The sequence below is a fragment of the Agrobacterium deltaense RV3 genome (assembly GCF_900013505.1).
In the GTDB taxonomy this organism is placed as follows: Bacteria; Pseudomonadota; Alphaproteobacteria; order Rhizobiales; family Rhizobiaceae; genus Agrobacterium; species Agrobacterium leguminum.
Genome location: NZ_LT009745.1, coordinates 1798034 through 1907967 on the forward strand (window position 1 = coordinate 1798034; position 109934 = coordinate 1907967).

Annotated in this window: 119 protein-coding genes, 4 tRNA genes, 2 pseudogenes and 1 riboswitch (1 of these 126 cut by a window edge); of the genes and pseudogenes, 38 read left to right on the forward strand and 87 right to left on the reverse strand. The window is 59.2% G+C overall.

The window, feature by feature from the left end; genetic code table 11:
* Positions 1-121 precede the first annotated feature (121 nt).
* The 4 genes from AGR7B_RS09075 to AGR7B_RS09090 form a co-directional block, all read right to left on the reverse strand.
* Positions 122-1087, reverse strand: coding sequence for an aliphatic sulfonate ABC transporter substrate-binding protein (locus AGR7B_RS09075; protein WP_080856506.1), 966 nt, complete (start codon positions 1085-1087; stop codon positions 122-124).
* Positions 1088-1372: 285 nt separating this feature from the next.
* Complete coding sequence (locus AGR7B_RS09080) at positions 1373-1861, reverse strand: Lrp/AsnC family transcriptional regulator (RefSeq protein WP_003507846.1); 489 nt, start codon at positions 1859-1861, stop codon at positions 1373-1375.
* Positions 1862-1931: 70 nt separating this feature from the next.
* Entirely contained in the window at positions 1932-2576 is a 645-nt protein-coding gene (locus tag AGR7B_RS09085) for a uracil-DNA glycosylase family protein (RefSeq protein ID WP_162934092.1), read from the reverse strand.
* Positions 2569-3162 (reverse strand): thermonuclease family protein, encoded by a 594-nt coding sequence (locus tag AGR7B_RS09090; protein ID WP_080856507.1) that lies wholly within the window; start codon positions 3160-3162, stop codon positions 2569-2571. The genes AGR7B_RS09085 and AGR7B_RS09090 overlap by 8 nt, the downstream gene beginning before the upstream one ends.
* A 108-nt stretch (positions 3163-3270) precedes the next feature.
* On the opposite strand from AGR7B_RS09090, the gene pdhS2 reads away from it, so the two are divergent.
* Positions 3271-4806, forward strand: a complete 1536-nt coding sequence (pdhS2, locus tag AGR7B_RS09095) for a two-component system sensor histidine kinase PdhS2 (RefSeq protein ID WP_035262217.1) — start codon at positions 3271-3273, stop codon at positions 4804-4806.
* Between the two features lie 61 nt (positions 4807-4867).
* Here the strand turns inward: pdhS2 and AGR7B_RS09100 are convergent, their stop codons facing one another.
* Both AGR7B_RS09100 and cobT read right to left on the reverse strand, forming a co-directional pair.
* On the reverse strand, positions 4868-5272 hold the full coding sequence (locus AGR7B_RS09100) for a diacylglycerol kinase (protein ID WP_020012886.1): 405 nt from the start codon (positions 5270-5272) through the stop codon (positions 4868-4870).
* Between the two features lie 8 nt (positions 5273-5280).
* Entirely contained in the window at positions 5281-6315 is a 1035-nt protein-coding gene (gene cobT, locus AGR7B_RS09105) for a nicotinate-nucleotide--dimethylbenzimidazole phosphoribosyltransferase (protein ID WP_003522166.1), read from the reverse strand.
* 152 nt (positions 6316-6467) lie between these two features.
* Here cobT and AGR7B_RS09110 point away from each other — a divergent pair, with 152 nt between their 5' ends.
* From AGR7B_RS09110 to AGR7B_RS09120, 3 genes and pseudogenes are all read left to right on the forward strand, one after another.
* A complete protein-coding gene (locus AGR7B_RS09110) occupies positions 6468-7253 on the forward strand; it encodes an adenosylcobinamide-GDP ribazoletransferase (protein WP_080857044.1) in 786 nt (261 codons plus the stop codon).
* Between the two features lie 19 nt (positions 7254-7272).
* Positions 7273-7464 carry a DUF1289 domain-containing protein gene (locus AGR7B_RS09115; RefSeq protein WP_080856508.1) on the forward strand — a complete coding sequence of 64 codons (192 nt, stop codon included), beginning with the start codon at positions 7273-7275 and terminating at the stop codon, positions 7462-7464.
* Positions 7461-8165: pseudogene (locus tag AGR7B_RS09120) on the forward strand (TIGR02281 family clan AA aspartic protease); the annotation flags it as partial. The gene AGR7B_RS09115 and the pseudogene AGR7B_RS09120, both read left to right, overlap by 4 nt.
* Before the next feature lie 271 nt (positions 8166-8436).
* On the opposite strand, the gene AGR7B_RS09125 reads toward AGR7B_RS09120, so the two are convergent.
* Positions 8437-9039 carry a hypothetical protein gene (locus AGR7B_RS09125; protein WP_125146930.1) on the reverse strand — a complete coding sequence of 201 codons (603 nt, stop codon included), beginning with the start codon at positions 9037-9039 and terminating at the stop codon, positions 8437-8439.
* Positions 9040-9329: 290 nt separating this feature from the next.
* A riboswitch (FMN riboswitch) is annotated at positions 9330-9480 on the forward strand.
* A 120-nt stretch (positions 9481-9600) separates the two neighbouring features.
* On the opposite strand from AGR7B_RS09125, the gene ribB reads away from it, so the two are divergent.
* Positions 9601-10242, forward strand: a complete 642-nt coding sequence (gene ribB / locus AGR7B_RS09130) for a 3,4-dihydroxy-2-butanone-4-phosphate synthase (RefSeq protein ID WP_080856509.1) — start codon at positions 9601-9603, stop codon at positions 10240-10242.
* 267 nt (positions 10243-10509) lie between these two features.
* On the opposite strand, the gene AGR7B_RS09135 is transcribed toward ribB, so the two are convergent.
* From AGR7B_RS09135 to AGR7B_RS09150, 4 genes are all read right to left on the reverse strand, one after another.
* The gene (locus tag AGR7B_RS09135; RefSeq protein WP_080856510.1) at positions 10510-11298 is read right to left on the reverse strand and encodes an SDR family oxidoreductase; all 789 of its coding nucleotides are present in this window, start codon (positions 11296-11298) and stop codon (positions 10510-10512) included.
* A gap of 14 nt (positions 11299-11312) precedes the next feature.
* Positions 11313-12791 carry a sugar ABC transporter ATP-binding protein gene (locus tag AGR7B_RS09140; protein WP_078052754.1) on the reverse strand — a complete coding sequence of 493 codons (1479 nt, stop codon included), beginning with the start codon at positions 12789-12791 and terminating at the stop codon, positions 11313-11315.
* Positions 12792-12909: 118 nt separating this feature from the next.
* A complete protein-coding gene (locus tag AGR7B_RS09145) occupies positions 12910-13839 on the reverse strand; it encodes a sugar ABC transporter substrate-binding protein (RefSeq protein ID WP_035262239.1) in 930 nt (309 codons plus the stop codon).
* A 134-nt stretch (positions 13840-13973) separates the two neighbouring features.
* Positions 13974-14954 carry an ABC transporter permease gene (locus AGR7B_RS09150; RefSeq protein WP_065655910.1) on the reverse strand — a complete coding sequence of 327 codons (981 nt, stop codon included), beginning with the start codon at positions 14952-14954 and terminating at the stop codon, positions 13974-13976.
* Between the two features lie 441 nt (positions 14955-15395).
* Here AGR7B_RS09150 and AGR7B_RS09155 point away from each other — a divergent pair, with 441 nt between their 5' ends.
* From AGR7B_RS09155 to AGR7B_RS09175, 5 genes are all read left to right on the forward strand, one after another.
* Positions 15396-16205 carry a transketolase gene (locus tag AGR7B_RS09155; protein WP_080856511.1) on the forward strand — a complete coding sequence of 270 codons (810 nt, stop codon included), beginning with the start codon at positions 15396-15398 and terminating at the stop codon, positions 16203-16205.
* Positions 16205-17161 (forward strand): transketolase family protein, encoded by a 957-nt coding sequence (locus AGR7B_RS09160; protein WP_080856512.1) that lies wholly within the window; start codon positions 16205-16207, stop codon positions 17159-17161. The genes AGR7B_RS09155 and AGR7B_RS09160 overlap by 1 nt, the downstream gene beginning before the upstream one ends.
* 116 nt (positions 17162-17277) lie before the next feature.
* Positions 17278-18747: an FGGY family carbohydrate kinase gene (locus tag AGR7B_RS09165; RefSeq protein WP_065655962.1), complete on the forward strand. Its 1470-nt coding sequence runs from the start codon at positions 17278-17280 to the stop codon at positions 18745-18747.
* A 20-nt stretch (positions 18748-18767) separates the two neighbouring features.
* Positions 18768-19727: a sugar-binding transcriptional regulator gene (locus AGR7B_RS09170; protein ID WP_161988008.1), complete on the forward strand. Its 960-nt coding sequence runs from the start codon at positions 18768-18770 to the stop codon at positions 19725-19727.
* Positions 19728-19751: 24 nt separating this feature from the next.
* The gene (locus AGR7B_RS09175; protein WP_080856514.1) at positions 19752-20537 is read left to right on the forward strand and encodes an SDR family oxidoreductase; all 786 of its coding nucleotides are present in this window, start codon (positions 19752-19754) and stop codon (positions 20535-20537) included.
* 169 nt (positions 20538-20706) lie between these two features.
* Here the strand turns inward: AGR7B_RS09175 and AGR7B_RS09185 are convergent, their stop codons facing one another.
* The 5 genes from AGR7B_RS09185 to AGR7B_RS09205 form a co-directional block, all read right to left on the reverse strand.
* Complete coding sequence (locus AGR7B_RS09185; protein ID WP_080856515.1) at positions 20707-21468, reverse strand: ABC transporter permease; 762 nt, start codon at positions 21466-21468, stop codon at positions 20707-20709.
* Positions 21465-22391, reverse strand: a complete 927-nt coding sequence (locus tag AGR7B_RS09190) for an ABC transporter ATP-binding protein (RefSeq protein WP_003520395.1) — start codon at positions 22389-22391, stop codon at positions 21465-21467. The genes AGR7B_RS09185 and AGR7B_RS09190 overlap by 4 nt, the downstream gene beginning before the upstream one ends.
* A gap of 104 nt (positions 22392-22495) precedes the next feature.
* Positions 22496-23317 carry a sulfite exporter TauE/SafE family protein gene (locus tag AGR7B_RS09195; RefSeq protein WP_080856516.1) on the reverse strand — a complete coding sequence of 274 codons (822 nt, stop codon included), beginning with the start codon at positions 23315-23317 and terminating at the stop codon, positions 22496-22498.
* Positions 23318-23800: 483 nt separating this feature from the next.
* The gene (locus AGR7B_RS09200) at positions 23801-25099 is read right to left on the reverse strand and encodes an extensin-like domain-containing protein (protein ID WP_121490412.1); all 1299 of its coding nucleotides are present in this window, start codon (positions 25097-25099) and stop codon (positions 23801-23803) included.
* A gap of 238 nt (positions 25100-25337) precedes the next feature.
* Positions 25338-27152, reverse strand: coding sequence for a methyl-accepting chemotaxis protein (locus AGR7B_RS09205; RefSeq protein WP_080856517.1), 1815 nt, complete (start codon positions 27150-27152; stop codon positions 25338-25340).
* 241 nt (positions 27153-27393) lie between these two features.
* On the opposite strand from AGR7B_RS09205, the gene AGR7B_RS09210 reads away from it, so the two are divergent.
* Positions 27394-27708 (forward strand): DUF1883 domain-containing protein, encoded by a 315-nt coding sequence (locus AGR7B_RS09210; RefSeq protein ID WP_003520391.1) that lies wholly within the window; start codon positions 27394-27396, stop codon positions 27706-27708.
* 113 nt (positions 27709-27821) lie between these two features.
* Here the strand turns inward: AGR7B_RS09210 and AGR7B_RS09215 are convergent, their stop codons facing one another.
* Complete coding sequence (locus tag AGR7B_RS09215; RefSeq protein ID WP_080856518.1) at positions 27822-29138, reverse strand: replication-associated recombination protein A; 1317 nt, start codon at positions 29136-29138, stop codon at positions 27822-27824.
* On the reverse strand, positions 29135-30541 hold the full coding sequence (locus AGR7B_RS09220) for a DegQ family serine endoprotease (protein ID WP_080856519.1): 1407 nt from the start codon (positions 30539-30541) through the stop codon (positions 29135-29137). The genes AGR7B_RS09215 and AGR7B_RS09220 overlap by 4 nt, the downstream gene beginning before the upstream one ends.
* A gap of 174 nt (positions 30542-30715) precedes the next feature.
* On the opposite strand from AGR7B_RS09220, the gene AGR7B_RS09225 reads away from it, so the two are divergent.
* Positions 30716-31066 carry a lysozyme inhibitor LprI family protein gene (locus AGR7B_RS09225; protein WP_080856520.1) on the forward strand — a complete coding sequence of 117 codons (351 nt, stop codon included), beginning with the start codon at positions 30716-30718 and terminating at the stop codon, positions 31064-31066.
* Between the two features lie 5 nt (positions 31067-31071).
* Here the strand turns inward: AGR7B_RS09225 and AGR7B_RS09230 are convergent, their stop codons facing one another.
* The gene (locus AGR7B_RS09230) at positions 31072-32073 is read right to left on the reverse strand and encodes a serine hydrolase domain-containing protein (protein WP_078052747.1); all 1002 of its coding nucleotides are present in this window, start codon (positions 32071-32073) and stop codon (positions 31072-31074) included.
* A 27-nt stretch (positions 32074-32100) separates the two neighbouring features.
* Here AGR7B_RS09230 and AGR7B_RS25850 point away from each other — a divergent pair, with 27 nt between their 5' ends.
* Entirely contained in the window at positions 32101-32346 is a 246-nt protein-coding gene (locus AGR7B_RS25850; protein WP_162934094.1) for a hypothetical protein, read from the forward strand.
* Positions 32303-32785, forward strand: coding sequence for a GNAT family N-acetyltransferase (locus tag AGR7B_RS09235; protein WP_162934095.1), 483 nt, complete (start codon positions 32303-32305; stop codon positions 32783-32785). Before AGR7B_RS25850 ends, AGR7B_RS09235 begins: the two co-directional genes overlap by 44 nt.
* 62 nt (positions 32786-32847) lie before the next feature.
* On the opposite strand, the gene ilvD is transcribed toward AGR7B_RS09235, so the two are convergent.
* Complete coding sequence (ilvD, locus tag AGR7B_RS09240) at positions 32848-34683, reverse strand: dihydroxy-acid dehydratase (protein ID WP_080857046.1); 1836 nt, start codon at positions 34681-34683, stop codon at positions 32848-32850.
* A 310-nt stretch (positions 34684-34993) separates the two neighbouring features.
* Here ilvD and msrP point away from each other — a divergent pair, with 310 nt between their 5' ends.
* A complete protein-coding gene (gene msrP, locus AGR7B_RS09245; protein WP_078052746.1) occupies positions 34994-35935 on the forward strand; it encodes a protein-methionine-sulfoxide reductase catalytic subunit MsrP in 942 nt (313 codons plus the stop codon).
* A 2-nt stretch (positions 35936-35937) separates the two neighbouring features.
* Positions 35938-36585 carry a protein-methionine-sulfoxide reductase heme-binding subunit MsrQ gene (gene msrQ / locus AGR7B_RS09250; protein ID WP_078052745.1) on the forward strand — a complete coding sequence of 216 codons (648 nt, stop codon included), beginning with the start codon at positions 35938-35940 and terminating at the stop codon, positions 36583-36585.
* Here the strand turns inward: msrQ and AGR7B_RS09255 are convergent.
* On the reverse strand, positions 36539-36967 hold the full coding sequence (locus AGR7B_RS09255; RefSeq protein ID WP_078052744.1) for a ribosomal maturation YjgA family protein: 429 nt from the start codon (positions 36965-36967) through the stop codon (positions 36539-36541). The two genes, msrQ and AGR7B_RS09255, sit on opposite strands and share 47 nt — an antisense overlap.
* A gap of 55 nt (positions 36968-37022) precedes the next feature.
* Between AGR7B_RS09255 and AGR7B_RS09260 the strand changes: the two genes are divergently transcribed.
* Positions 37023-37895 (forward strand): DUF817 domain-containing protein, encoded by an 873-nt coding sequence (locus AGR7B_RS09260; RefSeq protein WP_078052743.1) that lies wholly within the window; start codon positions 37023-37025, stop codon positions 37893-37895.
* A 5-nt stretch (positions 37896-37900) separates the two neighbouring features.
* Positions 37901-38419 carry a hypothetical protein gene (locus tag AGR7B_RS09265; protein WP_080856522.1) on the forward strand — a complete coding sequence of 173 codons (519 nt, stop codon included), beginning with the start codon at positions 37901-37903 and terminating at the stop codon, positions 38417-38419.
* A gap of 156 nt (positions 38420-38575) precedes the next feature.
* Here the strand turns inward: AGR7B_RS09265 and rplQ are convergent, their stop codons facing one another.
* The 31 genes from rplQ to rpsL all read right to left on the reverse strand — a co-directional run bounded on the left by rplQ (position 38576) and on the right by rpsL (position 58331).
* Positions 38576-39001, reverse strand: coding sequence for a 50S ribosomal protein L17 (gene rplQ, locus AGR7B_RS09270; protein ID WP_003521014.1), 426 nt, complete (start codon positions 38999-39001; stop codon positions 38576-38578).
* 120 nt (positions 39002-39121) lie between these two features.
* Positions 39122-40132 (reverse strand): DNA-directed RNA polymerase subunit alpha, encoded by a 1011-nt coding sequence (locus tag AGR7B_RS09275; RefSeq protein WP_003495228.1) that lies wholly within the window; start codon positions 40130-40132, stop codon positions 39122-39124.
* Between the two features lie 195 nt (positions 40133-40327).
* Complete coding sequence (rpsK, locus tag AGR7B_RS09280) at positions 40328-40717, reverse strand: 30S ribosomal protein S11 (protein WP_003521013.1); 390 nt, start codon at positions 40715-40717, stop codon at positions 40328-40330.
* Between the two features lie 137 nt (positions 40718-40854).
* Positions 40855-41223, reverse strand: coding sequence for a 30S ribosomal protein S13 (gene rpsM, locus AGR7B_RS09285; RefSeq protein ID WP_035263425.1), 369 nt, complete (start codon positions 41221-41223; stop codon positions 40855-40857).
* A 302-nt stretch (positions 41224-41525) separates the two neighbouring features.
* Entirely contained in the window at positions 41526-42116 is a 591-nt protein-coding gene (locus AGR7B_RS09290) for an adenylate kinase (protein ID WP_003521011.1), read from the reverse strand.
* A complete protein-coding gene (secY, locus tag AGR7B_RS09295; protein WP_003521010.1) occupies positions 42113-43453 on the reverse strand; it encodes a preprotein translocase subunit SecY in 1341 nt (446 codons plus the stop codon). The genes AGR7B_RS09290 and secY overlap by 4 nt, the downstream gene beginning before the upstream one ends.
* Positions 43454-43781: 328 nt before the next feature.
* Positions 43782-44261 (reverse strand): 50S ribosomal protein L15, encoded by a 480-nt coding sequence (gene rplO, locus AGR7B_RS09300; protein ID WP_003521009.1) that lies wholly within the window; start codon positions 44259-44261, stop codon positions 43782-43784.
* 16 nt (positions 44262-44277) lie between these two features.
* Positions 44278-44484, reverse strand: a complete 207-nt coding sequence (rpmD, locus tag AGR7B_RS09305; protein ID WP_020812287.1) for a 50S ribosomal protein L30 — start codon at positions 44482-44484, stop codon at positions 44278-44280.
* Between the two features lie 11 nt (positions 44485-44495).
* Positions 44496-45065, reverse strand: a complete 570-nt coding sequence (gene rpsE, locus AGR7B_RS09310; RefSeq protein WP_004442585.1) for a 30S ribosomal protein S5 — start codon at positions 45063-45065, stop codon at positions 44496-44498.
* A 197-nt stretch (positions 45066-45262) separates the two neighbouring features.
* A complete protein-coding gene (gene rplR / locus AGR7B_RS09315; protein WP_003521008.1) occupies positions 45263-45625 on the reverse strand; it encodes a 50S ribosomal protein L18 in 363 nt (120 codons plus the stop codon).
* 12 nt (positions 45626-45637) lie between these two features.
* Positions 45638-46171: a 50S ribosomal protein L6 gene (gene rplF / locus AGR7B_RS09320; protein ID WP_003495204.1), complete on the reverse strand. Its 534-nt coding sequence runs from the start codon at positions 46169-46171 to the stop codon at positions 45638-45640.
* Between the two features lie 43 nt (positions 46172-46214).
* Complete coding sequence (gene rpsH, locus AGR7B_RS09325; protein ID WP_003521007.1) at positions 46215-46613, reverse strand: 30S ribosomal protein S8; 399 nt, start codon at positions 46611-46613, stop codon at positions 46215-46217.
* Between the two features lie 12 nt (positions 46614-46625).
* The gene (rpsN, locus tag AGR7B_RS09330; protein ID WP_003507785.1) at positions 46626-46931 is read right to left on the reverse strand and encodes a 30S ribosomal protein S14; all 306 of its coding nucleotides are present in this window, start codon (positions 46929-46931) and stop codon (positions 46626-46628) included.
* A 33-nt stretch (positions 46932-46964) separates the two neighbouring features.
* Positions 46965-47519 (reverse strand): 50S ribosomal protein L5, encoded by a 555-nt coding sequence (gene rplE / locus AGR7B_RS09335; RefSeq protein WP_003495201.1) that lies wholly within the window; start codon positions 47517-47519, stop codon positions 46965-46967.
* Positions 47512-47820: a 50S ribosomal protein L24 gene (rplX, locus tag AGR7B_RS09340; RefSeq protein ID WP_003521006.1), complete on the reverse strand. Its 309-nt coding sequence runs from the start codon at positions 47818-47820 to the stop codon at positions 47512-47514. The genes rplE and rplX overlap by 8 nt, the downstream gene beginning before the upstream one ends.
* Positions 47821-47833: 13 nt before the next feature.
* Positions 47834-48202: a 50S ribosomal protein L14 gene (gene rplN, locus AGR7B_RS09345; protein WP_003495199.1), complete on the reverse strand. Its 369-nt coding sequence runs from the start codon at positions 48200-48202 to the stop codon at positions 47834-47836.
* A 234-nt stretch (positions 48203-48436) separates the two neighbouring features.
* The gene (rpsQ, locus tag AGR7B_RS09350; protein WP_003495195.1) at positions 48437-48673 is read right to left on the reverse strand and encodes a 30S ribosomal protein S17; all 237 of its coding nucleotides are present in this window, start codon (positions 48671-48673) and stop codon (positions 48437-48439) included.
* Positions 48674-48684: 11 nt separating this feature from the next.
* Positions 48685-48885, reverse strand: coding sequence for a 50S ribosomal protein L29 (gene rpmC, locus AGR7B_RS09355; RefSeq protein ID WP_003495193.1), 201 nt, complete (start codon positions 48883-48885; stop codon positions 48685-48687).
* Positions 48886-48897: 12 nt separating this feature from the next.
* Positions 48898-49311: a 50S ribosomal protein L16 gene (rplP, locus tag AGR7B_RS09360; RefSeq protein WP_003495190.1), complete on the reverse strand. Its 414-nt coding sequence runs from the start codon at positions 49309-49311 to the stop codon at positions 48898-48900.
* A gap of 38 nt (positions 49312-49349) precedes the next feature.
* The gene (rpsC, locus tag AGR7B_RS09365) at positions 49350-50081 is read right to left on the reverse strand and encodes a 30S ribosomal protein S3 (protein WP_003495188.1); all 732 of its coding nucleotides are present in this window, start codon (positions 50079-50081) and stop codon (positions 49350-49352) included.
* Entirely contained in the window at positions 50081-50470 is a 390-nt protein-coding gene (gene rplV / locus AGR7B_RS09370; RefSeq protein ID WP_003521005.1) for a 50S ribosomal protein L22, read from the reverse strand. The genes rpsC and rplV overlap by 1 nt, the downstream gene beginning before the upstream one ends.
* Before the next feature lie 2 nt (positions 50471-50472).
* Positions 50473-50751: a 30S ribosomal protein S19 gene (gene rpsS, locus AGR7B_RS09375; protein WP_003507772.1), complete on the reverse strand. Its 279-nt coding sequence runs from the start codon at positions 50749-50751 to the stop codon at positions 50473-50475.
* Positions 50752-50766: 15 nt separating this feature from the next.
* Positions 50767-51603: a 50S ribosomal protein L2 gene (rplB, locus tag AGR7B_RS09380; RefSeq protein ID WP_003521004.1), complete on the reverse strand. Its 837-nt coding sequence runs from the start codon at positions 51601-51603 to the stop codon at positions 50767-50769.
* Positions 51604-51646: 43 nt separating this feature from the next.
* The gene (locus AGR7B_RS09385) at positions 51647-51940 is read right to left on the reverse strand and encodes a 50S ribosomal protein L23 (RefSeq protein WP_003521003.1); all 294 of its coding nucleotides are present in this window, start codon (positions 51938-51940) and stop codon (positions 51647-51649) included.
* Positions 51937-52557, reverse strand: coding sequence for a 50S ribosomal protein L4 (gene rplD / locus AGR7B_RS09390; protein WP_003495173.1), 621 nt, complete (start codon positions 52555-52557; stop codon positions 51937-51939). Before rplD ends, AGR7B_RS09385 begins: the two co-directional genes overlap by 4 nt.
* Positions 52558-52569: 12 nt before the next feature.
* Positions 52570-53211, reverse strand: a complete 642-nt coding sequence (gene rplC, locus AGR7B_RS09395) for a 50S ribosomal protein L3 (protein ID WP_003507769.1) — start codon at positions 53209-53211, stop codon at positions 52570-52572.
* A gap of 204 nt (positions 53212-53415) precedes the next feature.
* Positions 53416-53724 carry a 30S ribosomal protein S10 gene (rpsJ, locus tag AGR7B_RS09400; RefSeq protein ID WP_003507767.1) on the reverse strand — a complete coding sequence of 103 codons (309 nt, stop codon included), beginning with the start codon at positions 53722-53724 and terminating at the stop codon, positions 53416-53418.
* A gap of 311 nt (positions 53725-54035) precedes the next feature.
* On the reverse strand, positions 54036-55211 hold the full coding sequence (gene tuf, locus AGR7B_RS09405) for an elongation factor Tu (protein WP_003525183.1): 1176 nt from the start codon (positions 55209-55211) through the stop codon (positions 54036-54038).
* 65 nt (positions 55212-55276) lie between these two features.
* On the reverse strand, positions 55277-57376 hold the full coding sequence (gene fusA, locus AGR7B_RS09410) for an elongation factor G (RefSeq protein WP_065655891.1): 2100 nt from the start codon (positions 57374-57376) through the stop codon (positions 55277-55279).
* A gap of 34 nt (positions 57377-57410) precedes the next feature.
* A complete protein-coding gene (rpsG, locus tag AGR7B_RS09415; protein ID WP_003507761.1) occupies positions 57411-57881 on the reverse strand; it encodes a 30S ribosomal protein S7 in 471 nt (156 codons plus the stop codon).
* A 78-nt stretch (positions 57882-57959) separates the two neighbouring features.
* Positions 57960-58331 carry a 30S ribosomal protein S12 gene (gene rpsL, locus AGR7B_RS09420; protein WP_003507760.1) on the reverse strand — a complete coding sequence of 124 codons (372 nt, stop codon included), beginning with the start codon at positions 58329-58331 and terminating at the stop codon, positions 57960-57962.
* Positions 58332-58857: 526 nt separating this feature from the next.
* Between rpsL and AGR7B_RS09425 the strand changes: the two genes are divergently transcribed.
* The 3 genes from AGR7B_RS09425 (at position 58858) to AGR7B_RS09435 (ending at position 60696) form a co-directional block, all read left to right on the forward strand.
* Positions 58858-59151: a transcriptional regulator gene (locus AGR7B_RS09425; RefSeq protein WP_065655890.1), complete on the forward strand. Its 294-nt coding sequence runs from the start codon at positions 58858-58860 to the stop codon at positions 59149-59151.
* A gap of 10 nt (positions 59152-59161) precedes the next feature.
* Entirely contained in the window at positions 59162-59512 is a 351-nt protein-coding gene (locus AGR7B_RS09430) for a VOC family protein (protein WP_080856523.1), read from the forward strand.
* 98 nt (positions 59513-59610) lie between these two features.
* Entirely contained in the window at positions 59611-60696 is a 1086-nt protein-coding gene (locus tag AGR7B_RS09435; RefSeq protein ID WP_080856524.1) for a helix-turn-helix transcriptional regulator, read from the forward strand.
* Positions 60697-60841: 145 nt separating this feature from the next.
* Here the strand turns inward: AGR7B_RS09435 and rpoC are convergent, their stop codons facing one another.
* From rpoC to AGR7B_RS09480, 9 genes are all read right to left on the reverse strand, one after another.
* Positions 60842-65050, reverse strand: a complete 4209-nt coding sequence (rpoC, locus tag AGR7B_RS09440) for a DNA-directed RNA polymerase subunit beta' (protein WP_065655887.1) — start codon at positions 65048-65050, stop codon at positions 60842-60844.
* Positions 65051-65230: 180 nt separating this feature from the next.
* On the reverse strand, positions 65231-69367 hold the full coding sequence (gene rpoB / locus AGR7B_RS09445; RefSeq protein WP_078053329.1) for a DNA-directed RNA polymerase subunit beta: 4137 nt from the start codon (positions 69365-69367) through the stop codon (positions 65231-65233).
* A 262-nt stretch (positions 69368-69629) separates the two neighbouring features.
* Positions 69630-70007 carry a 50S ribosomal protein L7/L12 gene (gene rplL, locus AGR7B_RS09450; protein WP_004442635.1) on the reverse strand — a complete coding sequence of 126 codons (378 nt, stop codon included), beginning with the start codon at positions 70005-70007 and terminating at the stop codon, positions 69630-69632.
* 59 nt (positions 70008-70066) lie between these two features.
* On the reverse strand, positions 70067-70585 hold the full coding sequence (gene rplJ / locus AGR7B_RS09455; protein ID WP_003523725.1) for a 50S ribosomal protein L10: 519 nt from the start codon (positions 70583-70585) through the stop codon (positions 70067-70069).
* Between the two features lie 353 nt (positions 70586-70938).
* A complete protein-coding gene (gene rplA / locus AGR7B_RS09460; RefSeq protein WP_003523724.1) occupies positions 70939-71634 on the reverse strand; it encodes a 50S ribosomal protein L1 in 696 nt (231 codons plus the stop codon).
* A gap of 2 nt (positions 71635-71636) precedes the next feature.
* Positions 71637-72068, reverse strand: a complete 432-nt coding sequence (rplK, locus tag AGR7B_RS09465) for a 50S ribosomal protein L11 (protein ID WP_003523723.1) — start codon at positions 72066-72068, stop codon at positions 71637-71639.
* Between the two features lie 144 nt (positions 72069-72212).
* Entirely contained in the window at positions 72213-72743 is a 531-nt protein-coding gene (nusG, locus tag AGR7B_RS09470) for a transcription termination/antitermination protein NusG (protein WP_003523721.1), read from the reverse strand.
* A 45-nt stretch (positions 72744-72788) separates the two neighbouring features.
* Complete coding sequence (gene secE, locus AGR7B_RS09475; protein WP_003523719.1) at positions 72789-72989, reverse strand: preprotein translocase subunit SecE; 201 nt, start codon at positions 72987-72989, stop codon at positions 72789-72791.
* Positions 72990-73175: 186 nt separating this feature from the next.
* A tRNA-Trp gene (locus AGR7B_RS09480) sits at positions 73176-73251 on the reverse strand.
* A gap of 186 nt (positions 73252-73437) precedes the next feature.
* Between AGR7B_RS09480 and AGR7B_RS09485 the strand changes: the two genes are divergently transcribed.
* Positions 73438-74025, forward strand: coding sequence for a histidine phosphatase family protein (locus AGR7B_RS09485; protein WP_080856525.1), 588 nt, complete (start codon positions 73438-73440; stop codon positions 74023-74025).
* A gap of 69 nt (positions 74026-74094) precedes the next feature.
* Here the strand turns inward: AGR7B_RS09485 and tuf (AGR7B_RS09490) are convergent, their stop codons facing one another.
* Positions 74095-75270 carry an elongation factor Tu gene (tuf, locus tag AGR7B_RS09490; RefSeq protein WP_003525183.1) on the reverse strand — a complete coding sequence of 392 codons (1176 nt, stop codon included), beginning with the start codon at positions 75268-75270 and terminating at the stop codon, positions 74095-74097.
* A gap of 402 nt (positions 75271-75672) precedes the next feature.
* On the opposite strand from tuf (AGR7B_RS09490), the gene AGR7B_RS09495 reads away from it, so the two are divergent.
* Complete coding sequence (locus AGR7B_RS09495; protein WP_003522456.1) at positions 75673-76305, forward strand: TerC family protein; 633 nt, start codon at positions 75673-75675, stop codon at positions 76303-76305.
* A 471-nt stretch (positions 76306-76776) separates the two neighbouring features.
* Here the strand turns inward: AGR7B_RS09495 and AGR7B_RS09510 are convergent, their stop codons facing one another.
* From AGR7B_RS09510 to AGR7B_RS09520, 3 genes are all read right to left on the reverse strand, one after another.
* Positions 76777-77145, reverse strand: coding sequence for an MliC family protein (locus tag AGR7B_RS09510; RefSeq protein ID WP_080856526.1), 369 nt, complete (start codon positions 77143-77145; stop codon positions 76777-76779).
* Positions 77146-77291: 146 nt separating this feature from the next.
* Positions 77292-77495: a hypothetical protein gene (locus tag AGR7B_RS25855; RefSeq protein WP_162934096.1), complete on the reverse strand. Its 204-nt coding sequence runs from the start codon at positions 77493-77495 to the stop codon at positions 77292-77294.
* 277 nt (positions 77496-77772) lie between these two features.
* Positions 77773-78222 (reverse strand): hypothetical protein, encoded by a 450-nt coding sequence (locus AGR7B_RS09520; RefSeq protein ID WP_065655883.1) that lies wholly within the window; start codon positions 78220-78222, stop codon positions 77773-77775.
* Between the two features lie 318 nt (positions 78223-78540).
* Here AGR7B_RS09520 and AGR7B_RS09525 point away from each other — a divergent pair, with 318 nt between their 5' ends.
* The 3 genes and pseudogenes from AGR7B_RS09525 to AGR7B_RS09535 form a co-directional block, all read left to right on the forward strand.
* Positions 78541-78867, forward strand: coding sequence for a BA14K family protein (locus tag AGR7B_RS09525; RefSeq protein WP_080856527.1), 327 nt, complete (start codon positions 78541-78543; stop codon positions 78865-78867).
* A gap of 128 nt (positions 78868-78995) precedes the next feature.
* The gene (locus AGR7B_RS09530) at positions 78996-79190 is read left to right on the forward strand and encodes a hypothetical protein (RefSeq protein ID WP_035263387.1); all 195 of its coding nucleotides are present in this window, start codon (positions 78996-78998) and stop codon (positions 79188-79190) included.
* Positions 79191-79311: 121 nt separating this feature from the next.
* Positions 79312-79675, forward strand: a pseudogene (locus AGR7B_RS09535) (anti-sigma factor); the annotation flags it as partial.
* A 59-nt stretch (positions 79676-79734) separates the two neighbouring features.
* Here the strand turns inward: AGR7B_RS09535 and AGR7B_RS09540 are convergent.
* From AGR7B_RS09540 to AGR7B_RS09550, 3 genes are read right to left on the reverse strand one after another with little or no spacing between them, the layout of a single operon-like run.
* Positions 79735-80781, reverse strand: a complete 1047-nt coding sequence (locus AGR7B_RS09540) for a sensor histidine kinase (protein ID WP_065655881.1) — start codon at positions 80779-80781, stop codon at positions 79735-79737.
* A gap of 4 nt (positions 80782-80785) precedes the next feature.
* Positions 80786-81223: a response regulator gene (locus AGR7B_RS09545; RefSeq protein WP_006316407.1), complete on the reverse strand. Its 438-nt coding sequence runs from the start codon at positions 81221-81223 to the stop codon at positions 80786-80788.
* Positions 81220-82674 (reverse strand): sensor histidine kinase, encoded by a 1455-nt coding sequence (locus AGR7B_RS09550; protein WP_080856528.1) that lies wholly within the window; start codon positions 82672-82674, stop codon positions 81220-81222. The genes AGR7B_RS09545 and AGR7B_RS09550 overlap by 4 nt, the downstream gene beginning before the upstream one ends.
* Positions 82675-82882: 208 nt before the next feature.
* On the opposite strand from AGR7B_RS09550, the gene AGR7B_RS09555 reads away from it, so the two are divergent.
* Positions 82883-83257: a response regulator gene (locus AGR7B_RS09555; protein ID WP_065655879.1), complete on the forward strand. Its 375-nt coding sequence runs from the start codon at positions 82883-82885 to the stop codon at positions 83255-83257.
* Between the two features lie 54 nt (positions 83258-83311).
* On the opposite strand, the gene AGR7B_RS09560 is transcribed toward AGR7B_RS09555, so the two are convergent.
* The 5 genes from AGR7B_RS09560 to AGR7B_RS09580 all read right to left on the reverse strand — a co-directional run bounded on the left by AGR7B_RS09560 (position 83312) and on the right by AGR7B_RS09580 (position 87429).
* A complete protein-coding gene (locus tag AGR7B_RS09560; RefSeq protein WP_245317699.1) occupies positions 83312-84328 on the reverse strand; it encodes a sensor histidine kinase in 1017 nt (338 codons plus the stop codon).
* A complete protein-coding gene (locus tag AGR7B_RS09565; protein ID WP_065655878.1) occupies positions 84318-84773 on the reverse strand; it encodes a response regulator in 456 nt (151 codons plus the stop codon). Before AGR7B_RS09565 ends, AGR7B_RS09560 begins: the two co-directional genes overlap by 11 nt.
* Entirely contained in the window at positions 84766-86976 is a 2211-nt protein-coding gene (locus AGR7B_RS09570) for a sensor histidine kinase (protein WP_080856529.1), read from the reverse strand. Before AGR7B_RS09570 ends, AGR7B_RS09565 begins: the two co-directional genes overlap by 8 nt.
* A 269-nt stretch (positions 86977-87245) precedes the next feature.
* Positions 87246-87319: transfer RNA gene (locus AGR7B_RS09575), tRNA-Gly, on the reverse strand.
* Between the two features lie 25 nt (positions 87320-87344).
* Positions 87345-87429: transfer RNA gene (locus tag AGR7B_RS09580), tRNA-Tyr, on the reverse strand.
* A gap of 209 nt (positions 87430-87638) precedes the next feature.
* Here AGR7B_RS09580 and rlmB point away from each other — a divergent pair.
* From rlmB to AGR7B_RS09600, 4 genes are all read left to right on the forward strand, one after another.
* Complete coding sequence (gene rlmB, locus AGR7B_RS09585) at positions 87639-88526, forward strand: 23S rRNA (guanosine(2251)-2'-O)-methyltransferase RlmB (RefSeq protein ID WP_003522448.1); 888 nt, start codon at positions 87639-87641, stop codon at positions 88524-88526.
* 71 nt (positions 88527-88597) lie between these two features.
* Positions 88598-88990: an acyl-CoA thioesterase gene (locus tag AGR7B_RS09590; protein WP_063949081.1), complete on the forward strand. Its 393-nt coding sequence runs from the start codon at positions 88598-88600 to the stop codon at positions 88988-88990.
* A gap of 161 nt (positions 88991-89151) precedes the next feature.
* The gene (locus AGR7B_RS09595; protein ID WP_080856530.1) at positions 89152-89556 is read left to right on the forward strand and encodes a DUF2946 family protein; all 405 of its coding nucleotides are present in this window, start codon (positions 89152-89154) and stop codon (positions 89554-89556) included.
* A gap of 47 nt (positions 89557-89603) precedes the next feature.
* Positions 89604-90968 carry a PepSY-associated TM helix domain-containing protein gene (locus tag AGR7B_RS09600; RefSeq protein WP_080856531.1) on the forward strand — a complete coding sequence of 455 codons (1365 nt, stop codon included), beginning with the start codon at positions 89604-89606 and terminating at the stop codon, positions 90966-90968.
* A gap of 65 nt (positions 90969-91033) precedes the next feature.
* Here AGR7B_RS09600 and AGR7B_RS09605 read toward each other — a convergent pair whose 3' ends face one another.
* Complete coding sequence (locus AGR7B_RS09605) at positions 91034-91510, reverse strand: nuclear transport factor 2 family protein (RefSeq protein ID WP_065655873.1); 477 nt, start codon at positions 91508-91510, stop codon at positions 91034-91036.
* Positions 91511-91522: 12 nt separating this feature from the next.
* Positions 91523-92134, reverse strand: coding sequence for an NAD(P)-dependent oxidoreductase (locus AGR7B_RS09610; RefSeq protein WP_080856532.1), 612 nt, complete (start codon positions 92132-92134; stop codon positions 91523-91525).
* A gap of 153 nt (positions 92135-92287) precedes the next feature.
* On the opposite strand from AGR7B_RS09610, the gene AGR7B_RS09615 reads away from it, so the two are divergent.
* Positions 92288-92671 (forward strand): winged helix-turn-helix transcriptional regulator, encoded by a 384-nt coding sequence (locus AGR7B_RS09615; protein WP_065655871.1) that lies wholly within the window; start codon positions 92288-92290, stop codon positions 92669-92671.
* An 18-nt stretch (positions 92672-92689) separates the two neighbouring features.
* Here the strand turns inward: AGR7B_RS09615 and AGR7B_RS09620 are convergent, their stop codons facing one another.
* Positions 92690-93112, reverse strand: coding sequence for a GNAT family N-acetyltransferase (locus AGR7B_RS09620; protein ID WP_080856533.1), 423 nt, complete (start codon positions 93110-93112; stop codon positions 92690-92692).
* A 106-nt stretch (positions 93113-93218) separates the two neighbouring features.
* The gene (locus tag AGR7B_RS09625) at positions 93219-93572 is read right to left on the reverse strand and encodes a DMT family protein (protein WP_003507620.1); all 354 of its coding nucleotides are present in this window, start codon (positions 93570-93572) and stop codon (positions 93219-93221) included.
* Positions 93573-93839: 267 nt separating this feature from the next.
* On the opposite strand from AGR7B_RS09625, the gene uvrB reads away from it, so the two are divergent.
* Positions 93840-96806, forward strand: a complete 2967-nt coding sequence (gene uvrB / locus AGR7B_RS09630) for an excinuclease ABC subunit UvrB (protein ID WP_080856534.1) — start codon at positions 93840-93842, stop codon at positions 96804-96806.
* Between the two features lie 86 nt (positions 96807-96892).
* Here uvrB and AGR7B_RS09635 read toward each other — a convergent pair whose 3' ends face one another.
* Positions 96893-97060 (reverse strand): hypothetical protein, encoded by a 168-nt coding sequence (locus AGR7B_RS09635; RefSeq protein ID WP_245317700.1) that lies wholly within the window; start codon positions 97058-97060, stop codon positions 96893-96895.
* Positions 97061-97155: 95 nt separating this feature from the next.
* Here AGR7B_RS09635 and AGR7B_RS09640 point away from each other — a divergent pair, with 95 nt between their 5' ends.
* The gene (locus AGR7B_RS09640) at positions 97156-98124 is read left to right on the forward strand and encodes an alpha/beta hydrolase (protein ID WP_080856535.1); all 969 of its coding nucleotides are present in this window, start codon (positions 97156-97158) and stop codon (positions 98122-98124) included.
* Positions 98125-98159: 35 nt separating this feature from the next.
* Here AGR7B_RS09640 and AGR7B_RS09645 read toward each other — a convergent pair whose 3' ends face one another.
* Positions 98160-98585, reverse strand: coding sequence for a DUF1801 domain-containing protein (locus tag AGR7B_RS09645; RefSeq protein ID WP_080857048.1), 426 nt, complete (start codon positions 98583-98585; stop codon positions 98160-98162).
* A gap of 144 nt (positions 98586-98729) precedes the next feature.
* On the opposite strand from AGR7B_RS09645, the gene AGR7B_RS09650 reads away from it, so the two are divergent.
* Together AGR7B_RS09650 and AGR7B_RS09655 are read left to right on the forward strand one after the other, a co-directional pair.
* The gene (locus tag AGR7B_RS09650) at positions 98730-99185 is read left to right on the forward strand and encodes a PRC-barrel domain-containing protein (RefSeq protein ID WP_080856536.1); all 456 of its coding nucleotides are present in this window, start codon (positions 98730-98732) and stop codon (positions 99183-99185) included.
* A 159-nt stretch (positions 99186-99344) separates the two neighbouring features.
* Positions 99345-99953, forward strand: a complete 609-nt coding sequence (locus AGR7B_RS09655) for a DUF922 domain-containing Zn-dependent protease (protein WP_080856537.1) — start codon at positions 99345-99347, stop codon at positions 99951-99953.
* 8 nt (positions 99954-99961) lie between these two features.
* Here the strand turns inward: AGR7B_RS09655 and AGR7B_RS09660 are convergent, their stop codons facing one another.
* The gene (locus AGR7B_RS09660) at positions 99962-100564 is read right to left on the reverse strand and encodes a J domain-containing protein (RefSeq protein ID WP_003522436.1); all 603 of its coding nucleotides are present in this window, start codon (positions 100562-100564) and stop codon (positions 99962-99964) included.
* A gap of 395 nt (positions 100565-100959) precedes the next feature.
* On the opposite strand from AGR7B_RS09660, the gene AGR7B_RS09665 reads away from it, so the two are divergent.
* Complete coding sequence (locus AGR7B_RS09665; RefSeq protein ID WP_003522435.1) at positions 100960-101313, forward strand: nuclear transport factor 2 family protein; 354 nt, start codon at positions 100960-100962, stop codon at positions 101311-101313.
* 91 nt (positions 101314-101404) lie between these two features.
* Here the strand turns inward: AGR7B_RS09665 and AGR7B_RS09670 are convergent, their stop codons facing one another.
* Positions 101405-101974 carry a hypothetical protein gene (locus tag AGR7B_RS09670; protein ID WP_065655864.1) on the reverse strand — a complete coding sequence of 190 codons (570 nt, stop codon included), beginning with the start codon at positions 101972-101974 and terminating at the stop codon, positions 101405-101407.
* A gap of 271 nt (positions 101975-102245) precedes the next feature.
* Positions 102246-102321: transfer RNA gene (locus AGR7B_RS09675), tRNA-Thr, on the reverse strand.
* A 213-nt stretch (positions 102322-102534) separates the two neighbouring features.
* On the opposite strand from AGR7B_RS09675, the gene AGR7B_RS09680 reads away from it, so the two are divergent.
* Complete coding sequence (locus tag AGR7B_RS09680) at positions 102535-104274, forward strand: GGDEF domain-containing protein (RefSeq protein WP_078051892.1); 1740 nt, start codon at positions 102535-102537, stop codon at positions 104272-104274.
* A gap of 30 nt (positions 104275-104304) precedes the next feature.
* Here the strand turns inward: AGR7B_RS09680 and AGR7B_RS09685 are convergent, their stop codons facing one another.
* From AGR7B_RS09685 to AGR7B_RS09705, 5 genes are all read right to left on the reverse strand, one after another.
* Positions 104305-105414: an endonuclease/exonuclease/phosphatase family protein gene (locus tag AGR7B_RS09685; protein WP_121490413.1), complete on the reverse strand. Its 1110-nt coding sequence runs from the start codon at positions 105412-105414 to the stop codon at positions 104305-104307.
* Positions 105415-105658: 244 nt separating this feature from the next.
* Positions 105659-106687, reverse strand: coding sequence for an ABC transporter ATP-binding protein (locus AGR7B_RS09690; protein WP_080856538.1), 1029 nt, complete (start codon positions 106685-106687; stop codon positions 105659-105661).
* Positions 106675-108369, reverse strand: coding sequence for an ABC transporter permease (locus AGR7B_RS09695; RefSeq protein WP_080856539.1), 1695 nt, complete (start codon positions 108367-108369; stop codon positions 106675-106677). Before AGR7B_RS09695 ends, AGR7B_RS09690 begins: the two co-directional genes overlap by 13 nt.
* A gap of 9 nt (positions 108370-108378) precedes the next feature.
* A complete protein-coding gene (locus AGR7B_RS09700; protein WP_065655859.1) occupies positions 108379-109362 on the reverse strand; it encodes an ABC transporter substrate-binding protein in 984 nt (327 codons plus the stop codon).
* Positions 109363-109700: 338 nt separating this feature from the next.
* A protein-coding gene (locus tag AGR7B_RS09705; protein WP_003522401.1) for an aminotransferase-like domain-containing protein crosses the window boundary here: on the reverse strand, positions 109701-109934 show its final stretch. Its footprint extends 1011 nt past the window's final position; 234 of the gene's 1245 nt are visible here — the last part of the coding sequence; its start codon lies beyond the right edge, outside the window — the gene reads right to left on this strand; the stop codon is at positions 109701-109703.

Genomic DNA, 109934 nt, shown 5'->3' on the forward strand with positions numbered 1-109934 from the left:
CCGGCGGGAGAAGAAACAAGCGGCACGGGCTCGCCCTATGCGGCAAGAATGGCATTTTCCTGAATCAACCTCTCAGCAACACCCGCCAGCAGGTTGAAGAGACTCACCTTTTCCGACCCGCTCAGCTCGCCTTCGGCCGCCAGACGATATCCGCCACGTTGAGTTTCTTCGGCACGATCTTCAGATCGTAGAACTCATCCGCAAGTGCCTGCTGATAGGCGATGGCTTGATCCGGAACCAGCGAAACCCGCCCGAGATCGGCGCCCGGCCGCGTCAGCGAAACCTTGGTGACATCCTCGGGAACGCCGGTAATCGACGCCAGCGACTTTGCCGTTGCATCGATATTGGCCTGCGCTTTCGCACCCACATTCGCCAGTTCCTTGAGGATCAACGGCACGAGATCGGGATTGGCCTCCACGAAATCGCCATTGGCAAGGAAATAGCTCCACGGATCGACGATTCCTTCGGCGGTCGAAAGAACCCGTGTCGTCGGCTCTTTTTCCGCCACGGCAAAATAAGGATCCCAGATCGACCAGGCATCGATGCTGCCGCTGCGGAAGGCGGCGGCCGCATCCGGCGGGGCAAGATCGACCGGCGTAATGTCGTTCAACGTCAACCCTGCCTTTCGCAACGCCTTGACGGTGACATTATGCGCGCTGGAGCCGCGCTTGAAGGCGACCTTTCTGCCTTTCAGGTCTTCCAGCGTCTTCAGCGGCGAATCCTTCTGCACAAGGATGGCCGATCCGCCGGCCGCCGCTTTGTAAGTGCCCACATAACGCAGATTACCGCCCGCGGCCTGCGCGAAAAGCGGCGGCACATCGCCGGTCGGGCCGATATCCAGCGCGCCGGCACCCAGCGCTTCGAGAAGCGGCGGCCCGGAGGAGAATTCCGACCATTTGACCTCGATGCCGCGATCCCTCAGCAACGCTTCGAGCGCGCCCTGGCTTTTCGCGAGCGCTATCACGCCATTCTTCTGCCAGCCAATCCGCAATGTGGTGGTCGCGGCACTCGCCCGCCGGATATGCGGCAGAAACACCGCCCCGGTCGCACCTGCAATCAGTCCCAATGTTCCGCGTCGTGTAAGCATATGGATATCCCTCGCTATTCCATCCTTCGACGGTAAAAGCGTAGATATTCGAGCGATTTTATCAAAATCGCGGTTTGCGCGAAGACAGCTCCGGGAGAATTGAATGTGCGAATTTGCCACGATGGGCGGAATAGAATTGTCGTGCCCCGGCGGGGGCTACCAGGATGGACCTTCCGGCTGCATCAGCCTTGACGGGCAAGATCGACGGGAAAAACGACCCGCAAATGAAAATGCCCTCCCCGGCAACCGGAAAGGGCATTGGTCGAAAAACTGACCGGCGGACGATCACTCCTCGCCGGATTTCGGATTGTCCAGCAGCATGTAGTCGAGCGGCAGCTCGGTCGTATATTTGATCTGCTCCATCGCGAAGGCGGAGGACACGTCGCGAATTTCGATCTTGGCGATCATGCGCTTGTAGAAGGCGTCATAGGCCGCGATATCGGGCACAACGACGCGCAGCAGGTAATCGACATCGCCGCTCATGCGATAAAATTCGACGACTTCCGGAAACTCGGAAACCACCTCGGAGAAACGCTTCAGCCATTCGATGGAATGGGAGGCGGTGCGGATGGAGACGAAAACCGTGACCTTCGTGTTTACCTTGACCGGATCGAGCAGCGCCACGCGCCGGCGAATAACGCCGTCTTCCTCCATCTTCTGGATACGCCGCCAACAGGGCGTCGTGGAAAGGCCGACCTTTTTCGCCAGATCGGCAACGGCCAGCGTGGAATCCTCTTGCAGAATGCGCAAAATCTTACGGTCTAGGCGATCCAATGCGTCTATCCTCCTGAATTAATTTCCTTTCAATACACTAATTTTTGCAGAAAAACAGAAAATTGTTTCACTAAAGCCGCATTTCCACATGTTGTCGCAGAACCGGCAGCAGTTCCTCGGTGAACCATGGGTTCTTTTTCAGCCAGCCGGTATTGCGCCAGCTTGGATGCGGCAGGGGAAAAATGCCGGGGCCGGAATTGGCATGGAGAAAGCCGCGCCAGTCCTGCACCGTTTCCGTCATGGTCTTGCGCCGCCTTTCACCCAGATGAAAAGCCTGTGCATATTGGCCGATGGCGAGGATCAGCTCCACCTGCGGCATCGCCATTATTACCCGCTTACGCCATTGCGGCGCGCATTCGCGCCGGGGCGGCAGGTCGCTGCCTTTTTCGTCATAACCGGGGAAACAGAAGCCCATGGGCACGATGGCGAAACGATCCGGATCATAGAATGTCTGCCGGTCGACGTTCAGCCATTGGCGCAGCCTGTCGCCCGAGGCATCATTGAACGGCAGCCCCGTTTCATGCACGCGAAGCCCCGGCGCCTGCCCGGCAATCAGGATGCGCGCCTTGGTCGACATGACGACCACCGGCCGGGGTTCGTGCGCCAGGCGATCGGCCATTCCCCTGAGCGGCTTGTCGCGACAGAGACGACAACGGGCGATTTCGCCGCGCAATACGTCAAGCCCGTCATCACGCACCGGCACTGGTTCAACCATGATCCCACCCCAGAAGATGACGGACAATGGTGAGGAAACCCGCCGCCGGCGTTTCCAGATCCGCGGCACGGTGTTCCCGCCGCCACTGCGACGGTTTCTCGAATTCTCCCGCCCAGATGCCGCGTGCCTGCCTGCGCGCCGCCGCCTGCTCGCTGGAGAACTGGAAATAACCGGATGCGACAGCAAAACCCGCCGACACCATTTCCGATGAGACATCCCTGCCGCCGGCGGAACAATAAACCAGCAGCCGCCCGTAACGGTCCCTGGAACTGCCGGAACAGGAAAAATCCACAGCCCCGGCCAGCCGTTGCAGAACACGGCGCGCTTCCTCGCCGCACGGCCAGCTTTCGCTGCCGCGCAGGCATTTCTGCGCAAGCTCCGGCGCATCGATGCCAAGCAGCCGGAAACGTTCCTCCCCCTTCGACAGCGTATCGCCATCGATCACGAAGAAGCGGCCGCTATAGGTTTCGCTGTTGATCTGGTCGAGCTTGGCCGCGATCAGAATGCCCAGAAAAACCGTGGCGAGAAAAAGCCCGCCATCGCGAAATCCCGAAAACCGCCTGCCCTTGCCTCCATTTCGTCTCATGTAACAACAAACCCTTGTCAGAAATGGCAAACAAATCCTTTCACGGCAGCATCTTCTTAAGATTTTGCGCGTAGTCTGCAAGGGTTCATGTCACCCTGCGTTGTAACAATGAGTAAAAGCGTCAGCACGTCCACCGACAAGATCATCGTCGACCGGTCGAAAAAGCACCGCAACAAGGCGGTCTTCGACACGGTGAAGACGACGCGTGAACGCCTGCAGCAGGGGGCCGGCGCAAGCGACGCCTATGAACGCGAAATGCTGACCATGCACATCGCCGAAACCCTGCAGGGCGCGATGATCATGCCGCTTTTCATCCTACTCGCCTCCATCATCGGCCTATATATAACGCGCGACATCAGCCTGATCATCTGGTCGTTGATTGCGCTGAGCTTCCACGCCTTTTCCCTGCTCTTGGCCAAGCGGGCGGCAAAACAGGAGATCACGGCCGACAATCTTCAGCACTGGAAAAGTCTCTTCCTAGGCATGCAGATCCTCATCGGCTGCGCCTGGGCGATGTTTGCGCTGGCCGAACCGGTGCGCAACGACCCGACGCTCGTGCTTTTCTTCAAGGGCTCGACGCTGCTGATCGCGCTTTCGCTCACTGCCATGGCCAATTTCATGCTGCGGCGGGCGACCTTCATGACCTTTTTGCCGGTGCTCGCGGCTCTCTGCATGACCTCGGCCATTTCGCGCAATCCTTTCGATGTCGGCCTCGCGCTGATGTTCGGCATGGCCATCCTTTTCTGTCATCGCATCACCAGCCGCCTTTACCAGACCAGCATCAAGCTCCTCTCCTCCCAGACGGAAAAGGACGACCTGATCGCCGAACTCGAAGTCGCCAATTCGGTTTCGGACGAGGCGCGGCGGCGCGCGGAAGAAGCCAATCTGGCGAAATCGCGTTTTCTCGCCTCCATGTCGCACGAGCTCAGAACGCCGCTCAACGCCATTCTCGGTTTCTCCGAGGTTATGTCCTCGGAAGTGCTCGGCCCGCTCAATAATCCGCTCTACAAGGAATATTCCGGCGATATCCATCGCTCCGGCCAGCATCTGCTTGATCTCATCAACGAAATCCTCGACCTGTCGCGCATCGAAGCCGGCCGCTATGACCTCAACGAAGAAGCGATCTCGATGCTGGAAATCGCCGAGGATTGCATCGGCATGATCCAGCTTCGCGCCCGCGCCAAGAACATCAAAATTTCCCAGCAGTTCGAAAACAGCCTGCCGCAGGTCTGGGCCGATGAGAAATCCATCCGCCAGGTCATCCTCAACCTGCTGTCCAACGCCGTGAAATTCACGCCGCAGGGCGGTGAAATCCTCGTGAAAGCCGGCTGGACGGCGGGCGGCGGCCAATATGTCTCGATCAGGGATAACGGTCCCGGCATTCCCGAAGATGAAATTCCCGTGGTGCTGTCCGCCTTCGGTCAGGGATCGATCGCGATCAAGAGCGCCGAACAGGGAACCGGCCTTGGCCTGCCCATCGTTCAGGCCATTCTCGCCAAGCATGACGGCCAGTTTATCCTGAAATCGAAACTGCGCGAGGGCACCGAAGGCATCGCCATCCTGCCGGCCAAACGCGTGCTGCAAAGCCTGCCGGCCGTGGAAGAAACCCACGCCATCCAGCCGCGCCGGCGATCCTTCGCTTAGGGCATTTCCAGGAAAAGTGGCCCCCGGTTTTCCGTCCGGAAATGCCTTGAGGCTAACAACTTCAGAAGAACAGCGTCGTTACCAGAGAATACAGCACGAAAAATCCGTTCGCCATCAACAGGCAGAAGACGGCGAAGGAGCCGAGGTCCTTGGCGTGCCGCCCGACCGAGGAGATTTCCGGTGAAATGCGGTCCACCAGTTCTTCGATGGCGGTATTGAGCGCTTCCACCGAAAACAGAAGCAGCATCAGCACCGTAAAGACGAGAAGATGGGCAAACGGCGCACCGACGACCAGAAGCAGGGCAAGCCCGACGCCGAAGGCGAGAACCTCATGCCGGAACGCCGCTTCCTGCCACAGCCGGCCAAGCCCCTGCACGGAATAGCGCGCGGCGGCAAAAAGATGCCGCCAGCCTTTTTCCTTGCGAAAGGCGGGTTCCGGTTGCTTCTTTTGCGGCGTCACGTCCATCTTCAGCCTCAATGGTCGGTGCGGGAGCTGATGCGGGTGTCCACACCCGCCGCTTCGAATGTCGCCATGCCGGAATGGCAGGCGGCGGCGGCCTTGACGATGCCGGCGGCAAGCGCTGCCCCCGTACCTTCGCCGAGACGCATGCCAAGCGCCAGAAGCGGCGTCTTGCCGAGCTTTTCGATGGCGGCCAGATGCCCGGGCTCACCCGAGACATGGCCGATCAGGCAATGGTCGAGCGCCGCAGGATTGGCAGCCTTGAGGAGAGCGGCAGCGGCCGTCGCCACATAACCGTCGATCAGCACGGGAATGCGTTGCACACGGGCGGCAAGGATGGCGCCGGCAATCGCTGCGATCTCGCGTCCGCCGAGACGGCGCATGATCTCCAGCGGATCGGACAGATGATCCTTGTGGAACTCCACCGCTGCCTTCACCGCCGCGATCTTGCGGGCCATGACTTCGCCTTCCGAACCGGTGCCCGGACCGGTCCATTCTTCCGCCGTGCCGCCATAAAGCGCGAGATTGATCGCCGCCGCAATGGTGGTGTTGCCGATGCCCATTTCGCCGACGCAGAGAAGATCGGTGCCGCCGGCAATCGCCTCCATGCCGAAGGCCATGGTGGCGGCGCAGTCGCGCTCAGAAAGCGCCGGCTCGCAGGTAATGTCGCCGGTCGGGTAATCGAGCGCCAGATCGAAGATCTTCAGGCCAAGATCGTTTGCAACGCAGATCTGGTTGATCGCCGCACCGCCTGCCGCGAAATTTTCCACCATCTGCTGGGTCACGGATGTCGGATAGGGCGTAACGCCGTGCCGGGTAACGCCATGATTGCCGGCGAAGATCGCCACCAGCGGGCGGGTGACGGCCGGAGAACGGCCCGACCATGCGGCTAGCCACATGGCGATTTCTTCGAGACGTCCGAGCGAACCGGCAGGCTTGGTCAGCTGCGCATTGCGCTCCTTGGCCGCCACAAGCGCGTGCGTATCCGGGCCGGGAAGCTCGCGCAGCAGCGCGCGGAAATCGTCGAAGGGCAATCCGCTCATGCTCATGATATCTGTCTTTCTCGTCGTCGGGTTGGCTGTCGCATCGGCTCATGCGTCCGGAACTTGTGTTTTCCGGCAAATCGGTCTTTGTTGCGCCTCTCATAATCGCGGATGCGCCGCGGAACAACCGGAAATGCAGCGACTGCAACGGAGAGAGCATGAAGGCCGGGGATTTTATAACAGATGTCATGCATTCCCTCGCCTTTCTGAGCCGCCTGCCCGTTCCCTCGCAGTTTTTCGATGATGCCGACGGCGTGTCGATGCGCCGCACCGCCCGCGCCTTTCCCGCCGCTGGCCTGCTGATCGCCCTGCCCGCCGCTTTCCTTGTTGTGGTTTTCGCAGCCTTCGACTCCTCTCCGCAACTTACCGGCTGGCTCGTTATCGGCCTGACGGCGCTCATCACAGGTGCATTGCATGAGGACGGGCTGGCAGACACGGCCGACGGTTTCGGCAGCGGCAAGGATAAGGCCCGCATGCTTGAGATCATGAAGGACAGCCGCATCGGCAGCTATGGCACGATTGCCATGATCATGTCCTTTGCGCTTCGCGCTACCGCACTTGCCTCGCTCATTGAGACGCTGCCGGCAAAGACCGCCGCCGCCGCCCTGATCGTCGCACTTGTCCTGAGCCGCGCCCTGATGGTGTGGCACTGGCAGTCCCTGCCTGCCGCCAAAACCTCCGGCATCGCCGCCGGCGCCGGTCAGCCGGGCTCCAGCGAGCGCAACATCGCGCTGGTGATCGGGCTACTGCTTTTCACACTCTTCACGCTGCACGCCCTGCCGCTCCTGTCGATTGCCCTCGTGCTGGCGGCAGCCTTTCTGGCAGCCGTCCTTTTCGGCAGGCTCTGCGACAGCAAGATCGGTGGCCATACCGGCGACACCATCGGTGCCTGCCAGCAGATCACGGAGATCGTGATTCTCATCGCCCTTGCCCTTGCGGCGTGACGGCCTGATATAAATCATCATGGAAACACCCTGCATCCATATCTGCCGCCTCGATGAAACCAGCAGCCTCTGCATCGGCTGCGGGCGGACGCTGGATGAAATCGGCGGCTGGGCAGGGTATAGCGACGAGAAGCGCCGCGAAATCATGCGGTTGCTGCTGCAACGACTGGCAAACCTGTCCGAGACCGCGAAGGAGACGCATACCGCATGAACAGGCTGACCATCGTTCTCCTCCTGCTGGCCGTCGGCCTTGGCCTGCTTCTCATCAATCACGACGGCGGCCGAACGCTCGGCATCGATAACGATCAATTCGCCCACGTGCTTTATCTTCTGCCCATTGCCGGCCTATTATCCGCCGGCATTCTGGCGGGAAGACGCGGCAGTTTCGGCACCGTCATCCGCCAGCTCGCCGTCTGGCTCGTCATTATTCTCGGCCTCGTCTCGCTCTATCTCTATCGCTACGACCTGCAATCCTTCGGCGACCGGTTGCTCGGCGGCCTGATGCCCGGCCGCGCCGTGGTGGTGACGACGGCTGGCGGCGAACAGGAAATCGTCCTTCATAAATCGATGAGCGGCCATTTCGAGGCAAATGTCGGCGTCGAAGGCAAGACGATCCACATGCTCGTCGATACCGGTGCAAGTTCCGTGGTGCTCGCCAATGCGGATGCGGCAGAAATCGGCATCGACACCGCAAATCTCCGCTATACCGTGCCGGTGATGACCGCGAATGGTCGCACGGCGGCAGCCCCCGTTACCCTTTCGGAAATCAGTATTGGCCCGATCATGCGACGCAACATCCCCGCCCTCGTCGCGCAGGATGGCCAATTGGGCCAAAGCCTGCTCGGCATGAGCTTCCTGTCGACGCTCGGTTCGCTGCAGATGCAGACCGATGAATTGCGATTGCGGGATCGGCAAGCTGCTCTCGGAGAAGGCACCTTATCTTGCGATCAAACACCCCCATCACAATATATATGAAGTAACGAGGAAAGGGTTGATCAACGCTGACCCGCTGAAGCAGTGGCTTATCTCGAAAAATACCGCCACCTCGGCAAATCATTGACAGGCCGCATTGACCATGAGACAAGATTACATATTCAACGCAGGAGTTCTCAACATGATCGGTCCAGATCCTATCCTACTTTGATCTAAACGCCCTTCCACTGTAGAGAAGCGAAGCGTCGAACTATGGTTTCGGCGCTTTTTGGTTTTTTGAGATGCCCGGCGAACGGATTTTTCGCTTTAGTTTGTATCCCCTGTATTTTCCTTCCATTGTCTGCAAAAGCTTCTCGCCGGTTTTCTTTGCCTCTTCCGCGTGCTCGTAGAGGCTACGAATGGCACTCTCCCGACCCTCGAGTGAAATATTGGTGAAACTCTTACGGTATATTCCATCTATCTTGGCGCGGATTTTATCCAGAACACCATAGAAATAGACGACATCGCCAATATACTCTCTTCCAGTGGCCGATATGGAATCGATATTCTTCAGATAAAAATGGGTGTGACGCGCATCTGTAATATGCGGGACGAAATCTTTGTTTTCCTTGATGCGTTCCCTGAAAGTCACATAGGAAATAGGTGCGGCAAGGAAGATCGCCATATCGGCTGTATTAAAGTCGATTTCCGCATACAGGGACCGAATGAATTTCTCTTTTTCTCGCGATTTTTTCCAGAATCCTACGCCCACCGCTACAAATTGTCCAAGTATCCACAGCGTGAACGCTGTAGAAGCCGCGACCAACGCGGCAAGCAATTGCGGGCTTTCAGATATTTGCTGCGTCGCTGACATGCAACAATTCCCTTAAATATAAGAAAATACATATTGCGATAATGACAATATAAAAATCACAAGACGCCAATATTAACAACATAAATACGATACTTCAGATGGCGAACTGGCCAGGATTGCGCCGCCAATATCAAATCGGTCTCGATAGAAAAACGCAGTAGGAACTCGACCTGAAACGGGCGGAACTAAAATGCTCGTAGAAACGCCTTTCCGAGAGATTTCTTTCTGCCCGGCACCCGCCCAACGAACCATTGCCCCTTGATTCCTTCCCATTTGATAATTTATGTTGGTTCCGTTCTCAGGGCGGGGTGCAATTCCCCACCGGCGGTATCGGGATTTTTCCCGGAGCCCGCGAGCGCTTCCGGTCTCCAAAGCCGGAAGGTCAGCAGATCCGGTGAGAGGCCGGAGCCGACGGTATAGTCCGGATGGAAGAGGACAAGGCATAGGACGCCCGCGCGTGAGCGGGCTTCGCATTGCATTGTTCGCCCAAGGGATATTTGGCGCTTCTCGAAGCGCGAAAATGCCGCAAAACGGCATAACCCTTGAAAGGCTTGAAAGAAAATGACCATTGCCAAAATTGAAGACGCGATCGAAGCCATTTCCCGTGGTGAGATGGTGATTGTGGTTGACGACGAAGACCGCGAAAATGAAGGCGATATCATCGCCGCCTCCGACAGCATCACCCAACAGCAGATCGCCTTCATGATGAACCATGCGCGCGGGCTGATCTGCGTCGCCATGCCGGGCGAGCGTCTCGATGCGCTCGATATTCCGCTGATGGTGTCGCGCAACACCGAATCCCTCAAGACGGCCTTCACCGTCTCGGTGGACTATATTCCGGGCACCACCACCGGCATTTCCGCCGCCGACCGCGCAAAGACCGTGCGTGCGCTGGTATCGGAAGAATCGCGCCCGGAAGATTTCGCCCGCCCCGGCCACATCTTCCCGCTGCGCGCCAACCCGCAGGGCGTTCTCGGCCGCACCGGGCACACCGAAGCAGCTGTGGACCTCTGCCGCCTCGCCGGCAAATATCCCTGCGGCACCATCTGCGAAGTCGCCAATGACGACGGCACCATGGCCCGCCTGCCCCAGCTCGAAGTCTTCGCCGAACGCCACGGCCTGCTGGTCGTGACGATCAAGGACCTTGTTGCTTACCTCAAGGGCGAGGTTGTCGAGGAAGTGGCGCAGAAGCAGGTCGCTTGAGCTGCTGCTCGCGGTGTGAATACAAAAACGCCCGGCGCAAGCCGGGCGTGATGCCTGTGAAACCGTCTGGTCCTCTTCCGTCATGCCGGACTTGATCCGGCATCCAGCCACGGCGCGTCTGCGCCGTGAGAAGAGTCTTTTGCGATCAAAGACTTGATCGCACTGGACCCCGGATCAAGTCCGGGGTGACGGAGGAAAAAGCCGCGTCAACCTGACCCATGGGTCTGGCGCCCCATCATCCACCTCAGCACTACCGCGTCGAAAACCCTACCAGCAGCAGAAACCGCCATCCACCAGCAGATCCACGCCCGTCACGAAGCTCGCCGCATCGGAGAGCAGGAAGATCGCCGGACCGACCATCTCATCGACGCCCGCCATGCGCTGCATCGGCGTCTGCTCTTCGAACAGCTTCGTCTGGTACACCATTTCCGGCCGCGTGTTCATCGGCGTCGCCGTGTAACCCGGCGAGATGGTGTTGACGCGGATGCCGCGCCCCACCCACTCCATCGCCATGGATTTCGACATGTGGATGACGCCTGCCTTCGAGGCATTGTAGTGGCACTGCATCAGCCCGCGATTGACGATGACGCCGGACATGGAGGCGATGTTGACGATTGCACCACGGCCGTTCTTCAGCATGGCATTGGCTTCCGCCTGGCAGGACAGGAAAACGCCCTTCAGGTTGATGTCCATCATCGTCTGGAACTGGCTTTCCTCCATCTCCTCGGCAGCATTGGCATTGGCGATGCCGGCCGCATTGACGGCAAGCGACAGCGCGCCAAGTTCGGCCTCAGTGCGGGCAACCGCATCGGTCAGCGCCTCTTTGCTGGTCACATCAGCGGCAATCTGGATCGACTTTCGCCCGGCCTTGGCGATGAAATCCGCCGTCTGCGCCAGGCCGTCATCGGTGCGGCGGTCAAGCAGCGCGACATTGGCGCCGGATTGGGCGAGCCCCATGGCGATCCGCTGGCCGATGCCGGAACCGGCGCCGGTGACGAGCGCCACCTGGCCGGAAAGATCGAAGAGTTTCGGCGCGTTGAGCGTGATGGTAGACATCGGTATTTCCTTCTTCAGATGGTTGCCAGTTCCATGACCGAGACGTCGTTTGCTTCGTCACGGTTGAGGATGCCGGCCTGTTTTCCCTGCGCAAGCACGAGGATGCGGTTCGAAACGCCCAGCACCTCCTCGAGATCGGAGCTGACGACGATGACGGCCACGCCGTCCTTAGCCAGACCGACGATGATATCGTAAATGCCCGCCCGCGCGCCGACATCGATGCCGCGCGTCGGCTCGTCCAGCACCACCACGCGCGGATTGCGGGCAAGCCATTTGGCAATGACCACCTTCTGCTGGTTGCCGCCGGAAAGATCGGACGCCGGCTGTTCGCTACGGCCCTTCACGCCAAACTTGGCGATGGCCTCCTTGGTAAAGGCGCGCTTGATACGCGGCGTGATCCAGCCGGTGCCGACGCGGTCGAGATTGGCATAGATCAGGTTTTCGCCGATCTCGTGCTCCACCACCAGCCCCTGCAATTTGCGGTCTTCCGGCACCATGACGATGCCCTTGGCAATCGCATCCGCCGGGCTTTTCAGTGTCAGCACCTTGCCATCCAGCAGCACCTCACCCGCACTCGTCGGATCGGCACCGGAAATGGCCCGCACCAGCTCGGTGCGTCCCGCGCCAATAAGACCGGCGATACCAAGGATTTCGCCGGCGCGAACGCCGAAGCTGATGTCGCGGAAGGCATTGGTCGCGCCGGTCAGCCCCTTGACCTCCAGCACCACCTTGTCCTGCGGCTCCGGCAGTGTAGGAAACAGGCGTTCCAGCGAGCGGCCGACCATGCTTTCGACAATGGTGCGCACCGGCGTCGCGCTATCGGCAAATTCATGCACCCGCTCGCCATCGCGCAACACGACGATGCGGTCGGTGATCTGTTTGATCTCTTCCATACGGTGGGAAATATAGATGATGCCCACGCCCTCGGCGCGCAGCTTGCGCACCTGCTCGAACAGCGCCTGCGTTTCCGCGCCGCCAAGTGCCGCCGTTGGCTCGTCGAGGATCAGGAGTTTGGCGTCCAGCGCCAGCGCCTTGGCGATTTCGATCAACTGCTGGTTGGCGGTCGAAAGGCCGGCCACCTTGCGGGTTGCGGGAATGTGAAGGTTGAGGCGCGCCAATTGCTGCTGGGCTCTGCGCACCATCTCGGCACGGTCGACGACGCCGTTCTTCATCGGCCAGCGGCCAATGAACACGTTTTCGGCGATGGAAAGCTCCGGCAGAAGCTTCAATTCCTGATGGATGAGGACGATGCCCTTGTCGATCGCCTCTCGCGGCGAAGACGGTGCATAGGGCTGGCCGAGCCATGTCATCGTGCCTTCGGACGGCTCACGCGAACCGGCGATGATGCCTGACAGCGTGGACTTGCCCGCGCCGTTTTCACCCAGCAGGGCCACCACTTCGCCGGGATAAACGTCGAGATCGACGTTCTTCAGGACCTCGAGCGGACCGTAACGTTTGCTGATGCCACGGAGCGAAAGAACCGGCTCGCGCATGACGGGACCTCCCAGGACACGATCGCGGCGGAGATACACCGCAACCTTGTGTCCAAATTGCATAAAGACAAACCAATGAATGCCCCGCGCATCCCATCGGAGGCGCGGGGCGGATGCATCAGGGATGGTTGGCGATGAAGCCTTCGACATTTTCCTTGGTGGTCAGCGTCGCATCGGAAAGCTGCACAGCCGGAACCTTTTCGCCGCCGACGATCTTGACGGCCATCTCGACAGCGGTGCGGCCCATCTTCTGGGTCTGCTGTGTTGCGGTCACGTCGAAGACGCCGTTCTTCAGCGCCTCAAGCGCCGCCGTATCACCATCAAAGCCGCCAACGACGATCTTCTGCGAAGGGTTGGCGACCTTGATCGCCTGCGCCGCGCCGAGCGCCAGACCGTCGGCCTGTGCAAAGACGATGGAAACATCCGGATTGGCCTGCAGCATGTTCTGCATGATCTGGAAGCCTTCATCCTGGCTCCACATGTTGGACCACTGTTCGGCAACGATCTTCACACCGGAATTGGCCTTCACCGATTCCATGCAGCCCTTGGTGCGGTCCACTTCCGGCGTCGTGCCCTTCTGGCCGTGGATGATGACCATCTTGCCCGAACCGCCGGCCTGCTTGATGATGTAATCGCATACCGCCTTGGCGGAAGCGACGGAATCGGTGGCAAGGAAGGTATCGCCCGGCGCGCCATCGGCATTGCGGTCGATGTTGATGACCGGAACGCCGGCGGCCTTGGCAAGCTTTACCGGAACGGTCGCGGCAGCGGCACCGGCCGGAATATAGATCAGCGCATCGATGTTCTGGGTCAGCAGATCCTGAATCTGGTTCACCTGCGTCGGGCCGTCGCCCTTGGCATCGACGGTGACGACTGCAATGCCGCGCGTCTTGGCTTCGGCCTCAACGGCCTGCTTGATCTGGTTGAAGAAGTTCGCCTGCAGATTGGCGACGGCTAGGCCGATCTTCTTGACTTCGGCGGCATTGGCAGAGCCGAGCGACAGGGCGAGAAGGGCGGCGGATGTCAGCAGAATGCGTGAAAATTTCATGATTATTCCTCCATTTGTTGATTGTTGGCCTTCGGGCAGATCGAACCTCCTCCCCTCCGGCCGTTTATTTCACGCCTCCCCAATAAGGAGGGTCGTTTATTGCGCGGACGGCTCAGCACCGTCCGCAGGCAAATTCAGCTTCTGCGGCGGCGCAGGGTTTCAGCACCCACGGCCAGCACGATGACGACACCGATGATGACCTGCTGCAAAAAGGGAGAGACGTTGAGCAGGTTGAGGCCGTTGCGCAGCACGCCGATGATCAGCACGCCGATCAGCGTTCCGCCGATGCCGCCCGCACCGCCCGAAAGGGAGGTTCCGCCGATGACAACGGCCGCAATCGTATCCAGCTCGTAACCGAAGCCGCTGGAGGGCTGCACCGAGTCGAGACGCGCCGCAAGAACGATGCCGGCGAGACCGGCAAGAACTGCACAGGCGACATAAACGCAGATCGTCACCAGCGGCACATTGATGCCGGCAAGGCGCGCCACTTCCGGGTTACCGCCGACCGCATAGACCGTCCGGCCTTCCGAACGGAAGCGCAGGAACAACCAGGAAACCAGAACGACGACGAGCATCAGAAGCACGGTCGCTGTCAGCACGCCGAAATGGCGGTCAATTGCCAGCATCATGAACCAGTCAGGGAAACCGACGATCTGCTGTCCATCGGTGATCATATTGGCGAGACCGCGCGCCACCGACATCATGGCCAGCGTGGCGATGAAGGCCGGCACGCGGAAGGCAGTGACGAGAATACCGACCACGAGGCCGCAGGCGGCGGACGCGATCAGCGCCAGCACGATGGCCATGCCCATCGGCATGCCCGCCACATTTGCCGTCCAGCCCATGATCATCATCGACAGCGCCAGAACCGAGCCGACAGACAGATCGATGCCGCCGAGCAGGATCACGAAGGTCATGCCGACGGCCATGATGCCGAGAACGGTGATCTGGTCGAGAATGTTGAGCCCATTGCGCAGCGACAGGAAATTCTCGCTGGCGAAGGTCAGAAACACGCAGAGCAGCAGCAGGCCCAAAAGAGGTCCGGTCGCTCCGCTCAACCAGGCAAGCGGGCTCCTGGTGTGCGTGACCCCCTCATTGCGTTCAATCGCGGACATGGCTCCTCCCGGTGACTGTCTTGCATTTTTTAAACCGATTAGAATAATTATTCATTGTCGGTGAAACATGCATAAGCCAGTTTCGAGAAGGTTGTCAATAGGGCGTTAATGGCGAGGCCTGCCGTGAACAAGGACAGGCGGCTTTCAGCCTGCCGCCTCTCTCCTCATTCCTGTGCTCGTCACAGGAATCCAGTCGACGCGCGTCTGCGCGGCGGGAAGAGCCCTTTCAGCCCAAGGACTTGGGCTGACTGGATTCCTGTGACAAGCACAGGAATGAGGGCTGTGGAGATGCTCTTCACCGTGAATGCGAATGTAGCTGCAGAAATGACCAACACGGATTGAAACAAGAGAATCCGCAATTCCGGCTTGACAGAAACGCCATCTCTGCAATTATATAAATAGCTGTATAAATATTCACACGCATGTTTTGAAGAGGATTCCATGCAGTCCCAGGAGCTAGAGCGCATTGCGCGCCAGATTCGCCTTCGCGACGTACAGGCTGTTTTTGAAGCGGGTGCGGGCCATGTCGGCGGCGAAATGTCAGCTATCGACATCATGACGGCCCTTTATTTCCGCGTCCTGCGCATCTGGCCGGATGATCCGAAAAACCCTGCCCGCGGCCGTTTCGTGCTTTCCAAGGGCCATACGGCCTGCGCGCTTTATGTGACGCTGGCCAAGCGCGGCTTCATCCCGGAAGAGGAAATCTCGACCTTCCTGCAGCCGAATTCGCGCCTCAACGGCCACCCGAACTGTAACAAGGTTCCGGGTGTGGAAACCAATACCGGCCCGCTCGGTCACGGACTGCCGGTTGCCGTCGGCATGGCCAAGGCGGCCAAGCTTTCCGGTGCGGACTACCACACCTATGTCATGACCGGCGACGGCGAGATGCAGGAAGGCTCCAACTGGGAAGCCATCATGTCCGCCGCACAGTTCGGCCTGAACAACCTGACGCTGATCGTCGATCACAACCGCTTCCAGCAGGGTGCGGCGCTTTCGGAAACCAATGATGTCGCGCCGCTTCGCCCGAAGCTCGAGGCTTTCGGCTGGGAAGTCAGCGAAATCAACGGCAATGCCATGGCGGAAGTCGTGCCGGCGCTGGAGCATCGCGGCGACCGCCCGCATTGCATCGTCGCCCACACCAACAAGGGCCACGGCATTTCCTTCATGCAGGACCGCGTCGACTGGCACCATAAGGTTCCAAGCAAGGAACAATATGAAATCGCCGTCAAAGAACTTTCGGAGACATTGTAATGAACGCGCCCGTAACCGCCGCCAAGCTTTATGACTGCCGCGACGCCTTCGCGGAAACGCTGGAAGCGCTGGCCGCCGGCAATGACAGGGTCGTCGCCGTCTGCAACGATTCGGTCGGCTCCTCGAAGCTCGGCGGCTTCAAGTCGAAATTCCCCGAGCGCCTCGTCAATGTCGGTATCGCCGAACAGAACATGGTCGGCGTTGGCGCCGGTCTCGCCAATGGCGGCCAGTTGCCCTTCGTCTGCGGCGCATCCTGCTTCCTCACCGGCCGCGCGCTGGAGCAGATCAAGGCCGACCTTGCTTATTCCAACGCCAATGTGAAGCTGATCGGCATATCCTCGGGCATGGCCTATGGCGAACTCGGCCCGACGCATCATTCCATCGAGGATTTCGCCTGGACCCGCGTTCTGCCGAACCTGCCGGTCATCGCCCCCTGCGACCGCATCGAGACGGCGGCCGCCGTCAAATGGGCAGCAGACTATGCCGGCCCGTGTTTCCTGCGCCTGTCGCGCGTCGGCGTGCCGGATCTGCTCCCGGAGGGCCATGTCTTCGAACTTGGCCGCGCCAATCTGCTGCGTGAAGGTTCTGACCTGACTTTGATCGCCAATGGCACGCTGACGCACCGCATCGTCAAGGCCGCCGATATTCTGGCCAGCCGCGGCATCAAGGCTCGGGTTTTGAACATGGCGACCGTGCGTCCCATCGATGAGGCGGCCATCGTCGCAGCAGCAAAGGAAACCGGCGCGATCCTGACGGCTGAAGAACATTCGATCTTCGGCGGCCTCGGCTCGGCCATTGCCGAAGTCGTGGTCGAACAGGCCCCCGTACCGATGAAGCGCCTCGGCGTTCCGGGCGTCTTCGCCCATACCGGTTCTGCCGAATGGCTGCTGGATGAATTCGGCATGGCGCCGGCCGCCATGGCGGATGCGGCCGAAGCGCTGATCAAGAGAAAATAAAGTCTCCTCCCAGAGTCGTCGCGTGTCTTCGGATGCGCGGCGACACCCTTTCTGCAATATCGTCGTTTAGTCGCCGCAAGGCGGAAACGAAAAACTGCCGACGAAAGACTCCCATGATGCGCGCCATTTTGTCCATCGATCAGGGCACCACCAATTCCAAGGCCATTCTCGTCTCGGAAAGCGGAGAGTTGCTGGCGCGCGGCTCATCACCGGTCGGCATCGCCTATCCGCAGCCCGGCTGGGTGGAACAGGAGCCGCAGCGCATCTGGGCCTCGGTCTGCGAAGCGATCTCCGCCTGCCTCGCCGCCGCGCCCTCCACCGTCGATGTCGCAGCCATCGCCATTTCCAACCAGCGCGAATCCGTAACCATCTGGGACGGCGAAACCGGCGAGCCGCTCGGCCCGGTGCTCAGCTGGCAATGCCGCCGCACGGCGCAGGATTGCGCCGAGCTGATCGAGAAGGGCCATTCCGAGCGCGTCATGGCGCTGACCGGCCTGCCGATCGACCCGATGTTTCCGGGCGCAAAAATGCGCTGGCTGCTGGAGCGCGCCCCGAAGGGCCGCAGGCTCCGCATCGGCACCATCGACAGCTGGCTCATCCATTGCTTCACCGGCGGCATGGTCCATGCCTGCGACGCCTCCAACGCCGCCCGCAGCCAGGTGCTCGATCTCAACCGGCAGGTCTGGAGCGATGAGCTTTGCGAGCTCTTCGGCATCGATATCAACGCCCTGCCCGATCTGCGCGATAGCAGCGGCGATTTTGGCGTCACATCAGGCGTTCCCGGCATCAAGGACGGCACGCCGATCCTCGCCGCCATCGGCGACAGCCACGCCGCCCTCTTCGGCCATGGCGCCTTTAATCCGGGTGATGGCAAGGTAACCTTCGGCACCGGCTCTTCGGTCATGACAACCCTGCCGCATTTCATCGCGCCCGAACGCGGCATCACCACCACCGTCGCATGGCGGCTCGGCGGCAAACCCACCTTCGCCTTCGAGGGCAATATTCTCGTTTCGGCAGCCTCCCTGCCCTGGATGACGGAGATTCTCGGCCTGCCGGATGTCGCCGCGCTGGTGGAGCTCGCCTCCGCCGCCGAGCCTGATGGCCCCGGTTTCGTGCCAGCCTTCGTTGGTCTTGGCGCACCCTATTGGGATACGAATGCGCGTGCGCTTTTCTCGCAGATCAATTTCAGTACCACGCGTGCCCAGATGGCCCGCGCCGTCACTGACTCGATTGCCTTTCAGGTCCATGACGTCTTCGCCGCCATGCGCGCGCAGTCGCCTTCCGGCTTCGGGCGCCTGTTCGTGGATGGCGGGCCGAGCCAGAACCGTTTCCTGATGCAATGCGTTGCCGACATGCTGCAACACCCCGTCATCCAGCGTGACGCGCCGGAAGCCTCGGCACTGGGTGCCGCCTATCTCGCCGGCCTCGCGCTGGGTGTCTGGAGCGATCTCGATGCCATCGCGGCGCTGAACAGCAACGGCAACACCATCGCGCCGTCCGCGAGCGAAAACAGCCAGCGGCTCGGCATCTGGCGCGATGCGATTGCCCGCTCGACCTTGCCTGTAACCTCGGGTAATGGTGAATAAAAATTCACCCTGGAGGGCTTATGGGCAGGCTAAATGAACTTCGAATGATTTCCCGCGTGGCGCAGATGTATTTCAGCGAGCACAAGCGTCAGGCGGAAATCGCCCAGCATCTCAATCTCTCGCAGGCCACCGTCTCGCGCATGTTGAAGCGCGCCGAGGCGGAAGGCATTGTCCGCACCAGCATCATTCCGCCGCCCGGCACCTATAGCGATCTGGAAGCGCAACTGCGCGAACGTTTCGACCTGCCGGAGGCCATCGTTGTCGATTGCAGCGAGGATCGCGACGGCGCGATCATGGCCCGCATCGGCGAGGCAGCGGCGCATTTCCTCGAGGTGACGCTGTCGCAGAACGAGATCATCGGTGTTTCCAGCTGGAGCCAGACGATCTTCAAGATGGTGGAAAACATCCACCCGCTTAAAGGCGCCAAGGCGCGCTATATCGTCCAGACGCTGGGCGGCATGGGCGACCCATCGGTACAGACGCACGCCACCCAGATCACCACGCGCCTGGCGCGGCTGACGGAGGCGGAACCGAAACTGCTGCCGGTGCCGGGCGTCGCCACATCCCGCGAGGCGAAGCTTTTGATGCTCGCCGATCCCTTCGTGCGCGAAACCATCGATCTCTTCGGGTCGATCACGCTCGCCGTCGTCGGCGTCGGTGCGGTCGAGCCGTCGGAGCTTCTCGCCCGTTCCGGCAACATCTTTTCCGCCAAGGAACTCGCCGATCTCGCGCAGGCAGGTGCGGTCGGCGACATCTCGCTGCGCTTCTTCGACAAGGACGGCAAACCGGTGAAGACTCCGCTCGACGACCGGGTCATCGGCCTGCCGCTGGAAAACCTCTCCAATGTCGACCGTGTCATTGCGCTCGCCGGCGGTTCGAAAAAGACCGAGGCGATTGCCGGTGCGCTCAGAACCGGTGTGATCGACGTGCTCGTCACCGACAAATTCACCGCCGAACGACTGGTCGGCCAGGAAACATAGCCAAAATCCCATAAAGGAGGAGACATGAGGCGCTTTGAAGGTCAATCCGTATTCGTGACCGGAGGCAACAAGGGCATCGGTTACGGCATCGCCCGCCGTTTTGCCGAGGAAGGCGCGAAAGTCGCCATCGCCTCTGTCGACAAAGACACGCAGGATGCCGCCAAAAAACTGGCGGACGAGACGGGCAGCGTCACCCATGGCGTGATCCTCGACGTTCGGGATGCGGCAGCGGTGCGCGAGGCCTATGGCGCCGCCGAAGAGGCGATCGGCCCGCTTTCCATCTCCGTCCAGAATGCCGGCGTCATCACCATTTCCAAGATCGAAGAGCTGACGCAGGAACAGTGGGATTTCAACCTCGACGTCAATACCAAGGGCGCCTTCCTCTGCTGCCAGGAGGCGATCCGCCGCTTCCGCGAAAGCGGCACCAAGGGCCGCCTCGTCAATACCGCCTCCGGTCAGGCACGGCAGGGTTTCATCTATACCCCGCATTATGCCGCCTCGAAGTTCGGCGTTATCGGCCTGACGCAGAGCCTTGCCAAGGAACTCGCGCCGGAAGGCATTACCGTCAACGCCATTTGCCCAGGCATCATCCACACCGAAATGTGGGACTATAACGACCGCGTCTGGGGCCAGATGCTGGGTGAGTACAAGCCCGGCGAACTGATGGCCGAATGGGTGCGCAACATCCCCATGCGCCGCGCCGGAACGCCCGCCGAAGTCGCCGCACTGGTGGCGTTTCTGGCTTCCGACGACGCGGCCTATATCACCGGCCAGACGATCAATGTCGATGGTGGGTTGATTATGTCTTGAGGCTCGTTTGGGAACGGGTGCGGAGCAGCCAACCTCCCTCATCCCTGTGCTCGTCACAGGGATCCAGCCAGCCCAAGTCCTTGGGCTGAAAAGAGTCTTTCCGCCACGCAGACGCGTGTCGGCTGGATTCCTGTGACGAGCACAGGAATGAGGGAGGTAGGCCGTACCGTCAGTTGCGCAGCCTATACCCCGTCTTGAACATCCAGCCGACAACACCGAGGCAGAGCGCCAGAAACAGCGTGATCATTGCAAGGCTGATGGCAGGATTGACGTCGGCGATCTCGTAGAAACTCCAGCGGAAACCGCTGATGAGATAGAGCACCGGATTGAAGTGGCTGACCGTCTGCCACAAGGGCGGCAGCATGTCGATGGAATAGAAGCTGCCGCCGAGGAAGGTCAGCGGCGGCACCACCAGCATGGGGATGAGGTTCAGTTGCTCGAAATTCGTCGCCCAGATGCCGATGATGAAGCCGAACAGGCTGAAGCTCACCGCCGTGAGAACGAAGAACAGGATCATCATGAACGGGTGGGCGATGGTGATATCCACGAAGAAGGAGGCCGTTATCAGGATGATCGTGCCGATCATCAGCCCCTTGGTCGCCGCCGCACCGACATAACCGGCCAGAATTTCCGTCATCGCCACCGGAGCGGAGAGGATTTCATAGACCGTGCCGGTGAATTTCGGGAAATAGATGCCGAAGGAGCCGTTGCCGATACATTGCGTCAGAAGCGTCAGCATGATGAGGCCGGGCGTTATGAACGCGCCGTAGGAAACACCGCCAACCTCCTGAATCCGCGAACCGATCGCGGTTCCGAAGACGATGAAATAGAGCGAGGTGGAAATGACCGGCGAGACCACGCTCTGCAGCAGGGTGCGGCGCGTGCGCGCCATTTCGAACAGATAGATGGCCTTGATGGCTTCGAAATTCATTTCTGGCCTCCCACCAGCGAAACGAAGATATCCTCAAGCGAACTCTGCCGCGTTGAAATATCCTTGAAATGGATGTTGGCGGCGAAAAGGGCGCTCAGAACGTCGGCAATACGACCCTGTTCGCCATTGTCCTCGATTTCATAAGTAACGGTGCAGCGGTCATCGGAAAGCGTCAGCCCGAAGGGCGCAAGACTGTCGGGCAATTGCTCCACGGGTTGGGCAAGCTCCAGGAAAAGCTGCTTGCGGCCGAGTTTCTTCATCAACGCCGTCTTTTCTTCCACCAGCAGCAATTCGCCGCCATTGATGACACCCACACGGTCGGCGATTTCTTCCGCCTCTTCGATGTAATGCGTGGTGAGGATGATGGTGACGCCCTTGGCGCGCAGCTCGGAAACCACATTCCACATGTCGCGGCGCAACGCCACATCCACGCCGGCTGTCGGCTCGTCAAGGAACAGAACCTTCGGCTCATGCGCGAGCGCCTTGGCGATCAGCACACGCCGCTTCATGCCGCCGGAAAGTTCCCGCAGCATGTTGTCCTTCTTGTTCCAGAGCGACAGGGATTTCAGGATGCGCTCGATCAGTTCTGGGTTCTTCTTTTGCCCGTGCAGGCCGCGCGAGAAGCTGACGGTGTTCCACACCGTCTCGAACTGGTCGGTGGTCAGTTCCTGCGGGACGAGGCCGATCAGGGCGCGGGTCTGGCGAAAGTCCTTCACCACATCATGCCCGCCGACGAGCACCGAGCCTTCACCGGGATTGACGAGGCCGCAAACGATGGAGATCAATGTCGTCTTGCCAGCACCATTCGGGCCGAGAAGAGCAAGGATTTCCCCCTCTTTGATATCGAGGCTGACACCTTTGAGCGCCTGAAAGCCGTTTGCGTAGGATTTTGTCAGATTCCGTATCGAAACAATGGCATTCATGGCGAATCTTTCGAAAAACCGAGTAAGATGCACGCCATATAGGCCGGGGAAGGCGCAAATGCCAGTCCGACAGGCTGAACACTGCGTTCGGCGATTAAGGAAAATCAGCCGTAAACGCTATAGAAAAACTGCGCCGCAACGAAAACCAGAAACAGTCCGAAGGCGCGCTCCAGCTGCTTCTTGCTGAGCGCATGCGCCAGCCGCGCGCCATAGGGCGCAACGACAAGCGTGATGGGGATCAGCAGTACCACGGCGATCCAGTTGATGAAGCCGGTGGAAAACGGCGGCAGGCCCGCATCGCCCCAGCCGGCCCAGATATAACCCAACAGACCCGGCAGTGAAATCAGCACGCCGACGCCGGAAGACGTGGCGACCGCCTGATGAATGGTGCGTCCATAGAGCGTCATGAAGGTGTTGTTCATCACCCCGCCACCCACGCCCATCAGGCCGGAAAAAAGCCCGATGCCGGTGCCCACCAGAAAACGGCCCGGGTTTTGCGGCAGGTCGGAACCCAGATGCCAGCTTGCCCGGTTGAAGATCATCCGGAAGGCAAGCGCCAGCGCGATGAAGGCGAAGATGAGCCGCAGCGCAACGCTCGAGGCATAAGCGGCAACCACGGATGCGAGGATGGTGCCGAGCGGCACGGCGACGATCCAGCCCTTCAGCAGATCGATATCGACCGCGCCTTTCTGACGATGCGTCAGGAACGAACGGATGGAGGTGGGCACGATAATGGCGAGCGATGTGCCGAGCGAGAGATGCATACGCACCGCCTCCGGCACATCCAGCAGCCCGAAGACCTGGTAGAAGACGGGCACCAGCACCGCACCGCCACCGATGCCGAACAGCCCCGCCAGAAGACCGGCGACCACACCCGCTGCCGCAAGCGCCGCAGCAAAGACCATCAGCTCTGAAACAGAGGGCATAAAGGCAGGCTCCCGAAGGCCGTTGTCACAAACATGTGACCCTCATAGCGTATCAGAAGAGCGCGGCAAGCCATGTTGGCCGCAGGTCAGTACGGCGCGATATCTTTTGCCGCACATCCGCGCCGGATGGACCACTCCATGGGATCGTTTCCCATTGCATGCCCTTGCAAAGACGCCGATATCCCCCCGATAAGGCTGTCTTCTTCAACCGGCCTTCGGGCCGGTCTTTTTTTGTGGGGTGTGACAGAGGAGCTGGAATTCCGACAGTGAATCCACACTTCCGTCATTCCGGCCTTGAGCCGGAATCCAGCCATCTCAAGTCCTTGAGCTGAAAGGAGTCTTCCCGTCGCGCAGACGCGCGTCGGCTGGATTCCGGCACAAGGCCGGAATGACGGAAGTTGCAAACGTGAAGCATCACAGCGAGCGTCTAAAACGCCGCCCGACTATTGCCCTGCCCAATCACTCCGTTCTTGTCCCAATCCCTTAATCGCAATGCCTGTAACCTGACTTGCGGGTACGCAGGTCGAAGTGGAAATGGTTCCAGTGATTGGGATCGCTGCCCGGTCCGAGAACGGTGGAGAAATATTTACAGCTGTCGGACCTCACCGCCTTCAGCAGCGCTTTTTCGCGGAAGGCGAAGAAGCTCTTCTTGCGAACGTCGATTTCCTTGCCGTTTTTCAGCGTGATGGTGCCGATATCGATGGCGTTGCCGCGCGCATGTTCGGACCACGGATTGCTGGAGCGTGAATTCATCTTGCGGCAGGAATAACCGCCCATCGGCGTAATGCGGCCGACGCCGGAGAGATAGCGGAAACGCGAGGACGGTACGAGTTCGAACTTCACCCATTTCGCAAAGGCAAGCGTAACCTGGCAATTGAGCTTCACCGCCGGACGAACCGCGACGCCGCTGGCGAGACCGCTGAGCTCGATTGGGTAATCGATACCGCAGGTCGGACCGTCGGCAATGCGCGCAACATCCCGGAAAGCGACGCCGAGACGGCGAAGTTCGGAGCGGCAGGCAACTTCGGAGGATGGCATGACGCCGGGCGGCATCGAGCGGTTGCTTTGCAGCCCGCCACCCGCCATCGGATCGTTCGGCATCACCATCGCCACCTCTTCCACCGGCTGGCGACGGGAAGAAGAGCCGAGCGGCGGCGGCGGGATGAGCCGCGATTGGCTGGCCCGTTGCGGCTGGCGGGCCGGAGGAACGGCCACGGGATTATCGGTGCCGATACCGTCCACCACCGGCTGCGCCGACGCGCCTTCGGCAATATCCGCATCCTGTTCTTCGGCAAGTCCGCGAACCGGCTCCACGCCCAGCATGGAATCCATGTTCACGCCGCCTTCGCCTTCGGCGATCTGGTTGCTGGTCATCTGCTGCGCGGGCATGGTCTGCCCCTGCATCGTCTGGCCCTGCATTGTCTGCGCCGGCATATTGCCATGGCCGCTTGCCGCCATGCGCGCCTGATGCTGGGAATCGAGCGTTGAATAACCCTGTCCGCCCTGCGGCGATTGCAGCAGGGGATCCTGCGAGGCGTAAGGCTCCGGCATCGGTTGTGAAACGGCTGCCGGATAATCGGCGCCCTGCCCGGCCTGCTCGGCCTGATACACCGCACCCGCCGGCGCGCTGTAACCCTGCTGCCGCGAGGAGCGGATGGCGCTGACGCGCGTGGTGCCGTCCACCTCCGCCGGTGGCACGAGGCCCTCCGCCGAACACGACACCATGACCGTGGAAATCATCAGCAACGTCACAAGACGACGCGGAAGGGAAACATACGCCATACGAGAACCTGTACCTTCAGCGGCCGCTATTCGCGGCAATACAGGATAAATTTTAAAGAAATGAGGTAAACGAAACCTTATTGGTTGCGGGAAATAACGAATGATGTGTTTGGCGCAGTCCCATCCACACAAGACCGTGACAATTGCGTCCGATGACCACGCGGGCGGATAAAGTCTTGCCCATAACAAAAGGGCGCGGCCAAAGCCGCGCCCTTTAACTTTCCTGAAACACCTGAAATCACGCCGCCCGCGAAACCTCGCGCCCGGCACCATGTCCAAGCTCGAAACGCGACAGCAGCGAGCGCAGCTGGCGGCTTTCCTCGGCGAGCGTCTGGCTTGCCGCCGTCGTTTCTTCCACCATGGCGGCGTTCTGCTGTGTCATCTGGTCCATGTGGTTGACGGAGGTGTTGATCTCCTGCAGGCCGGTCGCCTGCTCGCGCGCTGCCGTGGCGATGGAGTTCACATGGCCATCGACACGATTGACCAGCGCCACGATCTCCTCCAGCGCATCGCCCGTCGAGCGTACCAGTGCGACACCGCCGCCGACTTCTTCGGCCGAACGGTTGATGAGGGTCTTGATTTCCTTGGCCGCATTGGCGGAACGTTGCGCCAGTTCGCGAACCTCCTGCGCCACGACGGCAAAACCGCGCCCGGCCTCACCCGCACGCGCCGCCTCAACACCGGCATTCAGCGCCAGAAGATTGGTCTGGAAGGCGATTTCGTCGATGACCGAGATGATCTGGCCGATGCGCTTCGAAGACTCCTCTATACGGCCCATGGCGTCGACGGCATTGCGCACGATCTCGCCCGAGCGGCCGGCGCTGGTTTTCGTGTCCTGCACCATCTGCCGTGCCTCGTTGGCACGCTCGGAAGCGGTGCGCACCGTGGCGGTGATCTCGTCCAGAGCAGCCGCCGTCTCCTCCAGCGCCGCCGCCTGCTGTTCGGTTCGGCGGGAAAGATTGCCGGTCGCACCGCTGATGTCGGAGGCGCTGTCATTGACCACATGGCCGGTTCTGGCAATCGCCTCGATCGCGCCGTGCAATGCGCCGACGGCACGGTTGAAGTCCATGCGCAGCTTTTCATAATCCGCGCCGATATCCGCAAGCGAAACGGTCAGATCGCCATTGGCAAGCGCCTCAAGCGCATCGCCCAGTTGCTCCATGGCGTGGGCCTGCCGCTCGGAAGCGGAGCGCAGAACCATCTCGTTACCATGCCGCTCCTGCTCCAGTGCCCGCTGCTGGTCGGCCTCGCGGGCCTGCAGCGCGCTGCGCTCATTGACGCTGTCGCGCAGTACCAGCAGCGTCTTGGCAATCGCGCCGATTTCATTGCGACGGTCGGCGAACTGTATATCTGCCGCGCCGTCACCGTCGGCAATCCGCCGCATGCTCTGGCGGATAAGATCGATCGGCCGCGTCACGCTGCGCACGACGGCTGCGGCCACGCCGACAACCAGAAGACCGGCGGCGATGCAAAGACCGCCATTAAAATAGACGTCGCGCCAGAACACCGCTTCAAGATCGTCAACATAAACACCAGTGCCGACAATCCAGCCCCAGGGAGCGAAACCGGCGACATGGGAAAATTTCTCGACCGGCTCCGGCGCACCGGGCTTCGGCCAGTAATAATCGACAAAGCCCTTGCCGCCTGCCTTGACCGTATTCACGAACTCGACGAACAGCGCCTTGCCGTTCGGGTCCTTGTTGGCGGTAAGGTCCGTGCCGTTCATTTCGGGTTTGATCGGATGCATCACCATTTTGGGATGCATGTCGTTGATCCAGAAATAGCCGCTGCCATTGCCATAGCGCATTGCTGCGATGGTCGTCTTGGCCTGCTGTTGCGCCGCCTCCCGCGTCAGGCTTCCGCCCTGCTCCAGCCGGTAATATTGATCGAGAATGGCAACAGCGGTTTCGTTCATTGCCGCAAGCCCGGCTTTCCGTTCGCGCTCCATTTCGTGGTAGCTTTCAAACAGGCTGAATGTCAGGGCCGCGGCCAGTATTGCCAGAAACAATGCGACGAGCGCATAAAGGCGCGTAGATATTGTTACGTTTTTCATGTTCCCCCTCAACGTCGCTGATGCACTTCGACCAGCCGATGTTAAAGGCAAAAAATTTATTATTATTAAATACACATATTATACGTTGGTATTATTCTTATATGCTCATACTCCTTGGCGCCACCATGCCAGACAGGCACAGCAAGCGTGAATTTTCAAACCGGTCGGCGGCATTTAAAGACACCGTTAACCGTGCGGCCCCTATCCTCTTTGACCGAAATTGCTTTACAGGGAGGGCGCGATGGCCCGGCCGAATTTTCGCTATACGCATTATGACCTGAAGGAATTGCGGGCAGGAACTACCCTTGAAATATCCCTGTCGGCCGTCAACAATGTCCGGCTGATGACGGGCGCGAATTTCCAGCGCTTCACCGAGCTGCTCGATTTCAAATATCTCGGCGGCGTTGCGAAAAAATCGCCGATCCGCATTGCCATTCCCGAGACATTGCACTGGCATCTGGTGATCGATGCCGAAGGCCATAGCGGCCTGGCGGAATCCTCGGTCAAGATGCTGCCCGCGCAGCCGCAGGCGGCACCGCATCGCAAGGCATCCTGATCTTCCTTAAAAAACAGAGAGTTGTCGCGGTTTCGCGACTCTTTTTGCCAGCGGCCTGAATCTTTTTCTTAAGATCGGCCGCGATATGGCTTTCGGCGCAATCGCGTAAAATCCTAGCGCGATCCACGCTCGCGACGCAGCTTCGACCACCAGTCCAGACGCTTGCGGATTTCCCTTTCGAACCCCCGATCAGGCGGATCGTAAAAGGTCGTGCGCCCCATTTTCTCCGGGAAATAATCCTGTCCGGAAAAGGCATCCGGCTCGTCATGGTCGTAACGGTAACCGTCGCCATAACCCTCACCCTTCATGAGCTTGGTCGGCGCGTTCAGAATATGTTTCGGCGGCACCAGCGAGCCGTTTTCCTTGGCCGCCCGCATCGCCGACTTGAAGGCGGTATAGACGGCGTTCGATTTCGGCGCGGTCGCGAGATAGACGCAGGCCTGCGCCAGCGCCAGCTCACCCTCGGGTGAGCCGAGATAATCATAGGCATCCTTGGCGGCATTGCAGACGGCGAGCGCCTGCGGATCTGCAAGGCCGATATCCTCCACCGCCATGCGCACCAGCCGCCGGCCGATATAGAGCGGGTCTTCACCGGCATCGAACATGCGGGCAAGATAATAAAGCGCGGCATCCGGGTCCGAGCCGCGCACCGACTTATGCAACGCGGAAATGAGATTGTAATGGCCGTCCTGGCTCTTGTCGTAAACCGGCGCACGGCGCTGCACGATGCGCGTCAGCCCTTCGGTATCGAATATCTCGTCCTTGCGCGCCGCCCGCCAGACTTCCTCGGCAAGCGTCAGCACGGCGCGGCCATCGCCATCGGCCATGCGGATCAGACTCGCCCGCGCATCCTCGGTAAGCGGCAGGGGCTTGCCCTCCGCCTCCTCGGCGCGCTTCAGAAGCTCGCTCAGACTGTCCTCGTCATGCGAGCGGAATGTCAACACACGCGCCCGCGACAACAGAGCGGCATTGAGTTCGAAAGACGGGTTTTCGGTGGTGGCGCCTACCAGAATAATGGTGCCGTCTTCCATCACCGGCAGGAAGCTGTCCTGCTGGGCGCGGTTGAAGCGATGAATCTCGTCTACGAAAAGCAGCGTCTGCCGGCCATTCATCCGCCGTGTGCGCGCCGCTTCGAAAACCTTCTTGAGATCGGCGACACCGGAAAAGATCGCCGAGATCTGCTCGAAGGCAAGCCCCGCTTCGCCGGAAAGCAGACGGGCAACCGTGGTCTTGCCGGTGCCGGGCGGCCCCCAGAAGATCATCGATCCCAGTGAACCGCTGTCGATCATACGGCGCAGCACGCCCTCCTCGCCCGTCAGATGCGGCTGCCCGCTCACCTCCGCCAGCGTCTTTGGACGCAGGCGATCGGCAAGAGGCCGCCGGTTGGCGACCTCCACGGGCACTTGCGGAGCGAAGAGATCGTCGCTCATCGCAGGAACTGCCGGATGCGTTGCCCGTCGCGCAGGATTTCCACCCGCCAGAAGCCGGGATTATCGTCCAGCGCCTTCTCGACAGCGGCGGTGGTGCCGATATCCGCGCCGTTCAGCGACAGGATCACGTCCTTCGGCTGGAAACCGACACGATAGGCCGGGGAACCGCGCTTCACATCGGTAATGACAACGCCGGTCACCTGCGACGGCATGCGCAATTCATCGGCAAGCTTCGGCGAAAGATTGGCGACAGTCGCGCCGGCGAAGGGATTGCGACCCTCGATCAGCCGTTCATCGCGCGGTGCGGTTTCCGGCGCGGTATCGAGCGCGATGGTCACCTTTTTCTCTTTTCCCTTGTCCATGACAGTGAGTTCGGCGGATTTGCCGATGCCGGCAGTCGTCAGGCGATAACCCAGCGCATCCGGATGTTCCACCTCGAAGCCATTGACGGCGGTAACCACCTGTCCGGGTTCGATGCCCGCCTTTTCGGCCGGCCCACCCTTGACGACGCTGACGACCAGCGCGCCGCGGGCGCGATGCAGGCCAAGCGCCTCGGCAACATCGGATGTCACCGGATCGAAGGTCGCGCCGATATAGGGCCGCTCGAAGCTTGCATCGCCACGCTCGGCGGCAGCCACGAAAACCCGGACCAGATTGGCGGGAATGGCGAAACCGATACCGTTCGAGCCGCCGCCCTTGGAAAAGATGGCCGTATTGATGCCGATCAGCTCACCCGCCATGTTCATCAATGCGCCGCCGGAATTGCCGGGGTTGATGGAAGCGTCGGTCTGGATGAAGAAGCCGAAATCGCCCTGCGTCACCTGGTTGCGTGCCAGACCCGAGACGATGCCGCTCGTCACCGTCTGGCCGACACCGAAGGGGTTGCCGATGGCCAGCACCAGATCACCCACTTCAATCGCATCGGAATTGCCGAGCGACAGCACCGGGAATTGCTCCTTCGCATCGATCTGCAGAATGGCGAGGTCGACGCGATCATCCTTAAGCAGCACCTTGGAGGAGAACTCACGCCCATCCGCCAGCGCTACCTTGATGTCATCGGCACCGTCGATAACGTGATTGTTGGTCACCACGAGGCCGCCGGCGGTCACGATGACGCCGGAGCCGAGCGACGACTGCTTTTCCGTGCGGTTCGGCATCTGCTGGCCGAAGAACTGTTCGAAGAAAGGATCACCGGCAAAGGGCGACAGACGCCGCTGTACGACGCGTTCGGCATAGACATTCACCACCGCGCCCGCGGTCCGCTTGACCAGCGGCGCGAAGGAAAGCTGCATTTCCGTGTGGCTCGACGGCACGGTCCTGTTATCCTGCGCCGCAGCACCCAAGGGCAGGAGAATGAGTGCGGCGAGAAAGCCGGTGGGCAGATACTTCAACACGCTTCGCATGTGATTCCTCATCGTCATCAGTATGATGGAGTTATAACGCTAAAGCCTGTAAAGCAAAGAGCGGCAAGATGATGGCCGTCCTTTTCCAGGCATGGATCGGTGGGCGACATTGGAACCAACAGCGCCCCTTTTCGGTTTCACCGGCACCTGACTGTCCTTAAAAAGAGACGACCCATGCATCTGAAACCGATCCTCCTTGCCAGCGGCATCCTGCTTGCCCCCTCCTTCATTTCGCTGGCCAGCGCGGCGAGCTTCGATTGCGAAAAGACCGATCTGGCCGCGGACGAGAAGGCGATCTGCGACAACCGCATGCTGAACGATCAGGATGTGAAGATGGCCACCACCTTCGACATCCTCACCCAGCTGATGGCGATGGGCGCCCGCGACACGCTGCGCGACGAGCAGAGCCAGTGGCTGAAGAAACGCCAGGAATGCGCAGCAGACGTTGCCTGCCTTACCGGCGCTTACGAGGAACGCATGAAACGTCTCGGAGAGGCGTTCCAGAGCATCAACCGGCCGCTCTGACCTCCTCACACCGCCCGGATAATGGTCTCCATAAGGCCATGCAACTGGTCCCGATAACCGGTTCGGGCGGAAGGCGCGTCCTCGCGAGAGGTCATCACGACCGATAGCCGTCTGGCGGGTACGATATAGAGCATCTGCCCACCATAACCCCAGGCGTAATAGACCGTCTCGCCTGCCATCTCCTTGATGAACCAGCAATAGCCATAGCCGTCGCCGTTGAAGACGGAATTGGTGCGCTGCCGCCACGATTGCTCGATCCAGCCCTGAGAAATCAACCGCTCGCCGCCGGGTGTCACACCACCCAGGCGGTAAAGCTCACCGAAGGCCAGCAAAGACCGCGCGGTCATCGCCATCTGGTTGCCGCCGAGATAGATGCCCTGCGGATCGCGCTCCCAGCCGCCGATGGAAAATCCTTCAAGCGGTCGGAACCAGTCGCGCGCAAGCGACAGCGTCGAACGGCCGGACGCTTTTGTCAGGATCGCCGAGAGCAGATGGGTGGAGCCGGTGGAATAAAGCATGCCGCCGCCCGGTTCCCCGGCAAAACCGGAACCCAGCGCCATCCGCACCCAGTTGCGGCTGGCGACCCAGCGGCCGTAATTGGGGCCGGACATGCGCTCCAGACCGGATTGCATCGACAGCAGGTTGCCGACGGTGATCCGTTCCAGCCGGGGATCGGGATTTTGCGGAAAATCGCCGCGCAGAACAGTCGCGATCGGCTGGTCGGCTCCTTCGAGAATCTTTCGATCGATCGCCATGCCCACCAGCGCCGAGATGATCGATTTCGAGGCCGACTTGATATTGGTGGAGCCGTTCAAACCCGCGCCGTGATAAGCGCGGCTCGCGACCTCCTCGCCATCGATGCTGACGATGACCGCCTTGAGGCTGGAAAGCGCATTCGCCTGCCGCAGCAACGGATCGAAACGGATGCCATTGCCGGTGCTTTGCGCGCGGGCAAACGAGGCGAAAGGCAGGGAAGCGATAAGGGCAAGTGCGGTTCTTCTTTTCATGTCACTGAGCTAGGAAGCCATACGGAGATGAAAAGAGGAAACATCGCCAATCACTCCAATGTGACCTTATTTCAAGCACCGGATTTCCACACCCCCAATTCGATGATCTCGCGAAATCTGTATGAAAACAGGGCGTTGGCCTGCATTCCGGAATCGAGATGCAAAGCGCTTGAATCAGTTTCTGATCTTGAGGACTATTGCCTGCCGCAAATGCAAAAGATGGGAAACGATGCCGCAACTGAAATCATCACCCCTTGTCCTGCGGCCTTTTAAAATGACGGACGCCTCGCCACTCGCCCGACTGACGAACGACCCGCTCATTTTGCGCAATCTGCTGCGCACGGCCTATCCTTTCGAACCCGACGATGCACTGCGCCTGATCAGGCGCATTGCTGAGCGTCGGCTGCCGGTATGGGCGGTGGATGATGGCAGGCTGGTCGGTCTCATCGGCCTTTCAGGCGAATTCGGACTTTGGCTTGATCGCCGTGTCTGGGGAAAGGGCTATGGAGAAGAAGCCGGACGCCTCGTCATCGATTATGCCTTTCAGCACATGGGCATAAGAACCCTGCATGCCAATCCGCTGTTTGACAACAGGGCGTCGCACCGTCTGGTGGACAAGCTGGGCTTTGTTGCAACCGGCCGTGCAAATGCCTTTTGCAGGCAAAGGGGAAAAATCGTGCCGCTTCGACCTTATCGGCTCGGTAAAGAATAAACGGCACAAAAAAAGCCGCCGTTTATCAACGGCGGCTTTTTATCATCCCGCAAATCCGGAAATTACTCCGGCAAAATCCGCACCGCGCCCTTGTCAGCGCTCGAGGCAAAGGCTGCATAGGCTTTCAGCGCGGTGGTGACATTGCGCTTGCGTGGCGCTTCCGGCTTCCAGCCCAGTTCTTCCTGCTGGGCACGGCGCGACGCCAGCTCCGCATCGGTGACCTTCAGGTTGATGGTGCGGTTCGGAATGTCGATCTCGATGAGATCGCCCTGACGCACGAGGCCGATGGCGCCGCCCTGCGCCGCTTCCGGCGAGGCGTGACCGATGGAGAGGCCCGAAGTACCGCCGGAGAAACGGCCGTCGGTGATCAGCGCGCAGGCTTTGCCGAGGCCCTTGGATTTCAGGTAACTGGTCGGATAGAGCATTTCCTGCATGCCCGGCCCGCCCTTCGGCCCTTCGTAGCGGATGACGACGACGTCGCCCGCCTTGACCTCATTGCCGAGAATGCCCTTCACGGCCGCATCTTGGCTTTCGTAAACCACTGCCGGGCCGGTGAATTTCAGGATGGATTCATCGACGCCCGCCGTCTTCACGATGCAGCCGTCGAGTGCGATGTTGCCGTAAAGCACGGCCAGACCGCCATCCTTGGAGAAAGGCTTCTCGACCGAGCGGATGACGCCGTTTTCGCCGTCCGTATCCAGATCGTCCCAGCGCGAGGATTGGCTGAAAGCCACCTGCGTCGGCACGCCGCCAGGAGCCGCCTTGAAGAACTGGCGCACCGTCTCGCTGTTGGTACGGGTGATGTCCCAGCGGTCGATGGCATCGCCCAGCGTCGCCTCATGCACGGTATAGGTATCGCGATTGATGAGCCCACCGCGTTCCAGCTCGCCGAGAATACGCATGATGCCGCCGGCGCGGTGAACGTCTTCCATGTGCACGTCCTGCTTGGCGGGCGCGACCTTGGAAAGGCAGGGAACCTTGCGGGAAAGACGGTCGATGTCTTCCATGCCGAAATCGACGCCGCCCTCATGCGCCGCCGCCAGAATATGCAGCACCGTGTTGGTGGAACCGCCCATGGCGATATCCAGCGACATGGCGTTTTCAAACGCCGCCTTGTTGGCGATGGTGCGCGGCAGGACGGTTTCGTCCTCCTGCTCATAATAACGGCGCGCCAGATCGACGATCAGGTGACCGGCCTCGACGAACAGCCGCTTGCGATCGGAATGGGTGGCAAGCGTCGAACCGTTGCCGGGCAGCGACAGACCCAGCGCCTCGGTCAGACAGTTCATGGAATTGGCAGTGAACATGCCGGAACAGGAACCGCAGGTCGGGCAGGCCGAACGCTCGATAACCTTCACATCCTCGTCGGAAATCTTGTCGTCCGCAGCCGCGACCATGGCGTCGACCAGATCGAGCGCCACCGTCTTGCCATGCAGGACGACCTTGCCGGCCTCCATCGGACCGCCGGAAACGAAGACGGCGGGGATGTTGAGGCGCATCGCCGCATTCAGCATGCCGGGCGTGATCTTGTCGCAGTTGGAAATGCACACCATGGCATCGGCGCAATGGGCATTGACCATATATTCCACCGAATCCGCGATGATCTCGCGCGACGGCAGCGAATAGAGCATGCCGTCATGGCCCATGGCGATACCGTCATCGACCGCAATCGTGTTGAATTCCTTGGCGACACCGCCGGCCGCCTCGATTTCGCGGGCAACGAGCTGGCCGAGATCCTTCAGATGCACATGGCCCGGCACGAACTGCGTGAAGGAATTGACCACCGCGATGATCGGCTTGCCGAAATCGCTGTCCTTCATGCCGGTGGCGCGCCAAAGGCCGCGCGCGCCCGCCATGTTGCGGCCGTGGGTTGTCGTTCTGGAGCGATAGGCTGGCATGGTGTTTTCCTCGATCTCTGGCGAAGAGCGCATTTCCGCAAACGCGGTAAAACAGCTCCTGCCCTATTTTGCGGTTTTTCTAGCGCAAACCGCAAGCCCTGTCACTGTCACCTTGGGGCAAAACAGTACGGTTCGGTACGGTACGCTTCCTCTTCATCTTGTTATCCGGCCGCGCCTTCATCACAAATGCGCGATTTCCGCCGCCCCACCGTTGTTTTTCCGTAGAGCACTGAAACATATCTGTGCAGCGGCCGTATTGGCTATCATAATCGATTTATCGCCGATGTACCCGGCTTTTGTGGAGGTTCCAATGCCCGCCTATCGTCCGCCCCTCATCTCGGCAAATGAAATCACGCCGAAGAATATCTACCTGTCCAGACGTGGCTTCCTCGGCACGGCGGCGGGGCTGGCGGCAATCGGGCTGGCCGGGCGCGAGGCTGTTGCCGCGCCGCTTTCCGCAAAACCCGGCGCCTACAAGCTGGATGAGAAACTCACCCCGCTCGATGCTGTCACCAGCTATAATAATTTCTACGAATTCGGTGTCGGAAAATCCGACCCGAAGGAAAATTCCGGCAAGTTCAAGCCTTCCCCCTGGACGGTGAAGGTGGATGGCCTCGTCTCCAAACCGCAGGAATTCGGCATTGAAGAGCTGATGAAATATCCTCTCGAAGAGCGCACTTACCGCATGCGCTGTGTCGAGGGCTGGTCAATGGTCATTCCGTGGATCGGCTTCCCCCTCGCCACCCTTCTCGACAAGGTGGAGCCGCTTGGCAGCGCGAAATATGTCGCTTTCGAAACCGTGGTGCGGCCAGACGAAATGCCGGGTCAAAGCGGTCTGTTCCAGCCTCTCTCCTGGCCCTATGTCGAGGGGCTCCGCCTCGATGAAGCGCGCCATCCGCTCACCATTCTCGCCGTCGGCCTTTATGGAGAAACGCTGCCGAACCAGAACGGTGCGCCGATCCGCCTCGTCGTGCCATGGAAATACGGCTTCAAGGGCATCAAATCCATCGTCCGCATTTCGCTGGTCGAGAAACAGCCGGAAACGACGTGGAAAAACTCCAACGCCCGCGAGTATGGCTTCTATTCCAACGTCAACCCGAATGTCGATCATCCCCGCTGGAGCCAGGCGACGGAACAGCGCATTGGCGAAGGCGGCTTCTTTGGCACTGAGAACCGCCCTACCCTGATGTTCAACGGTTATGACGAGGTTGCGAGCCTCTATGCCGGCATGGACCTGAAAGCGAATTATTGACCATGGCCTTCGCCCTGCCTCTTCCCTCGCTGCCGAAGCGTTACCAGCCGGCGGCCATCTGGTCGCTTTATGTCATCGGCCTCTGTCCGGGTGTCTGGTATTTCTATCTCGCCGCAACCGGCGGTCTCGGCTTCAATCCGGTCAAGGATTTCGAGCACCTGCTCGGCATCTGGGCGCTGCGCTTCCTGTGCCTCGGCCTTCTGGTGACGCCGCTACGCGATCTCTTTAACATCAACCTCATCGCCTATCGCCGCGCGCTGGGGCTGATCGCCTTCTATTACGTGCTGGCGCATTTCACCGTCTATCTGGTGCTGGATCGCGGCCTGATCCTCGGCTCCATCGCCGGCGATATTCTGAAGCGCCCCTATATCATGCTCGGCATGGCCGGTCTCATCATGCTCCTGCCCCTCGCGCTCACCTCCAACCGCTGGTCCATCCGCAAGCTCGGCAGCCGCTGGAACACGCTGCATAAACTCGTCTACCTCGTGCTCATCGTCGGTGTGCTGCACTTCGTGCTCGCGCGAAAGTCGATCACGCTGGAGCCGGTGTTTTATATCAGCACGATGGGGGTATTGCTGGGGTATCGGCTGGTACGGCCATCGATCATGTCGATGAAGAGAGCCAAACGCGCGAGACCCGTCCGGCCATAATGGCGGCGGCCCCAATCCCCGCGACATAACAGACTATATTCCACAGCGAAAAAACACGGCCGAGCAGCAAAGCGCCGGCCGTCGTTGCGCGAAACGCATCCAGTTCCGGAAAATGAACAAGCCGGATGAGTTCCACGAGAACGACGGCAAGAATGGCGATGTGAACCTCATAGCCGTGCCAGCGCGATGGAAAGAAGGTTGCCAGCAGCAGATAGATCATCGCTCCCCAGAGCACGGATCCGCCATATTTTACCGCCACGAACGGCAATCCCACGTCGTAACCGAAGCTCCGCAGGCAAAGGCCGCAGACGATCACCGCCATCGCCGCCGCCAGAAGCCGGATGCGGGCGAAATAAGATGGGGATACGCGCGGCAGGCCCATACGGCTTCCTTAGGGTTTTCGTATGAAAGGTGACGAAGTGAGATCGGGGACGGAAATGAGCACAGCAACAAGCCCGGCCGCAAGCCGCCTCTCCGTCTTGGACAATCTGCTCTGCGATACCTATCCCTGGGGCGAACTCAAGGGCATCAGGCGTTTTATCGTCGAGTTTCTTTATTTCGGCATCAAGGAAGCCCGCGCCTGCATGTTTGCGGGCTTGTTCTTCGTCTCCATCTTCGTGGTGCCGCATGGTGGAGTGCTCGGCATTCCCCGTTACGACGTGCTGCTGATCATTGCGCTCGCCATTCAGTTCTTCATGATCTGGAGCAGGCTCGAAACGCTTGACGAGGCCAAGGCCATCATGCTGTTTCATATCGTCGGCTTTGCATTGGAAGTGTTCAAGACATCGAGCGCCATCCAGTCATGGTCCTATCCGGATTTCGCCTATAGCAAAGTCCTCGGCGTGCCGCTCTTTTCCGGTTTCATGTATGCGGCCGTCGGCAGCTACATCATTCAGGCGTGGCGATTGCTGGATGTGCGCATTCGCCACTATCCCACCTACTGGATGGCGACCCTTATCGGCATCGCCATTTACGCCAACTTCTTCACCCATCACTTCATCGGCGATTACCGCTGGTACATCGCCGCCTGCGCCATCGGGCTCTATTCCCGCGCAACAGTGATCTTCCGCCCCTATGATCGGGATCGAAAGATGCCGCTACTTCTCGCCTTCATCCTGATCGGGTTTTTCGTCTGGCTGGCGGAAAATATCTCCACCTTCTTCGGCATCTGGAAATATCCCGACCAGCTCGGCGCCTGGTCCGTCGTGCATATCGGCAAATGGAGTTCATGGTCGCTGCTGGTCATCATGACTTTCACGATCATCGCACACCTCAAGCACATCAAGGATCGTATTTACGTTCCGGAGTGAGAAAGATGAATTACTCCAAGGCACTTTCAAGTCTCGCAAGTTTTACAACTAAGCGCGTAGGCCTGAAATCCAACAATAAAGCTGGCGGCCCTATATTCGCATTCCTAATAATCGCTTTGGCCGGTTGTGGTGTAGATTCACCTGATCGTTTGCGCAGTGATATCCCGGACGGCATCCCCGCTGGTGAGACGGTCTATTACAATACCAGATGGTTTGAATGCGCTGTCGCCATTTACAAGCTCGACTCCGTTTTCATGGATGAGGTCCATCGGAACGGATTGCTTTCTCTAAACAAAGCAACATCCGCGCCTTGGGCTGAGACGTCGGTACTGGGGACGAATTACGTCATGGATCGCTGGATCGCCGATTTTGCAAGTAGCTTGGATTGCATCCAAGACCAGAAGCTGCAGGCGCTCTTTGAGCGGATATCAGCCAAAGGTGGCTATTTTCCAGTCCAGCCAACAAACTCGATAACCCTAATCGCGCCTGATGAGGGTTTAATGATGGTTGGTGGATACGAGTAGTAGCATCCCTAGGGTATGGATTTAACTATTCCCTCCCAAACCTTTCGCCGCGACGGCAAAACCTTAGTCATTGTGTCGGCTAAGATCTGAACACAAAAAGCCGGGCGATCTCTCGCCCGGCTTTTTTAACTCATGACGCCTGAACGGCGTCAAACCTTATGCAGCTTCGGCAGCAGCAGCTTCAGCGGCAACGCGAGCCTTGTCGGCTGCGCCCTTGGCGTCAACGTCGCGCTCGACGAATTCGATGACGGCGAGAGCGGCATTGTCGCCCTGGCGGAAGCCGGCCTTCATGATACGCAGGTAGCCGCCGTTGCGGTTTGCGTAACGGGCTGCGATCGCGTCGAACAGCTTGCGGACGGCGTCCTGATCCTTGATCTGCGAGATCGCCTGACGACGAGCGTGCAGGTCGCCGCGCTTGCCGAGGGTGACGAGCTTCTCAACGATCGGGCGAATTTCCTTCGCCTTCGGAAGCGTGGTGACGATCTGCTCATGGGTGATGAGCGAAGCAGCCATGTTGGCAAACATTGCCTTGCGGTGGCTGGCGGTTCTATTGAGCTTGCGGCCTGAATTACCGTGGCGCATTGCTATTCTCCTTCTTCGCAGGTTCCTTCTCTAAGGCCTGCCGTTTCCTGGCACATGCAGATGACTTATCTGCTGTTTGACGGGGAAAGGCAGTCTTTAAAGGGTCTGCCTTTTTGATTGTTAGTACTGGTCTTCGTAACGCTTTGCGAGATCTTCGATGTTCTCAGGCGGCCATGCCGGCACTTCCATGCCGAGGTGCAGACCCATGGAAGCGAGAACTTCCTTGATTTCGTTCAGCGACTTGCGACCGAAGTTCGGCGTGCGAAGCATTTCGGCTTCGGTCTTCTGGATCAGGTCGCCGATATAAACGATGTTGTCGTTCTTCAGGCAGTTTGCCGAACGAACGGACAGTTCGAGCTCGTCGACCTTCTTGAGAAGCGCCGGGTTGAACGCGAGTTCGGTAACCGATTCTTCTTCTGCTTCCTTCTGCGGCTCGTCGAAGTTGACGAAGACGCCCAGCTGGTCCTGAAGAATGCGAGCGGCGAAGGCAACGGCGTCTTCGCCGGAAACCGAACCGTTGGTCTCGATCGTCATGATCAGCTTGTCATAGTCGAGAACCTGGCCTTCACGGGTGTTTTCCACCTTGTAGGACACTTTCTTGACCGGAGAATAGAGGCTGTCCACCGGAATGAGGCCAATCGGGGCATCTTCCGCGCGGTTGCGCTCAGCCGGTACGTAACCCTTGCCGTTGTTGACGGTGAATTCCATGCGGATTTCAGCGCCATCGTCCAGCGTGCAGATCACGTGGTCGGGGTTCAGGATCTCGATATCGCCAACCGTCTGGATGTCACCAGCGGTCACGGCGCCCGGACCCTGCTTGCGCACGACCATGCGCTTGGAATCATCGCCGTCCATCTTGATGGCGATTTCCTTGATGTTGAGCACGATATCCGTCACATCTTCCCGAACGCCGGGGATGGAGGAGAATTCGTGCAGGACACCGTCGATCTGCACGGCCGTCACAGCGGCGCCACGCAGAGAAGACAACAGAACGCGACGCAGCGCGTTGCCGAGGGTAAGACCGAAACCACGCTCCAGCGGCTCGGCAACCAGGGTTGCCTTGGTGCGGCTGGACGAGGTGAACTCGACCTTGTTCGGCTTGATAAGTTCCTGCCAGTTCTTCTGAATCATCTTTAAACCTTCCGTTCGCCGCCACCATCCAATCGTGACGGACCGAGCATGAAAACACCGAGAGGAACCTAATTCAGCGGTTCATCGGTGGGTTCTCGAGCGCAAGTCCGCCGATCGAAATCGACGCGCACACGCCAGATACACGAAAATTCCGCCAGACCTGAGGTAAGGCGGAATTTCCGAACCACGGTCGCGTCAGACGCGGCGCTTCTTGCGCGGACGGCAACCGTTGTGCGGGATCGGCGTCACGTCGCGAATGGAAGTGATCATGAAACCGGCAGCCTGCAGGGCGCGAAGTGCCGATTCACGGCCGGAACCCGGACCGCAAACTTCAACTTCAAGCGACTTCATGCCGTGTTCCTGAGCCTTCTTCGCGCAATCTTCAGCAGCAATCTGGGCAGCGAACGGGGTCGACTTGCGCGAACCCTTGAAGCCCTTGGCACCAGCAGACGACCAGGCAATGGCGTTGCCCTGTGCGTCGGTGATGGTGATCATCGTGTTGTTGAAGGTCGAGTTGACGTGCGCGACGCCCGACGTGATGTTCTTACGTTCGCGACGGCGAATACGTGCGGCTTCCTTGGCCATTTTATACCTTTCATTGATCTCTTCACCGCCGTAACACCAGCGGCTACACCGGCGATTGGCCCCATCGGAGCTTCACGCCAAACTCAGAAAGGCTGGCGCGGACTGCACCAGCCTCCCCTTTCCGGAGAACCGGAAAATTACTTCTTCTTACCAGCGATAGCCTTCGCCGGACCCTTGCGGGTGCGGGCGTTGGTGTGCGTGCGCTGACCGCGGACCGGAAGGCCACGACGGTGACGCAGGCCGCGGTAGCAACCGAGGTCCATCAGACGCTTGATGTTCATCGAGGTCTCACGACGCAGGTCGCCTTCGACCTGGTAGTCGCGGTCGATGGCTTCGCGGATCTGAAGAACTTCAGCATCCGTCAGCTGATGAACGCGCTTCTCAGCCGGAAGACCGACCTTGTCCATGATTTCCTGCGCGAATTTCGGACCGATCCCGTGAATGTAGGTCAGCGCAATAACAACGCGCTTCGCGGTCGGGATGTTGACGCCAGCGATACGTGCCACGTCTCTTCTCCTTGGTTCCAGTTGCCATCCGGCAAGTGGTGATTCCATTCGAGCGGCCGACAAGACCGCCAGTTCAAATTGGTGTCCGTGACAAGTCAAAACGACCGAACCCGGATCTCCCTTCCCTTAGGGAAATCCGCGCCAGTCGCTTGGGATGTCGCGAGTTGGCGCGGTGTTTAACGGAATCAGCGCAAAAAAGCAACCGGCTCCGCCAAGATTCTTTTACGATCCATAGGATCTGCCGCCATGCGGAAGCGAGATATGGGCAAGAGCGCAACAGCCTCGCCCATCCGCTCCGTCGATCAGGCGGAGGCTTTCTCGAGAACGCGCTCGATAGCCTCGGTGACGGCATCGACGTCAGCCATGCCATCCAGCGTCACGAGCTCGCCCTGTTCACTGTAATAGGCAGACAGCGGCGCGGTCTTCTCGCGATATTCCGTCAGGCGCTTGCGGAACGCTTCCGGATTGTCATCCGAGCGAACCGTACCGCCGGCGGCAATGGTTTCAGCCACGCGGTTTTCGATTCGGCGAATCAACGCCTCTTCGTCCACCTTGAGTTCAATGACGGCATCGAGGACCAGATTCTTCTTGCGCATGTTCTCGGCAAGCGCCTTGGCCTGCGGAACGGTGCGCGGATAGCCGTCGAGAATAAAGCCCTTGGCACAGTCCGGTGCTTCGATGCGTTCGGAAACGATCTGATTGACGATATCGTCGGAAACAAGCCCGCCGGCGTCCATGACGGCCTTGGCGCGTTTGCCGATTTCGGTGCCCGCGCTGACCGCAGCGCGAAGCATGTCACCGGTGGAAAGCTGCGGGATCCCGTACTTGTCCGTCAGCCGCTTGGCCTGGGTTCCCTTGCCCGCACCCGGCGGACCCAAAAATATCAGTCTCATCGTCCCCTCTTTCCTCCACGCAACTTCGACTTCTTGATCAGCCCTTCATACTGCTGCGCGATCAGGTGGCCCTGAATTTGCGCAACCGTATCCAGAGTTACACTGACAACGATCAAAAGCGAAGTACCACCAAGGGCTAATGGAATGCCCGTGCGTGCGATAAGTGTCTCAGGAAGGATACAGACGAAGACAAGATAAATCGCGCCGACCACGGTGATGCGGGTCAGGACGTAATCGATGTACTCCGCGGTGCGCTCGCCCGGACGGATGCCCGGAATGAAGCCACCATGCTTCTTGAGGTTATCTGCGGTGTCCTTCGGATTGAAGACGATCGCCGTATAGAAAAACGCGAAGAACGCGATCAGCAGGCCGTAGAGCGCCATGAACAGCGGCTGTCCGTGCTGCAGCGACGCGATGATCGAGGTTGCCCAGCCCGGCAGGTTGGTGTTTCCGGCAAAACCAGCGGCCGTTGCCGGCAGCAGCAGCAGCGACGATGCGAAGATCGCGGGAATGACGCCGGCCGTGTTGAGCTTCAGCGGCAGATGCGAGGTGTCGCCCTGGAACATGCGATTGCCGACCTGTCGCTTCGGATATTGGATCAACAGGCGGCGCTGGGCGCGCTCCACGAAGACGATGAGCGCGATGACGCCGATGGCGACCACAACGACCGTCAGGATGAGCGGGGTGGAAAGCGCACCGGTACGGCCGAGTTCCAGCGTGCCGGCCAGCGCCTTGGGCAGGCCTGCGGCAATGCCCGCGAAGATGATCAGCGAAATACCGTTGCCGATGCCGCGCGAGGTGATCTGCTCACCCAGCCACATCAGGAACATCGTGCCGCCGAGCAGCGTGATGACCGTGGAAATGCGGAAGAACCAGCCCGGATCGACCACGAGGCCGTTGCCGCTTTCGAGGCCGACCGCAATGCCATAGGCCTGCAGCGTGCCGAGCAGCACCGTGCCGTAGCGCGTATACTGGTTGATGATCTTGCGGCCGGCTTCGCCTTCCTTCTTCAACGCTTCGAGCGAGGGCACGACCGAGGTCATGAGCTGCACGATGATCGAAGCGGAGATGTAAGGCATGATGCCGAGCGCGAAGATCGCCATGCGCTCGACGGCGCCACCCGCAAACATGTTGAAAAGACCGAGAATACCGTTGGCCTGGCCACGGAAGGCCTGCGCATAGGCTTCGGGGTTCAGGCCCGGAAGCGGAATGTGGGTGCCGAGACGGTAGACGAGAAGTGCGGCAAGAGTAAACCAGAGACGCTTTTTCAGATCCTCCGCCTTAGCGAAGGTCGAAAAATTCAGGTTCGAAGCCAGTTGTTCCGCTGCTGAAGCCATAAATTTCTCCGAATGACCCTTGCCAGCCAGCGCAACCGGCCGATGCGGAAAGGTCTAAAAGATACTGGTCAAAACCGGGCTTCGGACAAATGCGGCTCTGAGCCGCCATCATGCCTCACCCTGTTTTTTATGTCCTATCCCCTCCCCTACGGAAGTTCAAGAACTGTGAGGCTCTCCCTGCAGCACTTTCTGCCGCAAGCGGGGCCGTGGAAGCACACCGCGAAGAGATTGCCCTGATGCTCTATAAATCGATTTAGATCGAAAGCACCATAGGCCAGGGAGCGCAAACGCCCGGAGCGACGAGCCCCGGGCGTCTGAAGTCTATATATTACTCGGCGGCTTCTGCTGCAACTGCGAGAAGCTTGATCGAACCGCCAGCCTTTTCGATCTTTTCAATTGCGGGCTTGGAAGCGCCGGCAACTTCGAAAGCGACCTTGGCCTTCAGCTCGCCGTCGGCGAGAATGCGTACGCCGTCCTTGGCGCGGCGGATAACGCCGGCAGCCTTGAGAGCAGCGGCATCGATCGTTGCGGAAGCGTCAAGCTTCTTGGCGTCGATGGCGGTCTGAATGCGGCCGAGCGATACGACAACATATTCGGAAGCGAAGATGTTATTGAAACCGCGCTTCGGCAGACGACGGTAGATTGGCATCTGACCGCCTTCGAAGCCGTTGATGGCGACGCCCGAACGAGCCTTCTGACCCTTCACACCGCGACCACCGGTCTTGCCCTTGCCGGAACCGATACCGCGACCTACGCGGATACGGTCCTTGGAGGCGCCTTCGTTGTCTCTGATTTCATTGAGTTTCATGATAGGTTACTCCGTCTCACTTCTCGTCAACGACGCGAACGAGATGCTGGACCGCACGGATCATGCCGCGAACCGCCGGAGTGTCTTCCAGGGTGCGCTGACGATGCATCTTGTTGAGACCCAGGCCGATCAGCGTCTGGCGCTGGATTGCCGGGCGGCGAATGGGGCTGCCGATCTGTTCGACCGTAACAGTCTTCTTGGCTTCAGTAGTCTTCTTGGCCATGATCCAGCTCCTTATTCTTCAGAAGCGTTGCCGGAAGCGGCACGACGAGCCTGAAGGGTCGCATACTTCAGACCGCGCTGTGCAGCGATGTCCTTCGGATGAACCTGATGCTTCAGAGCGTCGAACGTAGCGCGAACCATGTTGTACGGATTCGAAGAACCGGTCGACTTGGCAACAACGTCATGAACGCCGAGCGTTTCGAAAACGGCGCGCATCGGACCACCGGCGATGATACCGGTACCGGCCTTGGCCGAACGCAGCAGAACCTTGCCTGCGCCATGACGGCCATTGACGTCGTGGTGCAGCGTGCGGCCATCGCGCAGCGGAACGAAGATCAGATCGCGCTTTGCGCTTTCGGTTGCCTTGCGGATCGCTTCCGGAACTTCACGAGCCTTGCCGTGACCGAAGCCAACGCGGCCCTTCTGGTCGCCAACGACAACGAGAGCGGCGAAGCCGAAGCGACGGCCACCCTTAACAACCTTTGCAACGCGGTTGATCGCGACCAGCTTGTCGACGAATTCGCTATCGCGCTCTTCGCGGTTCTGACGCTCTTCGCGGGAACCTCTTTTATCCTGTGCCATTGTCCTTGTCCTTTTTCTTTTGCGGGTGGAACGGCAAACGAAAAGACCAGCGGTCCCGATGAAGAGATCCGCATGGTCCGGTGAAATTCCGCCCGGATCGTTGTCCGGGCGGAAACTGCAGCGCGAAAAGCGCTACAGCATCTTTGTTGGTGCATGATCCTTTCTTTCGATCTCAAAAAATCGAAAGGGTCATGCACTCAGAAGTTCAGGCCGCCTTCGCGGGCAGCGTCTGCCAGAGCCTTGATGCGGCCGTGGTAGATGAACGCGCCACGGTCGAATACGACATCCTTGACGCCAGCCTTGACGCCACGCTCGGCAACCAGCTTGCCGACAACAGTTGCTGCTGCAACGTCGGCGCCGGTCTTGAGCGAGCCGCGCAGATCGGCTTCGAGCGTGGAGGCAGACGCAAGCGTCTTACCAGCAACGTCATCGATGATCTGGGCGTAGATGTTCTTCGACGAGCGATGAACCGACAGGCGCGGGCGGCCGTTGGCAACCGCCTTGATCTGGCGGCGCACACGGCTCGCGCGACGTGCAAGTGCTTCTTTCCTGCTAGCCATTTCGCGTGATCCTTACTTCTTCTTGCCTTCTTTGCGGACAATACGCTCTTCAGCGTACTTCACGCCCTTGCCCTTGTAGGGCTCGGGACCGCGGTATTCGCGGATTTCCGCGGCTACCTGGCCAACCTGCTGCTTGTTGATGCCGGAAACGATGATTTCCGTGGGCTTCGGAACGGCAATGGTGATGCCGACCGGAGGCTCGTAAACAACGTCGTGGGAGAAGCCGAGAGCCAGCTGCAGGTTCTTGCCCTGCATGGCGGCACGGTAACCGACGCCGTTGATTTCGAGCTTGCGCTCATAGCCGTCCTTAACACCCTTGAAGATGTTCTCGATCATCGTGCGGGACATGCCCCACTTCGAACGAGCTTCCTTGGTGCCGTTAGCCGGCGTTACGGAAACGCCGTTATCTTCGAGCTTCAGCTGAATGTCGTCGTTAGCGACGAAAAACAGTTCACCCTTCGGGCCCTTAGCAGTAACCTTCTGGCCGTCGACATTGGCCGTCACACCTGCTGGAACCGGAACGGGCTTTTTACCGATACGAGACATTATTCAATCCTGTCTGTTCGTTATGGAGATCCTTGCTCGGGTCTTAGAAGACCGAGCAAAGAACCTCGCCACCAACGTTCTGTTCGCGAGCCTGGTGATCGGCCATCACGCCCTTCGGGGTCGAAAGGATGGTGATGCCGAGGCCGTTCGCGACCTGCGGAATGGACTTTACCGAGACATAAACCCGGCGGCCCGGCTTGGAAACGCGGCCGATCTCACGGATCACGGACGCGCCTTCGTAGTACTTCAGCTCGATCGTGAATTCGGACTTGCCGTTTTCGAAATCGACCTTGGAATAACCGCGAATGTAGCCTTCAGCCTGCAGCACGTCGAGAACGCGTGCGCGGAGGCTGGAAGCCGGCGTGCTTACCGAAGACTTGCGGCGAGCAGCACCATTGCGGATGCGGGTGAGCATATCACCCAAAGGATCAGTCATGGTCATGTGCCCGTCTCCTTACCAGCTCGACTTGACAATGCCCGGCACCTTGCCGGAATTGCCCAGCTCACGAAGCGCGATACGCGACATCTTGAGCTTGCGATAGAACGCGCGCGGACGGCCCGTTACTTCGCAGCGGTTGCGGATACGCGTCTTCGAGCCGTCACGCGGCAGCGAAGCGAGCTTCAGAGTGGCCTTGAACCGGTCTTCGATCGGAAGGGACTGGTTCATCACGATCGCCTTCAGTGCGGCGCGCTTGGCGGCCTGCTGGGCGACCGACTTGCGGCGGCGCTTGTTCTTTTCAACTGCGCTTGTTTTCGCCATATCGGAGTTCCTTTTCTACGCTCGTCGTTACGGTTAGTGACGGAACGGGAAGTTGAACTCTGTCAGCAGAGCCCGAGCTTCGTCGTCCGACGTCGCCGTCGTGCAAACGATGATGTCCATGCCCCACATCTGATCAACCTTATCGTAGTTGATCTCAGGGAACACAATGTGTTCCTTGATGCCCATGGCGAAGTTGCCACGGCCGTCAAAGCTCTTCGGGTTCAGGCCCCGGAAGTCGCGAACGCGCGGAAGCGCGATGTTGACCAGACGATCAAGGAATTCGTACATGCGGGCGCCACGAAGGGTAACCTTCGCGCCGATCGGCATGCCTTCGCGAACCTTGAAACCTGCGATCGAGTTGCGAGCGCGGGTAACGACCGGCTTCTGGCCGGCAATCGCAGCCAGGTCACCGGCAGCAATCGTGGGCTTCTTGGAGTCGGCAGTTGCTTCGCCAACGCCCATGTTGATCACGATCTTTTCAAGCTTCGGGATCATCATGACGTTTGCGTAGGAGAACTTCTCCTGCATGGCGCCACGGATACGGGAAACGTATTCCGTCTTGAGACGCGGCTCGTACTTATCAGCCATCGATCACTTCTCCCGAACGCTTGGCCACGCGGACCTTCTTGCCATCCACAACCGAGAAGCCAACGCGGGTCGGCTTGCCATCCTTGTCGACGATGGCGATGTTGGAGATGTGCAAGGATGCTTCCTTGTTGATGATGCCGGCTTCCTGGGCCTGGGTCTGGCGCTGGTGACGCTTCACCATATTAACGCCACGCACAACGGCCCGATCTTCCTTCGGCAAAACCTGGATTACTTCGCCGGTACGGCCCTTGTCCTTACCGGTCAATACGACAACCTTGTCGCCTTTACGAATCTTCTGCATCGCTTGTCGCTCCTTACAGTACTTCCGGAGCCAGCGAGATGATCTTCATGTGGTTCTTGGCGCGAAGTTCGCGCGGAACCGGTCCGAAGATACGGGTGCCGATGGGCTCTTTCTTGTTGTCGATAAGAACGGCTGCGTTGTTATCGAAACGGATGACGCTGCCGTCAGCGCGGCGGATGTCCTTGGCGGTGCGCACGACAACCGCCTTCATCACGTCGCCCTTCTTGACGCGGCCGCGCGGAATAGCTTCCTTGATGGAAACGACAATAATGTCGCCAACAGAAGCATATTTGCGCTTCGAGCCGCCCAGCACCTTGATGCACATGACACGACGTGCGCCGGAATTATCCGCCACGTCGAGGTTTGTTTGCATCTGAATCATGTCAGGTCGCCTTCTTGTTGTTACCGGAACGGTTGGGCAAACTCTCCCGAGTAAGCCCCCTGCCCCAGCTTATGAATATCTCTTTTTTTGCGCGGAAATGTCGTGACAGGGTGGTTTCCCGAAGGACCTTCCGTGCGCATCAAAGCAAAAGACGCTCGATTCACGAGCGTCCTTGCGGTGCTTCATACAGGAATTCGCGCCAAGTGCAAGACACCTGGCGCGATTCTGATGAAATTAAGCCTGGGCGGAAACGACCGTCCAGCGCTTGTCCTTGGAGATCGGTGCGCATTCCTCGATGGAAACGACATCGCCGACCTTATACTGATTGTTTTCGTCGTGTGCCTTGTACTTCTTCGAACGACGAACGGTCTTCTGAAGCAGCGGGTGAGCGAATCGGCGCTCAACCCGGACTACGACAGTCTTCTCGTTCTTGTCGGACACTACGACGCCCTGCAGAATGCGTTTCGGCATATTATTCTTCCTTAGGCCTTGGCTTCTGCCGCCTTCTGGCGGGCAATGGTTTTAACGCGGGCGATATCCTTGCGGACTTCGTTGATGCGCGAGGACTTCTCCAGCTGACCAGTTGCCTTCTGGAAGCGCAGGTTGAACTGCTCCTTCTTCAGATCGGCGAGCTTGTCCTTGAGCTGGTCGGCGCTGAGGCCGCGAACTTCATCGGCTTTCATGTGCCTTGCTCCTTACTCTGCGATGCGCTGTACGAAGCGCGTCTTGACCGAGAGCTTGGCAGCGCCGAGACGAAGCGCCTCACGGGCGATCTCCTCGGACACACCGTCGATCTCGAACATCATACGACCGGGCTTGACCTTGCATGCCCAGTAATCGACCGAACCCTTGCCCTTACCCATACGAACTTCGGTCGGCTTTGCCGTGACCGGAACGTCGGGGAATACGCGGATCCACACGCGACCTGCGCGCTTCATGTAACGCGTGATCGCGCGGCGGGCCGCTTCGATCTCGCGTGCATTCACGCGGTTCGGTTCCTGCGACTTCAAGCCGAATTCACCGAATGCCAGGTCAAAGCCGCCCTTGGCGACGCCCTTGATGCGTCCCTTGAACTGCTTACGGTACTTAGTACGCTTTGGCTGCAACATTTTCTTACTTCTCCGAGCTTATCTTTCGCCAGCGTCAATCAAGCGTTTTCGCGACGACGATCGGGACGATCGCCACGCTCACGGCTTGCAGGGCCCTGTGCGTCGCCTTCGAGACCGCGACGCTCAGAAGCCATCGGATCGTGCTCAAGGATTTCGCCCTTGAAGATCCAGACCTTGATGCCGCAAATGCCGAATGCGGTTTCAGCTTCAGCCGTGCCGTAGTCGATGTCCGCACGCAGCGTGTGGAGCGGAACGCGACCTTCGCGGTACCATTCGGTACGAGCGATTTCTGCACCGCCGAGACGGCCGCCGCAGGTGATCTTGATGCCTTCGGCGCCAAGACGCATTGCGGACTGAACAGCACGCTTCATCGCACGGCGGAAAGCCACGCGGCGCTCGAGCTGCTGAGCGATCGACTGGGCAACCAGCGTCGCGTCGATTTCCGGCTTGCGCACTTCAACGATGTTGAGGTGCGTTTCGGAGTTGGTCATCTCGGAAAGCTTCTTGCGAAGCTTCTCGATGTCTGCACCCTTCTTGCCGATGATCAGACCCGGACGAGCCGAGTGGATCGTAACGCGGCACTTCTTGTGCGGACGCTCGATGACGACCTTGGCGATACCGGCCTGCTTGAGTTCCTTGATCAGGTAAGCCCGGATCTTCAGGTCTTCATGCAGCAGCTTGCCGTATTCTGCGGTGTCAGCGTACCAGCGGCTATCCCAGGTACGGTTGATGCCGAGGCGGAAGCCGATCGGATTGATTTTCTGACCCATTATGCGGCCTCCCCTTTTTCCTCGACTTCACGAACAACGATCGTGAGGTGAGCGAACGGCTTTTCGATGCGGGAAGCACGACCACGGCCACGAGCGTGGAAACGCTTCATGGTGATGGACTTGCCAACATAGGCCTCGGCGACGACGAGAGCGTCGACGTCGAGGTCGTGGTTGTTTTCCGCATTGGCAATTGCAGATTCAAGCGTCTTCTTGACGGTGCCTGCAATGCGCTTGCGGGAGAATTCGAGCTCGGCGAGAGCGCGATCCACCTTCTTGCCACGGATAAGAGCGGCAACCAGGTTCAGTTTCTGGGGGCTGACGCGGAGCGTACGGGCAACGGCCTGAGCCTCGTTGTCCTTCAGCCGGCGTTCGGTCTTAGCCTTCGCCATGATTACTTCCTCTTTGCCTTCTTGTCCGCGCCGTGACCGTAATAGGTACGGGTCGGAGAGAATTCACCGAACTTGTGTCCGACCATGTCTTCGTTGACGGAGACGGGCACATGCTTGCTGCCGTTGTAGACGCCGAAGGTCAGACCAACGAACTGCGGCAGGATCGTGGAGCGACGGCTCCAGATCTTGATTACTTCGTTACGTCCGCTCTCGCGCACCTTCTCAGCCTTGGTGAGAAGATAGCCGTCAACAAACGGACCTTTCCATACTGAACGAGCCATTAGTGACTACCTCTCTTACTTCTTACGCTGATGGCGCGAGCGCATGATGAACTTGTCGGTCGACTTGTTCGAACGGGTGCGCTTGCCCTTCGTGGGCTTGCCCCACGGAGTAACCGGGTGGCGACCACCCGACGTGCGACCTTCACCACCACCGTGCGGGTGGTCGACCGGGTTCATGACGACGCCGCGAACGTGCGGACGCTTGCCGCGCCAACGGGAACGACCGGCCTTGCCGTCGTTGATGTTGGCGTGGTCCGAGTTCGAAACAGCACCGATCGATGCGAGGCAGGAGCCATGCACCAGACGCTGTTCGCCCGAGTTGAGACGCAGGATGGCCATGCCGGCATCGCGGCCGACGAGCTGGACATACGTACCGGCGGAGCGAGCGATCTGACCGCCCTTGCCCGGCTTCATCTCGACGTTGTGGATGATCGAACCGACCGGAATGTACTGAAGCGGCATGGTGTTGCCAGGCTTCACGTCCACTGCCTTGTCGGAGGCGATCACCTTGTCACCGGCAGCGAGACGCTGTGGCGCGAGAATGTAAGCCTGTTCGCCGTCGGTATACGTAACCAGCGCGATGAACGCGGTGCGGTTGGGGTCGTATTCCAGACGCTCAACGGTGCCTTCTACGTCGAACTTGCGACGCTTGAAGTCAACCAGACGGTAGGTCCGCTTGTGACCGCCACCCTGGAAACGGACGGTGATCCGGCCCTGGTTGTTACGGCCACCCTTGGAGCTGAGGCCCTGGGTGAGAGCCTTTACCGGCTTGCCCTTGTAGAGCGAAGCGCGGTCCACGATAACCAGCTGGCGCTGGCTCGGCGTGGTCGGATTGAAACTTTTCAATGCCATTTTCTTGTTCCCTTTTGGGTCTTTGCCCGCTTGGGCCTAACCTTTAGAGTCCGGTGGACACGTCGATGGATTGACCTTCGGCGAGCGTGACGACGGCTTTCTTGACGTCCTTCAGCTTACCGGCGAATCCACGGAAACGACGGGTCTTACCCTTGCGGATAAGCGTGTTCACAGCCGTGACTTTGACGCCGAAGAGAGCTTCCACGGCAGCCTTGATTTCAGGCTTGGAAGCATTCTTGGCGACGTTGAATACGACCTGGTTCTGTTCGGATACCAGCGTCGACTTTTCCGTGATCGAAGGAGATACGATCACATCGTAGTGGCGAAGATCCGTCATTTGAACCGCTCCTCCAGAGCCTCTACAGCAGCCTTGGAAAGCACCAGCTTGCCACGGCGCAGGATGTCGTAAACATTGATGCCCTGAACCGGCAGAACGTCCACGTTCGGGATGTTCTGAGCAGCGAGCTTGAAGTTGCCATCAAGTTCGGCGCCGCCGATAACGAGAGCGTTGGTCAGGCCAAGCGAAGCGAAGCTGCCCAGCAGAGCCTTGGTCTTTGCTTCGGACGCGACGAGCTGATCAACGATGATCAGTTCTTCAGCCTTCAGCTTTGCAGACAGGGCGTGACGCAGAGCGAGCGCACGAACCTTCTTCGGAAGATCGTGTGCATGGCTGCGAACGACCGGGCCGTGGGCCTTGCCGCCGCCGCGGAACTGCGGTGCGCGAGCCGAATGGTGACGAGCGCGGCCCGTACCCTTCTGCTTGTACATCTTCGCGCCGGTGCGGGAAACTTCCGACCGGTTCTTGGACTTGTGGGTTCCCTGCTGCTTCTTTGCAAGCTGCCAGCGAACCATGCGGGCCAGGATGTCCTGGCGGGGGTCGAGGCCGAAGATCTCATCCGACAGAGAAACCTTGCCGGCGTCTTTTCCCTCGAGGGTCTTGACGTTCAATTCCATGATAAGGCTCCCTTACTTCGCAGCCGACTTGACGGCGTCGCGGACGATGATCCAGGAACCCTTCGAGCCGGGAACTGCACCCTTCACGAGGATGAGGCCACGGTCTTCATCGGTCGAAACGACTTCGAGGTTCTGGGTCGTAACGCGCGTCTGGCCCATATGACCAGCCATGCGCTTGCCCTTCCAGACGCGGCCCGGATCCTGGTTGTTACCGGTCGAACCGTGTGCACGGTGCGATACGGAGTTACCGTGCGAAGCGCGGCCACCACCGAAGTTGTGACGCTTCATAGCACCGGCAAAACCTTTACCGATCGTGGTTCCAGTGACGTCGACCAGCTGGCCGGACTGAAAATGATTTGCGGTCAGTGTTGCACCGATGTCGATCAGGTTCTCGGGGGAAACCCGGAACTCGACGAGCTTGGCTTTCGGTTCGACATTGGCAGCGGCAAAATGACCGCGAAGCGCCTTCGTCGTGTTCTTGACCTTGGACTGGCCGGCACCGAGCTGAACTGCGGTATAGCCATTCTTGTCTTCCGTGCGCTGGGCAACGACTTGTACGTTATCCAGTCGCAATACTGTTACAGGGATATGTTCACCTGCGTCGTTATAGACGCGTGTCATACCCACTTTCTGTGCAATCACACCTGAACGCATTGGTTCATCCTCTTGCGAGCCTTGAAGGGAAAACCCTCTCTGGCCTTTGTTAAGGAGTGCCCTTCGACATCTCACGATGTTTCCGGTCTCCGGTTTGGAAGTCGTTGGATTGCTCCACGTACCTTCCTTGTTATTGGCCTTCACCCAAAGGTGAAGTCCGGCCTTGTTACTTCAGCCCTCACCTTGAATGGATCGGGCCGGGTCTTAGAGCTTGATTTCCACGTCAACGCCAGCAGCGAGGTCGAGCTTCATCAGAGCATCGACAGTCTGCGGGGTGGGGTCAACGATATCGAGAAGACGCTTGTGCGTCCGCATTTCGAACTGTTCACGGCTCTTCTTATCAACGTGAGGAGAGCGGTTGACGGTAAACTTTTCGATGCGGGTGGGGAGCGGAACCGGGCCGCGAACGCTGGCGCCGGTGCGCTTTGCGGTCGACACGATTTCACGGGTAGAGGCATCGAGGATCCGGTGATCGAACGCCTTGAGGCGGATACGGATATTCTGGCCGTTCATTCGTCTTGTCCTTGTTCTTTGTTATTCGTTTCCGCACGCGGAAACACATGAACTTCTATTGATCGTGGCGCCGCAGATTTTCAAAAATCGAGAGAAATGCGCTGTCGCATCCCAATCATTTCAATTGTCTGTATTGCTAAAACACCGCGTTTCGCAATCGCTTGCGAATCCAGCGGTGAGTGTGAGTGCGCGTTTACGCGCTTTCACCGAATTTTTCAAGCACTAAAAATGCAACGCCGCCAGGCTTTTTACTAAAAGTCCGGCGGCGGTGTTGTTCACACCGCCGCCAGTCAGAATTTCAAAGGTCGAAATTACTCGACGATCGAGGCAACGATGCCGGCGCCGACGGTGCGGCCGCCTTCGCGGATAGCGAAGCGCAGCTTTTCTTCCATCGCGATCGGAACGATCAGCTCGACGTCAACGGTCACGTTGTCGCCAGGCATAACCATTTCCGTGCCTTCCGGAAGCGTAACGATGCCCGTTACGTCCGTCGTGCGGAAGTAGAACTGCGGACGGTAGTTCGTGAAGAACGGCGTATGACGGCCGCCTTCTTCCTTCGTCAGGATGTAGGCTTCAGCCTTGAACTTCTTGTGCGGCTTAACCGAACCCGGCTTGCACAGGATCTGACCACGCTCGACGCCGTCACGGTTAACACCGCGAACGAGAGCGCCGATGTTGTCGCCGGCCTGGCCCTGGTCGAGCAGCTTGCGGAACATTTCAACGCCGGTAACCGTCGTCTTCGAGGTCGGACGAATGCCGACGATTTCGACTTCTTCGCCAACCTTGACGATACCGCGCTCAACGCGACCCGTCACAACCGTACCACGGCCGGAGATCGAGAACACGTCTTCGATCGGCATCAGGAACGGCTGGTCGATCGGACGCTCAGGCGTCGGGATGTAGGCGTCAACCGCAGCCATCAGCTCGCGGATCGCATCTTCACCGATCTTCTTGTCAGAATCTTCAAGAGCAGCAAGTGCCGAACCCTTGATGATCGGGATATCGTCGCCCGGGAAGTCGTAGGACGACAGAAGTTCGCGAACTTCAAGCTCAACGAGCTCGAGAAGCTCGGCGTCGTCAACCTGGTCGACCTTGTTGAGGAACACGACGATCGCCGGAACGCCAACCTGACGGGCAAGCAGGATGTGCTCGCGGGTCTGCGGCATCGGGCCGTCAGCGGCCGAGCAAACCAGGATCGCGCCGTCCATCTGGGCAGCACCGGTGATCATGTTCTTCACGTAGTCGGCGTGGCCGGGGCAGTCGACGTGCGCGTAGTGACGGGCAGGCGTTTCGTATTCAACGTGCGCCGTCGAAATCGTGATACCACGGGCCTTTTCTTCAGGCGCGGCGTCGATCTGGTCATACGCCTTGAATTCGCCGAAGAACTTCGTGATCGCTGCCGTCAGCGACGTCTTGCCATGGTCAACGTGACCGATCGTGCCAATGTTGACGTGCGGCTTATTGCGCTCAAACTTGCTCTTTGCCATTAGTGGCTCTCCATTCTTGTCCCTTGACGGGAATAATCTTCAAAATTCGGTGGGGCGTACCCCGATCACTTCTGACCGGAGTACTTAGCCTGGATTTCCTGCGCCACGTTCGACGGAACCGGCGAATAGTGGTCGAACGTCATCGAGTACTGTGCACGGCCCTGCGACATGGAGCGCAGGTTGTCGACGTACTTGAACATGTTCGCGAGCGGAACATGCGCGTTGATGACGACGGCGATACCACGGCTTTCCTGGCCCTGGATCTGACCACGACGGGAGTTCAGGTCGCCGATAACGTCACCGACATAGTCTTCCGGCGTTACGACTTCGACCTTCATCATCGGCTCGAGAAGCTGTGCGCCAGCCTTCTTGGCTGCTTCACGGAAGCAGGCACGCGATGCGATTTCGAAGGCGAGAACCGACGAGTCAACATCGTGGAATGCACCGTCGACCAGCGTCGCCTTGACGCCGAGCATCGGGAAGCCAGCCAGCGGACCGGAAGACAGAACGCTTTCGATACCCTTCTGAACGCCCGGGATGTATTCCTTCGGAACAGCACCACCGACGATCTTCGACTCGAACTTGAAGTCTTCGCCTTCGGGGTTCGGTTCGAAGATAATCTTCACGCGAGCGAACTGACCGGTACCACCGGACTGCTTCTTGTGCGTGTAGTCTTCTTCGTGCTGACGCGTGATCGTTTCGCGGTAGGCAACCTGCGGCGCGCCGACAGTGGCTTCAACCTTGAACTCGCGACGCATACGGTCAACGAGAATGTCGAGGTGAAGTTCGCCCATGCCCGCGATGATCGTCTGACCGGACTCTTCGTCGGTCTTGACGCGGAACGAAGGATCTTCAGCAGCCAGACGGTTGAGCGCGAGGCCCATCTTTTCCTGGTCGCCCTTGGTCTTCGGCTCGATCGCGATCTGGATGACCGGCTCGGGGAATTCCATGCGCTCGAGGATAACCGGCTTCAGCGGATCGCAGAGCGTATCGCCAGTGGTGGTTTCCTTGAGACCAGCCAGAGCAACGATGTCGCCGGCAAAGGCTTCTTCGATGTCTTCACGGCTGTTGGAGTGCATCTGCAGCATACGGCCGACGCGCTCGCGCTTGTCCTTGACCGTATTGATGACGGACGTACCCTTTTCGAGCTTGCCCGAGTAGATACGTGCGAAGGTCAGCGAACCGACGAAGGGGTCGTTCATGATCTTGAACGCGAGCATGGAAAGCGGCTCGCTGTCATCGGCATGACGCTCGATTTCGGCTTCGGTCTTGAAGTCGATACCCTTGATCGCCGGGATGTCCAGCGGAGAAGGCAGGTAGTCGACAACAGCGTCGAGAAGCGGCTGAACGCCCTTGTTCTTGAACGCGGTACCGCAGAACATCGGGTGGAACTTCACGTCGATGGTGCCGCGGCGAACGAGCGCACGGATCTTGTCGTTGTCGGGCATGATGCCGTTCAGGTAGTCTTCCATCGCTTCTTCGTCGATCTCGACAACGGTCTCGATCAGCTTTTCGCGATATTCGTCAGCCTTGGCCTTCATGTCTTCCGGGATTTCGACGACGTCCCACTGAGCGCCGAGCGATTCGTCGCGCCAGATGAGTGCGTTCATCTCGATCAGGTCGATAACGCCCTTGAACTCGGCCTCAGCGCCAATCGGCAGCTGCATGACAACGGCAATGGCGCCGAGACGGGTCTTGATCATTTCTACCGAGCGGTAGAAGTCAGCACCGGTCTTGTCCATCTTGTTGCAGAAGATCATGCGCGGAACATGATACTTCTCAGCCTGGCGCCAGACGGTTTCCGTCTGCGGCTCAACACCGGCGTTGGCGTCGAGCAGCGCGATGGCGCCGTCGAGAACGCGCAGCGAACGCTCGACTTCAATGGTGAAGTCAACGTGGCCGGGGGTGTCGATGATGTTGAAGCGGCGCATCTTGCCGTCGCGACCCTTCCAGAAGGTCGTGGTGGCAGCGGAGGTGATGGTGATACCACGCTCCTGCTCCTGTTCCATCCAGTCCATCGTGGCAGCGCCATCGTGAACTTCGCCGATCTTGTGCGACTTACCGGTGTAATAAAGGATACGCTCGGTGGTCGTCGTCTTGCCGGCGTCGATATGCGCCATGATACCGAAATTGCGGTAGTCTTCGATTTTATATTCGCGAGCCATAATGGACTGCCTTTCGATATGCGACCGGTTAAGATTACCAGCGGTAATGCGAGAATGCGCGGTTGGCGTCGGCCATCTTGTGCGTGTCTTCGCGCTTCTTGACAGCGGAACCGCGGTTGTTCGCAGCGTCCATGAGTTCGCCGGAAAGGCGATCGACCATGGTCGTTTCGTTGCGCTTGCGGGCAGCCGTGATCAGCCAGCGGATAGCAAGGGCCTGACGGCGCTCGGGGCGAACGTCGACGGGAACCTGATACGTGGCACCACCAACGCGGCGCGAACGCACTTCAACGTGCGGAGCAACGTTGTCGAGGGCGGAGTGGAACACGCCGAGCGGCTCCTGCTTCGTCTTGCCCTGAACGACGTCGAACGCGCCGTAAACGATGCTTTCTGCGACCGACTTCTTGCCGTGAAGCATGATGGCGTTCATGAACTTGGTGACGACCAGATCGCCGAACTTCGGGTCCGGGTTGATCTCACGCTTTTCTGCACTATGGCGACGGGACATATTCTTTGTCTCTCAATGTTATTGACGCTAAACCACGCGGAGAACCTCGCGCAGCGCCGGAATTTGTTTAAACCCGAATTACTTCGGACGCTTCGCACCGTACTTGGAGCGGCGCTGCTTGCGGTTCTTGACGCCCTGGGTATCGAGAACACCGCGGATGATGTGGTAACGCACGCCCGGCAAGTCCTTTACGCGGCCGCCGCGGATCATGACCACGGAGTGTTCCTGAAGGTTGTGACCTTCGCCCGGAATGTAGCCGATGACTTCGAAGCCGTTGGTGAGGCGGATCTTGGCAACCTTACGCAGAGCCGAGTTCGGCTTCTTCGGGGTCGTCGTGTAAACGCGGGTGCAAACACCACGCTTCTGCGGGTTTTCCTGAAGAGCAGGAACCTTGTTGCGCTTTACCTGTGCCTGGCGAGGCTTGCGGATCAGCTGGTTTACGGTAGGCATATAACCATCCCTTGCAAAAACTACTTTAGCCACCCTCACGGGTGGCGGCTATGCCGTTGCCGGCGACGATGCACGCATATATCCTCATGCGCAAAACGTGGCCCGATCCGTTTTCACGGATGGACCACCAAGAGCAGAGGACACCGGATGAGGCGTCTTGCGTGCAACATTCGTGTCTTCTACGTGCAATGGAGACCCGTTTGAGATGATGTTCGGGAAAAAGGTTACCGAACGGCCAGCACCCACAGAGGCTCCGATGGCGGGCGTACTACTGTTTTAGCCAGCTTTCGTCAAGGGTGAATCCACATTTTGCGCCGCCACCCATGGCCGCAAAGCCCACGTCCGGGCCATTTCCAACCCGCTTTAACATAAGTCGGCGCAGAAGGCAGCGATTTTGACCTCCACGCTTTGGCTTTTCATAAAATCCGTCTATTGATTCCCAATGGCGGGCCGGAGCGGCTCCGCCACGGGCGGGACCGATTCCCTCGGCCCGCGTCACAGCAACGACAGATCAAGGAACCGCGTCATGAGCACCCTCCCCGACAACGACAACGGACGCGACGAGCCGATGGTCTTCATCGTCATCGGCAAGGCCTATGAGACCGACAATTCCGAGGGCATCGACATCCACGTCATCCTGCGGGCGCCGGACGACGACACCGCCGTGCGCGAAACGCTGAACGCGCTTTCCGAGGAAGGTTTCATCGAAGCCGATCTCGACCAGATTGGCATGCTGACCGACATCCCGGACGAAGAGCCGCACGCCTCCGCCTATCAGGGCGCACTCGAAGGCGAAGTCGCCATCATCCGCTTCGCCTGAGGTTCAAGCCATGGCGGTCAGACGTGTCGTCGCCAATATAGCAACGCCGGAACCCGCGCGGGCTCAGGCGTTCTACGGTGACATTCTCGGCATGCCCGCCGCCATGGATCATGGCTGGATCGTCACCCATGCCAGCCCGCTCGAAGCGCGGGCTCAGGTGAGTTTTGCGCGCGAAGGTGGCTCCGGCACGGATGTGCCCGACCTCTCCATCGAGGTCGATGATTTCGACGAGGTCCACGCCCGAATCCTGACGGCTGAGCTGCCGATCGAATACGGCCCCGTAGTCGAGGCGTGGGGTGTACGACGCCTGTTCGTGCGCGACCCCTTCGGCAAACTCATCAATATATTAAGTCACTCATAGATTATATACTTTAAATACAGCAGTATTAATTCATTATACGTTGAATATCCAGCCGACATCAGCTTAAAATAGTTCCGACGCAAATTTTCGGTGGCGGGTTGGATACTATATCGTCGGCAGACATTATCGATGACATTTATGAAGCGGCGCTCTTTCCCGACCGCTGGATGCAGGTTCTGGTAGCTATCTGCCGTCATCTCAATTTCTGGGGCGGCGCGATTACTTGGGGCAAGGGAGAAGACCAGGTGTGGCTTCACACGCCGAGCTTTCAGGAGCTGATGAAGGACTTCGCGGCGGGCGGCTGGAACCACCGCAATGATCGCCTCAGCCGCATCGCCCGGGAAGGCCAATTCTCCTTCGCGCAGGATTTGGACGTCTTCAATCAAGAGGAATGGGCCGAGCTGCCGATCGTTCGTGACTTTCTTATGCCCCGCGGTTTGGGATACGGCGCGGCGACACAGGTCGCTCCACCCGGCCATCCGGAGATGACAGTGCTGTTTGAACGCAGGCTCGACGCCGGCACTATCACGCCTGAGACCATGGCAGCACTCGGCGGACTGAGGCCGCATATCGCCCGCAGCCTCACCCTCGCAACACAGGTGCAGCGTCAGAAGGCCGATGCGATGACACTTGGTCTCAACGCCATTGGCGCGCCGGCCGCAGTGCTGCAGACGAGCGGCCACATCATTTCGGCCAACGATCTGTTCCTGTCATTACAGAAATGCTTCTCCGCCCGCACGCGCGACAGAATCGCCATTGCCGATGAGAGAGTGAACCGGCTGCTTTACAAGGCACTCTCTGGGCAAGACGCCGGTTCCTTCCCTCTTCCCGCCAGCGAAGACGGCGCCTGCATTCTCCACCTCATACCGCTGCGCAAGAGCGCACTGGATTTCTCACCAAACGGTAACGCCATCGCGCTCGTATCGCAACCGACGGGCATAATTGCCGACGCAAACACATTGCTCAAGGGTCTCTACGATCTGACGAGGGGCGAAGCGCGGGTAGCGCTGGAAATCATGAAGGGGCTTTCGCTTCCGGCGGTGGCGAAGCAACTGAAAGTCTCGCACGAAACCGTGCGCAGCAACGCCAAGTCTATCTACGCGAAGACCGGCAGCACCGGCAAGGCCGACCTCGTTCGCCGGCTTTCCGTTCTCACTCGCTATAACATCCGCGGACAGGCCTAACCCATTTGCACGGATGGATTTCCGGGTTGACTGGCAAAGGGCAAGAAGCTTCCAAATTCTGCTCAAACAAAAAAACGCCCGGATTGCTCCGGGCGTTTTGTTCTGAACTTTGGCGGGGCTTCGCAAAGCCCCTGCCCTTCGCGCCTTATTCGGCGGCCGGAGCCTGGTCCGTCATGTCCTGCAGCATCTGGTTCGCAGAACCTGCACCGGTGCCCTTGCGGCGTTCTTCGAGAATGAGGTCGTCGCGCGAGGTGGCGATGCGGCGGATCTGCGTCATGGTGCCGCCGGTACCGGCCGGGATGAGACGGCCGACGATGACGTTTTCCTTGAGGCCCTGCAGCGTGTCCGTCTTGCCGGCAATCGCAGCTTCCGTGAGAACCTTGGTGGTTTCCTGGAAGGATGCGGCCGAGATGAAGGACGGCGTCTGCAGCGAAGCCTTGGTGATGCCGAGCAGAACCGGCTCGCCATAGGCAGGCTTCTTGCCTTCTTCGATCAGGCGGTCGTTGTTGTCGTCAAGCTCGATGCGATCGACGTTGTCACCAACGATGTACTGGCTATCGCCGGCATCGGTGATTTCAACCTTCTGCAGCATCTGGCGAACGATCACCTCGATGTGCTTGTCGTTGATCACAACGCCCTGCAGACGGTAGACTTCCTGGATTTCGTTCACGAGGTAGGAAGCCAGAGCCTCCACGCCCTTGATCGCCAGAATGTCGTGCGGTGCCGGGTTACCGTCGAGGATGTATTCACCCTTTTCGATATAGTCGCCTTCCTGAAGGTGGAAGGGCTTGCCCTTCGGGATCAGGTATTCGACCGGCTCGACGCCGTCTTCCGCAGGCTCGATCATCACGCGACGCTTGTTCTTGTAGTCGCGGCCCAGCCGGATCGTACCATCGATCTCTGCGATGATGGCGTGGTCCTTCGGACGACGGGCTTCGAACAGTTCGGCAACGCGCGGCAGACCGCCGGTGATGTCCTTCGTCTTGGCGCTTTCGAGCGGCGAACGTGCAAGCACGTCACCCTGGGAGACCTTCGCACCCGGCTCGACCGACAGGATGGCGTCGACCGAGAGCTGGAAGCGGGCTTCGCCACCACGGGCAAGCTTCGCAACCGCACCGGAAGCGTCCTTGATGACGATCGCAGGCTTGAGGTCCGAACCGCGCGGCGTCGAACGCCAGTCGATAACCTGACGCTTGGTGATGCCGGTGGATTCGTCGGTGGCTTCCAGAACGGAGAGGCCGTCGACGAGGTCCTCGAAGTGGACGGTACCTTCCACTTCCGTCATCATCGGACGGGTGTAGGGGTCCCACTCTGCAAGACGCTGACCGCGCTTAACCTTGTCGCCATCGTCAACGAAGATCTTCGAACCATAGGCAACGCGCTGCGAAGACCGCTCCTGGCCACGCTCATCGAGAATGGTGACAGCCATGTTACGGCCCATCGCGATGAGTGCGCCTTCGGAGTTGCGCAGGATGTTGCGGTTCTTGATCGCAATCGTGCCCTCGTAAGAGGCTTCGAGGAACGACTGGTCGACCACGTTCGCCGTACCGCCAAGGTGGAAGGTACGCATGGTAAGCTGCGTGCCCGGTTCACCGATGGACTGTGCGGCGATGACGCCGACGGCTTCGCCCATGTTGACAGGCGTACCGCGTGCAAGGTCACGACCGTAGCACACGCCGCAGACGCCGATCTGCACTTCGCAGGTCAGAGCCGAACGGATGCGGACGGACTGGATACCGGCCTTCTCGATGGCAGCCACGTCGGCTTCGTCGATCAGCGTGCCGGCCTTGACGATGTTTTCGCCGGAAACCGGATGATCGATGTCGTCCAGAGCCGTACGGCCGAGGATACGTGCGCCGAGCGAGGCAACGACCTGACCGGCATCGACGATGGCGGTCATGGTGAGGCCCTTGTCGGTGCCGCAATCCTTGGAGTTGACGATGCAATCCTGCGCGACGTCGACGAGACGACGGGTAAGGTAACCCGAGTTCGCCGTCTTCAGGGCGGTGTCTGCGAGACCCTTACGGGCACCGTGGGTCGAGTTGAAGTACTCGTTAACGGTCAGGCCTTCCTTGAAGTTCGAGATGATCGGCGTCTCGATGATTTCACCCGACGGCTTCGCCATCAGCCCGCGCATGCCGCCCAGCTGACGCATCTGGTTCGGAGAACCACGAGCACCCGAATGCGACATCATGTAGATGGAGTTCATCGGCTTCTGGCGGCCCGTCTCCGGATCGAACTCGACAGCCTTGATGCGTGCCATCATCTCTTCGGCGACCTTTTCGGTAGCCTTGCCCCAGGCGTCGACAACCTTGTTGTACTTTTCGCCCTGGGTGATGAGACCATCATTATACTGCTGTTCGTATTCCTTCACGAGAGCTTCGGTGTCGCCGACGATCTTCACCTTGCTGTCCGGAATGACCATGTCGTCCTTGCCGAACGAAATGCCGGCGCGGCAGGCATGGGCAAAGCCGAGCTGCATGATGCGGTCGCAGAAGATGACCGTGTCTTTCTGGCCGCAATGACGGTAGACCGTGTCGATCATCTTGGAGATGTTCTTCTTGGTCATTTCCTGGTTGCAGACGTCGAAAGGCACGTTGACGTTCTTCGGCAGAAGTTCGCCAATCAGCATACGACCGGGGGTCGTCTCATGAATCTTCGAAACCGGCTTGCCATCGGCATCCACGGTCTTGAAGCGGCCGCGGATCTTGGCATGCAGCGTCACGACCTTGTTTTCAAGCGCGTGATGCAGCTCACCGATGTCGGAGAAGGCCATGCCTTCGCCCGGCTCGTTCTGGTTCATGATCGACAGGTAATACAGGCCGAGAACCATGTCCTGCGAAGGAACGATGATCGGGTGGCCGTTTGCCGGATGCAGGATGTTGTTGGTCGACATCATCAGCACGCGCGCTTCCAGCTGGGCTTCCAGCGAAAGCGGAACGTGAACAGCCATCTGGTCACCGTCGAAGTCGGCGTTGAAGGCCGTGCAGACGAGCGGGTGCAGCTGGATAGCCTTGCCTTCGACCAGCATGGGTTCGAAAGCCTGGATACCCAGACGGTGCAGCGTCGGTGCGCGGTTCAGGAGAACCGGATGCTCGCGGATGACCTCGTCGAGGATATCCCAGACTTCCGGCTTTTCCTTTTCAACCAGCTTCTTGGCCTGCTTGACGGTCGAGGAGTAACCCTTGGCGTCGAGGCGGGCATAGATGAACGGCTTGAACAGTTCGAGCGCCATCTTCTTCGGCAGACCGCACTGGTGCAGCTTCAGTTCCGGACCGGTCACGATGACCGAACGACCGGAATAGTCGACGCGCTTGCCGAGAAGGTTCTGGCGGAAGCGGCCCTGCTTGCCCTTGAGCATGTCGGAAAGCGACTTCAGCGGGCGCTTGTTCGCACCCGTGATGACACGGCCGCGACGGCCGTTGTCGAACAGCGCATCGACGGATTCCTGCAACATACGCTTTTCGTTGCGGATGATGATACCCGGCGCACGAAGCTCGATCAGGCGCTTCAGACGGTTGTTACGGTTGATGACGCGGCGATAGAGATCGTTGAGGTCGGACGTCGCGAAACGGCCGCCATCCAGCGGAACCAGCGGGCGCAGGTCCGGCGGAATGACCGGAACGACCTTCATGATCATCCATTCCGGACGGTTGCCGCTTTCCATGAAGTTCTCGACGATCTTCAGGCGCTTCATCAGCTTCTTCTGCTTCAGATCAGAAGTCGTTTCAGCAAGCTCGACGCGCAGGTCGCCGGCGATCTTTTCGAGGTTCATCGAAGCCAGCATCTCATAGATGGCTTCAGCGCCGATCATGGCGGTGAACTGGTCTTCGCCGAACTCGTCGACGGCGATCATGTACTCTTCTTCGGACAGAAGCTGGTTCTGCTTCAGCGAAGTGAGGCCCGGTTCGGTGACGATGTAGTTCTCGAAATAGAGAACGCGCTCGACATCCTTCAGCGTCATGTCGAGCAGGGTCGAGATACGCGAGGGAAGCGACTTCAGGAACCAGATATGGGCAACCGGCGCTGCGAGCTCGATATGGCCCATGCGCTCACGGCGAACGCGCGACAGCGTGACTTCGACGCCGCACTTTTCGCAGATGATGCCCTTGTACTTCATGCGCTTGTACTTGCCGCACAGGCACTCATAGTCCTTGATCGGTCCGAAGATGCGCGCGCAGAAGAGACCGTCGCGTTCCGGCTTGAACGTACGGTAGTTGATGGTTTCCGGCTTCTTGATCTCGCCGTAGGACCACGACAGGATTTTTTCCGGCGAAGCGATCGAAATCCGGATGGAATCGAAATGCTGCGCAGGCACCTGAGGATTGAAAAGATTCATGACCTCTTGGTTCATGCCTTGTCTCCTTGAGAGGCTAGCTGCTGCCCCTGTTTGCATCTGGACCGGCTTCTTCCCGGGTCACCGTCCAGAGCTTTAAATACGGATTAACCGCATAATGCGGCGAAAGTGTCCCGAACCGGCCAATACCGCCCGGGAAACCGGCAGGCGCCCTTGAAGGCGCCCGCCTCTATCGTCTTATTCCGCCGCGTCGGGCAGCTGGTCTTCGGGCTGGTTCTCGACCTTCGAGTTTTCCAGTTCGACCGAAAGACCGAGCGACCGCATTTCCTTGACGAGAACGTTGAAGCTCTCCGGAATACCGGCTTCGAAGGTGTCGTCGCCACGGACGATCGCTTCGTAAACCTTGGTGCGGCCCGCCACGTCGTCCGACTTGACGGTGAGCATTTCCTGCAGCGTGTAAGCCGCGCCGTATGCTTCCAGAGCCCAGACTTCCATTTCCCCGAAGCGCTGTCCGCCGAACTGCGCCTTGCCGCCCAGCGGCTGCTGGGTAACGAGCGAGTAAGGACCGATCGAGCGAGCGTGGATCTTGTCGTCGACAAGGTGGTTCAGCTTGATCATGTACATGTAGCCGACGGTGACCTTGCGGTCGAACGGCTCACCGGTACGACCGTCGTAAAGGACGGACTGACCGGATTCATGCAGACCTGCCTTCTTCAGCATCGCGGCAACGTCAGGCTCATGCGCACCGTCGAAAACCGGGGTCGCGATGGAAACACCGCGCTTGGCTTCTTCGGCAAGCTTGACGAGCGAGTCGTCATCGAAACGCTGAACCTCGTCATTGGCTTCAGACGCGTAGATTTCCGTCAGCTCGCTGCGAAGCTCGCTGATGTCCATCGTCTTGCGATACTCTTCGAGCATCTCGCCGATCTTCTTGCCCATGCCTGCGCATGCCCATGCGAGGTGGGTTTCGAGGATCTGGCCGACGTTCATGCGCGAAGGCACGCCGAGCGGGTTCAAGCAGATGTCGACATGCGTGCCGTCTTCGAGGAACGGCATGTCCTCGACCGGAACGATACGCGAGACGACGCCCTTGTTACCGTGACGGCCGGCCATCTTGTCGCCCGGCTGGATCTTGCGCTTAACGGCAACGAAGACCTTGACCATCTTCATGACGCCCGGAGGCATTTCATCGCCGCGCTGGACCTTTTCGACCTTGTCCATGAAGCGCTGTTCAAGGCGCGACTTGGATTCGTCGTACTGGCCACGAAGCGCTTCCAGCTCAGACTGAGCCTTTTCGTCTTCGACTGCGAACATCCACCACTGCGAGCGGGGATATTCGGAAACGACGGCGTTGGAAAGCTCGACGCCCTTCTTGAAGCCCTTCGGACCGGCGATGGAAACGTGGCCACGCAGCATGTCGATCAGACGGCCGTAGACGTTACGGTCGAGGATCGCCTGCTCGTCGTCGCGGTCCTTCGCCAGACGCTCGATCTCTTCGCGCTCGATAGCCATCGCGCGCTCGTCCTTCTCCACACCGTGACGGTTGAAGACGCGAACTTCCACGACCGTACCGAACGTGCCCGGAGGCATGCGCATGGAGGTGTCGCGAACGTCGGAAGCCTTTTCACCGAAGATGGCGCGCAGAAGCTTTTCTTCCGGCGTCATCGGGCTTTCGCCCTTCGGCGTGATCTTGCCGACGAGGATGTCGCCCGGCTGAACTTCCGCACCGATGTAAACGATACCGGCTTCGTCGAGGTTCTTCAGCGCTTCTTCCGAAACGTTCGGAATGTCGCGCGTGATTTCTTCCGGACCAAGCTTCGTGTCGCGCGCCATCACTTCGAATTCTTCGATGTGAATGGAGGTGAACACGTCGTCGGAAACGATACGCTCCGACATCAGGATCGAGTCTTCGTAGTTGTAGCCGTTCCAGGGCATGAACGCGACGAGCGCGTTGCGGCCAAGAGCCAGATCGCCGAGGTCGGTCGACGGACCGTCCGCGATGATATCGCCCTTGGAGATGTTGTCGCCGACGGAAACCAGCGGGCGCTGATTGACGCAGGTGTTCTGGTTCGAACGCTGGAACTTCTGCAGACGGTAGATATCAACACCGGACTTGCCGGCATCGAGGTCTTCCGTGGCGCGGATAACGATACGGGTCGCATCCACCTGATCGACCACACCGCCACGACGGGCTGCGATGGCAGCGCCGGAGTCACGGGCGACGATCGGCTCCATGCCGGTACCGACGAACGGTGCCTCGGCGCGCAGAAGCGGAACGGCCTGACGCTGCATGTTCGAGCCCATGAGAGCGCGGTTGGCGTCGTCGTTTTCCAGGAACGGAATGAGAGCCGCTGCGACCGAAACGAGCTGCTTCGGCGAAACGTCCATCAGGTTGATGTTGTCACGCGGTGCGAGCATGACTTCGCCCGAGTGACGGCAGACGACGAACTCTTCCGAGAACGAACCGTCTTCATTGAGCGGCGCGTTGGCCTGCGCGACGTAATACTTGGCCTCTTCCATGGCGGAGAGGTAGATCACGTCGTTGGTCACCTTGCCGTCGACGATCTTGCGGTACGGGCTTTCGATGAAGCCGTACTTGTTGACGCGGGCGAAGGTTGCAAGCGAGTTGATCAGACCAATGTTCGGGCCTTCCGGCGTCTCGATCGGGCAAATACGGCCGTAATGGGTCGGGTGAACGTCGCGGACTTCGAAGCCGGCGCGCTCGCGGGTCAGACCACCCGGCCCAAGAGCCGAAAGACGGCGCTTGTGGGTGATTTCCGAAAGCGGGTTCACCTGGTCCATGAACTGCGACAGCTGCGAGGAACCGAAGAATTCGCGAACGGCGGCGGCTGCCGGCTTCGCGTTGATCAGGTCCTGCGGCATCACGGTGTCGATTTCGATCGAGGACATACGTTCCTTGATCGCACGTTCCATGCGCAGAAGGCCCAGACGATACTGGTTTTCCATCAGCTCGCCGACAGAACGGACACGGCGGTTGCCGAGGTTGTCGATGTCGTCGATTTCGCCCTTGCCGTCGCGCAGTTCGACCAGCATCTTGACGACGGCGAGGATGTCTTCCTTGCGCAGCGTGCGCACGGTGTCTTCCGCATCGAGGTCGAGGCGCATGTTCATCTTGACGCGGCCAACGGCCGACAGATCGTAACGCTCTGCGTCGAAGAACAGCGAGTTGAACATCGCTTCCGCCGATTCCATGGTCGGCGGCTCACCCGGACGCATGACGCGGTAGATGTCGAACAGGGCTTCCTGACGGTTCTCGTTCTTGTCGGCAGACAGCGTGTTGCGGATATAGGCGCCAACATTGACGTGGTCGATGTTGAGGACCGGAATCTCGTCGAAGCCGGACTGCAGGATGAGGCCGAGGGTCTTCTCGTCGATTTCATCGCCGGCTTCGAGATAGATTTCACCCGTCTCGTAGTTGACGATGTCTTCGGCCAGATAGTTGCCGTAGAGGTCTTCATCGGTCGCCTTCAGCGCCTTCAGGCCCTTCTCCGTCAGCTGACGGATCAGGCGCGGGGTCAGCTTCTTGCCACCTTCGACCACGACTTCACCGGTATCGGCGTCGATCATGTCGGTGATGACCTTGGCGTTCTTCAGCGTCTCGGGCTGGAACGGAATGCGCCAGCCGTCGCCGTCGCGCTCATAGGAAGCCTTGGTATAGAAGGTCGACAGAATGTCTTCGCCATCCATGCCAAGCGCCATCAGCAGCGAGGTCACGGGGATCTTGCGGCGACGGTCGATACGCGCATAGACGATGTCCTTGGCGTCGAACTCGATGTCGAGCCAGGAACCGCGATACGGGATGACGCGGGCAGCGAAGAGCAGCTTGCCGGAAGAATGGCTCTTGCCCTTGTCGTGATCGAAGAACACGCCCGGCGAACGGTGCATCTGCGAAACGATGACGCGCTCGGTGCCGTTGACGATGAACGTACCGTTATTGGTCATGAGCGGCATGTCGCCCATGTAGACGGACTGTTCCTTGATGTCCTTGATGGACTTCGCGCCGGTATCTTCATCGATATCGAACACGATGAGGCGCAGCGTCACTTTCAGCGGCGCAGCATAGGTCAGATCGCGCTGACGGCATTCCTCGACGTCGAACTTCGGCGCTTCGAATTCGTAGGACACGAATTCAAGCATGGAGGCGCCGGAAAAATCGGTGATCGGGAATACGGACTTGAATACCGCATTCAATCCCTCGTCGGGACGGCCACCCTTGGGCTCGTCAACCATGAGAAACTGGTCGTACGAAGCCTTCTGAACCTCGATGAGGTTCGGCATTTCCGCTACTTCTGGAATTTTGCCGAAAAACTTGCGTACGCGCCTGCGACCGTTAAACGAAAGGGTCTGAGCCATCGTCGCTCCTTTAAAATTGCATCCGGGCCTGCAACGGACGGGAACCGATGGCCAGTCGATCCCGTCAAGCAATGGGTGTCATCAATCTCGTTCCACATCCCGGATCGATCAGGCCGGATTGCCTAGATGAGCCGGTTCGGAACCATTCTCTTGAAGAACCCATTACCCAAAAGCCATTTTCACGCGGCTTTTGGGTAATGAGTTTTAAAAACGATGACGACGGAAAGGGGCATGAAGCCCCTTCCCGCCAGCAATCGCAAGATTACTTAACGTCAACCTTGGCGCCTGCGTCCTCAAGCTTCTTCTTTAGATCAGCAGCTTCAGCCTTGGAAACGGCTTCCTTGACCGGCTTCGGAGCGCCTTCAACGAGGTCCTTGGCTTCCTTGAGGCCGAGGCCGGTGATGCCGCGAACTTCCTTGATGACGTTGATCTTGTTGGCGCCAGCGTCAACCAGGATAACGTCGAACTCGGTCTTTTCTTCTTCCGGAGCAGCAGCAGCAGCAGCGCCGCCAGCAGCAGCAACGGCTACCGGAGCAGCAGCGGAAACGCCCCACTTTTCTTCGAGAAGCTTGGACAGTTCTGCAGCTTCCAGAACGGTCAGCGAGGAGAGGTCTTCTACGATCTTTGCGAGATCAGCCATTTTGATAGTTCCTTTTGTTCAGTTCGAACCAGTTTGAATATTTACAGCGAAAAACCGCCTTAAGCGGCTTCGTCCTTCTTGGCGTAAGCCGAGAACACCCGTGCCAGCTGGCTTGCAGGTGCGGCGACAACCGTAGCGACGCGAGTTGCCGGGGCATTGAGAAGGCCCAGCAGCTTTGCGCGCAGCTCGTCCAGCGAAGGCAGGGTCGCAAGCGACTTGACTGCTTCGGCGTTGAGCGTGGTTGCACCCATGGCGCCACCGAGAACAACGACCTTGTCGTTGGTCTTGGCGAAATCCATGACGACTTTCGGAGCGATCATCGGGTCGACGCTGTATGCAATCAGCGTCTGGCCCTTGAAGAGATCTGTCATCCCTTCCGACTCCGTGCCCTGAAGAGCGATCTTGGCCAGGCGGTTCTTCGCGACCTTGACGGTGCCTCCGGCAGCGCGCATCTTCGAACGGAAGTCGTTCATCTGCGCAACGGTGACACCAGCATAGTGGGCCACGACAACCGAACCGGAAGCCTTGAAGACTTCGTTCAGCTCCGTGACGAATTCGCGTTTTTCCGCTCTTTCCACTGTCTGTCTCCAGTAGACGGGAACACAACATGTGAACCCGTCGGGTTTGCCTTTGCCCCAAGGGACCTTTTTACAAAGATCCCGAGCGACGCTCGAGGATCCTGTCCCCCGCTCTGTCGCCGCAAACGGCTTCAGGCACAGGCACACCAGGTTCGAACCGGACAGTCAGGCATCCACGATGCCTCAAATCCAGCCTCACCCGTCTCATGCAGGTTGAATGATTAAGGCCAGTTCCCGAAAGACATGGCCACCCGCAATCTCGGACAGGAGTTCCGGGTTTCCCCGGAAATCTCCGGCTCCTGGGAGCCGGAAATTCTTTTATTCACACTTCCCTTGGGAAGCGCGAGAATTGATTAAGCCGTAACCGACGAAGGGTCGATCTTGACGCCCGGACCCATGGTCGAGGAAATCGCGACGCGCTTGACGTAGTTGCCCTTGGCACCGGTCGGCTTTGCCTTGATGACGGCATCCGCGAAAGCCTTGATGTTTTCTTCAAGAGCCTTGGCGTCGAACGAAGCCTTGCCAACGCCAGCGTGTACGATACCGGCCTTTTCGACGCGGAACTCGACAGCGCCGCCCTTGGAGGCCTTGACGGCGCCGGCAACATCCATCGTCACCGTACCGACCTTCGGGTTCGGCATCATGCCACGCGGGCCGAGTACCTTGCCGAGACGGCCGACGAGCGGCATCATGTCCGGGGTCGCGATGCAACGATCGAAGTCGATCTTGCCGCCCTGAACGATTTCAACCAGTTCTTCTGCACCAACAACGTCAGCACCGGCAGCCGTGGCTTCATCAGCCTTGGCGCCACGAGCGAAGACGGCGACGCGAACGTCACGGCCGGTGCCGTTCGGCAGGTTGACAACGCCACGAACCATCTGGTCCGCATGGCGCGGGTCAACGCCGAGGTTCATCGAAACTTCAACGGTTTCGTCGAACTTGGCAACTGCACGTTCCTTGACCATCGAAATGGCGTCGGTGAGAACGTAGAGCTTGTTCGGATCCACGCCTTCGCGGATCTTCTGAATGCGCTTTGCTACCTTGGCCATGATCAACCTACCACTTCCAGGCCCATGGCGCGGGCGGAGCCCTCAACCATTGCCATTGCGCCTTCGATGTCGGCTGCGTTCAGATCCTTCATCTTGGCTTCAGCGATCGTCTTGACCTGAGCCTTGGTGATGGAGCCGACCTTGGCGCCCTTGCCAGGCGTCTTGGAACCGGAGGTGATCTTCGCTTCCTTCTTCAGCCAGTAGGTCATCGGCGGCTGCTTCATGACGAAGGTGAAGGACTTGTCCTGGTAATAGGTGATGACGACCGGAATCGGCATACCCTTTTCCATTTCCTGCGTGGCGGCATTGAACGCCTTGCAGAATTCCATGATGTTAATGCCACGCTGACCAAGTGCCGGACCGATCGGCGGGGACGGATTGGCCGCCCCGGCCTTTACCTGCAACTTGAGCTGGCCTGCAACTTTCTTAGCCATATCTCTCTGCCTTTCAATTCAAACCGGTTACCCGGCTTCTCTTAAGCCGGATTGCTCCGGCGGCTGCGGTTGCGTGGTGCGGCGCCCTGCCCCGGCTTAAAGAGCCAGTTAGCCTTCCACGCGCTTGGGGCTTCGCCCCGCCAATCAGACCTTCTCGACCTGATTGTATTCCAGCTCGACCGGCGTAGCGCGGCCGAAAATCGACACTTCCACCTTCAGGCGCGAACGCTCTTCGTCGACATCCTGAACCACGCCGTTGAACGACGCGAACGGACCGTCGGAAACGCGAACCTGCTCGCCGATCTCGAACGAAACCGAAGACTTCGGACGCTCGACACCTTCCTGAACCTGACCGAGGATACGCTCGGCTTCATAATCGGGAATCGGAACAGGCTTGCTGTCCGAACCGAGGAAACCGGTAACCTTCGGCGTGTTCTTGATGAGGTGATAGGCCTCATCCGTCAGGTTGGCGCGCACCAGCACGTAACCTGGAAAAAACTTGCGCTCGCTATCGACCTTGCGGCCACGACGCACCTCGACCACCTTTTCGGTCGGCACGAGGATTTTCTCAAAAAGATGATCCAGACCCTTCTGACGGGCCTTTTCCTCGATCGACTCGGCGACCTTCTTTTCGAAATTCGAATATGCGTGAACGATATACCAGCGCGCTGCCATTTTTATTCTCCGTTCGATCCTTCCACCAGGCCTTTGACCGCGCCGTTACCGGCCTACGTTCAGCACCAGGCTGAGCAGCCAGCCGATGAGCTGATCCGCAGCAAAGAAGAACAGAGCCGCAAAAATGACCATCACCAGCACCATAGCCGTCGAAATCATGGTCTCGCGGCGCGACGGCCAAGTGATTTTTGACGCTTCGGCGCGAACCTGCTGCAGAAACGTAAACGGATTGGTTTTGGATGCCATTGACTGCCCACGCAATTACGGCGCGTAAAGCCGATACTGATCAGCCCCACGCACCGCGTGTCTGTTTTGACCCTACATAAACACCGATTCCCTTTTTAACAAGAGGAAATCGACATTCCGCGAAATTCGCCGGAAATCCGGCACCCATCTGCCATGCAGCGAGGACCCGCGCTTGCGAATGGAAAGTGGCAGGGGCAGAGGGGCTCGAACCCCCGACCTGCGGTTTTGGAGACCGCCGCTCTACCAACTGAGCTATACCCCTTGATCACCTGAACCGGCCGCGAAATCGCTTGGCCAATTCGGTATGCGCTCCTTTAAGGTGCAGGGAAAAGAATGGCAAGTGTGTTTTTTGTTTTTTCACATTGTCTGGCAAAATACCGCGGCTTGCCCCGCCCACGGGGTACATCGTTCAATTTGCTGATCTTCCCCGCATTTCACAGGAACGCCCATGAGCATCTATCTCGTCCGTCACGGCCAGACCGAATTCAACGCCGTTCGCCGCTGGCAGGGTCAGGTCGATTCGCCGCTGACGGAACTGGGGCGACAACAGGCGATGCGCATGGGCCGCAGGCTCGCCGCGCTGATCGAAACCGATGAAGTCCATGTTTTCTCCAGCCCGCTCGGCAGGGCGAGGCAGACCTGCGAAATCGTCGCAGGCGAAATCGGCATGATCGACGGCATCACCCTCGATCCCGGCCTGATGGAGATCGGCTTGGGGGTATGGGACGGCATGACGGATTACGAGATCGATTATGAATATCCCGGCATGCGCGACGGGCTGGATCGATACGAATGGTTCTTCCACGCGCCGGGCGGTGAGACATTCGAAAGAATGACAAGCCGGGTGGCCCGCAGCCTGGAGACCATTCAGCAGAGACAGGCGCGCGACGCGATCGTCATCTGCCACGGCATCACCAGCCGCCTGTTGCGCGGCGTCTATTCGAACCTTCCAAAGGAGGAAGCATTGCGCCTCGATGTGCCGCAGGACGCATTCTTCCATCTCAAAGATGGCGATATCGTCCGCATCGACTGCTGAGCCTTTTAGGGCAATAAAAAACCCCGCCGTTTCCGGCGGGGTTTTCTTCAATCCCTTGCGGGTTTGAAATTACTCGACGATCGAAGCCACGATGCCAGCGCCGACGGTACGGCCGCCTTCGCGGATAGCGAAGCGCAGCTTTTCTTCCATCGCGATCGGAACGATCAGCTCGACGTCAACGGTCACGTTGTCGCCAGGCATAACCATTTCCGTGCCTTCCGGAAGCGTAACGATGCCCGTTACGTCCGTCGTGCGGAAGTAGAACTGCGGACGGTAGTTCGTGAAGAACGGCGTATGACGGCCGCCTTCTTCCTTCGTCAGGATGTAGGCTTCAGCCTTGAACTTCTTGTGCGGCTTAACCGAACCCGGCTTGCACAGGATCTGACCACGCTCGACGCCGTCACGGTTAACACCGCGAACGAGAGCGCCGATGTTGTCGCCGGCCTGGCCCTGGTCGAGCAGCTTGCGGAACATTTCAACGCCGGTAACCGTCGTCTTCGAGGTCGGACGAATGCCGACGATTTCGACTTCTTCGCCAACCTTGACGATACCGCGCTCAACGCGACCCGTCACAACCGTACCACGGCCGGAGATCGAGAACACGTCTTCGATCGGCATCAGGAACGGCTGGTCGATCGGACGCTCAGGCGTCGGGATGTAGGCGTCAACCGCAGCCATCAGCTCGCGGATCGCATCTTCACCGATCTTCTTGTCAGAATCTTCAAGAGCAGCAAGTGCCGAACCCTTGATGATCGGGATATCGTCGCCCGGGAAGTCGTAGGACGACAGAAGTTCGCGAACTTCAAGCTCAACGAGCTCGAGAAGCTCGGCGTCGTCAACCTGGTCGACCTTGTTGAGGAACACGACGATCGCCGGAACGCCAACCTGACGGGCAAGCAGGATGTGCTCGCGGGTCTGCGGCATCGGGCCGTCAGCGGCCGAGCAAACCAGGATCGCGCCGTCCATCTGGGCAGCACCGGTGATCATGTTCTTCACGTAGTCGGCGTGGCCGGGGCAGTCGACGTGCGCGTAGTGACGGGCAGGCGTTTCGTATTCAACGTGCGCCGTCGAAATCGTGATACCACGGGCCTTTTCTTCAGGCGCGGCGTCGATCTGGTCATACGCCTTGAATTCGCCGAAGAACTTCGTGATCGCTGCCGTCAGCGACGTCTTGCCATGGTCAACGTGACCGATCGTGCCAATGTTGACGTGCGGCTTATTGCGCTCAAACTTGCTCTTTGCCATGTGAATTGCTTCCTGTGAACGTGAAGTAGTTTCCCCGGCGTACCGGTTTGGTGTCGCCGTTTAAGGCTTTGTAAGCGAATGCGCAAGACTTAATTGTGAAAGCGCCTTCGCGCGCGCCCTAAGCGTGCCTTGAGGCCCGTATATGGTATCTGATTTGCGACATTCAAACCTTCGCAAGGGCGAAGCGGACATCGGCCCGACGAGCCCCTCCTCCCGAATAGCCGATCACTAAATAAGATATTTCTATCACAACTTCTTTACCTGCACCGGCATGATGGCTTAAGGACATTTCATCGCCGGGGGGAGACGGGCGACTGGAATCCGGCGCAGGCGCGCCATCCCAAGCCATATCTCGATCCGTCGCTTCCCTCGCGACCTCTCTATCCGTTTCAGGACCATCCCATGGAAATCTTCACAGCCGCCGGTTTCACGGCATTCTTACAGGTCATCGCAATCGACCTCGTGCTGGCGGGCGACAACGCCATCGTCATCGGCCTTGCCGCCGCCGGTCTGCCCGCCCACCTCCGCCGCAAGGCGATCCTGGTCGGCATCATCGCCGCCACGGTTCTGCGCATCGGCTTTGCCGCCGTCACCGTGCAGCTTCTCGCCATTGTCGGCCTGCAATTGTTCGGCGGCCTGCTGCTCGCCTGGGTGTGCTGGAAGATGTGGACGGAACTGCGTGAGGCCGCAGGCTCCATCGAAGACGAGGTGACGGACGAAGAGGCCGACCTGACGAAGGGTCACAAGACCTTCTTCCAGGCCGCGACCCAGATCGTCATCGCCGATGTTTCCATGTCGCTGGATAACGTCCTTGCCGTCGCCGGCGCCGCGCAGGAACATGTGACGGTGCTCATCATCGGCCTCGTCGTTTCGATTGCACTCATGGGTCTTGCCGCCAACTTCGTCGCCAAGCTGCTGCACCGCTATCGCTGGATTTCCTATCTCGGCCTGATGGTCATCATCTACGTCGCCCTCAACATGCTGTATCACGGCACGCTCGAGGTTCTGCCCTATCTCCAGCCCTATCTGAGCTGAAACGACCAGCAGACACGCTTCTCCACGAGGCCCGGAAACGCCAGTTTCCGGGCTTTTTTCATGGCCTGCGCCCATCAGGCCCCCTCACCCTCCTTGCCGTCGCAGGACAGGAAGAATCAATCGCCGCGTTTGCTGCAACATCGGGAGAAGACAGGGAAATCGTGAATTTTCGCCGATGGATTCTGGCAATTGAGGTCAGCCACGGGCAAGCCTAGGGAGCTAGTCAATAAGTCATAATAATAAAAAGAAAGGTAAAGCTGCCAATGGCTTATGACTGGAGCGGCGGTCGTACCCGCCGACTTCGCAGGGTGAGGCTCGGTGTTGTCGCCAGCTCTCTTATCCTGCTGGCGCTTCTTGCGTCGCTCGTTCTTGGCTGAACGCGCCGCGCGCGCACTCCCACGCTGACCGGCGGCATGGCAAGGTTTTCAAAAACCGCCCTGCCGCCGCTCCTTTGCGGGTAGGAGCAGATGCTCAGGATTTCCTGGCCTCGACGCAATGAACCGGCTTTTTCATCTCCGGATCCGCCATCAGATCGTAAAGATCCGCCTCCTCGCCCTTCGACCACCAGACATAAATACCGCCCTGATATTTGGCGCCTGACCCGGAAATGACATTTGCGGCAACGGTGACGCCATCCTTCAGCCCAAGCCGCACGAGGCTGATCTCACCGGCATTGAAATAGACGGCCTCCACCTTGTCGGCGGCGCATTGGTAGACGGTCTCCACCTTTTCAACCGTCGTGTCATTCGGGAGCGGAATCACCAGCTCTTCAGCCATGGCGCCGGTAGCGACCGACATGGAGAAAGCTGCAAGGCACGTCGCGGCAACGGATTTTTTCATGATGACCCTTTCCTGATCTCACCGCACTATAAGGTCACGCCAGCAGAGCCGAAATGGGGCGGCCGCCTCTTACCATCTCAAATTTTCGGGAATATCGGCTTTGCAGGCATAAGGCGGCTTTATCGCCGCACAGGCCTCCGGCACTTTCATTCAGGCTGGCAAGCTGCGGCAAAACCTATCGAAACAGCCAATAAACGACGCCAAGGATCACCGTCCACATCAGCAGCGATATGGCCAGCACGGTGAGATAGTTTCGAAATCGTCTGGTCATCCGCCCACATTGCCGGCGAGCCGTCGTCGGACAGCCGCAGCCGTTGAATTGCTGGATGCGGATCAAGCCGCAGGGTCAAGTCTTTCTATCAAGAGACTGAATCGCAAGCCATTCGCAGATTTTACCCGCCCGAAAACGGGGTTGCCCCATGCGACACGTTTCCACCCTCCAAGGAATGGACTCATCCGCGATCAGGTCCTGATCGCGGCCAGGAAGGGATATCCGCATCTGCCGGCGAATGACGGGAAGGAAAAAGGGGGGCGAGGAGAAACGATCGCGACCGAATCGACTCGCGCGTTATCCGAAACCCTGCCGGATAACGCGCTAACGCCAGAGGTAATCCGCCCCCGCCTGTCTCAGCTCTTCAGGGCCGTGTTGCACAGGCTCCAGTAGCCGCCACCCTTCTGGATCCATTTCAGATCGCCGAGCGTGCCGTCATTCTTGTTCTTGTGATAGGAGTCGACACAGGTTTTCAGGCGCGCCTTTGCGGGCGTCTCGCTTGAGTATTTCTTATCGACAGCACTCGGGAAAGCGACGCCCTTCGGGGCCTTTGTCGTCGCTTTTTCGGGTTCTTTTTCGGTGGTGGCCGCGACCTGCTTGTCGTCGGCCGCATCCTCGGCTGCCGCCTCGCTGCCGCAGAACTTGGCGCGATAGTCGTTCCACTTGACGTCCTTGGCCGACCCATCGGCTTTCGCCGCCTGATATTTCACGCTGCACTCCTTCATGGTGAGTGCGGCTGCGGGGGAGACAAACGCCGCCGATGCCAGCAGCGCAAAGGATGAGAGAATGACAACCCTGTTAAACATTGAAGACTCCCGTTTGCATGATTGCCGGCCGACTATCTGACCGGATTTTCCGCTTGTCAACGAGCAGTGCGAAAGGACGGAGAAGCGAAGCAGGCGGGAATGGAACTTGCTCACCGGACACATCATTTTCCCGTTGAAGGCAGCATCGCACCGTCATCATGAAAGCCGTCGCAGGACGCGCAGCATCCCCACATTGCCGCTTCCACCGCCTCCCGCGCCCAGCCTGCAGAATCACGTGTTCGTGTGGCGTCAATCCTTCGCCGGAACGAATTTCCTAAGTTTTCGTTAGCATACCGAACGAATAACGAGGATTTATCGATGTTGAGGATGCCGAAGACCATCTCCGCGCTCGCTCTTGGCGTCGCGATATCTGCCGCTGCTGTCGTGCCCGCCCATGCGTTGAGCCTCATACAGCCGGCCTACGAAACACAAGCGCAGGCGCAGAATTCAAATCAGCGAGGCTACCCGGCGTCTGCCTTTGCGGCAGGGAAAGGCGAAGAAGCCACGCCCAACGGCTACGCCCTGTCTCAAGCCGAGATCAACCATATAAAATGGTGTGCGGCGCGTTACACATCCTACCACCCCACCGACAACAGCTATATGGCCCCTGCCGGCACGCGGACGCAGTGCCGCTCCCCCTATTGATTCGGTGAGGTCCGGGGGACATCTCCAGCCCGGGCCGTTGCCGACAAGATAAAATTTACCTTAAATTCGACTGATCTGAACCTTTTGCCCGGCGAACCGTTTGAACGCGTGCCAACGGGGAAAACGCGATGTTCTGGAATCTGGAAAAGCTTGAGCAGGAGCGACTTGATCTGATCGAGGTCATCACGGCCCTGCGTCGCGTGGAGCGCCTGTCGAAAACGGATCGCACCTCGATCTTTGAGGAAATCACGGCGCATATGGGAAGGCTGAGTGAACTGGACGCGGAAAAACTGCGGATCCAGTCGGCGCTGGAGCCATCCTGAACACGCGTTCTGCATGGCCGCAGCTCCCAGACGCAGTCAGACCTCATAACAGGGCGCTCAGGAAGAACGCTTCCTACAGGTGGAAAATGCCAGAAGACGGCCGCATGTTTCCGCCGAGGCTAAAGGCACCAACCCGCTTGTGGCTGAGTTTGCGACAACCGACAGTCAGGTCAATCTCCTTGCGTCCTACGATGCGGAATCGGGCCGGATGCGTATCGTACCGGTCGCAACCGGCAAGACGGACGAAAAATCGTTAGAATTGTGGCTCGTCATGGATGGGGGGCAAGACCCGCTCGCTTGGCGTTTGCCAGCCGGGCACGAACGGCGACCTCGTCATTCCCGCCGACATGCGCGGCACCATAACGGATGGAACGACCTTCGCAATCAGCGTGGAGCCCTTTGGAGGCTCTCCGACCGGTCAGGCAACCGGCCCGTTCATCGCTATCGGCACGGCGCGGCATCTGCGAGTTTTCAAACCGGTTTAGCACCGCCTGAGAGAAGCTTCTGCGCCGCTCTCATTATTGGCGGTGGTAAAAGCTGAAAATCAATCCTGCCGCTTCTCATGCCATGTCATCGTAAAACGCGTTCCCTGCCTCAGTTCGGGATGCGTATGGGTCTGCTCGACACGTGCACCGATATTCTGCGCCATCGCCATGATCAGCTTCGTACCGAGGCCTGTGCCACGCGGAGTCGAATTTGACGGCACGCCGACGCCGTCATCCTCCACCAGCAGAACAAACTGTCCATTATCTTCGGAGAGTTTGACGCGAACCGTACCGGTCTGGTCAGGATAAGCATATTTCAGCGCATTGGTCAGAAGCTCGGTTATGATGACACCAAGCGCCACGGCATGATCCGCCTTGAGATCGATTTCGCAAAGCGAAGTCTCGACCGTGACGGAAGAAGAGCCGGGCACCGCCTGGAACAGGTCGCCGATGATGGAGGTTAGATAGGAACTCAGGGAGACCAGCCCGACATTGGCGGTATTATAGAGGCTGCGGTGCACGCCGGCGATGGCCGAAATCCTGCTTTGCGTTTCCAGCAACGCGGTTTCCGCTTCCTGCGATTTCAGGGTGTTTATTTGCAAGCGGATCATGGCCGACACCAGCGATAGGCTGTTCGCGACACGATGGTTCATCTCCTTCACCATCATTTCCGCGTGTTCTTTGGCCTTTACCAGCAAACGATCGGCCTCTTCCTTGGTCTGGCGCAGGCGATGGTTTTCCAATGCCTGCTCGATTGCCGTGAGCAGAAGCGGAAAGAAGTCGTCCCCGACATTCTTGATGACGTAGTCGGCAGCACCCGCCTTGAGCGCGTCTATGGCGATCTGGGCCTCGTTGGACCCCGTCACATAGAGAACAGGAGCCCTTGCCGGTATCGTCTGGATCGCGGCAAGAAATTCCATGCCAGTTGCCGTCTGGAAATAGTGGTCGAGAACGACGACATCGAACTGCCCGTTTTGAAAAAGCTCGAGACCGGAAGCGACCGAGGTGGCGTGAACCACCTCCATACCGTGACGACCAAGAACGCGGCTCGAAAGCCGAGCCAAAGCCGGGTCGTCATCGACGTACAAAACGCGCAAAGCCATCATGCCTTCAAGGTATCTGAATTACGGAAAAGAACAGGCCGAGATTTTTGATGGCGTTGGCAAAGCCCTCATAGTCGACCGGCTTGGTTATATAAACATTCGCGCCAAGATCATAGCATTTCTGAATTTCAGTCTCATCGTCGGTCGTTGTCAAAACCACCACAGGCAAGCGGCGGGTATATTCATTGCTCTTGATCTGCTCGAGAATGTTAAGGCCCGACATATCCGGAAGATTGAGATCGAGCAGGACGAGAAGATAGCGGTCCTTGCTGACAAGCCCATCCCGACTTTCGCCTAATATGAAATCCAGCGCCTTGGCGCCAAGCGTAAAAGGCACGATCTCGTTGTTCACGCCGGCACGCCGCACATTCTTCTCGATCAGCCGGGCATGGCCTTCGTCATCTTCGATCATCACGATCGTTACTTCCTGACCGGTCGCTTTCATTTTTCGCCTTCCTTGGTGACTCGTCTGAGATCGCTCGGCATCAGCAGGATGAATGTACTGCCCTCACCGAGTTTAGACTCGACTTTAATGTCACCTCCTAAATTTCTGATTAGCGAACGAACATGCGCGAGACCAATGCCCTCTCCCGGCTGGTCCTGACTGCCCGCCCGGCGAAAGAGCTCGAAAACCCGTTCAAGATCCTGTTCGCCGATACCGCGCCCGTTGTCGGCGACCTCGATACAAATCGCCCCCCGCCCGGCCGGATAGGCTCGTGCCGTCAGCCTCAGCGGACGGCCAGGCATCTGGTATTTCACCGCATTGTCGAAAAGATTTCCAAGAATCTGATCAAGGGATATTCGATCGGTTACGATCGTCAGCTTCGGCGTATCGACCTCAATCTCACCGCCATTGGCGTTGATCTGGTGACGCACCGTCTCAGACAGCGACGAAAGCAACATTTCGATATCAACCTTTTCCGGCTGTAGCTTTCGCTGGCCGTCGCGGGATATTTTAAGGATGGCGTTGATCAGCTGATCCATTTTGCGGGTAGACGAGCGAATGAAGCCGATAGCCTCTGGAATATCCTCTTCAACAGCCAGCCGCGCCTCACGGATAACATCCTCCGGCAGCGACTCGCCATCTGCGAGAACATAACGGCTCACCGGCTTCAGCGATGTATCGAATTCGGAGAGGAAGCCCATGATATTGACGAGCGGCGCGCGCAGGTCATGCGTTACGATATAGGCGAAGCGCTGAATTTCCTGATTGGCTCGCCGGAGATCGCGCGTTCTCTCCTCTACACGTTCTTCAAGATGACGATTGAGTTCATCGACATCCTCCCGCGACCTAGTCAGGGCGCGGATATAGGTGAAGACAAGGAAGATCGAACCACCGACCACAATGAGGATGGCGAGCGCACCGCCGACCGTCACCCACCGCAGCGTATTGGCAGCCCCCAGCTGATCCGCAACGATGATGCGCAAGCGATCATCTGTGTCCGATTGCAGGTCAGACAGAATACTCCTGATCTCGTTCATGAAGCGTTTGCCGTCATTATTGCGAACGACCTCAACCGCCTCCGTTATTCGGCCCGCACGCTGCAGATCTATGGTCTCGCGGGTCTCGGCCAACTTCGCGTCGATTGCCTGCCTCAGGCCCGAAAGAGACTGCTTGTATTGCTCGTCTTCCGTCAGAAGATCGAAAAGTCTTGACTGGCGTTGAGGCAAGCCACGCAGGGCTTCTTCATAAGGCAGAAGATAATCGCGATTATTGGTCAGCAGATATCCCCTCTGGCCGGTTTCGATGTCCTGCATCGTCGTCAGCACATCCAAAACAGCGGCACGGAAACGTCGGAGTTCCGCTGTTTCCTGGGAATAGCGGTTATTCACCTGCACAAGCCACAACGACATGGAGACCATGCCAATCAAAATCGCAACACCCACGGCAAGCATCAAAAGGCTTCGTTGGGCAAACGGTGAAAAACCAGTCACAGAAACACATTCCCGGTAGGCACGAATTGAGTTTGCAAACTAGAGTACGACGACATCACAGGCGACTGTTTTCTTTTTATTTATGGAAGGAACCAGTTGGGGACTTAGGGGTTTTGCAATGTTGATTGGCGGTGCCAGACTGAGTCCAAATGACGAAAATGCGGTAACAATGAGCTATAGTTTCCAGGGAAAACAAATCCTCGTGTTGGAGGACGACGCGCTTCTGGCGATGGATATGGAGGATTTCCTTTCCGATCTGGGAGTCAATGTCGTCGGGCCGGTTTCGCACATCGGTGCCGCCCTGGAGAAAATAAACGACACCGATCTGGATGGCGCCGTCATCGATCTCAATTTGCGAGGCGAATTGTCCTTACCCGTCATTGAAGAGCTCAAGGCGGCAAACATCCCCTTCGTCATCTGCAGCGGATATGCGGAGATACCCGGGGTCCGCGCGCAGCTCGACGGGCTGACGGTCGTCTCCAAACCCTGCGATTTCGACAATCTGTCGCGTGTTCTGGCGAACGAGTTTTCACTGACCAACTAAGTGCGGGGCCAATCTCGGTCTGATGCCCCACTCGGCTTCTTTTCGTCTGGCGACTTAGTTCAGGGGAAAAATGACCTGATATCGCAAGCCGTCGCGATCATAGCGAATTTCGCTTTCCGCCTGCAATTCGTATTGCACACCCCTTGTTATCAGGGTTGTTCCAAATCCGGTATCCTGCGGCACGGAAACAGGCGGGCCGCCACTTTCCTGCCACCGCAGGTCGATGCAGTCATGGCCGTCTCCGTTCAGAATCTTTCTCCAGACAACCTCGACCTTTCCGTTTGCGCCGGAAAGAGAACCGTATTTCTGGGCATTTGTGGCTAGCTCGTGCAGGATCATCCCCAGCGCCAGCGCCGATTTCGGCGACACCTGTACGTCATCCGGACCGTCGAGCTCGATCCTGCTCGCAAAGGTATTATGCGGCTCGATCGACCGCGTCACGACATCCCTCAGATTCGTCTCACCCCAATTACTCTGAAAAAGCAGCGCATGGCTCTCCGCAAGGGCACTCACGCGGGCCACCAGCCGTTCTTGGTAATCCTTGATGGAGGTGCTGCCTTTGGCCGTTCTGCGAATGATTGAAACGACCATCGCCATCGTGTTCTTGACGCGATGGCTGAGCTCACGAACGAGCAGCTCCTTGTGCAGCTCCGCCCGCTTTCGCTCCTGTTTCTCCCGGGCTTCCGCCAGCGCGCGCTCGACAGCGGATGGCAGTCTCACAAGCCGCTGCTTGAGAACATAATCCGTCGCCCCGCGGCGGAATGCATCGATCGCCGCGTCCTCGCCTAAGACACCGGACACTAAAATGAACGGCGTATCGGGTCTTCTCGCCATAACGACATCGAGCGCCGACATGCCATCGAAGTCCGGCAAGGAGAAATCCGCGAGAATGATATCGAACTGCTGTTTTTCCAACGCCTCAATGAACGATGCCTTGCCGACGGCTCTCGTTACCGCAGGTGGCGGCGAAAGGCGTGAAAGCTGTTCTTCGATCAGTTCGGCATCCACAGAACTGTCTTCCAGGAGAAGAAGGCTGCTTGCCTCCATTCGCGACACCGCCTCATCCGCCATTGCGATGTGCACCCGGTGGCGGTTCGTTCAGAAGAGCCCAGAAGACGCCAAGATCCTGTATCGCCTTGAAGAACTGGTTGAATTCCACAGGCTTGACGACAAAAGCGTTCACGCCGAGTTCGTAGCTCCTAACGAGATCCTGTTCTTCTCGCGAAGACGTCAGCATGACGACCGGAATGTGCCGCAAGTGATCGCTGCCCTTGACCGTCTGCAACACCTCAAGCCCATCCACTTTCGGCAGTTTGAGGTCGAGAAGAACTACCGCCGGATCACCAGCCGAGCGGTTATGATAGCTACCGGTTACATTCAGATAGTCGAGTGCCTCGGTGCCATCGCGTGCCACCACCACCTCATTCGCCAATTGGCATTTTTCAAGAGCGGTCAGCGTTAGTTCCAGATCGCGTGGATTGTCTTCCACCAGCAGAATGGGTCTGAGTTCAGGCAATTTTTTCCTCTTCAACTTTCATAACCGGCAATGTGAAGAAGAACGTGGCTCCCTCACCGACAGTTCCCTCGGCACCGACCGAACCGTGATGGCGTTCGACAATTCGTCGCACCAGCGCCAGTCCAATGCCCGTTCCCTCGAAATCCTCTACCCGCTGCAACCTCTGGAACACACCAAAAAGCTTGCTGTAATAGGCCATATCGAAGCCAACACCATTGTCTTCGACCGAATAAGTGACGTCATCCTCGGTTTCAACCGCAGAAATGGTGATGAGCGAGACCGGCTCCCGAGACGAATATTTGATGGCATTTTCGATGAGATTGTACCAGACCTGCCGCAGCAGGGTCGCATCCCCGAATATCACCGGTAACTCTCCGATGCGCCACTCGATCTGGCGATCCGCAACGGCAGGCGCCAGAGAGCGACGAACTTCGCTCACCACCTTCTGCATATCCACGGGTTTCAGGGTGAGTTGCGTGCGGCCAAGCTGTGAAAAATTCAGGAGATCATCCACCAGCCTGCCGGCGCCCAGCGCAGCCTCTGATATCATCTGCAGATAATGCATGGATTTCTCGTCCAGAACATTGCTGCGCTCCCGCAGTAACTGCGCAAACCCGACAATATGACGGAACGGGGCACGCAGGTCGTGCGAAACGGAATAGGAAAATGCCTCCAACTCTTTGTTGGTCCGCTGCAATTCCCGCGTCAGATCCGCCATCTCCTCGGCCTTGCGCAGGACAATGCCGATGATCGCGCTGCGAAGCTCCCTCGCCGCCGCAAGCTCGGCCTCCGACCAGGGAGATGACGTATTGCGCAATTGCTCCTTCCAGATTTCAAAGGACTTGCGCGGATGAATGCGCCCGCTCTCCTGCACCGTTTTGTGCGGATCACCGCCCCAGCGCACCGTTTTTATGACTTCCGGCCGAAACCAGATAAGCCAACTGCCGTGCAATTCCGAAACCCGCATCGCAATAATTCCGCTTGCGGCGGCAGCATAGGCCTCAGCGGCAGCGTAATCGCCGGCCAGATTGTCGGTTGCAAAAACATCCACAACGTCCTTCTCTGCGAACCATAAGACAAGCTCTTCAACTTGCTGCCGTGACGGCGTTCTGCCGACAAGTTCATAGTCGTCGCCAAGGACGAGTGCAGCGCCGTCCGCTCCCACCTGTTTCAGCAGGTCGTTTTTTTCGTCGTCACCCGCAAGCAGTCCATCAACCCATTTTTCGGCGGCGGCCATGCCTTTCAAGAGACGCGCCTGAATTTGGCCAAGCTCCACCCGGCGGAATGCTTCCTGGGAACTCTGCTCGGCCGCGATCCGCATAGACAGGAGCTGTGCCGCAAAATCACAGGCTTCACGGACGGCAAAGGATGCCGAATGGGGTGTCGCATGGTGGCAGGCGATCAAGCCCCAGAGAGTGCCATTAACGATGATCGACACGGACATCGAAGCGGCCGTGCCCATATTGCGCATATATTCGAGATGAACCGGCGACACGCTGCGGAGCTGCGAAAAGCTCATATCGAGCACCGCACCCGTTTCCGCATTGACCGGCGGTCTGATCGGGACAGGCTTATAATCGACATCGGGAATCATCCGCAGGCGATTGATGGTGTAGAGCTGCCGCGCCTGCGGCGGGATATCGCCCGCCGGAAAGCGAAGTCCGAGATAAGACGGCAAAGTCCCGCTTCCGGCTTCCGCCACGACATGGCCGCTCCAGTCCAGTCCGAAATCATAAATCAAGGTACGATCATAACCGCTGATCGAGGACACCAATTGCGCGGTCCGCGAAAGAGCGTCCTCCAGCGATGGCGCGCTATTCAGATATTGCGCCAGATTGGTAAGTTCGCCCATCAGCTTTTCAGCCGACTCGCCCTCTCTTGCCTTTTCCACCTCGAGAATAACCAAAGTCCCTGATCGATGCGCCGAAACATCGAGTTTCTTTTCGGCCCACGCATATCGGAAGTTGCTCTCTTCGGAGGAATACCAGGCGGAGAGTGCGGAGATGAAGGGCAAGATTTTTTCGGTGACGACGACCCCGATTGGCAGGGCCACACCAATATAATCGGCAAGATTATCGCTCGCCTGCACCAGGGAAAATTCCCGCGCGGACAGAGCCAGAAGGGCCCCATGTTCCTGAATAGCACCGGGAATGTGGATGGGCTCGGCGCCGCAACTATCCAGTTTCGGCGTATTTGAACTCATAACTTTCTCCAGCCGCTCTCTTTGTAAGAACGTTCGACCTGCTCAAAAGATGCCGCCAACCTATTGATTATTGCGGGGATGTAAACGCTCGTTTTGGCAAAAGGTTGAAATGGCGCCCATATGACGTCAATGCGATTCATGGCTGGCAAAACCGTGACGGTGAAAAGCTCGCGTGCCGGACCATCCCGCAGAAATAGGCGCTACATGCGCACGGCAAAGCGAAGGGAAGCCAGCAATTGAGGAAATTTATCGATTTTTTCAGGGGTAGCTGGAGCGGGTAGCGGGAATCGAACCCGCGTATTCAGCTTGGAAGGCTGCTGCTCTACCATTGAGCTATACCCGCGGTGGTGATTTCGATCCGTGCAGAATGGTGGAGGGAGTTGGATTTGAACCAACGTAGGCGTAGCCAACGGATTTACAGTCCGTCCCCTTTAACCACTCGGGCATCCCTCCAGCTTTCTGCTAGGATCGAGCGACCAAGCTCTTCAGATTTCGCTGCGGCGAAGCGCCGTTGCGTCGTCTGTGGCGCGTATATGACGGCCTCATTCGTTTCTGTCAACACGCCCTTTCACGAATTTTCGGGAAAAAATTCAAACCTCTTTACGGCCCTGTGGATTATCGCGGGGGCTGGTGCGCGCCTCCCGGCGGAGATATAAGGCGCCATGAGCAAAGACGATCCCAAGAACAAATCCACCCGCGACACGCACTATGCCAACCTGCGCCGCGCCGTGCGCGACGCCAAGCGCGAGCGCGGCGAAATTCCGACCCCGCAACAGCCGAAGCGCAAGAACCGCGGCGCGGACGACTGGAAGCCGCCGCAGCTTGCGCCCGATCAGGTGCATCTTTACGGCCTGCATACCGTGCGTGCCGCACTCGCCAATCCCGAACGGCAGATCGTCAAGCTCTCCGTCACCCAGAACGCCTTTGCGCGGCTGGATATCGGCGAGGCCGATGCCCAGCCCTTCCCGGTCGAGATGGTTTCCCCTCAGGATATCGACCGTGTGCTCGGCCCTGAGGCCATCCACCAGGGCGTGATGCTGGAAACCCGGCCGTTGCCGGTCAAGCGTCTGGGCGCGCTGAAGGACAGCCCGCTCATTCTCGTGCTCGATCAGGTCACCGATCCGCACAATGTCGGCGCCATCATGCGCTCGGCGGTCGCCTTCAACGCCGGCGCCGTCATCACCACCATGCGCCACAGCCCGACCGAGTCGGGCGTGCTGGCGAAATCGGCTTCCGGTGCGCTGGAGCTCATTCCCTATATCCAGATCACCAATCTGGCCGATGCGCTCGGCGAGCTGCACAAGCTCGGCTTCTTCTCCGTCGGTCTGGATTCGGAAGGCCCCGCCCCCATCGAGCAGACCTTCAGCGGTGAAAAAATCGCTCTGGTGCTGGGCGCCGAAGGCAAGGGCCTGCGCCAAAAAACGCGCGAAACCGTCTCGGCGCTCGCCCGTCTCGATATGCCCGGCGAGATCAAATCGCTCAACGTTTCGAATGCGGCAGCCATCGCCCTTTATGCAACGCAGCAATTTCTGGGCAAAGCGTCGTCCTGACGCTTCGCCTTCCTTGCGAAATCGCAAAGCGCAACGCATGCTGCGCTTTTTCGCAAGGAGCAAATTTCAACATGACCGAGCAGACCATCAAACCGACCGGCGAGCTGACGCTCAGAACGCTTGCCATGCCGGCCGACGCCAATCCGGCCGGCGATATTTTCGGGGGCTGGGTCATGTCGCAGATGGACTTGGCGAGCGGCATCCGTGCAGCAGAGCGTTCCCGCTGTCGCGTCGTCACCGCGGCGGTCAAGGAAATGGCCTTCGAGTTGCCGGTGAAGATCGGCGACACGCTGTCCATCTATACCGACATCGCCCGCGTTGGCCGCACCTCCATCACGCTGACGGTGGAAGCCTGGGCGCAGCGGTCGCGTTATGACAAGCTGGAAAAAGTCACCGCCGGAACCTTCATCATGGTGGCGATGGACGAAAACGGACAACCCACGCCCATTCCGGCAGCGGAATAAGCGCGCTGCGGCGCTGGGCTCCAGCGCCGCTCTCCATTTAAGCGGCATATATAACAACAAGCAGCATCGGCATCCCACGCCTTGCCGGTATCGTTATTGCCCCTCACTTCCCGTCATTGTGTCGCGGTGACATTTCGCCGCAAATATGACATTCCAATTGCATGGGATTCATTCGCAGGATCATGCAGGACAGAAGCTCGGCTGGCGCCATCGCCATGCTGGCGGTTCTGCTTTTCCTTTTGCAGGGCTTCGCCAACGGCCTGACCAGCGGCAACATGGCGATGGCCGCGCTGGCGGCGGATGAGATCATCTGTTCCAGCCATATGCCGGAAGGCGGCTCCGGCAAACAGAACCCTGCCGGCAAGATCGCCGACGACTGTTGCGGCACGCTCTGCCGTCTGGCTTCGGCCACGGCCGCCGCTCTTCCGGTTATTCCCGTCGAGCGCGCGGACAATATTTTCCCTGCGGTCGAAGTCACCTTCCTGAACATCGACGCGGCGTTGCCGCCATCGCCGCCCAATCTGGAATCGCGCCCGCGGGCACCTCCGTCCGCTCCGCAACGCTAGAACACTCTTCGGCCTGCCGGAAAATCAATTCTCTTGCGGAGACATCCATGTCTGTTACGACCTCTTTCGAGGGCGAGCGCGCGCCTGCGCATTCCTCGTCCGCAAATCTTTACCGCGCCGTATGGCGCTGGCATTTCTACGCCGGTCTCTTCGTCCTGCCCTTCATGATATCGCTCGCCGTCACCGGTGCGCTGTATCTCTTCCGGGACGAGTTCGATAATCTCATCCATTCGGACCTGAAGCGGATCGAAGTGGTGCAAAATGCGCCGAAAGCGCTGCCTTCCGAGATCGTGAGTGCAGCACTTGCGGCCGTTCCCGGCGCAGCCCTCAAATATACCACCCCCGCCGATCCGGGCGCGTCGGCGGAAATCACCGTCAATACGGCGGATGGAAAGCGGGCCGTCTATGTCAATCCCTACACTGCTGAGGTTGCGGGCTCCCTGCCGGATCGCGGCACCGTCATGTGGACGATCCGCTATCTCCACAGCCTGAAATATTTCGGCACCTATGCCCGCTATCTGATCGAAATCGCCGCCGGCTGGTCCATCCTTCTTGTCGCCACCGGCATCTATCTCTGGTGGCCGCGAAAACAGACCGGCGGTGTCGTGACCGTGCGCGGCACGCCGAAAAAGCGGGTGTTCTGGCGCGATACCCATGCCGTCACCGGCATTTTCGTCGGCTTTTTCATCGTTTTCCTTGCGGTCACCGGCATGCCCTGGTCGGGCGTCTGGGGTGCGAAGATCAATGAATGGGCGAATGGCAGCAACTTCGGATATCCGGCGGGCATTCGCACCGATGTTCCGATGTCGGGCGAACATCTCGACCACGTGGCGAAGACAAGCTGGTCACTGGAGCAGGCGAAAATACCGGAATCCACCCATTCCGCCGAAGACCAGCCTATCGGGATCGACGAGGCGATAGCACGTTTCGACGCGCTCGGTCTTGCCGCCGGTTACGCTGTCTCCCTTCCGGGAAAACCGACGGGCGTTTATAGCGGCTCCGTCTATCCCGACGATCTGGCGCAGCAACGGGTCGTCCATCTCGATCAATATAGCGGCGAGCCGCTGATCGATATGAGCTACGCCGATTACGGCCCGCTCGGCAAGGCGCTGGAATGGGGCATCAACGTGCATCTGGGCCAGCAATATGGCCTTGCCAACCAGATCGTGCTTCTAGCGGCCTGTATCGGCATTGTGCTGCTTGCAGTGTCTGCCGGCATCATGTGGTGGAAACGCCGTCCGAAAGGGTCACTCGGCGTGCCGCCCCTCCCGCAGGAAAAACGCGTCCTGCACGGTCTGCTCGCCATACTCGCCATCGGCGGCATCATTTTCCCGCTGGTGGGCGCGAGCCTGCTGGCCATGATGGCGCTGGATCTGATCGTACAGTCGCGCCAGAAACGACGCGCGATCTGAAATGAAAACAGCCGGGCGAAAATCCCGGCTGTTCCCTGTTATCGGCAATGCGACGGCAACGGCTCTCAGAACATCGTATTGGTGTTCGCCGCCTTTTCCGGCACCTCCTGGATCACGTCCCAGTGCTCGGTGATCTTGCCGTCGGTAACCCGGAAAATATCGACGATGGCCCTGCCGCGATCGCCTTCATTTTCCGTCGAATGGATGTGCAGATAGACCAGATCGCCATCCGTGGCGCTACGCACGATCCGTGCTTTCGACTGCGGGTTTTCCTTGAAGTGGCCGGTGAAATAATCCACGAACGGCTTCTTACCATCCGGCACCATCGGGTTGTGCTGCTTGTAGCTGTCGACGAGGACGGCGGCGCCCTTGTCAACCTCATGCTTGTTGAAGACCGTATCGTAGAACTCGATCACCAGTTTGCGGTTGGCTTCTTCCTGCGCGAAGTCCCGTGCTGCGGTTTGCGCCAGAACGGGCGCTGCCATCAAGGCGGGCACGAGAGCGAATGCGGCGATGGCAAGACGACGTGTTACGAAATTCATGGGTGTTACCTCTCAATAACCAACGGTGAAACGCTGGCGGGAATGCTGCGGCTTCTCGATTTCATCGACAAGCGCGATGGCATAGTCTTCGAAGGAAATGCGGCTGCCCTCATCGTTGCTGAGGAGATTATCCTTGCCGATGCGGAATTTGCCCGTTCTTTCGCCCGGCACGAATTCGGCGGATGGCGACAGGAAGGTCCAGTCGAGCTGCTTTTCCTGTTTCAGCCGGTCCAGGAACTCCGCGCCCTTGGTCGCTTCAGCCTTGTAGGCGGCCGGAAAATCCGGCAAGTCGACCACACGCTGGCCCGGCGCGATTTCAAGGCTGCCGGCGCCGCCGACGACGAGATAGCGCTGAACGCCGGAGGCGCGCACGGCCTCGATCAGCGTTGCCGAATCGCTGGCGGTGAAATGCACCGAACTGATCACGGCATCGTGACCCTTCAGCAGTTCCGAAAGCCCTGCCTGATCGAAAACATCGCCCTTCTTTGCCACCACATTCGGCAGGCTGGCGATCTTTTCGGGATTGCGGGCGATTGCCGTCACCAGATGTCCCCGGTCGGAAAGTTCCTTGAGAATACGGGACCCGGCATTGCCGGAAGCGCCGATGAGCGCGATTTTAGCCATGGCTTCTTTCCTCTTGTCACTATCGTTACCGGTCTAGATTATAGACCGCGAAGAAGAGCTATGGTATCGCAGCCATAGCCGCAAGAAGTCAGCGGCGGCTGATCTGGTCACATGGCGATGACCTGCAAGGGTAACAGGGCAAGGGGTAAGGACATGGCGGATACGCAGACGAAAGAGGTTTTTGCCTTCGACCAGCCCTGCCCCATCCGCGATGTGCTCGACCGTATCGGCGATCAATGGAGCCTTTTGGTTCTGGAAGCCCTGCAGGGCGGCGTGCTGCGCTTCAACGAGCTGAACCGCAGGATCGACGATATTTCCAAGCAGATGTTGTCCCGCACGCTGAAACGGCTGGAAGAAGATGGCTTCATCCGCCGCACGCTTTATGCGGAGGTGCCGCCGCGCGTGGAATATGAGCTGACCAATCTCGGCCGCTCGTTTCTGGTGCCGATGCAATTGCTGGTGCAATGGGCTGACGAGAACCACGTTCGCATCTGCAAGGCCCGCCTGCAATATTCCGAAAACGACAATCGCGGCTGATCCGGAAGCAGGCCGCGTCTAGCCCAGCCGGTAAACCTTGCAGACCAGCCCTTCCGGTTGGCGATAGGTCGTAAATCCCATAGCGTCGTAATAGCTTTGGCCGAGCATGTTGTCCGCACCGATACTGGCATCGATATTCTGAATACCCCGCGCCTCCGCCGCCCTGCGCGTTGCCGCGAAGAGGGCGGATCCCACACCTCTTCGTGCCGCCTGCGGGCTGACATGGGTGCCGATGATGCCCCAGCCTTCCGCCACGCCATAGGGATTGTCCGTGCGCGCATAACGCAGCGACTGGAAGCCCAGTATACGCCCGTCATCGTCCTCGGCGACCGAGCATTCGATACGGTCGGCGTGCTGGAGGTAATTCTCCAGCACGGCCGTAATATCCGTCGGCGCTTTTCGGAGGCCGGCCGAGAATATCTCATTCTGAACCGCCGCCATTCCCGTTGCATCGTCAACTGTCGCAGGCCGTATTTTCATCGATTCATCACCTCATATCCGTTGCGACTGGTTCCGGGCCGGCAAGCGCCGGGGTATTTGTTCCTTTTCAGGAGCGGAAAATGAAGGACGCACCGAAAGCGATCAGCGCGAAACCGATCACGTGGTTGATGGTGATGCTTTCCTTAAGCCAGAAGATCGAAAACAGCGCGAAGACCGCGAGCGTGATGACTTCCTGAATGGTCTTGAGCTGCGCGGTCGAATAGACCTCCGAACCGATGCGGTTGGCGGGAACGGCAAGCACATATTCGAAGAAGGCGATGCCCCAGCTGGCGACAATCGCCAGGAAGAGCGCGCTGCCCTTGTGCTTGAGATGGCCGTACCAGGCGAAGGTCATGAAAACATTGGAGGCGATAAGCATCAGGACAGGCCAGATATGGGCAGGGCTGATTGAGAACGGCATGATGGGTCCTGGAAAAAAGGAGGGATGTCATGAAATGCGGCAGGAGAAGGCAGTCAGAAGGAAACCCTCATTCCGCCCGTATGGATTTGCTCTAGCGCATCCGCCCGAAAACCGAAATCGATTTCCGACGGATTTGAACAAAGCTGTCTTCAGCCGCTACGCAACGCATCCGGCCGAATTTTGTTCCGCACGCTTCGTTTCCTTTTTGTACTCATTTTTTCACCACATCCCCTTCCCTTTATGCGTGACTCCCTCCATATTTCGCCTATGGCCAGATCACCGAAAAACTCCACCTCCTCGCCCTCGGGCTTCGAGGAAGCTCCGCAATCGTCCTTCGAAGGCGCGCCGCTCAGCGGCAGCGTTGCCGATTGGGTGAAGCAGCTCGAGGCGGAAGCGGAGGCTTCCTCCGTGGAAACCCAGCGCGAAATCGCCTCGAAGGCGGGCAAGCACCGCAAGAAGATCGAGATCGAAGCGCGCAAGGAGGCCCAGAAAGCCCCCCCGAAGACGGCCAAGAACACCACGGCCTCCAAGACCGCACGCGGCGTTTCCATCGGCGCATCGAGCGATCCGAAAACCCGCGCCGCCGCCGGTCTCAATCCGGTCGCCGGCATGGACGTATCGCTGGAGGATGCCGCCAACCTCGCGCCCGGCGCCGTCACCGCCACGGTGGACGCGCTCTCGAAACTGATCGAGAGCGGCAATCCGCTGTTCAAGGACGGCAAGCTGTGGACGCCGCACCGCCCGGCCCGCCCGCCAAAATCCGAAGGCGGCGTCGCCATCCGCATGGCTTCGGACTACAAGCCCGCCGGCGACCAGCCGACGGCCATTGCCGACCTCGTGGAAGGCATCAATTCCGGAGAACGCAGCCAGGTGCTGCTCGGCGTCACCGGCTCGGGCAAGACCTTCACCATGGCCAAGGTGATCGAGGCGACGCAGCGCCCGGCTGTCATCCTCGCGCCCAACAAGACGCTGGCCGCGCAGCTCTATTCGGAGTTCAAGAACTTCTTCCCCGACAATGCGGTGGAATATTTCGTCTCCTACTACGATTATTACCAGCCGGAAGCCTATGTGCCGCGCTCCGATACCTTCATCGAGAAGGAATCCTCGATCAACGAACAGATCGACCGGATGCGCCACTCCGCCACCCGCTCGCTGCTGGAACGCGACGACTGCATCATCGTCGCCTCGGTTTCCTGTATCTACGGTATCGGTTCGGTAGAGACCTATACGGCCATGACCTTCCAGATGCAGGTGGGTGATCGGCTGGACCAGCGCCAGCTTCTGGCCGACCTCGTAGCCCAGCAATACAAACGCCGCGACATGGATTTCCAGCGCGGTTCGTTCCGCGTGCGCGGCGATACCATCGAAATCTTCCCCGCCCACCTTGAAGATGCGGCCTGGCGCATATCGATGTTCGGCGACGAGATCGATTCCATCACCGAATTCGACCCCTTGACGGGCCAGAAGACCGGCGACCTGCAATCGGTCAAAATTTACGCCAATTCGCACTATGTGACCCCACGTCCGACGCTGAACGGCGCGATCAAGTCGATCAAGGAAGAGCTGAAGGGCCGCCTCGCCGAACTGGAAAAGGCCGGGCGTCTGCTGGAAGCCCAGCGGCTGGAGCAGCGTACCCGCTACGATATCGAGATGCTGGAAGCGACCGGCTCCTGCGCCGGCATCGAGAACTATTCGCGTTATCTCACTGGCCGCAATCCCGGCGAGCCGCCGCCGACTTTGTTCGAATATATCCCTGATAACGCGCTGCTGTTCATCGACGAAAGCCACGTCTCCGTCAGCCAGATCGGCGGCATGTATCGCGGCGACTTCAGGCGCAAGGCGACGCTGGCCGAATATGGCTTCCGCCTGCCCTCCTGCATGGACAACCGGCCGCTGCGCTTCGAGGAATGGGATGCGATGCGCCCGCTCACCGTGGCGGTTTCGGCAACCCCCGGCTCATGGGAGATGGAACAGTCCGGCGGCGTCTTTGCCGAACAGGTCATCCGCCCGACCGGCCTCATCGACCCGCCGGTGGAAGTGCGTTCTGCCCGCAGCCAGGTCGACGATGTTCTCGGCGAAATTCGCGAGACCGCCGCCAAGGGTTATCGCACGCTCTGCACCGTGCTGACCAAACGCATGGCCGAAGACCTGACCGAATATCTGCATGAACAGGGCGTCCGCGTCCGTTACATGCACTCGGATATTGACACGCTGGAGCGCATCGAAATCATCCGCGACCTGCGCCTCGGCGCTTTCGACGTTCTCGTCGGTATCAACCTGCTGCGTGAAGGCCTCGACATTCCCGAATGCGGTTTCGTCGCCATCCTCGATGCAGACAAGGAAGGCTTCCTGCGCTCGGAAACCTCGCTGATCCAGACCATCGGCCGTGCCGCCCGTAACGTTGACGGCAAGGTCATCCTTTATGCCGACAATATCACCGGCTCGATGAAGCGGGCGATGGAGGAAACCTCCCGCCGCCGCGAAAAGCAGATGGCCTATAATGCCGAACACGGCATCACGCCGGAATCGGTTAAGGCGAAGATTTCCGACATTCTTGATTCTGTTTATGAGCGCGATCACGTAAGGGCCGATATTTCTGGCGTTTCCGGCAAGGGCTTCGCCGATGGCGGCCATCTCGTCGGCAACAATCTTCAGGCCCATCTCAACGCGCTGGAAAAATCCATGCGCGACGCCGCAGCCGATCTCGACTTCGAAAAGGCCGCCCGCCTGCGCGACGAAATCAAACGCCTCAAGGCCGCCGAACTGGCGACCATGGACGACCCGATGGCCAAGGAAGAGGCCCGCGCCATCGAAGGCGGCGGAAAAAACAACAGACGCAGCCACTTGTCGATCTCCCCACCGGAGGGCGAGACATCCGGCGGGACGGAGACGGGTGCCGCAGCGAACGAAAGCGGCAAATCCCTCTTCGCCAAACCCTCGCTGGACGAAATGGGCCCCGGCTCGGATGCGGGAAAACCGCTGTTCCGCAGGAACACGCTGGACGAGATGACGGTGGGCAGGACCGAAAAACCCGTGCGCGGCGCGGTGCCCGACAAGCCCCAGACAGAACCCGGCAAACGGTTCTCACCGTTGCTGGAGGGCCAGCCGGAGCGCGCCACCGACGATCCCCGACCGCTGGTACGCGGCAAGATCGGCGCGGGTTCCTATGAGGACGCCGGCGAGCAGAAGCGCAAGAGCCGAACCAAGGGCAAGACGGGTCGGCCGGGACGGTGACGCACGCGCCCGCGATATTCGATGCCAGCAGGCATATGTATTGCGAAACACATAACCGGAGCACCCGCGCGCTCCGGCAGCGGCGATCAGCTTTCGCACTGCCTGATCCGCGCTGCGACCTGGCCCGGACCAAAAACTTTCACCAGATCGGCATCCAGGGCCATGGCAATGTAGTCCTCATTTTCCGCCGGCTTGATGTAGGTAGAGAAATAGATCGGCCCGGTCGGGAGGACGCCCGCGACACAGGCGCGCAATATCTCGATCTCCGTGCTTCCCCTGATGCATGGACCCTTGATGCGGGAACGGCGCACGTTGATATGGTCTGGAAATGGCAGCAGGGAGCGACCGTATGTATCGAAAAAATCTGGCGGCGTTCTGCCTCCTCGTCACCAGCACCCCGGCCTTTGCCGGACAGATCGAGGATGCGACCTTCCATAGTCCCGCCCTGAACGCGCCGCTCCCCGTCAACATCTATCGCCCGGACGGCGCACCGCCGGAAAACGGCTGGCCGGTGCTTTACCTCCTGCACGGCCACGATGGCGACCAGAACAGCTGGCGCGATCTCGGCAATATCGAAAAGACGCTCGATACGCTCATCGCTGCCGGCGCCATCCGCCCGCTGGTTGTCGTCATGCCCGGTGTGAAAAACAGCTGGTATGTGGATTCCGCCGCTGTCGGCGGCCCCGGCGATTACGAAACCGCCGTGACCGGCGATCTGTGCCGCCAGATCGAAAAAACGCTGCCGGTGCGGAAAGATCGGGAAGGCCGCGCCATCGCCGGCCTCTCCATGGGCGGTTTCGGCGCCCTGCATCTCGCCTATGGCCATGAAGACCTCTATGGCGCAGTGGCCAGTCTGTCGGGCGCCATCTGGCAGAATGTCCCCGCCTCCGATCTCGACAAGACGCCGGCCGAACTCAAGCTCATTCAGGACAGCGCATTTTTCCACCGGGTCGACCGCACCACCGTCACCAGCGGCATCGTGCTTCCCTCAACGGGGGACCATTTCTCCGGAGCCTTCGGCACACCTTTCGATGCCAGGCTCTTCAACGAAAAGAACGTCTTCACCCTCGTTGCACAGCATGTGGCCGAAAGCCAGGATTTGCCCGCCACCTATCTGACCGTCGGCGATGATGACGGCTTCTTCCTCTGGCGCGGCGCCATCGCCCTGCACGAGACGCTGCAAGCCGACAAACGCAAATCCGAGCTGCGAGTGACCGACGGCGATCACGTCTGGTCGGTGTGGAAGGTCTCGATTATCGACGCGCTGAAGTTCATCGATGGGGAATGGGACAAGGCTGCCGACAAAGCCAAGGATTGAGGCGTGGGCCTCTTTCTCGTCGCCGGATAGGTCCATTACTTTCCGGCCCGCTTTTTCCCGCTCTTCCCCACCGCGTTCAACGCCACCGCCGCCCGGATCAGCGCCGCCAGCGCCTCCTCATCCACGACATCCCCCTCGTGAAAATCAATCGCCCGCCGTGTGTTTCCCTCCAGACTTGAATTGAACAGGCCTGCCGGGTCCTCCAGCGAGGCTCCTTTGGCGAATGTCATCTTCACCGCGTTCTTGTAGGTTTCGCCGGTGCAGAGGATGCCCGCATGCGACCAGACCGGCACGCCGCGCCATTTCACCTCTTCCACCACCTCCGGATCGGCCTTCCTGATGACCGCGCGAATATGCGCGAGCGTCTCACCGCGCCAGTCGCCGAGTTCCGCGATCTTCCGGTCGATGAAGTCCGATGGTGCGGTCTCCTCTGCATCTTTCGCCACCGTGTTTTTCGCCATGACATCCTCCCGATTTCGACGCACGCCTGATCCTTTTTTTTTCAGCATAGACGAAATTTTCCTGTCCTCCCATGAGGAACCAAATCCGCCTCCCATCGTTTCCTCCCCGAACGCAACGTTCAGCATACAAAGGGAAGAAACATCATGAAAATCAAGGTCATCGCTCTCGCTGCCGCAGCAGCGCTCTCCTCTTCCGTGGCTTTTGCCCAGACGGCCGCCACTGCTCCTGCTGCCGGCGCGGACGCCACTTTGTCCGGCCCCGGCATTACCATGGGCACCAAGGCCAGCGGCCCGCTGAAGTTCGTCAATGTCCAGAAGACCGACCTCACCGCCTCCCAGCTCGATGGCATGGACATCTATAACGCCCAGAACGAAAACATCGGTGAAATCGAGGATGTCGTCATCGGTGACGGCAAGTCGGTGATCGGCCTTGTGGCCAGCGTCGGCGGTTTCCTCGGCATCGATAAGAGCTATGTGGTGCTCGACCCAGCTTCCGTTGCGGTCCACAACGACAACGGCACCTGGAAGGCCTATGTCGACACCACCAAGGAAGCGCTTCAGAACGCCCCGAAGCTCGATTACGACAAGCTGGACGACTGATTACCCCTGCAGTCCGCAAGCTTGTCCCCCCGCGCTCTGTCGCGGGGGTTTTCATATGTGGCGACCTATCGGAAAACCCGGCACTCCCCGCCGGAGGGCCCTTGCCTGAGGGCGCGGCTCTCGCCTATCTTCGGCGCGCAAATCATCAAGGATCGCTGCGTGCCCGCCAATAGCCTCTTTTCCTTTGCCATCAGCACCGCCATCACGCTCGGCGCCCTGCCGCTGTCAGCGCAGGCGGCCGACTGGAAACCGGCCGAGCAGATAAAAACCTATGCCATCCGCGGTAATACGGGCGGTGCGCTTTATCAATCGATCGGCGAGCGCGGCCCGACCGCTGGCGTGCAGGCCATCGCCCACACCACCTTCAAGCTGACATGGCGGCGGGATTACCGTCCGCAGCCGGATGGCGCCTGCGTGCTGGCCACCGCAAGGCCCAATCTCACCATCATCTACACCTGGCCGAAAGCGCCCGCCAATCTGCCGCCCGCCGTCGCCGCCAGCTGGCGGACCTTCATTTCCGGCGTGGAAACGCACGAACGCGTCCATGGTGACCATATTCTCGACATGGTGAAAAAGATCGAAGCCTTCAGCATCGGGCTGAGGGCGGAGAACGATGCCAAATGCCAGAAGGTGCGCGCCGTTCTGCAACAGCGTCTGGGTGAGCTTTCCAACGAGCAGCGCCAGCGCGGCCGCGATTTCGACCGGGACGAGCTTTCCCCCGGCGGGCGGGTGCATCAGCTCATCCTCGCCCTCGTCAACGGCCCCTGAACGGCCGCCTATTCCGCCGCCTCGCCTTTCAGCAAGGGCTCGGCCAAAGTCACGCTTTCCAGTTCGTAGGAATAACCTTCGAGCATCGTATAGGCTTGTTCGATTGCCTCGATCTGGGCTTCGGCGTTACGAATGGCTTCGGCGATGGACTGGCTGCGGGCGCGCAGCATGGAACTCAGCACATCGGTTTCCGGCTTGCGGCCGAGACGGTCCATATGTTTGCGAACCCGGGTGCGGTGCCGCTCCAGCTCGAGAATATGGAAACGGCTTTTCAGAATATCGTCGGTCAGCTTGCGGCGCATGGCGGCCACGGGGTCGAAACTGCCGGGTTCGCGTTCGTCTAGAATGAATTCATTCACCAGCGTTTCCAGCATCAGCAGGCCCTTGAGGTCCTTGGCGTCGGCAAGCTGCGGATCGTAACCGGTATCGTCGAATACCTTGCGGCGCACCGGATCCTTCAGCAGCTCATAGGCCGTCTGCAGGCGCGCGAATTGCTCGGCATCGCCGCCACTATCGGGATGCGCGGCCTTGGCCACCTTGCGGTAGGCCGACTTGATCGCCGCCTCGTCGGCATCGCGCTCCACGCCAAGCAAAACATAGGGATCAATCACAAAAACACCTTCAAACGCAAACTGTTACCCGCATGCCCAACACCGCTCCCGTCTGGCACGCGGGCGGATCATAGGCCAATTCCGCCCGGCGCGGCACCCCGCCCCGGCGGTTAAACCGGCAAAGCCCACACAAAGCCTCGCGGCGCGCCACATCAAAACGGGCGGAAAAGCCCTTGATGCCGAAATTTGTCGGACCCAAGGCGACTATAATGACAGGCGGGACAAAATTGTGGAAAGCGGCGGCAAAACATGCCGCACGGTTTCGCACAGCACCTGCCGCAGCCGGCGGAAAACACCGCAGGAAGAAGCGTAACCGGCGCATTTTCAGGGGGTTATGGTGGAAAGACGCCAACGGGTGTAAGCTTGGCCTTTGGATTAGAAGGGAGGATGATCCGATGCCGCAAACGATTACCCAGACCGTCACGGACTATGTCCATGCCATGGCCTATGCGGATGAGAGCCTGATGCGTGACGTTTTCGACCCGCGCGCCAGCATCGTCGGAACCTTCGAAGGCGAGATCGAATGGCTGTCCCTGGAGGACTTTGTCGACCAGATGCGCAAAAGCGAACGCGGCCTCCCCGATCACGATCCCGCTTTTGAAATCATGGGCATCGACAAGGAAGGCGACAGCGCCTCGGTGAAGCTGACGACCCGTTTCGACGGTATGGATTTTTACGAATATCTGTCACTGCTGGAACGCGACGGCAACTGGTCCATCGTGCACAAGCTCTATCACATAAAGCCGTAGGCGATCATCGAAACCGCCACACTGCATTGTGCGCTTGCGCGTTCCACTCGCAGGGCCGTCCCGCGATCCGGTTATTTTGCCGCTGAAAGAACTAGAACAGGTCGCTGTAGATCGCCGTTATCCACAGCGCGTTAAAGAAGAGCCAGATAACACCGAGCCACATGATTTTGCGGCTGCTATCGGTTCTCATCGCCACAATCGCGATAAGCAGACCGCCGACTATCCTTGCCAGATACCATGGCCCGAGCTGTTCGAAATGTTCCCTGCCCTTGATGTAGGTGTCCACCAGATCGAAGACGAACGAGGCGGCAAACAGGGCAAAGAACGCATGTCGCCTGCGCACGAAAAAACTTTCCCGCTCGGAGAGTTCCTGAATGTGATCGGGATAAAGCAGCGTCGACATCAAAAAGAACAGCGACGTGTAGACCAGAACGAAAATGTAAATCCAGAAATTCCAGTTGTGGATCAGCCGCAGCGCAAATTCCCACCACCAGAAATGGACAGCTCCCAGAAGCAGGGCAATCGACCAGACGATCTGCGCATGCATACGGTCGGTTTTCTGCGGCTCCTGCAACCTTCTGGAAAGTCCGGACAACACCCTGGTAATGGCCAGGCCGAGGATGAGGCTTACCAATATCCGCAAATGACCATATGCATCCATTGAAAGCGCCCGCTGTTGCTCAACTTATCTGCCGAACAATATGCTTAAACCTTGGGGCTTTACAACTCTGGCGGATGCCCCGCCCTTCCCGATCTCGCCTTCTAGTGGGCTAAACCGGCTTCCCGATGCGAGAGTTTCCCGGGCTGGCAGGCCGAAGCCGGTCACTCCAGTTTCATCAGGGCTCAACCACCGGCAGCGGCAGACGCAAAGCGTCACCCGTCACACGGTTCATTCAACCAAATAGATTTCAGGATTAAGCGATTGATTTTACTGGTGCCCCCGGCAGGGTTCGAACCCGCGACCCCCTGATTACAAATCAGGTGCTCTACCAACTGAGCTACAAGGGCAAGCCAGTGCCTTGCCAACTATCAGATTCTGACTTGGTGTAAAGTAAAAACTAACGCCGTGGCATCGACAGACCGCTTTTCCACACCGTCGCCGGCCGGGCTGTCTTCATGATCGCAATTGTAGCAGAAGGCCCGGAAAATAAGCGAAGTATTTACGCAGCACCACTAGAATGGCGATGAAACATAACCATTCCAGTGAGAACAACGCATCATATGCGCGCGAGCATACAGAAAATCCAGCTGACGGGCACGATCATCATCGCCGTAAGCTCCATCCTGCTGGCAACCCTTGCCGCGCTGCCCAGCGTCTATAATTATCTGCGCTATCGCACCAATGCCGCGCAGCTCAGCCGCTTTGAAACCGCTCTCCAGTCCGCATGGCTGGTGTCGGCCGAGCGAGGCCCCGCCAATAATCTGATGGGTGCATCCGTGCCGGATGCAAGGCTGACCGAAGGGCTTGCCGCCGCGCGCAAGGCAACGGACGACAAGCTGTCGGAGCTGGAAAAATCCTTCGCCAACGATATCAGAACACAGCCTGAACTGGCGAAGTCGCTTGCTGATACCCGCCAGAAGCTCGAGCAATCGCGAGAGCTGGTGGATCAGGTTGCCGCGCTCCCCCCTGACGCGCGTAACCACGGCGCGATGTCCAATGCGATTGCATCGATGTTCAAGGCGGCGGACAGCGTCAATCTGCTGCGCGGCAGGGCCGCACGCGCCATCATCAAGGTGACGCCCGACGTGGCGATCGACATCGCCATGACGGGTACGGCGGGCGTGATGCGCGACCGCATCGGCCGCCTCGGTTCCTATGTCATCATGAGTCTCAAGGCGAACAGGCAGGAAAAGCTCGGTTATCGCGCCAAGTTCGATACCGAGATGCAGAGCCTGCTGTCGCTGAAAGCATCGCTGACCAATTATACCGCCGCCTATCTCTCGACGCCGCGACTGGACGGCGCATTGCGCGATCTTGAAACCCAATATTTCGGTCAGGCTTTACGTTACGCGCAGAACACGATCGTGATGGCGGTGCCATCCGCCCAGCCAAGCGCGCTTGAATTCTCCAGAAACTATATTGCCGGCATGCGGTCGTCCGACACCCTGCGCGACCTTATTCTGTCCGAAACGCGTGCGCGGATCGAAAAGAAAAAGCAGGAGGCCCTGATCTATGGCGGCACCTCGCTCTTTCTCGCCGGCATCGCTGTGCTGGTGCTGTTGCGGCTGACATCGGTTTACAAAACCGCGCTGTTCCGTCCCATGCAATCCGTCCAGACGCAGATCGCCGCCATCGCCGGCGGTGATCTTTCCGAAGGCAATCATGAGGACAGGGTTGCGCCGGAAGTGAAGAAGATGTTCGAGGAACTGGATTTCCTGCGCGAACAGCTTCGCCAGAAGGGCGAAATGGAAAACCAGCAGCGTGCGCTGGCCGAGCAGCTGCGCACCCTTTCCGAAACCGATGCGCTGACGGGCGTCTTCAACCGCCGCGCACTCGAAAAGGCGGTTCGCTCCATATTGACGGGCGAGGAGCAATGTCAGTCGCTCGGCGTGATGATTGTCGATATCGACCATTTCAAATCGATCAACGACCGTTACGGCCATGCCATGGGTGACATCGCGCTTCAGAAGACCGCGGGCCTGTTGCGTAGCGCATTGCGCAAGCACGACATTCTCGCCCGATATGGCGGTGAGGAATTCGTCGTCGTGCTGCAGGATGTCAGCCATGCCACGGCGACGGCCACGGCCGACCGCCTTCGCCGCCTGATCGAAGCCCAGACCATCGATGAGCAAAGCGGCCTGTCGCTGACGGCAAGTTTCGGCGTGGTCTGGCAGGAAGCGCGTGCGATCAATAGCTGGGATGAGTTGATCGCCATCGCCGACGACCGGCTTTACGAAGCCAAGCGTGCGGGCCGCAACCGGGTCTGGGCAACCTATTTCCCAAAGGTCGCGAACGGCTAAGAACATCGCCGGCGGCGGGTTTTGCTTCGACTAGATCAAATCCAGCGTCATGACCACGGGGCAATGATCGGAAGCCTTCGGACGATCCCAGCCGGTGCGGGGATAACGTTCGACCTCCTGTCCCGGCGGGAATATCGTCCGGAAAGGTTGCCCATTGCGAATGATTTCGGGAACATGCGTGGCGTTCATCTCCGCCAGACGCGGGGACAGCCAGATATAGTCGAGCTGGCACAGATGCTGCTCCTGCGGCCCGCGTGAATGGTAGAGCGTCCAGCGATCCATGACATCACGGCGCATCATCGGATTGACCACGAAACCATCGGCCGAGAGGATATCGAGCGCGCTGCGCTCCTCCTCGACCGGCGTGAAGCTGTAGCCGCTGCGCCTGTCGCCGGAAATCGCGACACGCTCCTGATAATCGTTCAGATCGCCGCAGATCGCGAAATTCTTGTGGCGCGTATTGCCCACGCCCCAGCGATTTTCGATGATACGGCGCACGGCCATTGCCTCCGCCTCGCGGATCGGCATGGTGGCGATGCGGGCGTCGACGGCATCGCGGGCATTGGTCATGGATTTGAAATGCGTGACGTAAAGCGTCAGCGGCTTGCCGCCGATTCTCAGATCGATTTCCAGGCAATCCCGTTTGAAAATCTTGTCGTCGATCTGGTTTGTGGCGGCAAGCGCGGGATTGAAGAGATCGAGATTGCGATAGGTCAGCGCCGCATGGCTCTTGATGTCGACCACCTCGATCCTGTCGCCGTCCCGCGTCTCCTCGCGCATGACGACGGCGACATCGATGCCGCGGCTGTCATTGCCCTCGACCAGATATTTCTGCAGGTAGCCATTGCCGACCATGCGATAGAGATAGCCATATTCGAAGGCCTGCAGCGCGGCCATGTTGTCCACTTCCTGCAGGCAGAGAATATCGGCATCCGCATCGGCGATGGCGAGTGCCGAAAGCTGGCGCGTGTCGTCGGTGGAAGAGACCATCCGCGCGCTTTCCAGCGCCTGATAGGTCGCCTCGTCGCGAATATCGAAAAGCTGGATCGCCCTGTCGCGCCGCGTCTGGTTGCGAAAGCCGGTGAAATCGAAACGGGTGAGGAGATTTTCGATATTGAAGGTGGCAAGCCGAAGCGACATGAATCAATCCTATTGCTACAGGGAAGCTTAGCCGGTGTCGCTCCGCCTCGCCAGTAGCCAGGGCAACGTCCTTCACCCGCCCTTGTTCCTGTGCATGGCACAGGAAGCCAGTCACCCCATGTCCTTGGGCTGAAAGGACTCTTTTCGCCGCGCAGACGCGCGTCGGCTGGATACCTGTGACAAGCACAGGGATGAGGGACGGAACGCCTATCAGCCCCGAATACCGATACACTGTCCTTGCATGTTAGAGCCGCCACGCCGCGCGAATGGCCACCGGCAGACGGTCTCCGACTGCAACCGCTTCGCGCGAATAGGCTCTGAGCGCCTGCCCATCCGGCAGGTGGAGACGCAGGGCATAACGCTCGCCCTCGTAGAGAACCGAGGTGACGGTGCAGGCGATGCCCTCTGCATCCCGCACCACATCCTGTGGCCGCACAAGAATATCCGCGTGCGGCGATTGCCCGCCGCTCTCCATCGCTGCCCTAAGCAACGACCAGTCGAGATCGCGCGAAGTCCCTTCGGGCGCCGGCAAGGTCACGATCGCCCCCTGCCCCACCAGCGAGCCGACCAGCCTGCCTTCGGGCCGCGCATAAAGCTCCGCCGGTGGCGCGACCTGCAACAGCCTGCCCTGCGACATCACGGCGACATCGGTTGCCAGCGCCATGGCTTCCGCCTGATCGTGGGTGACATAGATCATCGTCGCACCGGAGCGGATGTGGAACTCGCGGAATGTCTCCTCCATCTCCTGCCTGAGATGCCGGTCGAGATTGGCGAGCGGCTCATCGAGCAGCACCACGTCAGGCTCGGTAACGAGGCAGCGCGCGAGCGCCACGCGCTGCCGCTGGCCACCGGACAATTCGGCGGGACGGCGATCGGCGAAGCTCTCGAGGCGGACGGCGGCAAGCGCCTGACGCACCTTGTCGCGATATTTCTCACCTGAAATACCGCGCACCTTCAAGGGATAACCGGCATTGTCGGCAACCGACATATGCGGCCACAGCGCATAGGACTGGAACACCATCGCCATGTTGCGCCGCTCCGGCGGCACCATGCTGCCGGCATCGGCCAGCACCCGCTCGCCGAGCAGGATGGAACCGTCGGTCGGCTGTTCGAAACCGGCGATCATGCGAAGCACCGTCGTTTTGCCGCAGCCGGAAGGCCCGAGAAGAGCGAGAAAACCGCCGTCACGCACCGTCAGCGACACATCGTCCACGGCTGGTTTCGAACCGGCACCAAAACTCTTCGACAGGCGGTTGAGGATCAGTTTCGCCAAGGGACCACTCCTTTCGGCAGATGGCGCCCCAGAATTTCCAGCAGAGCCATGAGGAAAATCACCATGATGACGACAAGCACCGAAAGTGCCGAGGCAAGATCGAAGCTGCCGCTGTCATCGAGGTTGTAGATGAGCACGCCGAGCGTCTGGGTGCCGGCCGACCACAGCAGCGCCGAGACTGTCAGCTCGTTGCAGGCGATCAGGAAAACGAGGATGACCGATGCCCCCGCCGCAGGCCCGACCAGCGGCAGGATGATATCCTTCAGCCGCCGCCAGAAACCGGCGCCGGAGAGCCTTGCTGCCTCTTCCAGCGACGGATCGAATTGCAGGAAGGCGCTGACCATGGGTTTCAGGCTGACGGCGAAGAAGGAGGAGAAATAGGCGAGCAGAATGATCCAGATCGTGCCGTAAAGCGTGATGCCGACAAGCGGGATGGGGGCCGCGAAAAGCAGCACGAAGGAGACGGAAATCACCACCCCCGGCAACGCATAGGGAATATCCACCAGCGCCGAAAGCAGGAACATGAAACGGCTCTTGCCGCGCACCAGAAAATAGGCCGTCAGCACCGTCACCGCCAGCAAGCAAAGCGAGGTGGCGGTCGCCAGAAACAACGAGTTGCGGAAGGCGGTACGCGTCACGCTCTGGCGGTAAAGCAATTCCTCATAGGCATGCAGCGTCGCTGTCTTGAGGCTGAGCGGCACGCCATAGGCAGGCGCAAGCGAGCTTGCCACCAGTGCCGTCAGCGGCGCCACCAGCATGAAGAACAGCACGAGCCACAGGGCAAGCTCCGCCGGCACCCGCCACAGCCCAAGCCGGAATGTCGCCGCCTTGCCGGAAAGACCGATGATGCGATAGTCCCTGCCCTTCATCGCCCGTTCCTGAAGCGCAAGCCCGGCGACGGAGATGATTGCGATCATGGTGGAGAGGATGGCAATATCGCCGAATGTGCTGGTGCCGAAACTGGCAAAACGGCTGTAGATCAGCGTCGGCAGGGTAAAGATCGAGGCGGGGATGCCGAGGATCGCCGGAATGCCGAAATTGCCCACACTGGAGACGAAGGAAATTGCCGCCCCGGCGATCAATCCCGGCGTCGACAGCGGCAGGATGATATCGAACAGCACCCGGCGCGGCGAAGCGCCGGAGAGCTTCGCAGCCTCGATGCCGTCCTGCGGCAAAGCGAGCAGACCGGCCCGCAGCGACAGATAGACGAGCGGCGCGTGCTGCACACCGAGCAGCAGCGCGATACCCGCTATCGAATAAAGCGGCTGCGGCGATCCCATCGGCGGCGCAAGGCCAATAGCCTTCAACAGCGTGCTCGAAGGACCAGTCATGCCGATCCACGACAGCGCCGTCACCTGCGGCGGTATCATCATCGGCAGCATGAACAGGAAGCTCAGGATCGACTTGCCGCGAATGTCGCAAAGCGTCAGCGCAAGTGCGAAAGCGCCGCCGATCAAAAGCGAAATCAGCATGCCGAAAAACGAGGTGGAGAGCGTGTTCAGCGCCGAATCCCAAAGGGCAGGATCGGCGAGAAGCCGCCATATGTCACCATTAAGTGACGAGATGACGCCGGTATAGGCGAGCCGCCCGAGCGGCAGGGCGCTGAGCGCAAAAACAACGCTGACCACAAAAGGAAACAGCCAGCGCGGCTGGCTGCTTCCATAGGCATTGGAACGGGTCATTCCGCTATATCAGCCCTTGGAGCCGAAAATATCGGAGAAAGTCTTCAGGTCCTGCTCGGAGTTCTTCAGCGCATCGGCAGCGTTGAGCGGCAGAACCTTGATCTTGTCGCGGGCCGGGAAACCTTCGGGCATGCCGGCATCGGCACGAACCGGGATGTAACCGAGCTTGACGAAGCCCTGCTGGCCCTTTTCCGACAGCACGTAATCGACGAACTTCTTCGCCGCCTCCTCGTGCTTCGTGCCCTTGATGATCGCAACCGGCTCGGTGACGGCCGAAACGCCCTCTTCCGGGAAAACGAACTCAACCGGCGCGCCCTTGGCCTTTTCGCGGATCGGCATGTAATCGACAACCACGCCATAGGCCTTTTCGCCCGACGCGACAGACTTCAGAACCGCACCGTTGCCGCCGCCGGCAATGGCTTCATTGGTCTTCAGCTGCTTGTAATAATCCCAGCCGAGGCCGTTTGCGGCGGCAAGCGTCTGAGCATGGATCAGCGCCGCACCCGATGTCAGTGGGCTTGGCATGGTGACCAGACCCTTGGCTTCCGCTTTGGCCAGATCCTTCCAGCTCGTCGGCTTCATTGCGGCGGCAGTGTTATACATGATGCCGGTGGTGATGAGCTTGGTGGAGTAATAGAAGCCGTCCGCATCGTAGAGCGAGGCATCGATGTTCTTGGCTTCCGCGGACTTGTGGGCGAGAAGCTGGCCAGCCTGCTTCATGCGCTCCAGCGTCACGGTGTCGGCGATCAGCAGCACGTCGGCAACCGGATTGCCGGCATTGATCTCGGCCATCAGCTTGGCCATGATCTTCGGCGTTCCGTCACGCACCCATTCCACCTCGAGACCGGGATTGGCGGCCTTGAAACCATCAACGGTCGCCTGCGCGTCCTCGTTGGGCTGGCTGGTGTAAAGCACCAGATCGGCAGCATTGGCGGCGGTGGCGATGAAGCCGAGCGACACGATGGCGGTGAAAGCGGAGAGCAGCGTTTTCATGGGTCCAGTCCCTGTTGTTTGGTGGGACCGCTAAAACATGATTGCATAACATGTATGTGACAGGCAGGATTTTTGGGGTGTGATCGCTCCAACGTTGAGAGCAACGGGGCGGAATAACGCAAGTTCTCTTAGAGGCTGGGGCTACCCCCCTCTGCCCTGCCGGGCATCTCCCCCTCAAGGGGGGAGATCGGCAAGAAGCGCTGACAGCACTTCATTTCAACTTTTGCGATAGGCGATACCTTAACCGCGAGTCGATCTCCCCCCTTGAGGGGGGAGATGTCCGGCAGGACAGAGGGGGGTGAAGCCACAACCTCCGTCGCTGCCGAGAACCGCCGCCCTCAAATCGCCGGCAGCGCCTCACCCGTTTCCGCCTGCGCCGTCGCGATCAACCGGCCAAGCCGCTTCATGCCTTCCTCGATCATCGCCTCATTGGCGCAGGAGAAGCTGATGCGCAGCGTATTCGTGCCGGAGCCATCCGCGAAGAAAGCGCGGCCGGGAACGAAAGCGACCTTTTCCGTGGCGATGGATTTCGCCAGCAACGCCGCACCGTCCATGCCTTCCGGCAACGTCAC

Bases quoted from the DNA above. Each gene is read 5' to 3' on its own strand.
- AGR7B_RS09075 (WP_080856506.1), bottom strand. From the start codon at position 1,087: ATGCTTACACGACGCGGAACATTGGGACTGATTGCAGGTGCGACCGGG.
- AGR7B_RS09085 (WP_162934092.1), bottom strand. From the start codon at position 2,576: ATGGTTGAACCAGTGCCGGTGCGTGATGACGGGCTTGACGTATTGCGC.
- AGR7B_RS09090 (WP_080856507.1), bottom strand. From the start codon at position 3,162: ATGAGACGAAATGGAGGCAAGGGCAGGCGGTTTTCGGGATTTCGCGAT.
- pdhS2 (WP_035262217.1), top strand. From the start codon at position 3,271: ATGAGTAAAAGCGTCAGCACGTCCACCGACAAGATCATCGTCGACCGG.
- AGR7B_RS09100 (WP_020012886.1), bottom strand. From the start codon at position 5,272: ATGGACGTGACGCCGCAAAAGAAGCAACCGGAACCCGCCTTTCGCAAG.
- cobT (WP_003522166.1), bottom strand. From the start codon at position 6,315: ATGAGCATGAGCGGATTGCCCTTCGACGATTTCCGCGCGCTGCTGCGC.
- AGR7B_RS09110 (WP_080857044.1), top strand. From the start codon at position 6,468: ATGAAGGCCGGGGATTTTATAACAGATGTCATGCATTCCCTCGCCTTT.
- AGR7B_RS09115 (WP_080856508.1), top strand. From the start codon at position 7,273: ATGGAAACACCCTGCATCCATATCTGCCGCCTCGATGAAACCAGCAGC.
- AGR7B_RS09125 (WP_125146930.1), bottom strand. From the start codon at position 9,039: ATGTCAGCGACGCAGCAAATATCTGAAAGCCCGCAATTGCTTGCCGCG.
- ribB (WP_080856509.1), top strand. From the start codon at position 9,601: ATGACCATTGCCAAAATTGAAGACGCGATCGAAGCCATTTCCCGTGGT.
- AGR7B_RS09135 (WP_080856510.1), bottom strand. From the start codon at position 11,298: ATGTCTACCATCACGCTCAACGCGCCGAAACTCTTCGATCTTTCCGGC.
- AGR7B_RS09140 (WP_078052754.1), bottom strand. From the start codon at position 12,791: ATGCGCGAGCCGGTTCTTTCGCTCCGTGGCATCAGCAAACGTTACGGT.
- AGR7B_RS09145 (WP_035262239.1), bottom strand. From the start codon at position 13,839: ATGAAATTTTCACGCATTCTGCTGACATCCGCCGCCCTTCTCGCCCTG.
- AGR7B_RS09150 (WP_065655910.1), bottom strand. From the start codon at position 14,954: ATGTCCGCGATTGAACGCAATGAGGGGGTCACGCACACCAGGAGCCCG.
- AGR7B_RS09155 (WP_080856511.1), top strand. From the start codon at position 15,396: ATGCAGTCCCAGGAGCTAGAGCGCATTGCGCGCCAGATTCGCCTTCGC.
- AGR7B_RS09160 (WP_080856512.1), top strand. From the start codon at position 16,205: ATGAACGCGCCCGTAACCGCCGCCAAGCTTTATGACTGCCGCGACGCC.
- AGR7B_RS09165 (WP_065655962.1), top strand. From the start codon at position 17,278: ATGCGCGCCATTTTGTCCATCGATCAGGGCACCACCAATTCCAAGGCC.
- AGR7B_RS09170 (WP_161988008.1), top strand. From the start codon at position 18,768: ATGGGCAGGCTAAATGAACTTCGAATGATTTCCCGCGTGGCGCAGATG.
- AGR7B_RS09175 (WP_080856514.1), top strand. From the start codon at position 19,752: ATGAGGCGCTTTGAAGGTCAATCCGTATTCGTGACCGGAGGCAACAAG.
- AGR7B_RS09185 (WP_080856515.1), bottom strand. From the start codon at position 21,468: ATGAATTTCGAAGCCATCAAGGCCATCTATCTGTTCGAAATGGCGCGC.
- AGR7B_RS09190 (WP_003520395.1), bottom strand. From the start codon at position 22,391: ATGAATGCCATTGTTTCGATACGGAATCTGACAAAATCCTACGCAAAC.
- AGR7B_RS09195 (WP_080856516.1), bottom strand. From the start codon at position 23,317: ATGCCCTCTGTTTCAGAGCTGATGGTCTTTGCTGCGGCGCTTGCGGCA.
- AGR7B_RS09200 (WP_121490412.1), bottom strand. From the start codon at position 25,099: ATGGCGTATGTTTCCCTTCCGCGTCGTCTTGTGACGTTGCTGATGATT.
- AGR7B_RS09205 (WP_080856517.1), bottom strand. From the start codon at position 27,152: ATGAAAAACGTAACAATATCTACGCGCCTTTATGCGCTCGTCGCATTG.
- AGR7B_RS09210 (WP_003520391.1), top strand. From the start codon at position 27,394: ATGGCCCGGCCGAATTTTCGCTATACGCATTATGACCTGAAGGAATTG.
- AGR7B_RS09215 (WP_080856518.1), bottom strand. From the start codon at position 29,138: ATGAGCGACGATCTCTTCGCTCCGCAAGTGCCCGTGGAGGTCGCCAAC.
- AGR7B_RS09220 (WP_080856519.1), bottom strand. From the start codon at position 30,541: ATGCGAAGCGTGTTGAAGTATCTGCCCACCGGCTTTCTCGCCGCACTC.
- AGR7B_RS09225 (WP_080856520.1), top strand. From the start codon at position 30,716: ATGCATCTGAAACCGATCCTCCTTGCCAGCGGCATCCTGCTTGCCCCC.
- AGR7B_RS09230 (WP_078052747.1), bottom strand. From the start codon at position 32,073: ATGAAAAGAAGAACCGCACTTGCCCTTATCGCTTCCCTGCCTTTCGCC.
- AGR7B_RS25850 (WP_162934094.1), top strand. From the start codon at position 32,101: ATGAAAAGAGGAAACATCGCCAATCACTCCAATGTGACCTTATTTCAA.
- AGR7B_RS09235 (WP_162934095.1), top strand. From the start codon at position 32,303: ATGCCGCAACTGAAATCATCACCCCTTGTCCTGCGGCCTTTTAAAATG.
- ilvD (WP_080857046.1), bottom strand. From the start codon at position 34,683: ATGCCAGCCTATCGCTCCAGAACGACAACCCACGGCCGCAACATGGCG.
- msrP (WP_078052746.1), top strand. From the start codon at position 34,994: ATGCCCGCCTATCGTCCGCCCCTCATCTCGGCAAATGAAATCACGCCG.
- msrQ (WP_078052745.1), top strand. From the start codon at position 35,938: ATGGCCTTCGCCCTGCCTCTTCCCTCGCTGCCGAAGCGTTACCAGCCG.
- AGR7B_RS09255 (WP_078052744.1), bottom strand. From the start codon at position 36,967: ATGGGCCTGCCGCGCGTATCCCCATCTTATTTCGCCCGCATCCGGCTT.
- AGR7B_RS09260 (WP_078052743.1), top strand. From the start codon at position 37,023: ATGAGCACAGCAACAAGCCCGGCCGCAAGCCGCCTCTCCGTCTTGGAC.
- AGR7B_RS09265 (WP_080856522.1), top strand. From the start codon at position 37,901: ATGAATTACTCCAAGGCACTTTCAAGTCTCGCAAGTTTTACAACTAAG.
- rplQ (WP_003521014.1), bottom strand. From the start codon at position 39,001: ATGCGCCACGGTAATTCAGGCCGCAAGCTCAATAGAACCGCCAGCCAC.
- AGR7B_RS09275 (WP_003495228.1), bottom strand. From the start codon at position 40,132: ATGATTCAGAAGAACTGGCAGGAACTTATCAAGCCGAACAAGGTCGAG.
- rpsK (WP_003521013.1), bottom strand. From the start codon at position 40,717: ATGGCCAAGGAAGCCGCACGTATTCGCCGTCGCGAACGTAAGAACATC.
- AGR7B_RS09290 (WP_003521011.1), bottom strand. From the start codon at position 42,116: ATGAGACTGATATTTTTGGGTCCGCCGGGTGCGGGCAAGGGAACCCAG.
- secY (WP_003521010.1), bottom strand. From the start codon at position 43,453: ATGGCTTCAGCAGCGGAACAACTGGCTTCGAACCTGAATTTTTCGACC.
- rplO (WP_003521009.1), bottom strand. From the start codon at position 44,261: ATGAAACTCAATGAAATCAGAGACAACGAAGGCGCCTCCAAGGACCGT.
- rpmD (WP_020812287.1), bottom strand. From the start codon at position 44,484: ATGGCCAAGAAGACTACTGAAGCCAAGAAGACTGTTACGGTCGAACAG.
- rpsE (WP_004442585.1), bottom strand. From the start codon at position 45,065: ATGGCACAGGATAAAAGAGGTTCCCGCGAAGAGCGTCAGAACCGCGAA.
- rplR (WP_003521008.1), bottom strand. From the start codon at position 45,625: ATGGCTAGCAGGAAAGAAGCACTTGCACGTCGCGCGAGCCGTGTGCGC.
- rplF (WP_003495204.1), bottom strand. From the start codon at position 46,171: ATGTCTCGTATCGGTAAAAAGCCCGTTCCGGTTCCAGCAGGTGTGACG.
- rpsH (WP_003521007.1), bottom strand. From the start codon at position 46,613: ATGACCATGACTGATCCTTTGGGTGATATGCTCACCCGCATCCGCAAT.
- rpsN (WP_003507785.1), bottom strand. From the start codon at position 46,931: ATGGCGAAAACAAGCGCAGTTGAAAAGAACAAGCGCCGCCGCAAGTCG.
- rplE (WP_003495201.1), bottom strand. From the start codon at position 47,519: ATGGCTGATAAGTACGAGCCGCGTCTCAAGACGGAATACGTTTCCCGT.
- rplX (WP_003521006.1), bottom strand. From the start codon at position 47,820: ATGCAGAAGATTCGTAAAGGCGACAAGGTTGTCGTATTGACCGGTAAG.
- rplN (WP_003495199.1), bottom strand. From the start codon at position 48,202: ATGATTCAGATGCAAACAAACCTCGACGTGGCGGATAATTCCGGCGCA.
- rpsQ (WP_003495195.1), bottom strand. From the start codon at position 48,673: ATGCCGAAACGCATTCTGCAGGGCGTCGTAGTGTCCGACAAGAACGAG.
- rpmC (WP_003495193.1), bottom strand. From the start codon at position 48,885: ATGAAAGCCGATGAAGTTCGCGGCCTCAGCGCCGACCAGCTCAAGGAC.
- rplP (WP_003495190.1), bottom strand. From the start codon at position 49,311: ATGTTGCAGCCAAAGCGTACTAAGTACCGTAAGCAGTTCAAGGGACGC.
- rpsC (WP_003495188.1), bottom strand. From the start codon at position 50,081: ATGGGTCAGAAAATCAATCCGATCGGCTTCCGCCTCGGCATCAACCGT.
- rplV (WP_003521005.1), bottom strand. From the start codon at position 50,470: ATGGCGAAGGCTAAGACCGAACGCCGGCTGAAGGACAACGAGGCTCAG.
- rpsS (WP_003507772.1), bottom strand. From the start codon at position 50,751: ATGGCTCGTTCAGTATGGAAAGGTCCGTTTGTTGACGGCTATCTTCTC.
- rplB (WP_003521004.1), bottom strand. From the start codon at position 51,603: ATGGCATTGAAAAGTTTCAATCCGACCACGCCGAGCCAGCGCCAGCTG.
- AGR7B_RS09385 (WP_003521003.1), bottom strand. From the start codon at position 51,940: ATGACGGATCTTCGCCACTACGATGTGATCGTATCTCCTTCGATCACG.
- rplD (WP_003495173.1), bottom strand. From the start codon at position 52,557: ATGGAATTGAACGTCAAGACCCTCGAGGGAAAAGACGCCGGCAAGGTT.
- rplC (WP_003507769.1), bottom strand. From the start codon at position 53,211: ATGCGTTCAGGTGTGATTGCACAGAAAGTGGGTATGACACGCGTCTAT.
- rpsJ (WP_003507767.1), bottom strand. From the start codon at position 53,724: ATGAACGGCCAGAATATCCGTATCCGCCTCAAGGCGTTCGATCACCGG.
- tuf (WP_003525183.1), bottom strand. From the start codon at position 55,211: ATGGCAAAGAGCAAGTTTGAGCGCAATAAGCCGCACGTCAACATTGGC.
- fusA (WP_065655891.1), bottom strand. From the start codon at position 57,376: ATGGCTCGCGAATATAAAATCGAAGACTACCGCAATTTCGGTATCATG.
- rpsG (WP_003507761.1), bottom strand. From the start codon at position 57,881: ATGTCCCGTCGCCATAGTGCAGAAAAGCGTGAGATCAACCCGGACCCG.
- rpsL (WP_003507760.1), bottom strand. From the start codon at position 58,331: ATGCCTACCGTAAACCAGCTGATCCGCAAGCCTCGCCAGGCACAGGTA.
- AGR7B_RS09425 (WP_065655890.1), top strand. From the start codon at position 58,858: ATGAGCACCCTCCCCGACAACGACAACGGACGCGACGAGCCGATGGTC.
- AGR7B_RS09430 (WP_080856523.1), top strand. From the start codon at position 59,162: ATGGCGGTCAGACGTGTCGTCGCCAATATAGCAACGCCGGAACCCGCG.
- rpoC (WP_065655887.1), bottom strand. From the start codon at position 65,050: ATGAACCAAGAGGTCATGAATCTTTTCAATCCTCAGGTGCCTGCGCAG.
- rpoB (WP_078053329.1), bottom strand. From the start codon at position 69,367: ATGGCTCAGACCCTTTCGTTTAACGGTCGCAGGCGCGTACGCAAGTTT.
- rplL (WP_004442635.1), bottom strand. From the start codon at position 70,007: ATGGCTGATCTCGCAAAGATCGTAGAAGACCTCTCCTCGCTGACCGTT.
- rplA (WP_003523724.1), bottom strand. From the start codon at position 71,634: ATGGCCAAGGTAGCAAAGCGCATTCAGAAGATCCGCGAAGGCGTGGAT.
- rplK (WP_003523723.1), bottom strand. From the start codon at position 72,068: ATGGCTAAGAAAGTTGCAGGCCAGCTCAAGTTGCAGGTAAAGGCCGGG.
- nusG (WP_003523721.1), bottom strand. From the start codon at position 72,743: ATGGCAGCGCGCTGGTATATCGTTCACGCATATTCGAATTTCGAAAAG.
- secE (WP_003523719.1), bottom strand. From the start codon at position 72,989: ATGGCATCCAAAACCAATCCGTTTACGTTTCTGCAGCAGGTTCGCGCC.
- AGR7B_RS09485 (WP_080856525.1), top strand. From the start codon at position 73,438: ATGAGCATCTATCTCGTCCGTCACGGCCAGACCGAATTCAACGCCGTT.
- tuf (WP_003525183.1), bottom strand. From the start codon at position 75,270: ATGGCAAAGAGCAAGTTTGAGCGCAATAAGCCGCACGTCAACATTGGC.
- AGR7B_RS09495 (WP_003522456.1), top strand. From the start codon at position 75,673: ATGGAAATCTTCACAGCCGCCGGTTTCACGGCATTCTTACAGGTCATC.
- AGR7B_RS09510 (WP_080856526.1), bottom strand. From the start codon at position 77,145: ATGAAAAAATCCGTTGCCGCGACGTGCCTTGCAGCTTTCTCCATGTCG.
- AGR7B_RS09520 (WP_065655883.1), bottom strand. From the start codon at position 78,222: ATGTTTAACAGGGTTGTCATTCTCTCATCCTTTGCGCTGCTGGCATCG.
- AGR7B_RS09525 (WP_080856527.1), top strand. From the start codon at position 78,541: ATGTTGAGGATGCCGAAGACCATCTCCGCGCTCGCTCTTGGCGTCGCG.
- AGR7B_RS09530 (WP_035263387.1), top strand. From the start codon at position 78,996: ATGTTCTGGAATCTGGAAAAGCTTGAGCAGGAGCGACTTGATCTGATC.
- AGR7B_RS09540 (WP_065655881.1), bottom strand. From the start codon at position 80,781: ATGATGGCTTTGCGCGTTTTGTACGTCGATGACGACCCGGCTTTGGCT.
- AGR7B_RS09545 (WP_006316407.1), bottom strand. From the start codon at position 81,223: ATGAAAGCGACCGGTCAGGAAGTAACGATCGTGATGATCGAAGATGAC.
- AGR7B_RS09550 (WP_080856528.1), bottom strand. From the start codon at position 82,674: ATGCTTGCCGTGGGTGTTGCGATTTTGATTGGCATGGTCTCCATGTCG.
- AGR7B_RS09555 (WP_065655879.1), top strand. From the start codon at position 82,883: ATGAGCTATAGTTTCCAGGGAAAACAAATCCTCGTGTTGGAGGACGAC.
- AGR7B_RS09560 (WP_245317699.1), bottom strand. From the start codon at position 84,328: ATGGCGGATGAGGCGGTGTCGCGAATGGAGGCAAGCAGCCTTCTTCTC.
- AGR7B_RS09570 (WP_080856529.1), bottom strand. From the start codon at position 86,976: ATGAGTTCAAATACGCCGAAACTGGATAGTTGCGGCGCCGAGCCCATC.
- rlmB (WP_003522448.1), top strand. From the start codon at position 87,639: ATGAGCAAAGACGATCCCAAGAACAAATCCACCCGCGACACGCACTAT.
- AGR7B_RS09590 (WP_063949081.1), top strand. From the start codon at position 88,598: ATGACCGAGCAGACCATCAAACCGACCGGCGAGCTGACGCTCAGAACG.
- AGR7B_RS09595 (WP_080856530.1), top strand. From the start codon at position 89,152: ATGGGATTCATTCGCAGGATCATGCAGGACAGAAGCTCGGCTGGCGCC.
- AGR7B_RS09600 (WP_080856531.1), top strand. From the start codon at position 89,604: ATGTCTGTTACGACCTCTTTCGAGGGCGAGCGCGCGCCTGCGCATTCC.
- AGR7B_RS09605 (WP_065655873.1), bottom strand. From the start codon at position 91,510: ATGAATTTCGTAACACGTCGTCTTGCCATCGCCGCATTCGCTCTCGTG.
- AGR7B_RS09610 (WP_080856532.1), bottom strand. From the start codon at position 92,134: ATGGCTAAAATCGCGCTCATCGGCGCTTCCGGCAATGCCGGGTCCCGT.
- AGR7B_RS09615 (WP_065655871.1), top strand. From the start codon at position 92,288: ATGGCGGATACGCAGACGAAAGAGGTTTTTGCCTTCGACCAGCCCTGC.
- AGR7B_RS09620 (WP_080856533.1), bottom strand. From the start codon at position 93,112: ATGGCGGCGGTTCAGAATGAGATATTCTCGGCCGGCCTCCGAAAAGCG.
- AGR7B_RS09625 (WP_003507620.1), bottom strand. From the start codon at position 93,572: ATGCCGTTCTCAATCAGCCCTGCCCATATCTGGCCTGTCCTGATGCTT.
- uvrB (WP_080856534.1), top strand. From the start codon at position 93,840: ATGGCCAGATCACCGAAAAACTCCACCTCCTCGCCCTCGGGCTTCGAG.
- AGR7B_RS09640 (WP_080856535.1), top strand. From the start codon at position 97,156: ATGTATCGAAAAAATCTGGCGGCGTTCTGCCTCCTCGTCACCAGCACC.
- AGR7B_RS09645 (WP_080857048.1), bottom strand. From the start codon at position 98,585: ATGGCGAAAAACACGGTGGCGAAAGATGCAGAGGAGACCGCACCATCG.
- AGR7B_RS09650 (WP_080856536.1), top strand. From the start codon at position 98,730: ATGAAAATCAAGGTCATCGCTCTCGCTGCCGCAGCAGCGCTCTCCTCT.
- AGR7B_RS09665 (WP_003522435.1), top strand. From the start codon at position 100,960: ATGCCGCAAACGATTACCCAGACCGTCACGGACTATGTCCATGCCATG.
- AGR7B_RS09670 (WP_065655864.1), bottom strand. From the start codon at position 101,974: ATGGATGCATATGGTCATTTGCGGATATTGGTAAGCCTCATCCTCGGC.
- AGR7B_RS09680 (WP_078051892.1), top strand. From the start codon at position 102,535: ATGCGCGCGAGCATACAGAAAATCCAGCTGACGGGCACGATCATCATC.
- AGR7B_RS09685 (WP_121490413.1), bottom strand. From the start codon at position 105,414: ATGTCGCTTCGGCTTGCCACCTTCAATATCGAAAATCTCCTCACCCGT.
- AGR7B_RS09695 (WP_080856539.1), bottom strand. From the start codon at position 108,369: ATGACCCGTTCCAATGCCTATGGAAGCAGCCAGCCGCGCTGGCTGTTT.
- AGR7B_RS09700 (WP_065655859.1), bottom strand. From the start codon at position 109,362: ATGAAAACGCTGCTCTCCGCTTTCACCGCCATCGTGTCGCTCGGCTTC.